The sequence below is a fragment of the Streptomyces cinereoruber genome, assembly GCF_009299385.1.
GTDB classification, from domain to species: domain Bacteria; phylum Actinomycetota; class Actinomycetes; order Streptomycetales; family Streptomycetaceae; genus Streptomyces; species Streptomyces bikiniensis.
Map to the genome: position 1 here is coordinate 739,839 of NZ_CP023693.1, position 115,343 is coordinate 855,181.

At 74.8% G+C, this 115,343-nt stretch carries 98 protein-coding genes and 2 pseudogenes (2 of these 100 cut by a window edge); 59 read left to right on the forward strand and 41 right to left on the reverse strand.

What is annotated here, in order from left to right:
• Both CP977_RS03355 and CP977_RS03360 read left to right on the forward strand, forming a co-directional pair.
• Positions 1–308 carry the end of a DUF6777 domain-containing protein gene (locus CP977_RS03355; RefSeq protein ID WP_372460732.1) on the forward strand. Its footprint begins 1,108 nt before the window's first position, so the window shows 308 of its 1,416 coding nt (coding positions 1,109–1,416); the start codon falls outside the window, past its left edge; its stop codon occupies positions 306–308.
• Between the two features lie 96 nt (positions 309–404).
• On the forward strand, positions 405–908 hold the full coding sequence (locus tag CP977_RS03360) for an FBP domain-containing protein (protein ID WP_062757321.1): 504 nt from the start codon (positions 405–407) through the stop codon (positions 906–908).
• Between the two features lie 31 nt (positions 909–939).
• Here the strand turns inward: CP977_RS03360 and CP977_RS03365 are convergent, their stop codons facing one another.
• Entirely contained in the window at positions 940–2,121 is a 1,182-nt protein-coding gene (locus tag CP977_RS03365) for an acyl-CoA dehydrogenase family protein (protein WP_062757323.1), read from the reverse strand.
• Between the two features lie 220 nt (positions 2,122–2,341).
• On the opposite strand from CP977_RS03365, the gene CP977_RS03370 reads away from it, so the two are divergent.
• The 6 genes from CP977_RS03370 (at position 2,342) to CP977_RS03395 (ending at position 8,602) form a co-directional block, all read left to right on the forward strand.
• Complete coding sequence (locus tag CP977_RS03370; RefSeq protein ID WP_167308997.1) at positions 2,342–3,547, forward strand: CaiB/BaiF CoA transferase family protein; 1,206 nt, start codon at positions 2,342–2,344, stop codon at positions 3,545–3,547.
• Between the two features lie 102 nt (positions 3,548–3,649).
• Positions 3,650–4,321 (forward strand): GntR family transcriptional regulator, encoded by a 672-nt coding sequence (locus CP977_RS03375; protein ID WP_062757325.1) that lies wholly within the window; start codon positions 3,650–3,652, stop codon positions 4,319–4,321.
• A gap of 52 nt (positions 4,322–4,373) precedes the next feature.
• Complete coding sequence (locus tag CP977_RS03380; RefSeq protein WP_152369579.1) at positions 4,374–4,973, forward strand: 3'-5' exonuclease; 600 nt, start codon at positions 4,374–4,376, stop codon at positions 4,971–4,973.
• A gap of 96 nt (positions 4,974–5,069) precedes the next feature.
• Positions 5,070–5,663 (forward strand): TetR/AcrR family transcriptional regulator, encoded by a 594-nt coding sequence (locus CP977_RS03385; protein WP_062757327.1) that lies wholly within the window; start codon positions 5,070–5,072, stop codon positions 5,661–5,663.
• A gap of 121 nt (positions 5,664–5,784) precedes the next feature.
• Positions 5,785–7,848 carry a galactose-binding domain-containing protein gene (locus tag CP977_RS03390; RefSeq protein WP_152369580.1) on the forward strand — a complete coding sequence of 688 codons (2,064 nt, stop codon included), beginning with the start codon at positions 5,785–5,787 and terminating at the stop codon, positions 7,846–7,848.
• 151 nt (positions 7,849–7,999) lie between these two features.
• The gene (locus CP977_RS03395) at positions 8,000–8,602 is read left to right on the forward strand and encodes a CBS domain-containing protein (RefSeq protein ID WP_152369581.1); all 603 of its coding nucleotides are present in this window, start codon (positions 8,000–8,002) and stop codon (positions 8,600–8,602) included.
• A gap of 21 nt (positions 8,603–8,623) precedes the next feature.
• Here CP977_RS03395 and CP977_RS03400 read toward each other — a convergent pair whose 3' ends face one another.
• Positions 8,624–8,923 (reverse strand): DUF1876 domain-containing protein, encoded by a 300-nt coding sequence (locus tag CP977_RS03400; protein WP_062757335.1) that lies wholly within the window; start codon positions 8,921–8,923, stop codon positions 8,624–8,626.
• Between the two features lie 172 nt (positions 8,924–9,095).
• On the opposite strand from CP977_RS03400, the gene CP977_RS03405 reads away from it, so the two are divergent.
• The 3 genes from CP977_RS03405 (at position 9,096) to CP977_RS03415 (ending at position 12,492) form a co-directional block, all read left to right on the forward strand.
• Positions 9,096–9,458: a DUF952 domain-containing protein gene (locus CP977_RS03405; protein WP_062757338.1), complete on the forward strand. Its 363-nt coding sequence runs from the start codon at positions 9,096–9,098 to the stop codon at positions 9,456–9,458.
• A gap of 283 nt (positions 9,459–9,741) precedes the next feature.
• Complete coding sequence (katG, locus tag CP977_RS03410; RefSeq protein ID WP_062757340.1) at positions 9,742–11,931, forward strand: catalase/peroxidase HPI; 2,190 nt, start codon at positions 9,742–9,744, stop codon at positions 11,929–11,931.
• Positions 11,932–12,078: 147 nt separating this feature from the next.
• Complete coding sequence (locus CP977_RS03415) at positions 12,079–12,492, forward strand: ATP-binding protein (RefSeq protein WP_062757343.1); 414 nt, start codon at positions 12,079–12,081, stop codon at positions 12,490–12,492.
• Between the two features lie 81 nt (positions 12,493–12,573).
• Here the strand turns inward: CP977_RS03415 and CP977_RS03420 are convergent, their stop codons facing one another.
• The 5 genes from CP977_RS03420 to CP977_RS03440 all read right to left on the reverse strand — a co-directional run bounded on the left by CP977_RS03420 (position 12,574) and on the right by CP977_RS03440 (position 16,315).
• Positions 12,574–12,780, reverse strand: coding sequence for a hypothetical protein (locus CP977_RS03420; protein ID WP_062757345.1), 207 nt, complete (start codon positions 12,778–12,780; stop codon positions 12,574–12,576).
• An 83-nt stretch (positions 12,781–12,863) separates the two neighbouring features.
• On the reverse strand, positions 12,864–14,039 hold the full coding sequence (locus tag CP977_RS03425; RefSeq protein ID WP_079131374.1) for a spore photoproduct lyase family protein: 1,176 nt from the start codon (positions 14,037–14,039) through the stop codon (positions 12,864–12,866).
• A 121-nt stretch (positions 14,040–14,160) separates the two neighbouring features.
• Positions 14,161–14,640, reverse strand: a complete 480-nt coding sequence (locus CP977_RS03430) for an MSMEG_6728 family protein (RefSeq protein ID WP_062757347.1) — start codon at positions 14,638–14,640, stop codon at positions 14,161–14,163.
• 247 nt (positions 14,641–14,887) lie between these two features.
• Positions 14,888–15,334: a hypothetical protein gene (locus CP977_RS03435; RefSeq protein WP_062757349.1), complete on the reverse strand. Its 447-nt coding sequence runs from the start codon at positions 15,332–15,334 to the stop codon at positions 14,888–14,890.
• 93 nt (positions 15,335–15,427) lie between these two features.
• Positions 15,428–16,315, reverse strand: a complete 888-nt coding sequence (locus CP977_RS03440) for an SDR family oxidoreductase (protein WP_062757351.1) — start codon at positions 16,313–16,315, stop codon at positions 15,428–15,430.
• A 269-nt stretch (positions 16,316–16,584) separates the two neighbouring features.
• Between CP977_RS03440 and CP977_RS03445 the strand changes: the two genes are divergently transcribed.
• From CP977_RS03445 to CP977_RS03485, 9 genes are all read left to right on the forward strand, one after another.
• Positions 16,585–17,430 (forward strand): STAS domain-containing protein, encoded by an 846-nt coding sequence (locus CP977_RS03445; protein ID WP_062757354.1) that lies wholly within the window; start codon positions 16,585–16,587, stop codon positions 17,428–17,430.
• Complete coding sequence (locus tag CP977_RS03450) at positions 17,427–17,804, forward strand: STAS domain-containing protein (RefSeq protein ID WP_062757357.1); 378 nt, start codon at positions 17,427–17,429, stop codon at positions 17,802–17,804. Before CP977_RS03445 ends, CP977_RS03450 begins: the two co-directional genes overlap by 4 nt.
• Positions 17,801–18,223: an anti-sigma regulatory factor gene (locus CP977_RS03455; protein WP_062757359.1), complete on the forward strand. Its 423-nt coding sequence runs from the start codon at positions 17,801–17,803 to the stop codon at positions 18,221–18,223. The genes CP977_RS03450 and CP977_RS03455 overlap by 4 nt, the downstream gene beginning before the upstream one ends.
• Positions 18,220–19,275 carry an ATP-binding SpoIIE family protein phosphatase gene (locus tag CP977_RS03460; protein WP_152371490.1) on the forward strand — a complete coding sequence of 352 codons (1,056 nt, stop codon included), beginning with the start codon at positions 18,220–18,222 and terminating at the stop codon, positions 19,273–19,275. The genes CP977_RS03455 and CP977_RS03460 overlap by 4 nt, the downstream gene beginning before the upstream one ends.
• On the forward strand, positions 19,272–21,101 hold the full coding sequence (locus tag CP977_RS03465) for an ATP-binding response regulator (protein WP_269145158.1): 1,830 nt from the start codon (positions 19,272–19,274) through the stop codon (positions 21,099–21,101). Before CP977_RS03460 ends, CP977_RS03465 begins: the two co-directional genes overlap by 4 nt.
• Positions 21,098–22,738, forward strand: coding sequence for a fused response regulator/phosphatase (locus tag CP977_RS03470; protein WP_104860605.1), 1,641 nt, complete (start codon positions 21,098–21,100; stop codon positions 22,736–22,738). Before CP977_RS03465 ends, CP977_RS03470 begins: the two co-directional genes overlap by 4 nt.
• Positions 22,739–22,859: 121 nt before the next feature.
• Complete coding sequence (locus CP977_RS03475) at positions 22,860–24,524, forward strand: PP2C family protein-serine/threonine phosphatase (RefSeq protein WP_152369582.1); 1,665 nt, start codon at positions 22,860–22,862, stop codon at positions 24,522–24,524.
• Entirely contained in the window at positions 24,521–25,600 is a 1,080-nt protein-coding gene (locus CP977_RS03480; RefSeq protein ID WP_152369583.1) for a cobalamin B12-binding domain-containing protein, read from the forward strand. Before CP977_RS03475 ends, CP977_RS03480 begins: the two co-directional genes overlap by 4 nt.
• The gene (locus CP977_RS03485; protein ID WP_063915220.1) at positions 25,597–25,965 is read left to right on the forward strand and encodes an STAS domain-containing protein; all 369 of its coding nucleotides are present in this window, start codon (positions 25,597–25,599) and stop codon (positions 25,963–25,965) included. Before CP977_RS03480 ends, CP977_RS03485 begins: the two co-directional genes overlap by 4 nt.
• Here the strand turns inward: CP977_RS03485 and CP977_RS03490 are convergent.
• The 4 genes from CP977_RS03490 to CP977_RS03510 form a co-directional block, all read right to left on the reverse strand.
• The gene (locus CP977_RS03490) at positions 25,941–26,345 is read right to left on the reverse strand and encodes an ATP-binding protein (RefSeq protein ID WP_062757367.1); all 405 of its coding nucleotides are present in this window, start codon (positions 26,343–26,345) and stop codon (positions 25,941–25,943) included. The two genes, CP977_RS03485 and CP977_RS03490, sit on opposite strands and share 25 nt — an antisense overlap.
• A 113-nt stretch (positions 26,346–26,458) precedes the next feature.
• Complete coding sequence (locus CP977_RS03495; protein WP_062757369.1) at positions 26,459–26,782, reverse strand: STAS domain-containing protein; 324 nt, start codon at positions 26,780–26,782, stop codon at positions 26,459–26,461.
• Positions 26,783–26,865: 83 nt separating this feature from the next.
• Positions 26,866–27,912 carry a YhgE/Pip domain-containing protein gene (locus CP977_RS03500; protein WP_152369584.1) on the reverse strand — a complete coding sequence of 349 codons (1,047 nt, stop codon included), beginning with the start codon at positions 27,910–27,912 and terminating at the stop codon, positions 26,866–26,868.
• A gap of 158 nt (positions 27,913–28,070) precedes the next feature.
• Complete coding sequence (locus CP977_RS03510; protein WP_152369585.1) at positions 28,071–29,678, reverse strand: S8 family peptidase; 1,608 nt, start codon at positions 29,676–29,678, stop codon at positions 28,071–28,073.
• 719 nt (positions 29,679–30,397) lie between these two features.
• Here CP977_RS03510 and CP977_RS03515 point away from each other — a divergent pair.
• Both CP977_RS03515 and CP977_RS03520 read left to right on the forward strand, forming a co-directional pair.
• Positions 30,398–33,514 carry an ATP-binding protein gene (locus tag CP977_RS03515; protein ID WP_372460735.1) on the forward strand — a complete coding sequence of 1,039 codons (3,117 nt, stop codon included), beginning with the start codon at positions 30,398–30,400 and terminating at the stop codon, positions 33,512–33,514.
• 227 nt (positions 33,515–33,741) lie between these two features.
• Positions 33,742–35,754: pseudogene (locus tag CP977_RS03520) on the forward strand (hypothetical protein); the annotation flags it as partial.
• 16 nt (positions 35,755–35,770) lie between these two features.
• Here CP977_RS03520 and CP977_RS03525 read toward each other — a convergent pair.
• From CP977_RS03525 to CP977_RS03555, 7 genes are all read right to left on the reverse strand, one after another.
• A complete protein-coding gene (locus CP977_RS03525) occupies positions 35,771–36,982 on the reverse strand; it encodes a cation:proton antiporter (protein ID WP_152369587.1) in 1,212 nt (403 codons plus the stop codon).
• A gap of 137 nt (positions 36,983–37,119) precedes the next feature.
• Positions 37,120–37,332, reverse strand: a complete 213-nt coding sequence (locus tag CP977_RS35470; protein ID WP_062757381.1) for a hypothetical protein — start codon at positions 37,330–37,332, stop codon at positions 37,120–37,122.
• Between the two features lie 396 nt (positions 37,333–37,728).
• Positions 37,729–38,562, reverse strand: coding sequence for a class II glutamine amidotransferase (locus tag CP977_RS03535; RefSeq protein ID WP_062757384.1), 834 nt, complete (start codon positions 38,560–38,562; stop codon positions 37,729–37,731).
• Positions 38,563–38,641: 79 nt separating this feature from the next.
• Entirely contained in the window at positions 38,642–39,934 is a 1,293-nt protein-coding gene (locus CP977_RS03540) for a DUF2254 family protein (RefSeq protein WP_152369588.1), read from the reverse strand.
• Positions 39,935–39,958: 24 nt separating this feature from the next.
• Positions 39,959–40,246 (reverse strand): SHOCT domain-containing protein, encoded by a 288-nt coding sequence (locus tag CP977_RS03545; protein WP_062757388.1) that lies wholly within the window; start codon positions 40,244–40,246, stop codon positions 39,959–39,961.
• 36 nt (positions 40,247–40,282) lie between these two features.
• Positions 40,283–40,741 (reverse strand): DUF6325 family protein, encoded by a 459-nt coding sequence (locus tag CP977_RS03550; protein WP_229991551.1) that lies wholly within the window; start codon positions 40,739–40,741, stop codon positions 40,283–40,285.
• Between the two features lie 244 nt (positions 40,742–40,985).
• Complete coding sequence (locus CP977_RS03555) at positions 40,986–42,473, reverse strand: long-chain-fatty-acid--CoA ligase (RefSeq protein ID WP_062757390.1); 1,488 nt, start codon at positions 42,471–42,473, stop codon at positions 40,986–40,988.
• A gap of 145 nt (positions 42,474–42,618) precedes the next feature.
• Here CP977_RS03555 and CP977_RS03560 point away from each other — a divergent pair, with 145 nt between their 5' ends.
• On the forward strand, positions 42,619–43,812 hold the full coding sequence (locus CP977_RS03560) for a PucR family transcriptional regulator (RefSeq protein WP_208421383.1): 1,194 nt from the start codon (positions 42,619–42,621) through the stop codon (positions 43,810–43,812).
• Between the two features lie 125 nt (positions 43,813–43,937).
• On the opposite strand, the gene CP977_RS03565 is transcribed toward CP977_RS03560, so the two are convergent.
• Together CP977_RS03565 and CP977_RS33980 are read right to left on the reverse strand one after the other, a co-directional pair.
• Positions 43,938–45,152 carry a PucR family transcriptional regulator gene (locus CP977_RS03565; RefSeq protein WP_152369589.1) on the reverse strand — a complete coding sequence of 405 codons (1,215 nt, stop codon included), beginning with the start codon at positions 45,150–45,152 and terminating at the stop codon, positions 43,938–43,940.
• Positions 45,149–45,301, reverse strand: a complete 153-nt coding sequence (locus tag CP977_RS33980; protein WP_167308995.1) for a hypothetical protein — start codon at positions 45,299–45,301, stop codon at positions 45,149–45,151. Before CP977_RS33980 ends, CP977_RS03565 begins: the two co-directional genes overlap by 4 nt.
• A gap of 181 nt (positions 45,302–45,482) precedes the next feature.
• Here CP977_RS33980 and pgfA point away from each other — a divergent pair, with 181 nt between their 5' ends.
• From pgfA to CP977_RS03610, 9 genes are all read left to right on the forward strand, one after another.
• Positions 45,483–46,436 (forward strand): cell envelope lipid trafficking protein PgfA, encoded by a 954-nt coding sequence (gene pgfA, locus CP977_RS03570; RefSeq protein ID WP_109186406.1) that lies wholly within the window; start codon positions 45,483–45,485, stop codon positions 46,434–46,436.
• 229 nt (positions 46,437–46,665) lie between these two features.
• Positions 46,666–47,868, forward strand: a complete 1,203-nt coding sequence (locus CP977_RS03575) for a glycosyltransferase family 4 protein (protein ID WP_152369590.1) — start codon at positions 46,666–46,668, stop codon at positions 47,866–47,868.
• Complete coding sequence (locus CP977_RS03580) at positions 47,865–48,584, forward strand: class I SAM-dependent methyltransferase (RefSeq protein WP_062757404.1); 720 nt, start codon at positions 47,865–47,867, stop codon at positions 48,582–48,584. The genes CP977_RS03575 and CP977_RS03580 overlap by 4 nt, the downstream gene beginning before the upstream one ends.
• Complete coding sequence (locus tag CP977_RS03585; protein ID WP_183953339.1) at positions 48,581–52,837, forward strand: DUF3367 domain-containing protein; 4,257 nt, start codon at positions 48,581–48,583, stop codon at positions 52,835–52,837. Before CP977_RS03580 ends, CP977_RS03585 begins: the two co-directional genes overlap by 4 nt.
• Entirely contained in the window at positions 52,837–54,144 is a 1,308-nt protein-coding gene (locus CP977_RS03590; RefSeq protein ID WP_152369592.1) for a condensation protein, read from the forward strand. The genes CP977_RS03585 and CP977_RS03590 overlap by 1 nt, the downstream gene beginning before the upstream one ends.
• 11 nt (positions 54,145–54,155) lie before the next feature.
• Entirely contained in the window at positions 54,156–55,055 is a 900-nt protein-coding gene (locus tag CP977_RS03595; protein WP_308017215.1) for a class I SAM-dependent methyltransferase, read from the forward strand.
• Positions 55,056–55,059: 4 nt separating this feature from the next.
• A complete protein-coding gene (locus tag CP977_RS03600) occupies positions 55,060–56,106 on the forward strand; it encodes a hypothetical protein (RefSeq protein ID WP_229991550.1) in 1,047 nt (348 codons plus the stop codon).
• Positions 56,027–56,236 carry a Trm112 family protein gene (locus CP977_RS03605; RefSeq protein ID WP_109186411.1) on the forward strand — a complete coding sequence of 70 codons (210 nt, stop codon included), beginning with the start codon at positions 56,027–56,029 and terminating at the stop codon, positions 56,234–56,236. Before CP977_RS03600 ends, CP977_RS03605 begins: the two co-directional genes overlap by 80 nt.
• Before the next feature lie 149 nt (positions 56,237–56,385).
• The gene (locus CP977_RS03610) at positions 56,386–57,120 is read left to right on the forward strand and encodes a hypothetical protein (RefSeq protein WP_152369593.1); all 735 of its coding nucleotides are present in this window, start codon (positions 56,386–56,388) and stop codon (positions 57,118–57,120) included.
• 97 nt (positions 57,121–57,217) lie between these two features.
• Here the strand turns inward: CP977_RS03610 and CP977_RS03615 are convergent, their stop codons facing one another.
• Positions 57,218–57,553, reverse strand: a complete 336-nt coding sequence (locus CP977_RS03615; RefSeq protein ID WP_062757412.1) for a YnfA family protein — start codon at positions 57,551–57,553, stop codon at positions 57,218–57,220.
• 41 nt (positions 57,554–57,594) lie between these two features.
• Positions 57,595–58,350 (reverse strand): MerR family transcriptional regulator, encoded by a 756-nt coding sequence (locus CP977_RS03620; RefSeq protein WP_109186414.1) that lies wholly within the window; start codon positions 58,348–58,350, stop codon positions 57,595–57,597.
• A 324-nt stretch (positions 58,351–58,674) separates the two neighbouring features.
• Here CP977_RS03620 and dhaK point away from each other — a divergent pair, with 324 nt between their 5' ends.
• From dhaK to CP977_RS03650, 6 genes are all read left to right on the forward strand, one after another.
• A complete protein-coding gene (dhaK, locus tag CP977_RS03625; protein ID WP_062757416.1) occupies positions 58,675–59,667 on the forward strand; it encodes a dihydroxyacetone kinase subunit DhaK in 993 nt (330 codons plus the stop codon).
• Between the two features lie 46 nt (positions 59,668–59,713).
• Positions 59,714–60,337: a dihydroxyacetone kinase subunit DhaL gene (dhaL, locus tag CP977_RS03630; RefSeq protein WP_152369594.1), complete on the forward strand. Its 624-nt coding sequence runs from the start codon at positions 59,714–59,716 to the stop codon at positions 60,335–60,337.
• Between the two features lie 5 nt (positions 60,338–60,342).
• Positions 60,343–60,762, forward strand: coding sequence for a PTS-dependent dihydroxyacetone kinase phosphotransferase subunit DhaM (locus CP977_RS03635; RefSeq protein WP_062757421.1), 420 nt, complete (start codon positions 60,343–60,345; stop codon positions 60,760–60,762).
• A gap of 206 nt (positions 60,763–60,968) precedes the next feature.
• Complete coding sequence (locus CP977_RS03640; protein ID WP_062757423.1) at positions 60,969–62,984, forward strand: NADPH-dependent 2,4-dienoyl-CoA reductase; 2,016 nt, start codon at positions 60,969–60,971, stop codon at positions 62,982–62,984.
• Between the two features lie 86 nt (positions 62,985–63,070).
• Positions 63,071–63,610: a PadR family transcriptional regulator gene (locus CP977_RS03645; RefSeq protein ID WP_152369595.1), complete on the forward strand. Its 540-nt coding sequence runs from the start codon at positions 63,071–63,073 to the stop codon at positions 63,608–63,610.
• 68 nt (positions 63,611–63,678) lie between these two features.
• On the forward strand, positions 63,679–65,070 hold the full coding sequence (locus CP977_RS03650; protein WP_152369596.1) for an FAD-dependent monooxygenase: 1,392 nt from the start codon (positions 63,679–63,681) through the stop codon (positions 65,068–65,070).
• A gap of 65 nt (positions 65,071–65,135) precedes the next feature.
• Here CP977_RS03650 and CP977_RS03655 read toward each other — a convergent pair whose 3' ends face one another.
• Complete coding sequence (locus tag CP977_RS03655) at positions 65,136–66,476, reverse strand: DUF2252 domain-containing protein (protein WP_062757429.1); 1,341 nt, start codon at positions 66,474–66,476, stop codon at positions 65,136–65,138.
• A 183-nt stretch (positions 66,477–66,659) separates the two neighbouring features.
• Here CP977_RS03655 and CP977_RS03660 point away from each other — a divergent pair, with 183 nt between their 5' ends.
• The gene (locus tag CP977_RS03660) at positions 66,660–67,412 is read left to right on the forward strand and encodes a GntR family transcriptional regulator (protein ID WP_062757431.1); all 753 of its coding nucleotides are present in this window, start codon (positions 66,660–66,662) and stop codon (positions 67,410–67,412) included.
• A 79-nt stretch (positions 67,413–67,491) separates the two neighbouring features.
• Here the strand turns inward: CP977_RS03660 and CP977_RS03665 are convergent, their stop codons facing one another.
• Positions 67,492–69,024: an amino acid permease gene (locus CP977_RS03665; protein WP_062757436.1), complete on the reverse strand. Its 1,533-nt coding sequence runs from the start codon at positions 69,022–69,024 to the stop codon at positions 67,492–67,494.
• A gap of 59 nt (positions 69,025–69,083) precedes the next feature.
• Entirely contained in the window at positions 69,084–70,058 is a 975-nt protein-coding gene (locus tag CP977_RS03670; protein ID WP_062757439.1) for a hypothetical protein, read from the reverse strand.
• Between the two features lie 304 nt (positions 70,059–70,362).
• Here CP977_RS03670 and CP977_RS03675 point away from each other — a divergent pair, with 304 nt between their 5' ends.
• The 4 genes from CP977_RS03675 to CP977_RS03690 all read left to right on the forward strand — a co-directional run bounded on the left by CP977_RS03675 (position 70,363) and on the right by CP977_RS03690 (position 74,867).
• Entirely contained in the window at positions 70,363–71,829 is a 1,467-nt protein-coding gene (locus CP977_RS03675) for an FGGY family carbohydrate kinase (RefSeq protein WP_152369597.1), read from the forward strand.
• Positions 71,826–73,277, forward strand: a complete 1,452-nt coding sequence (locus CP977_RS03680) for an FAD-dependent oxidoreductase (RefSeq protein ID WP_152369598.1) — start codon at positions 71,826–71,828, stop codon at positions 73,275–73,277. Before CP977_RS03675 ends, CP977_RS03680 begins: the two co-directional genes overlap by 4 nt.
• Positions 73,274–74,518 (forward strand): FAD-dependent oxidoreductase, encoded by a 1,245-nt coding sequence (locus CP977_RS03685; RefSeq protein WP_062757447.1) that lies wholly within the window; start codon positions 73,274–73,276, stop codon positions 74,516–74,518. Before CP977_RS03680 ends, CP977_RS03685 begins: the two co-directional genes overlap by 4 nt.
• Positions 74,519–74,621: 103 nt before the next feature.
• Positions 74,622–74,867 carry a hypothetical protein gene (locus CP977_RS03690; RefSeq protein ID WP_062757450.1) on the forward strand — a complete coding sequence of 82 codons (246 nt, stop codon included), beginning with the start codon at positions 74,622–74,624 and terminating at the stop codon, positions 74,865–74,867.
• A 115-nt stretch (positions 74,868–74,982) separates the two neighbouring features.
• On the opposite strand, the gene CP977_RS03695 is transcribed toward CP977_RS03690, so the two are convergent.
• Positions 74,983–76,188 carry a cytochrome P450 family protein gene (locus tag CP977_RS03695; RefSeq protein ID WP_062759172.1) on the reverse strand — a complete coding sequence of 402 codons (1,206 nt, stop codon included), beginning with the start codon at positions 76,186–76,188 and terminating at the stop codon, positions 74,983–74,985.
• 466 nt (positions 76,189–76,654) lie between these two features.
• Here CP977_RS03695 and CP977_RS03700 point away from each other — a divergent pair.
• Positions 76,655–77,794, forward strand: a pseudogene (locus tag CP977_RS03700) (D-alanyl-D-alanine carboxypeptidase family protein); the annotation flags it as partial.
• A gap of 476 nt (positions 77,795–78,270) precedes the next feature.
• Here CP977_RS03700 and CP977_RS03705 read toward each other — a convergent pair.
• From CP977_RS03705 to CP977_RS03715, 3 genes are all read right to left on the reverse strand, one after another.
• Entirely contained in the window at positions 78,271–80,658 is a 2,388-nt protein-coding gene (locus CP977_RS03705) for an ATP-binding cassette domain-containing protein (protein ID WP_152369600.1), read from the reverse strand.
• A 205-nt stretch (positions 80,659–80,863) separates the two neighbouring features.
• Complete coding sequence (locus tag CP977_RS03710; protein WP_030213455.1) at positions 80,864–81,106, reverse strand: DUF5133 domain-containing protein; 243 nt, start codon at positions 81,104–81,106, stop codon at positions 80,864–80,866.
• A 145-nt stretch (positions 81,107–81,251) separates the two neighbouring features.
• Entirely contained in the window at positions 81,252–82,112 is an 861-nt protein-coding gene (locus tag CP977_RS03715; RefSeq protein ID WP_109186423.1) for a glutathione S-transferase C-terminal domain-containing protein, read from the reverse strand.
• A gap of 452 nt (positions 82,113–82,564) precedes the next feature.
• Here CP977_RS03715 and CP977_RS03720 point away from each other — a divergent pair, with 452 nt between their 5' ends.
• From CP977_RS03720 to CP977_RS03735, 4 genes are all read left to right on the forward strand, one after another.
• The gene (locus CP977_RS03720) at positions 82,565–83,020 is read left to right on the forward strand and encodes an RrF2 family transcriptional regulator (RefSeq protein WP_062757457.1); all 456 of its coding nucleotides are present in this window, start codon (positions 82,565–82,567) and stop codon (positions 83,018–83,020) included.
• Between the two features lie 223 nt (positions 83,021–83,243).
• Positions 83,244–84,623, forward strand: a complete 1,380-nt coding sequence (locus CP977_RS03725; protein ID WP_062757459.1) for an acyl-CoA dehydrogenase family protein — start codon at positions 83,244–83,246, stop codon at positions 84,621–84,623.
• A 157-nt stretch (positions 84,624–84,780) separates the two neighbouring features.
• Complete coding sequence (locus tag CP977_RS03730) at positions 84,781–85,653, forward strand: universal stress protein (protein ID WP_062757461.1); 873 nt, start codon at positions 84,781–84,783, stop codon at positions 85,651–85,653.
• Between the two features lie 138 nt (positions 85,654–85,791).
• Positions 85,792–86,502 (forward strand): CAP domain-containing protein, encoded by a 711-nt coding sequence (locus CP977_RS03735; RefSeq protein ID WP_152369601.1) that lies wholly within the window; start codon positions 85,792–85,794, stop codon positions 86,500–86,502.
• Positions 86,503–86,510: 8 nt separating this feature from the next.
• On the opposite strand, the gene CP977_RS35325 is transcribed toward CP977_RS03735, so the two are convergent.
• From CP977_RS35325 to CP977_RS03755, 5 genes are all read right to left on the reverse strand, one after another.
• Positions 86,511–86,882: a CAP domain-containing protein gene (locus CP977_RS35325; protein ID WP_341874314.1), complete on the reverse strand. Its 372-nt coding sequence runs from the start codon at positions 86,880–86,882 to the stop codon at positions 86,511–86,513.
• Positions 86,879–88,117, reverse strand: a complete 1,239-nt coding sequence (locus CP977_RS03740; protein ID WP_341874315.1) for an RNA polymerase sigma factor — start codon at positions 88,115–88,117, stop codon at positions 86,879–86,881. The genes CP977_RS35325 and CP977_RS03740 overlap by 4 nt, the downstream gene beginning before the upstream one ends.
• A gap of 180 nt (positions 88,118–88,297) precedes the next feature.
• The gene (locus CP977_RS03745; RefSeq protein WP_062757467.1) at positions 88,298–88,588 is read right to left on the reverse strand and encodes a hypothetical protein; all 291 of its coding nucleotides are present in this window, start codon (positions 88,586–88,588) and stop codon (positions 88,298–88,300) included.
• Positions 88,589–88,685: 97 nt separating this feature from the next.
• Positions 88,686–90,908, reverse strand: a complete 2,223-nt coding sequence (locus CP977_RS03750) for an NADP-dependent isocitrate dehydrogenase (protein WP_062759174.1) — start codon at positions 90,906–90,908, stop codon at positions 88,686–88,688.
• Positions 90,909–90,952: 44 nt separating this feature from the next.
• Positions 90,953–92,023 (reverse strand): phosphatase PAP2 family protein, encoded by a 1,071-nt coding sequence (locus CP977_RS03755; protein ID WP_062757469.1) that lies wholly within the window; start codon positions 92,021–92,023, stop codon positions 90,953–90,955.
• A gap of 147 nt (positions 92,024–92,170) precedes the next feature.
• Here CP977_RS03755 and CP977_RS03760 point away from each other — a divergent pair, with 147 nt between their 5' ends.
• Complete coding sequence (locus CP977_RS03760; protein WP_062757471.1) at positions 92,171–92,416, forward strand: hypothetical protein; 246 nt, start codon at positions 92,171–92,173, stop codon at positions 92,414–92,416.
• Positions 92,417–92,426: 10 nt separating this feature from the next.
• Here CP977_RS03760 and CP977_RS03765 read toward each other — a convergent pair whose 3' ends face one another.
• On the reverse strand, positions 92,427–93,464 hold the full coding sequence (locus tag CP977_RS03765; RefSeq protein WP_152369602.1) for a LacI family DNA-binding transcriptional regulator: 1,038 nt from the start codon (positions 93,462–93,464) through the stop codon (positions 92,427–92,429).
• 442 nt (positions 93,465–93,906) lie between these two features.
• Between CP977_RS03765 and CP977_RS03770 the strand changes: the two genes are divergently transcribed.
• The 6 genes from CP977_RS03770 to CP977_RS03795 all read left to right on the forward strand — a co-directional run bounded on the left by CP977_RS03770 (position 93,907) and on the right by CP977_RS03795 (position 101,500).
• Positions 93,907–95,712 (forward strand): VanW family protein, encoded by a 1,806-nt coding sequence (locus tag CP977_RS03770; protein WP_109186426.1) that lies wholly within the window; start codon positions 93,907–93,909, stop codon positions 95,710–95,712.
• A 164-nt stretch (positions 95,713–95,876) separates the two neighbouring features.
• Positions 95,877–96,908 (forward strand): serine hydrolase domain-containing protein, encoded by a 1,032-nt coding sequence (locus CP977_RS03775; protein WP_062757475.1) that lies wholly within the window; start codon positions 95,877–95,879, stop codon positions 96,906–96,908.
• 152 nt (positions 96,909–97,060) lie between these two features.
• Complete coding sequence (locus CP977_RS03780; protein WP_062757478.1) at positions 97,061–98,506, forward strand: glyceraldehyde-3-phosphate dehydrogenase; 1,446 nt, start codon at positions 97,061–97,063, stop codon at positions 98,504–98,506.
• A 106-nt stretch (positions 98,507–98,612) separates the two neighbouring features.
• The gene (locus tag CP977_RS03785) at positions 98,613–99,440 is read left to right on the forward strand and encodes a DUF817 domain-containing protein (RefSeq protein WP_152369603.1); all 828 of its coding nucleotides are present in this window, start codon (positions 98,613–98,615) and stop codon (positions 99,438–99,440) included.
• A 217-nt stretch (positions 99,441–99,657) separates the two neighbouring features.
• Complete coding sequence (locus CP977_RS03790) at positions 99,658–99,861, forward strand: cold-shock protein (protein ID WP_015031667.1); 204 nt, start codon at positions 99,658–99,660, stop codon at positions 99,859–99,861.
• A gap of 235 nt (positions 99,862–100,096) precedes the next feature.
• The gene (locus CP977_RS03795) at positions 100,097–101,500 is read left to right on the forward strand and encodes a DEAD/DEAH box helicase (protein WP_152369604.1); all 1,404 of its coding nucleotides are present in this window, start codon (positions 100,097–100,099) and stop codon (positions 101,498–101,500) included.
• 102 nt (positions 101,501–101,602) lie between these two features.
• Here the strand turns inward: CP977_RS03795 and CP977_RS03800 are convergent, their stop codons facing one another.
• Positions 101,603–102,007 (reverse strand): winged helix-turn-helix transcriptional regulator, encoded by a 405-nt coding sequence (locus CP977_RS03800; RefSeq protein WP_062757485.1) that lies wholly within the window; start codon positions 102,005–102,007, stop codon positions 101,603–101,605.
• A gap of 68 nt (positions 102,008–102,075) precedes the next feature.
• Between CP977_RS03800 and CP977_RS03805 the strand changes: the two genes are divergently transcribed.
• Positions 102,076–102,456 (forward strand): YybH family protein, encoded by a 381-nt coding sequence (locus CP977_RS03805; protein ID WP_152369605.1) that lies wholly within the window; start codon positions 102,076–102,078, stop codon positions 102,454–102,456.
• A 334-nt stretch (positions 102,457–102,790) separates the two neighbouring features.
• On the forward strand, positions 102,791–105,988 hold the full coding sequence (locus CP977_RS03810; protein WP_229991549.1) for an AfsR/SARP family transcriptional regulator: 3,198 nt from the start codon (positions 102,791–102,793) through the stop codon (positions 105,986–105,988).
• Positions 105,989–106,015: 27 nt separating this feature from the next.
• On the opposite strand, the gene CP977_RS03815 is transcribed toward CP977_RS03810, so the two are convergent.
• A complete protein-coding gene (locus CP977_RS03815; protein ID WP_167308994.1) occupies positions 106,016–108,019 on the reverse strand; it encodes an ABC transporter permease in 2,004 nt (667 codons plus the stop codon).
• A 119-nt stretch (positions 108,020–108,138) separates the two neighbouring features.
• Positions 108,139–108,948 (reverse strand): molybdate ABC transporter substrate-binding protein, encoded by an 810-nt coding sequence (gene modA / locus CP977_RS03820; protein WP_152369606.1) that lies wholly within the window; start codon positions 108,946–108,948, stop codon positions 108,139–108,141.
• Between the two features lie 395 nt (positions 108,949–109,343).
• On the opposite strand from modA, the gene CP977_RS03825 reads away from it, so the two are divergent.
• On the forward strand, positions 109,344–109,736 hold the full coding sequence (locus CP977_RS03825) for a PucR family transcriptional regulator (RefSeq protein WP_229991548.1): 393 nt from the start codon (positions 109,344–109,346) through the stop codon (positions 109,734–109,736).
• A gap of 25 nt (positions 109,737–109,761) precedes the next feature.
• On the opposite strand, the gene CP977_RS03830 is transcribed toward CP977_RS03825, so the two are convergent.
• Positions 109,762–110,160, reverse strand: coding sequence for a TOBE domain-containing protein (locus CP977_RS03830; protein WP_152369608.1), 399 nt, complete (start codon positions 110,158–110,160; stop codon positions 109,762–109,764).
• A gap of 211 nt (positions 110,161–110,371) precedes the next feature.
• On the opposite strand from CP977_RS03830, the gene CP977_RS03835 reads away from it, so the two are divergent.
• Entirely contained in the window at positions 110,372–114,526 is a 4,155-nt protein-coding gene (locus tag CP977_RS03835; protein ID WP_152369609.1) for a bifunctional nitrate reductase/sulfite reductase flavoprotein subunit alpha, read from the forward strand.
• A gap of 73 nt (positions 114,527–114,599) precedes the next feature.
• Here the strand turns inward: CP977_RS03835 and CP977_RS03840 are convergent, their stop codons facing one another.
• The gene (locus tag CP977_RS03840; RefSeq protein ID WP_152369610.1) at positions 114,600–114,914 is read right to left on the reverse strand and encodes a DUF3040 domain-containing protein; all 315 of its coding nucleotides are present in this window, start codon (positions 114,912–114,914) and stop codon (positions 114,600–114,602) included.
• Between the two features lie 47 nt (positions 114,915–114,961).
• Positions 114,962–115,343, reverse strand: the final stretch of a protein-coding gene (locus tag CP977_RS03845) for an ArsB/NhaD family transporter (RefSeq protein ID WP_152369611.1). It continues 917 nt past the right edge of the window; 382 of the gene's 1,299 nt are visible here — the last part of the coding sequence; the start codon falls outside the window, past its right edge; it ends in the stop codon at positions 114,962–114,964.

The following is a 115,343-nucleotide window of genomic DNA, read 5'->3' on the forward strand; positions in this document are numbered from 1 at the left end:
GCCCGTCGACGTCCTCGCCGGGCCCCTCGCCCGACTCGTCGCCACCGGCGCCGCGGCCGGACTCGTCACCGCCGCCGCCCGAACCGCAGCCCGACTCGTCGCCACCGCCGCCCGAACCGCAGCCCGACTCGTCGCCACCGCCGCCCGAACCGCAGCCCGACTCGTCACCGCCGCCGCCCGAGCCCCAGCCGGACTCCCCGCCGCCGCCCGAACCGCAGCCGGACACCTCCACCCCGAACTCGGGGCCGGCCCCGGAGACCTCGGGGAACGCGCCGGCGGACCCGGACACGGGTGGACCGGCGGCCTGAGCCGGATGGGCCGCCGGTCCGAGCACGGCGCCGCTCCCCTCGGATCGGCGCCATATTCGGATGCCCGTCCGGGGCGACGCGTGTACGGTCCACCGAGTGGAACCGCTGACCGACAAACAGATCCGCTCGTCCTTCGTGAACTGCACCAAGGGCGAGGCGGCGCGACTGAAACTGCCGCTCGACTTCGCCGAGCTCCCCTGGGACGACCTGGACTTCCTCGGCTGGGTCGATCCCGGCGCGCCGCTGCGCGCCCACCTGGTGGTCCCGCGCGAGGACGGCCCGCTCGGGGTGTCCCTGCGGGTCCCGGCCGCCGGCCGGACCAGCGCCGTGAAGTCGAGCATGTGCCAGATCTGTCTGACCGGGCACGCCTCCTCGGGCGTGACGCTCCTCGTGGCGCCGCTCGCCGGGACCCGCGGCCGCGAGGGGAACACGGTCGGGATCTACCTCTGCGCCGACCTCGCCTGCTCCCTCTACGTCCGGGGCAGGCGGCAGCCGAAGCTGCGCGGCCGGCGCCAGGAGGAGTCCCTCACCCTCGACGAGCAGATCGCCCGTACGACGGCCAACCTCGACGCCTTCGTCCGGCGGGTCACGGCGGGCTGACCGCCCGCCGCGCCCCCGCGTCCGGGACGGCTCAGCGGAACGCCTGCTCGCCGGTGAGCGCCTTGCCGATGACCAGGGAGTGCACCTCGCTCGTGCCCTCGTAGGTGAGCACCGACTCCAGGTTGTTGGCGTGGCGCAGGACCGGGTACTCCAGGGTGATGCCGTTGGCACCCAGGATCGTGCGGCACTCGCGGGCGATCGCGATCGCCTCGCGCACGTTGTTCAGCTTGCCGACGCTGACCTGCTCGGGGGTGAGCGCGCCCGCGTCCTTCAGACGGCCCAGGTGGAGGGCGAGGAGCATGCCCTTGCCCAGTTCGACGGACATGTCCGCGAGCTTCTGCTGCGTCAGCTGGTACGAGGCGAGGGACCGGGCGAAGACGGTGCGGTCCCGGGCGTAGGAGATCGCCGTCTCCAGGCAGTCGCGGGCGGCGCCGAGCGCGCCGAAGACGATGCCGAAGCGGGCCTCGTTGAGGCAGCCGAGCGGGCCGGAGAGGCCGCGGGCCTCCGGCAGCATCGCGTCGGCGGGCAGCCGCACGTCCTCCAGGACCAGTTCGCTGGTGACGCTCGCGCGCAGCGACAGCTTCATCCGGATCTCGGGGGCGCTGAAGCCGGGGGTGCCGGCCGGGACGAGGAAGCCGCGGACGCCGTCCTCGGTGCGGGCCCAGACGACGGCCACGTCGGCGACGGAGCCGTTGGTGATCCACATCTTGGTGCCGTTGAGCACCCAGTCGGAACCGTCCCGCTTGGCGTTGGTCCGCATGGCGCCGGGGTCCGAGCCGGCGTCCGGCTCGGTGAGGCCGAAGCAGCCGATGTACTCGCCCGCCGCCATCTTCGGCAGCCACCGCCGCTTCTGCTCCTCGGAGCCGTACTTCCAGATCGCGTACATGGCGAGGGAGCCCTGCACGGAGACCAGGGAGCGCAGCCCGGAGTCGACGGCCTCCAGTTCCAGACAGGCCAGGCCGTACGCGACGGAGTTGGTGCCCGCGCAGCCGTACCCCTCCAGGTGCATGCCGAGCACGCCGGTGCCGCCGAGGGTGCGGGCGAGCTCGCGGGCGGGGATCTCGCCCTTCTCGAACCAGCCGGCGACGTGCGGTCGCAGCTCGCGGTCGGCGACGGCGCGGACGGTGCGCCGGATCTCGCGCTCCTCGTCGGTCAGGAGTCCGTCGACGGCGAGCAGGTCGAAGGGGTGGACGGGGGTGGACGACGACTTCACGGACGGCCTCCTGGCGGTGGGCGACTGGTGCCTGTGGCGGTGGGTGCCTGTGACGGCTCGGCGTGCCGAAGCGTAGCCGTACATCGGATATTGGATCCAGTATTGAAAATCCACCGGTCCGGCCCTACGGTCCGGTGGACTGGATCCAATATCCGAATCCGATGTGTCGGATCCGACGCGTCGGATCCGACACCCGCCCGCCGATCCCGAGGAGAGCGGAATGCGCGCAGACCAGCCGGACCCGTCCGACACCTCACCCGGCACGGGGCCCGCCCCCGCGCCCGGCGCCCTGTCCGGGATCGTCGTCGCGGACTTCGGCCGGGTCCTCGCCGGGCCGTACATGACGATGCTCCTGGCCGACCTGGGCGCTGACGTGATCAAGATCGAGCGGCCGGGGTCGGGGGACGACACGCGCGCGTGGGGGCCGCCGTTCGCGGGCGGGGAGGCCACGTACTTCCTCGGGGTGAACCGGAACAAGCGGTCCGTGTCGCTCGATCTGACGGATCCCGGGGACCTGGCGGCGGCGCGCGCGATCGTGGACCGGGCGGACGTCCTGGTGGAGAACTTCCGCCCCGGCACGATGGAGAGGCTGGGGCTCGGTTACGAGGCGGTGCGGGCGACGAACCCGGGGCTCGTCTACTGCTCGGTGACCGGCTTCGGCACGGCGGAGGGCGCCCGGCTCCCGGGGTACGACCTGCTCGTCCAGGCCATGGGCGGCCTGATGAGCGTGACGGGCGAGCCGGGCGGCCCGGGGACGAAGACGGGGGTGGCCCTGGTCGACGTCGTCACCGGCCTGCACGCGGGCATGGGCGTGCTCGCCGCGCTCCGGCACCGGGAGCGCACCGGCGAGGGCCAGCGCGTCGAGGTCTCGCTGCTCGGTTCCCTGCTCTCCGCGCTCACCAACCAGGCCGCCGCGCACCTCGGGGCGGGGGTCGTGCCGCGCGCGATGGGCAACCGGCACCCGAGCATCACCCCGTACGAGGTCTTCGAGGCGGAGGACCGGCCGCTGGTCCTGGCGGTGGGCAACGACCGGCAGTTCCGGGCGCTGTGCGAGCGGATCGGCCTGCCGGAGCTGGCCGGGGACGCCCGCTTCGCGACCAACGCGGCCCGGGTCGCCCACCGGGAGGAGCTGGCGGCGGCGCTCGCCGGGCCGCTCGGCACGCGCACCGCCGACGACTGGTTCGAGGAGCTGACGGCGGCCGGCGTGCCCTGCGGGCCCATCAATGACCTGGCGGACGCCTTCGGCCTGGCCGACCGGCTGGGGCTCGCCCCGCGCGTCCCCGAGTCCGCCGCCGGCCCCGGTCAGGTCGCCAACCCGATCCGGCTCGGCGCCACCCCGCCCTCCTACCGGTCCGCTCCCCCGCGCCTCGGCGAGCACACGGACGCCGTGCTCGGCGCGGAGGGCCGGACCGCGGGCGCGTCCTGACCCGGGGGAAGGCCCGGAGGATCCGTAGGAAGATGGTCACGCCGGAGGAGCGGCCCACCGGAGGAACGGTCCGGCGGCACGAGGAACGGAAGGTCACAGGCGATGAGCAGCGCGGTGCAGAAGCGGCGGCCGCAGACCGCCCAGCAGTTCGTCCTGGAGGAGCTGCGGCGCGCCATCACCACCGGGGAGCTCAGGCCGGGCGACCAGATCCGCCAGGACGCCCTGGCGGCCCGGTTCGAGGTGAGCCGGGTGCCGCTGCGCGAGGCCCTCAAGGCCCTGGAGGCCGAGGGTCTGGTGGTCCATCACATACACCGGGGCTACTTCGTCGCGGAGCTCTCGCTCGACGACCTGGAGGAGATCTACCGGATCCGGGAGCTGCTGGAGACGGAGGCGGTCCGGCTGGCCGTGGGGCGGATGCCGGAGGGCACGGTCGGCGCGCTCGAACGGATCCAGCGCGAGGTGGAGCGGGCCGCCGACGCCGGGGACGTGCCCGCGATGGCGGCGGCGAACCGGCTCTTCCACTTCACCCTGATCGAGGCGTCCGGGATGCCGCGCCTCGTGCGCCTCATCGCGACCCTGTGGGACTCCACGGACGCGTACCGCTCGCTGTACTACACGGACGCCCCGCACCGGAAACTGGCCGTGCGGGAGCACCGGGCCGTGCTCTCCGCGCTCCGCCACGGCGACGAGGCGGCCACCGTCCGCCGGCTCGACGAGCACCGGGCGCACGCGGTGGCGGCCCTGCGCGCGGTCCTGGGGCGGGACGCGGACTGATCCCCCGGAAAACCGGGTGCCGCCGGTGGCGGCGCGCCCTACGCTCGTCCGCATGGAGCACGGGGGGCACGAGGGACACGGAAGACTGGTCAACGTCGTCGACGTCGAGGCGACCTGCTGGGAGGGCGAGCGCCCGCCCGGCCAGGTGAGCGAGATCATCGAGATCGGGCTGACCGTGGTCGACCTGGACGCGCGGGAGCGGATCTCCCGCCACGGGATCCTGGTCCGCCCGGCGCGCTCGCGGGTCAGCGCGTTCTGCACCGAACTGACCGGCCTCACCCAGGCGGAGGTCGACACCGGCCTGGACTTCGCCGCCGCCTGCCGGCTGCTCGCCGCCACGTACGAGGCCGGGAGACGGCCCTGGGCCAGCTGGGGCGACTACGACCGCAAGCAGTTCACCCACCAGTGCCGGGCCGCCGGCGTCCCGTATCCCTTCGGGCGGTGGCACACCAACGCGAAGGCGGTCTTCACCGAGGCGTACGGGCTCTCCCGGCGCCCCGGCATGGCGCAGGCCCTGGAGGTCGCCGGACTGCCCCTGGAGGGACGCCACCACCGGGGCGAGGACGACGCGTGGAACATCGCCGCCCTGGTGCTGCGGATCGCCGGACGGGGCGCCTGGCCGGAGGACCCGGGCCCCGGTCGCGCGGCCTGAGGAACGGGATCCCCGGGTACGGGCCGGAGGAGCGGGCCGGGGCGATCACGGCGCCGGGGGCTGCGGTTACCCTGGCGCCGGACGCGAGGAGGAACCATGGCGCGGATGTCTTCGGCCGAACGACGCAGGCAGCTGGTCGAGGCGGCGATCAGGGCGATGACCAGGGACGGGGTCGCCCGGACCACCACCCGGTCGATCTGCGCCGAGGCGGGGGTGTCGCTGAGCGTCTTCCACTACTGCTTCGAGTCCAAGCAGGCGCTCCTCGAAGCGGCGATCGAGACGATCACCGACAACTACGTGGCGCGGGTGATGTCGGCGGTGGAGCCGGGCGCGACCCTGCGCGAGACCGTACGGGGCGCGCTCCGGACGTACTGGGACCACGTCACCGCCCATCCCGGCGAGCACATGCTGACCTACGACCTGACCCAGTACGCGCTGCGCGAGCCCGGGTTCGAGCACCTGGCGCGGGCCCAGTACGAGCAGTACGTGGCGTCGGCGGCCGACCTGGTCGAGCGGGTGGGGGCGGTGCGGGGGATCGCGCCGAAGGTGCCGGTGGAGGTGGTCGCGCGGTACCTGGCGGCGGCGATCGACGGCCTCACACTCCAGTTCCTCGTCCTCGGCGACAAGGACGCGGCGGACGGCCACCTCGACCTGATGGCCGATCAACTCGTGTCCCTGATGGAGGGTTGAGGAGTGCACGGCCGCCCTCACCCGTGAGTAGGTCATCCGTCCCGGACCCTTGACTCGGTCCTTCGGCACCGCGATCCTCGGCACGCCCGGTACTCCCCCACCGACCGGAGGCTCGCTGCCCATGACTCGTCCCCTCTCGCGCGGGAGGGGCGGCGGATCCGCCCTCCTGGCGCTCGTCCTCGCCCTGGCCGCCGTCCTCTTCGGCTCCGCCCCGGTCCCCGCCGCCGCGGGCGGCCCGTGGTGGGAGCCCGTGTCCCGTCCCGCCGCCGACTCGCAGATCAACGTCACGGGCGCGCCGTTCACCGGCACCGACGCCCGGGGGAAGGTGCGCGGGTTCGTCGACGCGCACAACCACCTGATGTCCGACGAGGGCTTCGGCGGGCGGCTGATCTGCGGCCGCACGTTCTCCGAGGCCGGCGCGGCCGACGCGCTCAAGGACTGCCCCGAGCACTACCCCGACGGCTCCGGCGCCCTGTTCGAGAACATCACGGGCGGCGCCGACGGCCACCACGACCCGGTCGGCTGGCCCACGTTCAAGGACTGGCCGGCCCACAACTCCCTCACCCACCAGCAGAACTACTACGCCTGGGTCGAGCGCGCCTGGCGCGGCGGACAGCGCGTCCTCGTCAACGACCTGGTGACCAACGGCCTGATCTGCTCGATCCTGCCCCGCGACCGGAGCTGCGACGAGATGGACTCGATCCGCCTCCAGGCCCGCAAGACGTACGAACTCCAGGACTACGTCGACCGGATGTACGGCGGCCCGGGCAAGGGCTGGTTCCGGATCGTCACCGACGCCGCCCAGGCCCGCTCGGTGGTCGAGCAGGGCAAGCTCGCCGTCGTCCTCGGCGTGGAGACCTCGGAGCCGTTCGGCTGCAAGCAGATCCTCGACGTCGCCCAGTGCGACAAGGCCGACATCGACCGGGGCCTGGACGAGCTGTACGGCCTCGGGGTGCGCAGCATGTTCCTGTGCCACAAGTTCGACAACGCGCTGTGCGGCGTCCGCTTCGACGAGGGCGCCGTCGGCACGGCGGTCAACATCGGCCAGTTCCTGTCGACCGGCACCTTCTGGACCACGGAGAAGTGCGCGGGACCGCAGCACGACAACCCGATCGGCCTCGCGGCGGCCCCGGTGATGGCGTCGAAGCTGCCGCCGGGCGTGAGCGTCCCCTCGTACGCCTCCGACGCCAAGTGCAACACCCGCGGGCTGACCCGGCTCGGCGAGTACGCCCTGCGGGGCATGATCGACCGCGGGATGATGCTGGAGCTGGACCACATGAGCGTCAAGGCCGCGGGCCGGGCGCTGGACATCCTGGAGTCCGAGGAGTACCCGGGCGTCCTGTCCAGCCACAGCTGGATGGACCTCGACTGGACCGAGCGGCTCTACCGCCTGGGCGGTTTCGTCGCCCAGTACATGCACGGCGCGGAGGGCTTCGTCGGCGAGGCGGGGCAGAAGGCCGCGCTGCGGGCGGAGTACGGGGTCGGCCTCGGCTACGGCACCGACATGAACGGCGTCGGCGGCTGGCCGGGCCCGGTCGGCACCGGCGCGCCGAACGCCGTGACGTACCCCTTCCGCAGCTTCGACGGCGGCTCGGTGCTCGACCGCCAGGTCACCGGGCAGCGCGTCTGGGACCTCAACACCGACGGCGCCGCGCACCACGGCATGGTCCCCGACTGGATCGAGCAGATCCGGCTCACCGCCGGCGGTCCGGGCGTCGTGGACGAGCTGGCCTCGGGCGCGGAGTCGTACCTGACCACGTGGAAGGCGACCGAGGACCACGAGCCGGGCGCGAACCTGGCGGCGGGCGCGCCCGCGTCGGCCAGTTCCTCGGAGTGGAACCCGTTCACCGGCTACGCGCCGGGCCGGGCCTTCGACGGCGACACGGGCACCCGCTGGGCCAGCGGCTGGTCGGACGACCAGTGGCTGCGGGTGGACCTCGGGTCGGTCCGCCCGGTCGGGAGGGTCGTCCTGGACTGGGAGCGCGCGTACGCGAGCCGGTACCGGATCGAGCTGTCGGAGAACGGTACGGACTGGCGGACGGTGTGGTCCACGACCACAGGGGACGGCGGGTACGACACGGCCGAGTTCCCGTCGCGGTCGGCCCGCTACGTACGGATCCACGGCGAGCAGCGGGCGACGAAGTGGGGGTACTCGCTCCACGAGGTGGCCGTCCACCGGGCCTGAGGGCGACGGGGACCCCGTACGGGTGAGGCCGGCCGGACCGGGAGACGGTCCGGCCGGCCTCTGCCGCGTCCCCGCTTCCCACCCCCTCGCTCCGTCGTGGCCCCCGGTGCGGGATCATGGAATCCGGAACGCAGAAGGGACGGAACGGACGATGAGGCACCGCAGTGTCGCGGACCTGATGACGCCCACCGCGGTCGCGGTGCAGCGCGGGACGCCGTTCAAGGAGATCGCGCGGCTCCTCGACGAGTACGGCATCACCGCGGTCCCGGTGGTGGACGACGAGAACAGGCCGGTGGGCGTCGTCTCCGAGGCGGACCTGCTGCGGCGGCACACGGCGAAGGACGGGCCGAGCACGGCGGAGGCCATGATGACGAGCCCGGTCGTCACGGCCCGGCCGTCGTGGACGGCGGTCGAGGCCGCCCGGCGGATGGAGCGGCACCGGGTGAAGCGGCTGCCGGTCGTGGACGCGGACGGGCGGCTGATCGGGGTGCTGAGCCGGAGCGACCTGCTCCAGCTGTTCCTGCGCAGGGACCGCTCCATCCAGGAGGAGATCCGCGAGGACGTGGTCGTCCGGATCCTGCGCCTCTCCCCCGCCGCCGTGCACATCGACGTGGACGAGGGCCGGGTGACGCTGAGCGGCGCGCTGGAGCGGCCGGGGATCGGCCCGATCCTGGTCCGGCTGTGCGAGACGGTGGACGGGGTCGTGGAGGTCGTGGACAGGCTGACGTACGAGGCGGAGGGCGGCGGGGCCTGAGGGGCCCGGCCCCGTCGTCCGTCAGGAGACGGCCTCCGGCCAGCCGTAGCCGGGGCCGGTGTGCTGCGGCACGGTCCCGGCGCCCGCGGCCTCCATCTCGCGGTCGGCCTCCCGCATCAGCTTGCCCGCCAGGTCCTTCATCGCCCGGCTCGCGGCCAGCTCGTCGCCGATCGCCGGCACGTCCGTGTCCGTCGGGTTGCAGCGGGCGGAGCCGTGGCCCGTGAGCGTCGAGGTCCCGGTGCTCAGCCGGGCCTCGGCCCGGGTCGTACCGCCGTCCTCGACCAGCTCCACACCGACCGTCCACTCCAGAGTGCGGGTCATGGTCTGCCTCCTCGCACCGTCGGGCGGCGGGCCGTGTGCACCGGCGCGCGGCCCCTTCCGATGGTTCCAGGATCCCACCGGCGGGGGCCGTGGCGCACGGGGACGGTCCCGTCCGACCGCCGTGGCCGACGACCTCGCGGCCCGGCCGGGCGGAGGCCGGTATAACCGGAGCATGATCTACCACGTCGTCCCCCTCGCAGAATGGTCCGCCCGGCCCGAGCGGCCGTACGCGCCCGCGTCCCTGGCCGAGGAGGGTTTCGTCCACTGCGCGCCCGACGAGGCGACCGCCCTCGCCGTCGTCAACGCCTTCTACCGCGCCTCCCCCAGGCCCCTCCTGGCGCTCGTCCTCGACGAGGGCCGGCTGTCCGCCCGGACGGAACGGGAGGCGGCCGTTCCCGCCCCGCCGCCGGGGGTCCCCGACGGGACCCTCTTCCCGCACGTGTTCGGGCCGCTCGACCGCGAGGCCGTCGAACGGGTCCTGGAGATCACCTGGGACGAGGACGGCCGGGCCACGGGAACGACGCCGTGGGAGTAACGCCAGGGGAATGACGCCACGGGAATGACGGAGGCCCCTTTCCCGTGAGGGCCCTTTCCGCTCTCCCCGACGCCGGGTCCGGTGTGATGACGTGTAAAGCGCGGACGCCCTGCGTGTTCTCTCAGCCCTGCGGCCCGTGGTGCGCGAGCATACGGACGCCGACACAAGCTCCCCCGCCTCGTGGGCCCGGTCGGGCGATTCCGGCCGGCGGGCGCCACGGCGCGTGACGGGCGCGGGTCGCAGTGCTCGACGCAAGAACACCGACACAGGAAGAAGGACGGACGTGTCCGGCAGCGAAAGCGAGAACCCGGCAATCCCCGCCCCCACCCCGGCGCCGACCCGGCCCCGGACCAACCGGGACTGGTGGCCCAACCAACTGGACCTCCAGGTCCTCCACCAGCACTCGCCCCTGTCCGATCCGATGGGAGAGGACTTCGACTACGCGGCGGAGTTCGCGACCCTGGACCTCGACGCGCTGAAGCGGGACGTCTTCGAGGTGATGACGGCCTCGCAGGACTGGTGGCCCGCCGACTACGGCCACTACGGGCCGCTCTTCATCCGGATGAGCTGGCACGCCGCCGGCACGTACCGCATCGCCGACGGCCGGGGCGGCGGCGGCTCCGGCGCCCAGCGCTTCGCGCCCCTCAACAGCTGGCCGGACAACGCGAGCCTCGACAAGGCGCGCCGGCTGCTCTGGCCGGTCAAGCAGAAGTACGGCCGGAAGATCTCCTGGGCCGACCTCCTCGTCTTCGCCGGCAACTGCGCCATGGAGTCCATGGGGTTCGAGACGTTCGGATTCGCCTTCGGGCGGGAGGACATCTGGGAGCCGGAGGAGATCTTCTGGGGCCCCGAGGACACCTGGCTCGGGGACGAGCGCTACAGCGGCGACAGGGAACTCACCGGCCCGTTCGGCGCCGTGCAGATGGGCCTGATCTACGTCAATCCCGAAGGCCCCAACGGGAACCCCGACCCGCTGGCCGCAGCCCGGGACATCCGGGAGACGTTCGGCCGGATGGCGATGAACGACGAGGAGACGGCGGCGCTCATCGTCGGCGGCCACACGTTCGGCAAGTGCCACGGCGCGGTCGACCCCTCGTACATCGGCCCGGAGCCCGAGGCCGCCCCCTTCGAGCAGCAGGCCCTCGGCTGGCGGAACACGCACGGCACCGGCGTGGGCGCCGACGCGCTCACCAGCGGCCTGGAGGGCGCCTGGACCTCCCGGCCGACGAAGTGGGACAACGGCTTCCTGGACAACCTGTACGGGTACGAGTGGGAGCTGACGACGAGCCCGGCCGGCGCGAAGCAGTGGACGCCCACGGACCCGTCGGCGAAGGACACCGTGCCCGACGCCCACGACCCGTCGAAGAAGCACGCCCCGATCATGCTGACGACGGACCTCGCGCTGAGGCTGGACCCGGTCTACGGGCCGATCACGAAGCGCTTCCACGAGAACCCGGACCAGCTCGCGGAGGCGTTCGCCAAGGCCTGGTACAAGCTGCTGCACCGTGACATGGGCCCCCTCTCCCGCTACCTGGGCCCCTGGATCCCCGAGCCGCAGCTGTGGCAGGACCCCGTCCCCGCGGTCGACCACGAACTGGTCTCGGACGAGGACGTCGCCTCCCTCAAGCGCCGGATCCTCGACTCGGGCCTGTCCCTGCCCCAGCTGGTCACCACCGCGTGGGCGGCGGCGGCGAGCTTCCGCGGCACCGACAAGCGCGGCGGGGCCAACGGGGCGCGAATCCGGCTCGCGCCGCAGAAGGACTGGGAGGTCAACGCCCTGCCCGAGGTGACCGGGACCGTGGAGGCCCTGGAGCGGATCCGGGAGGAGTTCAACGGCGGGCAGAGCGGCGGGAAGCGGATCTCGCTCGCCGACCTGATCGTCCTGGGCGGCTGCGCGGCCGTCGAGCAGGCCGCGCGGAACGCCGGGCACGACGTCACGGTCCCCTTCGCCCCGGGGCGTACGGACGCCTCGCAGGAGCAGACGGACGTGGAGACGTTCGCCGTGCTCGAACCCAAGGCGGACGGCTTCCGCAACTACCTGCGGGCCGGCGAGAAGCTGTCGCCGGAGACCCACCTCCTCGACCGCGCCAACCTGCTGACGCTGACCGCGCCCGAGATGACGGCGCTCGTCGGCGGCATGCGGGTCCTGGACACCGGCTTCGCGGGGTCCCCGCACGGCCGCTTCACCCGCCGGCCCGAGGCGCTGACCACCGACTTCTTCGTCAACCTGCTCGACATCGGCACGGAGTGGAAGACGTCGGCCACGGAGGAGAACGTCTTCGAGGGCCGCGACCGCGCGACGGGCGAGCTCAAGTGGACCGCCACGCCCGTCGACCTCGTCTTCGGCGCGCACTCCCAGCTCCGCGCCCTCGCGGAGGTGTACGCCTCCCAGGACGCGGGCGAGAAGTTCGTGCGCGACTTCGTGGCGGCCTGGGACAAGGTGATGAACCTCGACCGGTTCGACCTCGCCTGAGCCGTCCCCGCCCCCTTCCCGTCCCGCCACGGCCGTCGAGAGGCCGGCCGGGGCGGGGCCGCGGGGGGTGCCGTGTCTGCCGGGGCGATTGCCGGGTATCCGGGTCCCGTACGGACGACGCGGGCGGCCAGCGAAGGAGTGAAGAGCGTGACGGTCAAGGCGATGGGGTGGGCGCACTCGTTTCCCGTGTCCGGGGGCGTGCAGGCCGGCCGGCAGTGGACGCGGCGGCACCTGGCCTCCCTCCCGTGGACCGCGCGGGAGCCGGAGACGGTGGACTCCGTCGTCCTGGCCGTCTCCGAGCTGCTCACCAACGCGCACGTCCACGCGCACAGCGACGCGCAGCTCGTGCTCACGTGGGACGGCGACTGCCTCCACATCAGCGTCCACGACGAGGACCCGACGCTGCCCCGCCCCCGTGTCGCGGAGGAGGGGGCGGTCTCGGGGCGGGGCGTGAACATCGTGCGGGCCCTCGCGGACGAGTGGAGCATGCGCTGCCAGCGGCACGGCAAGACGGTCACGGCGTGCTTCCGCCCGGCCCTCCCCCCGGCCGACGACGAGTAACCGGCCGGCAGCCGGTAGGTAGTAGGCGGTAGGGGACGTTCGGGGGCCGCGCCTCGCGCGCGGCCCCCGTCCGCCCTCCGCTCAGGGCTTGTTGGCGAGGGCCCCGAGGTACTGGTTCATCTGCTTCATCCGCGCGTCCACCCGGCCCGTGCGCTCGGACACGGCCCTCAGCTCGTCGCGGACCGCCAGCAGGGCCAGGACCACGGCCCTCGCGGTGGGGTCCGACACGTCCTCCAGGGCCGCGCGGACCTCGTCCGCCGCCGGAACGGGTCGGGATGCCTGTGCCATGGCTGCGCCTCCTGTCCGGCCGACCGTCGGCCGTTCTCGTCCGTGTGCCCCCGAATGCCCCGTTCGCTCCTCTCCGGTCACGCTCAGAAGGCGTACCGCACCCGCAGCCACGGGGCGCGCGCCTCGATCAGGCGGCGCAGCGACTCGACGGCGGACGCCTTGGTGCCCGTGCGGTAGCGCACGTTTCGCGCGCCGTTCTCGGAACGCTTCGGCTGCTGGAGGTCCGGGCGCCACAGGACCTCCTCGGCACGGGGGTGCCATCCGAGGTTGACCTCGTGGAGGTCCTCGTTGTGCGTCAGCGTGATGACCTCCGCCGCGGCCTGGTCCTTCACCCTGCGGGGGAGCACGTCGTCCATGGCGCGGAGCAATTCGTCCCATGCCCGTTCCCAGCCCGGACGGATCACCACCGGGGAGAGGTTGAAGTGGACCTCGTACCCGGCGTCCAGGAAGTCGGCGGCCGCGGCCAGGCGGTCCGGGACCGGGCTCGTCCGGACGTCGAGGAGTCTGGAGTCGTCCGGCGGCATCACGGAGAAGCGGATCCGCGTGCGGCCCCGCGGGTCGAGCCGCAGCAGGTCCGGGTTGACGAACTTGGTGGCGAAGGACGCCTTGGCGGTGGGCCACCGGCGGAAGGCCCGGACCAGGTCGGCGGTGTTGTCGCTGATCAGGTCGTCGACCGAGCAGTCGCCGTTCTCCCCGATGTCGTAGACCCAGGCCCGGTCGTCGCACTGGTTGGGTTCCCGCTTCGGTCCGGCGGCGGCGACGTGTCGGCCCAGGGCGGCCAGGACGCGGTCCACGTTGGTGAAGACGGTGACGGGATTGGCGAAGCCCTTGCGGCGCGGGACGTAACAGTACGCGCAGGCCATGGCGCAGCCGTTGGAGAGGCCGGGGGCGATCCAGTCGGCGGAGCGGCCGTTGGGCCGGACGACGAAGGACTTCCGCTCCCCGAGGACCAGGGTGTCGCGCTTGATCCTCACCCAGCGCTCCACGTTCCCGGCGTTGCCGTGCAGGTGCGGGACGCGCCAGTGGGACTCCGTCTCCACGATCCGGGCTTCGGGGAAGCGCGCGATGATCTGCCGCCCCCGCAGGGAGTCCGCGGCGGCGGGCTCGGCGTGGATCTCCGCCACGTCGAGCATGCGGCGCGCCCGCTCCCCGTCGCGGAACGGCCGGTCGTGCGTCTCTCCGGCGGGGGCGGCCGCGAGCTCGCCCACGTCGAACAGACCCTCGGCCCCCTCCCCCGGTCCTTCGGAACGCCTTCGCATGTCCACTCCGCTGCGCTGGGCCGACACGCGCCGCCGGGGCGGGCGCTGTCGGCGGCCGGATCTCTGCCGCGGCGTCCTCCAGTGTAGGGAACCGGTCCGCCGGAGGGCCGCACGCGGCGGCTCAGGAGGGGGCGGACCCGCCGCGGTCCGACGCGGGCCAGACGTAGGGGAGGTCGTCGGGCACTCCCGGGAAGAGGTCGCGGTAGACCTCCGGGGCCTTGCGCACCAGCGCGGACCGGTGACTGCGGTGGAACGCGGGGTCGCCGAGCCAGGGTGGCAGCTCGCCGGCCGCCGCGAGCTCGTCCTGCTCCCTCACCCCTCCTCCGGGGGCCAGGGCGAGGTAGTCGCGCGTGAGGGTGGCGGCGCAGGTGTCGGAACGGCCCCCGGCCGTCCAGACGCCGCAGACGTCGAGGCCGTAGCGCACCAGGGCCTCCTCGTAACCGGCCCACATCCGCACCGCGGGGTGCCGGCGCCAGCCGTACCCGGGGACGGTGAGTCCCCGGAGGACCTGGAGGGCCTCGACGCGCTGCTTGCCCAGCCGCTTCGGGTCGAGCACGGCGGCCGAGTCCGCGAATCCGGCATAGGGGAGAAATGTCTGCACGGAACAGCCTTACCCGTTCTCCGGCTCGCCGCCTCCGGATCGCGGGGGCGTGATCGGAGCGGAGCCTCCCCGAGCCCGATCCGGCCCCCGTCCCCGGCCCCCGTACGTCACCCTGCGCACGTCGTTCGCCCGGGTCTCGCGGTCGGCGGGGCCGGCCCCCGCGGTCCTCACGGGGACGCCTGCGAAGAGGTCGACGCCCATGACGCCGGGACGGGACCGGTGGCGCGGGGAAGGCGCCGGAGACGCCCTAGGGCGTCTCCTCGGGGGTCGCGGTGTGGTCGCGGTGGCCGTGCGTGCGCCGCCGCTCCTTCATCTCCGCCTCGTAGAGGTGGGGGCGGCCCCCGGCGAGGGCCTCGACGGCGTCGCGTTCGACCTTCTTGAACGGCTCGTAGTACGTCCGGTCGTAGGACTCGACCACCTGGAACGTCCAGTGTCCCGGGATGACGTTGCGGCCGAGGACCTCCCGTTCGACGAGCGCGGCCCACTCCTCGTGGCCGGCCCGTCCGAGCAGCGCCACCGCCCTGTCCAGCTCCAGGTCGGCGGTGCCGGTGAGCTGGTGGAAGGAGTACAGGTGGCCGCGGGCCCGCTCGGTGGTCTCCAGGGCCTTGGAGAGCGAGCCCAGCGCCTCCACCGTGAGGTCGTCGACGTTCTCGGGCCGCACGCGGCGGCCCCGGTGATCATCATCGTTGGTCATGTACCCCCCTCTGCCCCCGGTCCGGGAGGGGCACACCCGACCGGGTCCCATGTGGTCCGGCCGGGTCAACCCGCCGGGCGGCGGGGGCGCGGGTCAACGGCCGCCACGGTCCGGCCCCTCCCCGGCCGCGAGGCCGCCGGGTCCGAGCAGCCCCGTGGGGCGCAGGGCGCCCTCCTCCTCCAGACGGGGCAGGGTCCTCGCCGAGGACCACGCCACGAGCGCGGGCAGGAGGGGGCGGACGGGCTGCACGAGGCGCAGCCAGGGGGGCGCGTAGACGGTGGCGGAGCGGCGGCGGACCGCCTCGGCCAGCCAGGACGCCACCTTCTCCACGGGGTACACCCTGCGCGCGGGGCGCGGCATGTGGGCGCGGAGCTCGCGCAGGACGTCGTGGGCGTCCACGTCCCGCACCATGTCGGTGTCCGTCCAGTGCAGGTACGCGATGCCGACCGCGACGCCCCGGTGGGCGCACTCCGCGCGCAGCGACCGGGCGAACGACTCGGCCCCCGCCTTCGAGGCGCAGTAGGCGCTCATCATGGGGGCCGACCCGAAGGCGGCGGTCGAGGCCACCTGGAGGAAGTACCCCCGCGAGGCGAGCAGGCCGGGCAGGAACACCCTGGCCGTGGTCGCGCTGCCCATGAGGTTGACCTCGACGACGCGGTTCCACGTCCTCGGATCGGAGGCGACGAACGGGCCGCCCTCGGCGACGCCCGCGTTGGCGATCACGACGGAGGGCTCCCCCAGGTCGCGCGCCAGCCGGTGGGCCGTCCGCTCCATGAGGTCGTCGTCCGTCACGTCGACCTCGTAGCACCGGCTCCCCGGGGGCAGCTCCCGGGCCACCCGTTCCAGGGTCTCTCGCTCCCGGCCGAGCAGGGCGATGCGCATGCCCCGGCCCGCCAGTTCCCTGGCGAGACCGGCTCCCAGGCCGCGTGCCGCGCCCGTCACGACCGCCGTCCGCCCCCGCAGGGGGTTGTCGCGCGACATGTTCCTCCAAGCGGTGGCCGGATTCTTCCCGGTTCTCCTCCCCGCCGGTCGCGGGCACGCCCCCATGGCACCACCGGGCCCTGCGGACCGCTCTCCGACTGCGCCGAATGCCGCACCGTCCCGATTTCCTCCGCGCAGGTGTGAAGACGCGGATCGGGGGCACGCGTCGCCAGGGGCGTGAGCGCCGGGAGGCGCGTGACCGACACCCCCGACCGGTGACGTATCGTCGGAACCGGTTTCGAACGTCAGTACAGGTGAGGGGAAGGGTCATGGACAACGAGGACTCGAAGCGTTTGCTGGAACTGCTGACCACGCGGCAGTCCGAACTGGTGGCGCAGTGGGAGCAGACCGTCGGAGCCTCGTTGCGCGGGCGCGTCAGCAGCGCGGAACTCGGCCGGGAACTGGGCGAGCTCTACGACGCGATCCTGGACGCCGTGTCGAAGGGCGGCCTCGCCGGGCGCGGCGAGCACTTCGCCGTCGTGCGCAGCCTCCTCGTCGAGCTGTCGCGCACCCGGGCCCGGCAGGGCTTCACCCCGACCGAGACCGCCGTGAGCGTCTTCGCGCTCAAGGAGGTCCTGGAGTCCTTCCTCGGCGGGTCCGTCGAGGACGTGCGCGCCTACCTCCAGTTCTCCCGGCTGCTCGACGACCTGGGCCTGTTCACGGTGGAGGAGTACGCCCGGACCCGCGAGGAGATCATCTCCGCGCAGTCCCAGCAGCTGCTCGAACTGTCCACGCCCGTGGTGAAGCTGTGGGACGGGGTGGTGGGCGTGCCGCTGGTCGGCACGCTCGACTCCGCGCGCACCCAGGTGGTCATGGAGAAGCTGCTCCAGGCCCTGGTGGACTCCAACTCCGCGCACGCCATCATCGACATCACCGGTGTGCCGGCCGTCGACACGCAGGTCGCGCAGCACCTCCTCAAGACCGTCGTCGCGGCGCGGATGATGGGCGCGGAGTGCACCATCTCCGGCATCCGGCCCCAGATCGCGCAGACCATCGTCGCCCTGGGCATCGAGTTCGGCGACATCCCCACGAAGGCGACCCTGGCCGACGCCCTGCGCCACGCCCTGGTGGAGATCGACAAGGCCGCCGCGGCCCGTCCGGCGGGCCTGCTGTGAGCGACCGCGTACCGGTCCTGAAGATCGGTGACATCCTCCTGGTCTCGATCCAGGTGGACCTGGAGGACCAGATGGTCCTCGACCTCCAGGACGACCTGTCCCAGCAGATCGTCGCGACCGGCGCCCGCGGCGTGGTCATCGACATCTCGGCGCTGGAGATCGTCGACTCGTTCGTCGGACGGATGCTGGCGACCACGGCCGCCATCTCCCGCGTCCTCGGCGCGGAGACGGTCGTCGTCGGCATGCGCCCGGCCGTCGCCATGACGCTGGTGGAGCTCGGCCTGTCGCTGGGCGGCGTCCGCACGGCGCTCAACCTCGAACTCGGACTGGGCTATCTGCGCCGGGCGCAGGACACCCCTCCGGCGCGCCCGTGAAGGAGTATCCGGCCGACGAGGCCTCCCGCGAGGAAGTGGCGATCCGGTCCAGCGGCGACGTCGTCAAGGCCCGCCAGACCGTGCGCGTCCTCGCCCAGCAGGCCGGTCTGTCCCTGGTCAACCAGACCAAGCTGGTCACGGCGGCCAGCGAGCTGGGCCGCAACACCCTCATCTACGGAGGGGGCGGCACGGCGGACGCGGTCATCGTCCGCGACATGGCGCGCGTCGGCGTCCGGGTGAGCTTCTCGGACACCGGCCCCGGCATCCCGGACATCGAGCAGGCCCTGACCGACGGCTGGACGTCGGGCAGCGGCATGGGTCTGGGGCTCAGCGGCGCACGGCGACTGGTCGACGAGTTCGAGCTGGACTCGGCGCCCGGCGCCGGAACCACGGTGACGGTGCTGAAGTGGGCGCGGTGAACCCGGTGTCCGGCTACGAGGTCGAGGCCGAGGACGTCGTGTGGCTGCGCCTCGACGTGGCCGTCGCCGCGGCCGCCCGGCGGGAGGCGGCGCGGCTGGCCCGGCGCGTCGGCATGCCCACGGACCGGGTGGCGGAGATCGAGCTCGCCGTGACCGAGGCGGCCACCAATCTGGAGAAGCACGCCCGGGACGGCGCCCTGGCCCTGCGGGTCGTCACCCTCCGGGGCCGGGCCGCCCTCGAACTCCTCTCCGTGGACAGCGGTCCGGGCATGGCCGACGTGGGCAGCGCGCTCACGGACGGCGTGTCCGGCAGCGGCACCCTGGGCGTGGGCATGGGGGCGATCGCGCGGTTCGCCGGCGTCTTCGACGTCCACTCCCTGCCCGGCCGCGGTACGGCCCTGCTCGCGCGGTTCTGGGCGGGGGACGGCACCGACCCGTTCGCCGGGACCGACGAACCCGAGGTCGCCGGTCTGACCCGTCCGATCAGCGGCGAGGAGGTCTGCGGGGACACCTGGGCCGCGCGCACCGAGCACGGTCCCGACGGCGCGCGGGCGGTCACGGTGATGATGTGCGACGGGCTGGGGCACGGTCCGCTGGCGGCGCTCGCCGGCGAGCGGGCCCGGGCCGCCTTCCGGGCGGGCCCCCACGGGAGCCCCCAGGACGTCGTGCGGGCCCTCCACGCGGAGCTGCGGGGCAGCCGGGGCGCGGCGATCACGGTCGCCCGGGCCGATTTCTCCCGGGGGACCGTCGAGCACTGCGGGGTCGGCAACATCAGCGCCTTCGTCGTCGGCGGCGACCGGCGGAGCACCCTCCTCTCCCTTCCCGGGATCGTGGGTCACCAGCTGCCCGCGCTCCGCCTCTTCCGGACCCCCCTGGACCGTGACGCGGTCCTCGTCCTGCACTCCGACGGCCTGAGCGACCGCTGGTCGCCGGCCGACTTCCCCGGTCTGTTCACCCGGCGGCCGGCCGTCGTCGCGGCCCAGCTCCTCGGGCAGGCCGGGGTGCGCCGCGACGACGCCGGTGTCGTCGTCGTCCGGGCGGCCCGCGGGTGAGCCGGACGCACGTCGACGGCCTCTGCGTCCTTCCGCTGGCCGTCGAACGGGACGGGTTCGAGCTGCGCAGGCGGGGGCAGTTGGTGTGTCGGGCCCTGGGGTTGGAGGGCCACGAACTGGTGCGAGTGGTGACGGTACTGAGCGAGGTGGGACGTGATCTCCTGGGCGCCCCGGGGCTCCAAGTGGACCTGCACGTGGCGAGTCCCCTCCGGGAACCCGAGCTGTTCCGGGCCCGCTTCACCTGGAGCGGGCCCCGCGTCCCCGGCCGGGAGGCGCTCGCCGCGGCCGAGCGGCTCCTGGACCACTGCGCGTACGAGGCGTCGTCCGAGGGGCACGCGTTGACGGCCGGTCAGCGGCTGCCCGCCTCCCAGGAGGGTCCGGGGCAGCGGGCGGAACGCGCCCGCGCGGCGCTCCGCGACTCGGGCGACCTCAGCATGGCCGAGGAGCTGCGGACCCAGAACCGCCAGCTCCTCCGGGCGCTGGAGGAGTCCAGGGCCCAGCAGGAGGAGCTGCAGCGGCTGAACGCCGAACTGGAGGAGACCAACCAGGGGGTGGTCGCCCTCTACAGCGAGCTGTCCGCGGAGCTGGAGGAGACGAACACGGGCGTGGTGGCCCTCTACGCCGAGCTGGAGGACAAGACCCGGCAGCTGCGGCTGGCGAGCGAGGCCAAGACCCGGTTCTGGGCCAACGTGAGCCACGAGCTGCGGGCCCCGGTCAACTCGGTCATCGCGCTCGCCCGTCTGCTGCTCGCGCCCGGCGCCGACCCGCTGACCGAGGAGCAGCGCCAGCAGATGTCCCTCATCGCCGGCTCCGGCAGTACGCTCCTGGCCCTGGTCGAAGAGCTCCTGGACGTGGCCAAGGCCGAGTCGGGGCGCCTCGAACCCCATCTGGTCCCCACCGATCCGCGGACCCTGCTGCACCAGCTGCGCGGGACGCTGCGGGGCATGGCCCGCGACGGGGTGCGGCTCGACATCCCCGACGTCGAGGACGTGCCGGAGCTGGTCACCGACGAGGTCATGCTCACCCGGATCCTGCGCAACGTGCTGTCCAACGGCCTGAAGTTCACCACGGCCGGCGAGGTCCGCCTCACGGTCACGGCCGAGGAGCGGGCCGGGCGTCCCTGGTTCGTCTTCACCACCACCGACACGGGCATCGGGATCCCCTCCGACCAGCAGGACCGCGTCTTCGAGGAGTTCTACCAGGTCCTGGGCACCCATCAGCGGGGACAGCCGGGCACCGGCCTGGGCCTGCCCTACGCCCGCAGGCTGACCAGTCTGCTGGGCGGCGTCCTCACCCTGACCAGCGAGCCGGGCGCCGGGACCTCGGTACGGGTCGAGATCCCGGCCTGCCACGACCTCTCCTCCCCGGGCGCGCAGCCGGGGGGCGCCGGCGGCGCGCGGGTGGGGTCGCTGGTCGTCGTGGACGACGACCCGACGTTCGTCGAGCTGCTCCGGCCGGTCCTGGGCCGGGTCGCGCGGAAGGTGACGGAGGTGTCGGTCAGCTCGCGGGCCGTCGACGTCATCCGCGCGGAGCGGCCCGACGCGGTCCTGATCGACCTGGCGATGCCGGCCCCCGACGGGTACGTGCTCCTCCAGGTCCTGGCCCGCGACCCGGAGACCGCGCACATCCCGGTCGTGGTCCTGACCTCGACCGACCCCGGCGACGTGGACCGCTCCCGGCTCACCCACGCGCGGGCCGTCCTGGGCAAGACGCACCTGACGCCCGAGCGCATCGCCCTGGCCCTGGCCCTCGACCCGGCCGGGCCCGATCCCACCCCGCCGGCGGAGACCGGCGGACGGCACACGTCCGGAGGAGCCACGCCGTGATCGCAGGCCGGCACCCGTCCGACCACTCGCCCGCGCGCGTCCTGGTCGTGGACGACAACCCGACCAACCGCTACGTCCTGCGGACCACTCTGTCCCGCGCGGGCCACACCGTCGTGGAGGCGGAGGACGGCACCGGGGCACTCGCGCTGCTCAAGGACGCCGACGCCCTGCCGGAGGTGGCCGTCGTCGACGTGCGGCTGCCCGACATGACCGGCTTCGAGGTCTGCGAGCGCATCAAGGCCGACCCGGCGACGGCGGCCCTCCCCGTCCTGCACGTCTCGGCGTCCGCCATCACCGTCGACGACCGCACCCAGGGGCTCAACCGGGGCGCGGACGCCTACCTCACGGAGCCCATCGCCCCGGACGAGCTCCTCGCCACCGTCACGGCCACCCTGCGCTACGCGCGGGCGCGCCGCCGGGCCGAGCGCCTCGCGGACCGCCTGCTGCACCTGAACGAGGCGACGCTGCTCCTCTACAGCGCGGACAGTGCCGCCGGGGTCGCCCGGGCGGCCGCCCGGGGCGCGTCCATCGTCCTGGGGGCGCCCGCCGTGGCGGCGATCATCTCCCCGCACGGGGAGCCGGCCTCGGCGGCCTGCGCCGGCACGGGCGGGCAGGCCTCCCCGGACGCCGTCGCCGACGTGCGGCTCGACGCCCGCGACCTGCCCCCGCACCACGGGCTGGGGGACCGCACCGGGACGCGGCTCGCCACGGTCCACGCCCGCGACTGGCCCGGCTTCCCGCACGGCCCCGTGTCCCGCGGCAGGCTGACGGTGGCCGTGGCGCGCGCCAAGCCCGGCCGGCAGCCGGTGTGCCTCGCGGTCCCCGCGGAGGCGGTCGCGACGCCCGACGACGAGCAGCTCCTGGCCCAGCTGGCCCAGGCGTGCGCGCTCGCCCTGGAGGCCCTGCGGAGCTACACCGAGGAGCACGACCTGGCGCTGACCCTCCAGCGGAGCTTCCTGCCCGAGACGCTGCCCGACTCGCGTCTCGCCGACCTCGCGGTGCGCTATCTGCCCGCCAGCGACCACGCGGAGATCGGCGGCGACTTCTACGAGGCCCTTCCGACGCGGGGCGGGCTGCTGCTCGCCGTCGGCGACGTCGCGGGCCACTCCCTCGACGCGGCCATGCTCATGGGGCAGGTGCGCCACGCGCTGCGTGCCTACGCCATCGAGGGGCATCCGCCGCACGGCATCCTCGGGCGGCTCGACCACCTGCTGGCGGCCGTCGGGGCGCGGCTGACCCTCACCCTGTGCATCGTCTTCGTCGACGAGACCACCGGTCTGCTGCACATCGCCAATGCCGGCCACCTGCCGCCGCTGCTGCGCACTCCCGACGGGTCGGTGCGCTCCCTGGACGAGCACGGCCCGCTCCTGGGCATAGGCCTCCCCCACCCGGTGAGCACCGAGGTGGCGGCGCCGCCCGGCTCGATCCTCGTCATGACCACCGACGGTCTGGTCGAACGCCGCCGTGAGAACCTGGAGGTCTCCCTGGAACGCCTCGAATCCGCCCTCGGCGGCCTCCCGGCGGACGTGGAGAGGATCTGCGACGGTCTCCTGGAGGCGTTCCCGCCCAACGGGGAGGACGACATCGCCCTGATGGCGGTGCGTTTGACAGGCGATGGGCGGTCCCTCACATTGTGAGGCTTGTATGTGCATGTGCCCGACGGGTTGCGATCCCGACGTCGAATGCGAGACGGTTGCCCCAGGACAACTGTCGTCCATAGCAGGAAGGTGGTGAGGTGCGCGCCGCGCGCCTCCGTTTGTGACTGCTTCCCGCGGTTCCCCCGCCCGTCCGTCCGGCAGCGGCCTCCAGGCCGATGCGGCGTGGATCGAGGCTCCCTATCCCGTACTGGTCGTGGACCGGCACGGCGGTCTCGTGCGGATCAACGAGGCCGCCCGGCTCCTCCTGCCCGACGCCGCGAGCGGCGACTGGCTGCACGAACGGGTGCCGTCCTGGCTTTCGGACGCCCACCGGCGCATCTGCGACGGCCTGTCGGACGCGAGATCCGGGCCGCTGACCGGGCGCATCCGCGACCGCCTCCTGGAAGCGCACCCCACGACGGGCGACGACGGCGACGTGGTGTGGTGGCTGGTCGACGAGACCGACCGCCTCTTCGCCGAGACGACCCTGGTCGACGTACGGGCGCGGTCCGAGATCCTCGCCGAGGTCTCCGGTGCGCTGCTGTCCACGCTGAACGTGGGGCGCTGCATGGAACTGGCCTCCTCGATGGCCGCGGAACACCTCGCCGAGGCCGCCGTCCTCGTGGCGCCGCCCCAGGGCCGGCGCCATCCGTTGACCTTCGCCCGTCGGGGCGGACCCGTCACGCAGTCCCTCCGGCAGGTCGACGTCTCCGCCGTGCCGGGTCTCGCCGAGGCCCTGCAGGGCTTCCCGCCCGTGCCGGCCCGTTGGATCGACCCCGCCGACCTCCCCGACTGGGTGGTGCCCGAAGGCTTCACCTCGCCGGTCGGTTCCGTCATCGTCACACCGCTTCCCGGTCACGGGGTGCCCGCCGGGGCGCTCATCCTGCTGCGCTCCGGCACCGAGCGGGCCTTCAGCGAGAGCGAGGAGGTGTTCGCACGCCTGTTCGCCGCGCGTGCCGGGGCCGCCCTGTCCGCGGCCCGCCTCTACACCGAGCAGGCGGCCATCACCACCACGTTGATGCGCGAACTGCTGCCGCCGGTGCTGCACCACGTCCGCGGGGTCGAGTACGCCGGCGGCTACCGTGCCTCGAAGGACCACGAACGGGTCGGCGGGGACTTCTACGACGTCCACCCCAGTGCCGACTCCTCCGGGGAGACCCTCGTCGTCCTGGGCGACGTCGCGGGCAAGGGCCTGGACGCGGCGGTCCTGACCGGCAAGATCCGCAACACCCTGCACGCCCTGCTCCCCCTGGCCGAGGACCACCAGCGGGTCCTGAACCTGCTCAACGGCGCGCTGCTCTCCTCGCACCACACCCGCTTCGCCACCCTCGTCCTCGCCTCCGTGCACAACCAGGACGGCCGGACGCGGCTGCGGCTGACCAGCGCGGGGCACCTGCCGCCGCTCCTCGCCCGCGCCGACGGCACGGTGGAGGAGGTCGCCACCCGCGGCACCCTGGTCGGCGCGCTGCCGGCGGTCGAGGCCCGGACCGTGGAGACCGTGCTCGCCCCCGGGGAGACGTGCCTGCTCTACACCGACGGCATCGTCGAAGCGCGGGGCGGTCCCCTCGGGGACGACTTCCTGGGTACGGAACGCCTGAAGAGGGCCCTGGCCGAGTGCGCGGGCATGCAGGCGGAGGCGGTCGTGGAGCGGATACAGATGCTGGCCGCCCAGTGGCTCCGCGAGGGCCGCCACGACGACATGGCCGTCGTGGCGATCACCGCCCCCAGGGCCTCGTCGCTCACCACGGACGAAGAACGCGGCCGGAACGGCGGGAGGAACACGTGAGGCAGGCCACCACGACGGACACGGTGGCGGAACGGCTGTGGAGGGCAGCGGTGGAAGGCGACGAACCCGCCGCCGCCTCGGTCGTCCACGAAGCGCTCGACGGGGGCGTGCCGGAGGAGACCCTGCTCCTCGACGTGCTCGCGCGGGTCCAGGCGCGGGTCGGCGTCGAGTGGGCCGCCGACCGCATCACCGTGGCCCAGGAACACGCCGTCACCGCCATCAACGAGCGGATCGTCGCCTCCCTGGCGCACCGCCGCATCGGCGGTGGCGCCGCGCCTTCCCGGGGCCGCGTCACGGTCAGCTGCGTCGACGGCGAGTGGCACGCGTTCCCCGCCCGCCTCGTCGCGGAGGTCCTCTCCCTGCACGGCTGGCGGGTCGACTACTTCGGGGCGCAGACCCCGACCCCGCACCTGGTCGCCCATCTGCACCAGAGCAACCCCGACGCCGTCCTGCTGTCCGGATCGATCCCGACCCACCTGCCGGCCGCCCACGCCGCCATCACCGCCTGCCAGGCCGTGGGCGTCCCGGTTCTGGCGGGCGGCCGCGCCTTCGGCTCCGACGGCCGGTACGCGCGCACGCTGTGCGCCGACCGGTGGGCGCCCGACGCCCGCGGCGCGCTCGCGGTCCTGGACGAGGGCGTGGCACGGCCGAGCGCCACGGCCGGCCGGCAGATCGTGGACGACCTGCCGCACCTGGCCGACCAGGAGTACACGATGGTCGTCCGATCCCGGCACCGGCTGGTCAAGCAGACCCTGGCCGACCTGGAGGACCGGTTCCCCCCGATGCGCGCGTACGGCGACCTCCAGCGCGAGCGCACGGCGGAGGACATCGCGCACATCGTCGACTTCCTGGCCACCTCGCTCTACGTGGACGACGCCGAGCTGTTCACCACGTTCCTCACCTGGACCGCCGACGTCCTCGGGGCCCGCCGCGTCCCCGCCCGCTCCCTCGTGGCGGCCCTGGACGTCCTGGCGGAGCAGCTGCGTGACTTCCCCCGTGCGACGCGCTCGATCGAACGGGGCGCGGCCGCCCTGGGCGCGCACGCCCTCCGTACCGGCCCCGGCACCCGCTCATGAACGGATTCCCCCCCACCGAGTTCGTCCTCGGCCTCGCCCGCGAGCCCGGCTCGCTGTACGTGCGCGTGATCGGGGACCTCGACTACGACACCTGCGACGAACTGGTCGACGCGGTCACCGAGCACCTGACGGGTGACGGGACGCCGCCGCGGGGCATACGGCTCGACTTCGACGGTCTGACGCACATCGACTCCTCGGGCCTGTCCGCCCTGCTGCTCGTCCACCGCCGGGCCAGCGCCCTCGGCGCCACCCTCCATCTGGACAACCGCCCGGACTTCCTGGAGCGCATGCTCCACATCACCAACGTCCTGGACCACCTCACCGGCCCGCCGCCGGGCCCTCAGTCCGGTCGGTCGGCGGGCTGACGCAGGCGGAGCCGGGCGACGACCTCCTTGCCCGTCCCCAGGTCGTTGTGGTGCAGCCGCTCGCACAGGAGGACGACCAGGCGGAGGCCGTGTCCTCCGGAGCGGCGGGCGTCCCGTTCCCGGACGACCGGTGGCCGGGAGGAGCCGTCGCGGACGGTGACGTCCAGCAGGGAGCCCCCGGGCGACAGTTCGAGGAGGAGCGCGCCGGGGCCGGGGGCGTGCCGGTAGGCGTTGGTGACCAGTTCGGTCACGACGAGCTGGGCGTCCTGGCTCGCCCGGTGGCCGGGAGGATGTCCCGCCAGGGCTAGCAGGGTGCGCGCGGCGTGCCGGAAGTCCGCGACCGGCGCGTCCGCCGTCTCCCAGACCATGCTGAACCGCATGGGCGCCGCCTCTCCCTGCCCGTGCGGGGCCGGTGCGTGGTCGAATCGTCTGACGGAGTCCCCCCGGCCGCTTCCCGGTGCCGCCTCCCGTTCCTCGCCGCGGGTCACGGGCCTCAGCTGGCCGGGGAGGGGCCCGTGCTGACGATCCGGAAGTGGTCGAGGGTCCCGCTGACGTCCAGGAGGCGCAGCACCGCGGAGTGCAGGGGGCCGATCAGCACCAGTTCGCGTCCGTCCGCCTCGTGGCGGCGCCGGGCTTCGAGCAGCGCGTTGAGGAGCATGCTGTCGGCGAACGTCACCCGGGAGAGGTCCACCGCCGTCATCGGGGAGGCCGCCTCGTCGGCCGCCGTCCAGGCGGCCTCGACCTCCTCCACGTCGTCATGATCCATCTCGCCGCGCATCGTGATCAGGAAGACCTGCTCGTGTCGCGTGAGGTGCACTTTTCCCTCGGGGACCGCATACATGCCGTCATCCTCACATCGGCGGACGCCGCCACGCCAGCCGCCCCCGGACGGGCGGGCCGCTACGGGGCCCGGACAGCCGGGCCCGGAGCGCCGTCCGCTTCCGCGGTCCGGCGTCGCCGGAGTACCGCCGCGAGCATGGTGATCAGGACGCCGGCGACCGCCCAGGCCGAGAGCACCAGCAGGGCGGAGGTCATGTCGTTGCCGTGGAAGTACGAGATCGAGCGGGCCGCCCAGGTGCCCGCGCCCGGTGGCAGGGCCGGGCCGATGGCCTCCCAGAACGGTGGCAGCATCGGCGCGGGGAAGGCGCCGCCCGCACTCGGGTTGCCCGCGATCACGACCAGCAGGATCGCCAGGCCGATGCCGATGACGCCGAAGAGGCCCTGGAGGGCCAGGGTGGCGGCGCCGACCGCGAAGATGAGCAGGGCGCCGAGCCCCCACAGGGCCCACACGCTGCCCGGCAGGGCTCCCAGGACCGGTCCGACGATGACCGCGCCGCCGAGGCCTCCGGCGAGGGCGACCAGGGTCATGGTGCCCAGGCGGGTGGCCGCGCGGGTCGGGTTGGCCGGGCGGGCGCCGGCGCTGATCGCCAGGATCGACGCGCACAGGTAGGCCCCGACGCACCAGCCGATGACCAGGTAGAACGAGGACAGGCTGTTGAAGTCGTGGGGCGAGGACGGGGCCACGTCGACCGTGCGGACGGTACGTCCCTGGTTCTTGTCCACGGCGGCGAGGAGCGACTCCAGCGCGAGGGACAGGGCCCTGCCGCCGCCGGAGGCGACCAGGAGCGTGTCGGTGGTGCCGGCCGGGCGCACCACGAGCGCGCCGTCGATCTCCCGGTTCACGAGCTGCTGCCGCGCGGTCCGCTCGTCGGGCAGCGCGCGCGGGTCGAGCGGCGAGCCGGGCAGTCCCTCCAGCCGGGCCACCGTCTGTCCGGCCACGGCCTGCGGTGCCACCACGCCGAAGGGCACGTCCTTGAGCCTGGGCTCGTGCAGTGCGCCCACGTAGGAGGCGACGAACAGCAACTGGAGGGCGATCACTCCGATGACCAGCAGGGTGGCCCGCGGGGTGACGGCGTCCTTCACCTCGGACAGGGTGCTCTGTTTCATGTCCCCCACGGTCCTGGGGGTCCGGTGTCCGCGCAGCCGGAGGGCACCCGAACGGCTGTAGTACGCGCGCGTGGGACGGCCCGCGCCCCCGGAGCGGCTCTGCTCCGGGGGCGCGGGGCGCGGGGTGCGGGAGGTGCGGGTGGCGCGGGTGGCGCCGGTCAGAACTGGAGCGACCAGGCGTTGACGTAGCCGGTGTCGTTGACCCAGTTGTCGGTGACGCGGAGCTTCCAGGTGCCGTTGGCGGCCTTGGCGGAGGCGTCGACCGTGAACGTGCCCTGGACGTGGTCGGCGCTGTCGGAGGAGTTGTAGTTCTTCAGGACGAACGCGCCGCCGTCGGGGGCGACCAGTTCGACCTTCAGGTCGCCGCGGAAGGTGTGGCGGATGTCGACGGTGACGGCCAGGTTCGCGGGGGCGTTGCCGGTGACGCCGGTGACGGTGATCGGCGACTCCACGGTGGCGTTGTCGCGGATCTGGACGTCGTCGGTGTTCTCGAACCTGTCGCCGGTGGGCGGCGGGGTGGTGCTGCCGGTGCCGGTGTGGAGGAGCTTGTTCGGGGAGCCGGTGCGGGGGTCGGTGACCTTGCCGGAGGTGGCGTCGGCGACCAGCTTGTCGCGGACCTGGGCCGGGGTCCAGGTCGGGTTGGCGGCGAGCAGCAGGGCGGCCGCGCCGGCGACGTGCGGGGCGGCCATGGAGGTGCCGCTCATCGACTGGGAGGCGGTGTCGCCGGAGTTGGACGTGGAGACGATGCTGTCGCCGGGGGCGAAGATGTCCAGGCAGGAGCCGTAGTTGGAGCCCTGCCCGTTGGACCAGCCGGTGGCGCGGGCGTCCCGGCTGTTGGTGGCGCCGACGGTGATGGCGGCCGGGGTGGAGGACGGGGAGTAGGAACACGAGTCGGCGTTGTTGTTGCCGGCCGCCACGACCCAGGTGACGCCGGAGGCGATGGAGGCCGCCACCGCGTCGTTGACGGACTGGGTCTTGCCGCCGCCGATGCTCATGTTGGCGACGGCGGGCTTCTGGGCGTTCTTGGTGACCCAGTCGATGCCCGCGAGGACCGGGGCCCAGGTGCTGCCAGAGCTTCCCTGGCAGTTCAGCACCCGGACGCTGACGAGCTTGACGCCCTTGGCGACGCCGTACGCGCCGCCGCCGACGGTGCCGGCGACGTGGGTGCCGTGGCCCTGGCAGTCGGAGGCGTTGGAGTCGTTGTCGATGAAGTCGTAGCCGCTGACCGCGCGGCCGCCGAAGTCGCGGTGGCTCATGCGGATGCCGGTGTCCAGGATGTACGCGTTCACGGTGGAGGCGGTGGTGGCGTACGTGTAGCTCTTGTCGATCGGCAGGTCGCGCTGGTCGACGCGGTCCAGGCCCCAGGAGGGCGGGTTGGGCTGGGTGTCGACGGCGTACGCCACGGCGTCGGCCTCCACCCGGGCCACCGACGGGTCGGCGGCCAGCTCCTTCGCCTCGCTCTCCGTCATCTTCACCGCGAAGCCGCGCAGGGCGGCGGTGTAGGTGTGGCTCACCTTGCCGGCGTGCCGCTTGGCCAGGGCCTTCGCGGAGGCGGGTATGTCGGCGCGGGCGACCGAGTCCTTGAAGGTGACGATGTAGGAGCCGTCGACCGCGCCGGGGCGGTCCGCGCCGACGATGCGGCCCTCGCCGCCGCCCGGCGGTACGGGGGCGGCCGTGGCCCCGGCGGCGGAGGCGGCCCCGGCGAGCAGGGCGGCACTGGCGCCGACGGCGAGCAGGCGCCGGAGGGCGCGAGCGTCGAACTCCATGGTTTCTCCCTTGAGATCCCTTGAGAGGTGTCCGGGCCCGGCTCGGGCCCGGAGGGGGGACACCCGCCGCCCCGGTGGCTCCGGACGCGCTCCGTCGGTGGTGGAGAGGGCGCGTCCGGAGGCCGGCCGCCGGATCGCCGGGACGCGATCCTGTCGGGATCATGACAATGAGCCGGACGTGGCGGTCGTGCGGGCGCCTTCGGGTGTCGGCGCCCACGGCGGTGGGGCGGTGTGGCGCGTCGTACGGAGTCGGCTCCGCACGGCGCGGGTCCGGCCGTCCCCGCACCCCGCCGGCTGGGGACCGGAGTGTGCGGGACGGCGTCGCCGGACCGCCCAGAGCTTCGTCCGGCCGGGAGGAACACAGCAATCCGTAGCGCTACCCAAAGAGCAGGAACGGCGGCCGGGACGACCGCCCGCATTCCGTAGGTGGTGGACCCCTATTGCGACCTCGGCCGTCCGGAGGGTAGACCACCTGCCCAACGGGCGGCCCCGGCCCCGGTCGTACGGGAGGCCTTCCGGACGCGTGGTCGGTGAGAGGCGGAGCCGTGGAGAGACGTTCCTTCGATACGGGTTCCTCCGGTGCGGGGCCTTGCGGTACGGGATCCTCCGGCACGGACTCCTTCCGTGCGGGCTCTTTCCGTGCGGGGCGCGGCGAGGGGGCGGCCGGCGGGGGCGGGTGCGCGGAACGGGCCTCCACCGGGCGGGCCCTCACCCGTCGGATCTTCGTCGGGCGGGCGGAGGAGACGCGGCGGCTGCGGGAGGCACTGCGGGCGGGGCCGGGCCTCACCGTCGTACGGGGAGAGGCGGGGACGGGGACGTCCCGGCTGGTGGACGAGGTGCTCGACCGGGCGGAGTTCGCGGAGTGGACGCAGCTGCGCGGGACGTGCCCCGACGCGGCGGACGCGGTGCCGCTCGGGCCCGTCGCCGACGCGCTGGCCGGGCTGCCGTACCGGCCCGGCCTCCCCGACCGGGCGCTGCCCGCGGTGGCCGGGGCCGTCGGCCTCCTCGTACCGGAACTGGCCGACCGGCTGCCGGACCCGCCCGCCGGGGCGTCCGATCCGGAGGTGCGGCGCGGGCTGCTGCCGCGCGCGATCGGGGCGCTCCTCGCGGCCGTCGGGGACGCCGTCCTGGTCGTGGAGGACGTCCACCGCGCGGACCCCGCGACCCTCGCCCTGCTCCGGCGCCTGACGGGCGCGATGCCGGCCGGGCTGCGGCTCGTGGTCACCGAGGACGCGGCGGCCGGGCCGCCGGCCCTCGGCGTCCGCGTCCCGGACGGGGTACGGGTCGAGGAGATCGAGGTCCGGCCCTGGGCGCCCGGGGAGACGGACGAGTTCGTCGGGCGGTGGCTCGACGCGCACCGGCCGGACCGGACGGACGAACAGGAGGAACTCGCCGCCCTCGTGCACGAACTGACCGACGGCCTGCCCGGAGCCGCCGGAGAACTGCTGCGGAGCGCCGGGGAACTCCTGCGGGAGGACGGCCCCTGCCGGAAGGATGACGACGGCCCGACGGGCCTCTGGCCGGGTCGGGACGACCGCGTGACGGGCCGCCGGGCGGACGAGACCGAACGGATTGCCGGCCCTTGGGCGGGCCCGGACGACCGCACGGCGGGTCCTCGGGAGGGCAGGGCCGACAGGTCGGCCGGCCCTCGGGCGAGTCGGGGCCGTCGCGAGAGGGGGCCTCGGACGGGCGCGGGCGGTCGGGGCGCGGAGACGTGGGTGGGGGCGGGTGGGCCGGTGTGCGCCGCCGTGGGTGAGGTCGGGGTGCCCGTGCGGGTGCGGCGGGAGCTGGCCCGGCGGTGCGCGCCGCTCGGCGAGGACGCGCGGCGGGTCGTGGAGGCGGCGGCCGTCCTCGGCCTCGCGGTGCCCGTCGACGTGCTCGCCGAGGTCGCGGACCTCGCGCCCGAGCGGGCCGAGGAGGCCGTCGAGGCGTGCGTACGCCGGTCCGTGCTGCGGGCCGACGGGCCGTGTCCCGTCTTCCGGCACCCGCTGGACCGCCGGGCCGCGCTGGCGTTCCTCTCCGGGCCGCGGCTCGCCCGGCTGAGCCTGCGCGCCGCCCGCGCGCTGCGCCGGAACGGCGGCGGGCCGCCGCCGCTGGCCGACCTCGCCCGGCTGTACGCGGCGGCCGGACGGGTCCGCGAGGCCCTGCGCTGCCTCGTCGCCGCCGCCGACCGGGCGGCCGCCGCCGGCGACTACGCGACCGCCACCGGCCTCTACACCCGGGCCGTCGCCGAGGACCCGCGCGCGGAGGGCCGGATCCGTACCGCCGCGAAGCTGGCCCGCACCGCGCAACTGGCCCGCGCGGGCGAGCCGGTGGTGGCCGCCGTGCGGCGGGTCCTGGACGAGGACGGCCCGCCGCCCCGGCTGCGCGGCGAGATCCGGCTGCACCTGAGCGTCGTCCTGCGCAACCAGAGCGGAGGGGCGCTCGACAGCCTCAACGAGGTCGCCCGCGCCATCCCCGACCTGGAGGCCTCCGACCCGCAGACCGCCGCCCGCGCCATGGCGGTCGCCGCCATCCCCTCCATCAAGGGCTGGCCCGTCGAGCGCCACCGGGAGTGGCTGGAGCGCGGCGAGGCGCTCGACGGCCGGGTCGCCGACCCGGTCGCCCGGGCCGCCGTCGCCGCCAACCGCGCCACCGCCCTGATGCTGCTCGGCGATCCGCGGGCCTGGACCGCCGCCGAGGCGCTGCGCGGCCCGGCCGGGTCCGCGATGGAGGCCGCGCACCACGCCCGGGGCTGGACCAACCTGGCGCACGCCGCCAGCGCCCTCGGGTACGGCGCGCGGGCCCGGGAGTTCCTCGACCGGGCCGCCGACGGGCTCGCCGACACCAGCAGCCCCTACCTGGAGGGGCTGACCCAGACCGCCCGGCTCGTGCTCGCCTGGCACGAGGGGCGCTGGCAGGGCCTGCACGGGGCCGCCGACCGCACCGCCCGGCTCTACCGGGAGATACCCGACCTGACGTCGGAGGCCACGCTGGTGCGCGGGCTGACCGCGCTGCACGTGCTCGGCGACGTCCCCCGGGCCCGCCACGACCTGGCGGAGGCAGCCCGTACCACCCGTTACGACACCGGTCTCATCCTCACCGCGTCCGCCGCCGCCACGGCCCGCGTCCATCTGGAGGCCGGGCGGCCCGGGCAGGCGTGCGAGGCAGTGGAGGAGGTGCTGCACCGGCTCGACCTGACGGGCGGTTGGGTGTGGGCCGGGGAGGTGCTGCCCGTCGCCGTGGAGGCCCTGCACGGCAGCGGGCAGACCGCGCGGGCGCGCCGGCTCGTCGCCGACTTCGCGGCCGGGATCGACGGCGGCGACGCGCCCGCCGCGCGGGCCGCCCTGACCGTGTGCCGGGCGCTGCTCGCCGAGGCCGGGGAGCGGCCGGAGGAGGCCGTCGGACTGCTGGCGGAGGCGGAGGAGCGGTGGCGGCTGCTCGGCCGTCCCTTCGACGCGGCCCGGGCGGCGGAGGCCCGGGGCCGCTGCCTGCTCGGTCTGCGCGGGGAGGCGGCGGCCGACGAGGTCCGGGAGGTGGTGGAGGCCTACCGGCGGCTCGACGCCCGCTGGGACGTGGCCCGCTGCCGGCGGCTGCTGCGCCGGCACGACATCGTCACCACCCACCGCCGCGGCCGGCTCGGCTACGGCGACCGGCTGTCCCCGCGCGAGCAGGAGGTGGCCCGGCTGGTCGTGCAGGGGCGCGCCAACCGGGACATCGCCGAGAGCCTGGTGCTCTCCACCCGGACCGTGGAGCACCACGTGGCGCGCATCATGCGGAAGCTGAACGCCGCGTCCAGGGCCGACATCGCCCTGGCGGGGTGGGGGGACGGCGGGACGGAGGCGCGTCGGCGGTAGCCGGGCGGGGAGGTCGCCGGCGGTCCGCCCGGAAGGGGTGTCGGACCCCTGTGGCAGGGTGGGTCGCGGGCGGGGGAACCGTCCTCGACGGCCCCGGAGAGCGCAGGGAGCAGCACGTGGACGACCCCGGTACCAGCACGGACGGCACCGGTACGGAAGGCACCGGCGCGGACGGGACCGTCATGCACGGCACCGGCGCGGACGGGACCGGCGCGGACGGGATCCGCATGCACGGGACCGGCGCCGAAGGTCGCCGCGCGGCGCGGGGCCGTTCGGACCTCGCCGTGGTCACGGCCTGGTGGCGGGGGCTCGGCGGCGACGGGTTCCTCGTGCTCCCGCCGCCGACCCGGGGGCGCTACACCCAGTCCGACGGCCACGAGGACGCCGCCGAACTCGCCGCGGTGCGGGGCCTCTCGGCCCCGGTCTCCTTCGCGTACTGGCACTGGCAGTCCCACCGGCGGTCCTTCGACCGCTCCGGCGCCCTGACGGGCGAGCTGCTGCTGCACTGGGGCGGCGACCACGCCGCCGTCGCCGCCGGGCTCGGCGAGGGGCCCGCCGGCTTCCGGATCACCGACAACGGACCGGGAGGCGCCTTCGGCCTGGACCGGGTCACCGGCCGGGACGGGGCGGGCCTGCCCGACCCGGCGGACCCCGACGGCGTACGCCAGTTCCTCGACGCGCTGGACGAGCCGGCGGACCGCTCCGCCGTCTCCTTCCGGTACCGGCCGCTGTCCCCCGCCCAGGCCGCGTGGCTCCACGAGCGGCTGCGCGGCCCCCTGGACCTCTCCGCCGCGACCCGGTTCGCGGTCTCGCTGGAGCGGCGGGACGGGCTCGCGCCCGACGAGACGGAGCGGCTGCTGCGCGCCTGGCGGGCGGAGTACGAGGGGCGGCCGGCGGAGTGGGGCGCCTGGAAGGAGCTGCTCCACGCCCTGCTGCGCCACGGCTTCGAGGAGGCCTGGGAGGTCGTCGCCGAGCTCGGCGCCCGGGCCGCCCCCGTCCTGCGCCGGGTGCCGTCCGAGCGGGGCCTGGCCGTCGTGCGGGAGACCGCGCTCGCCGGCGACCGGAGCGCGGTCCACGCCTGGCTGACACTGCACCGCGCGCTCCGCGAGCCCGACGCGGTACGGGCCGCGGCCGCCCTCGCGGCGGAACTGGAGGCGCACGGCGCGCCGGAGGAGTCGCTGCGCGGCCTCCACGAGGCGCTGGTCGGGGCCGTCACGGCCGACTGGCGCCGGGAGACGGGGGCCGACCACCGGGCCGGTCTGTCCTGGTCCGCCCTGACGGTGGTCCGCCTCAGCACCGACGAGCGGCTGCCGCGCGCCCTGCGCGTCCTCGCCGCGGACGCGGCCCGCGACCGGGTGGAGCTCGTACGGGAGGAGGCGCTCCGGCCCGGCGGCGGCGCGTTCGCCGGCACTGGGGCCGACACCGACGACGTACTGGCCGCCGTGGACCGCTACGAGGCCGCCCGGGACGGGCTCCTGTCCGGCACCGGGCCGGACCTCACCGCCTACGAGGGCGCGCTGGGCGACGTGTGGCACCGGTACCGGACGCTCACCGACGCCGACGCGCGCTGGCTGCGGGAGCGGGTGGCCGACCCGGGGACCGGACTGCAGGGGCTCGGGTTCTGCCTGGAACTCCTCCTGGCCCACGGCCTGGCCGGGGCGTCGGAGGTCGAGGCGCTGCTGCCGCGCCGGATGAAGGACCTCACCAAGAAGTACCGGACCACGTACACCGAATGGCGCCACCCGCTGGTCACCCTGACCTGCCTCGCCCTCGACCTGGACCATCCGGCGGCGGGGAGGCTGGTCTCCTGGTGGAACGGGGCCCGGCCGGTCTGGAAGGACGAGCTGCGGCTCCTCACCCACCTCGGCGCCCCCGACGAGGCCAAGGCCGCCGAGCTGTGGGACTTCGTCACCTCGCCCGCCCACGACGTGGGCCAGCTGATGACCTGGGTCCTGGTCCGGGCCCGCCTCGACGGGGAGCATCCGCTGCTCGTGGCCGACCGGCTGATCGGCGTCCCCGGGATCCCCCCGCACAAGCTCCAGCAGGTGCTGGTCGGCGTGGCCGACCCCGCGCAGCCGCTGTGGCACTACTCCGTCGACGACCGCAGCCGGGGCTGGTGGCAGCGCGCCCTGGAGGTCGCCGAGCACCCGGGCCTCTCCCCCGAGGCCCGTGCGATCGGCCTGCGGACCGCCCGCGCCCACTCCCTGGTCCGCCGCCCGGACCAGGTGAAGCCCGCGCCGCTCGTGGGCCGACCGGTCACCACGCCTCGGTGTCCGTCGAGGTGCGCTCCGCCGGTTTCGCGCCGCCGCGCGTCCTCAGCCGTGTCGCCACGAGGGGCAGGAGGAGTACGGAGAGCATGGCCGCGCCGACCAGCGCGGCCGCCTCCTCCGCGTCGAGGAGTTCCTGGTCCACCCCGATGGTGGTGATCGCGACGACGAGCGGCAGGCACGTGGCGGCGTAGAGGGCCAGGGCCGACCGGTCGGCACGGACGAGGTCGCGGGGCGCCAGGAAGTACACGGGCAGACCCCTCACGACGAGGAACAGCAGCAGGAACAGCGGGACCAGCGCGAGCGTCCCGGGGTTTCCCAGGAGTTCGTCCAGCTGGAACTCGATGCCGGTGACCACGAAGAACAGGGGCACGAGGAAGCCGAACCCGATGGCCTCCACCTTGCCGAGGATCTCGGCGCTGCTCTCCGGTGCGGCGCCGTCGAGCACGAGCCGGGTGAGCACGCCCGCCGCGAAGGCGCCGAGCAGCACGTCGAGGCCGAACGCCTGCGACAGGCCCAGCATCGCCGCGAGCAGCAGCACGACGAAGCGGACGGCGAACTGGCCGCTGCTGTGCAGCGTCCTGGCCATCAGGCGCGGGAGCCACGCGGGCGGCGGGCGCATCGCCAGGACCACCGCCCCTGCGGTGATCGCCCCGAACGCCACGAGGAGGGCCGCGGACTCCGCCGGCCTGCGGCCGCTCAGGAGCAGCGCCATGGCGATGACGGGTCCGAACTCCCCCACCGCCCCGAACGCCATCGTCACGTCCCCGAAGCGCCCCTTCAGTTCCCCGCCGTCCTTCAGCACGGGGAGGACGGTGCCCAGCGCGGTGCTGGTCAGCGCGGTGCCGACGACGAAACCGGTGAAGACGTCCCCGCCGCTCAGCAGCAACCCGAGGCCCAGCCCGGCGGCCAGGGAGATCAGCCAGGCGCCCAGCGAGCTGCGCAGGAGGCCGCCGCGGACGTTGGCGAACTCGATCTCGTAGCCGGCGAGGAAGATGAGCATCGACAGGCCGAGTTGGGACAGGACGTCGATCACCTCGTCCGAGCGCGCCCACCCGAGGACGTCCGGGCCGATGAGGACGCCCAGGACGATCTCGAAGATGACCAGGGGGACGCGGACCCGGCGGGCGAGGCCGTCGGCGAGCAGGGGTGCGAGGACCGCGGCGGACATGATCAGGAGGAGGGTGGTGGCGGAGGACACCTCCGGTGTCTAACACGCGGTGCGGGGATCGGCGGTGAGGCCGCTCCGGGCGCACCCGTTCGGCCGGAAGGACCGGAGCGGGCGGGCAGGGCGGTACGTGGGCGGCCCGGGCTCGGACCCCGGCGGCCGTCGGCGGCTCACGTCGGAGGGGCGGCCGGTTCCGGTGGCGGGGCGTCGGCGGGGGCCTCCGCGGCCAGGAACTCCACCAGGGCCAGGGCGAGGAGCAGCGCGAGGGCGAGGCCGAGGACCACCCAGCCGGTGGGGTGCGGCCAGAAGACGTAGCCGGCGAGCGCCGCCGCGACCAGGGCGCCGGTGATCCAGGCGCGGTACCGGTGGACGAAGGGGCCCACGGGCCCCGTGCGCAGACCGGAGCGGTCGGCCGTGGCGCGGGCCGCGCCGATGCCGGAGGTCCACGGGCCCCTGGCCAGGGCGGCGCGGCGGCCCGGTCCGGTGAGCCAGGCACGACGGGGGCGAGGTCGAGGGTGACCGCGTCGTCCTCCACCCGGACCGCGCCGCCGCCGCTGCCCGTGAGGGCCTTGTCCACGGAGGCGTGGACCGCACGGTCGGCCTCCGTCCGGACGGTCGCGAAGGCGTCCGAGCCGGTGACCTCCCGTGCCTTCTCGTGCACGAACCCGCGGACCGCGTCCTCCAGGGAGTCGCCGAGGCCGCCCGACGCCTTCTCCAGGCGAGGCCGTTCCCCGGGGGCGGCGCCGGCGTCTCCTCCCCGGGTCCGTTCCGCGGGCCGGTCACACGGCCGCCGGGGCGAAGGGGCGCATCTCGTCGCCCTCCGGCTGGACGACGCCGTAACTGCCCTCCGGTACCTCGTTCCAGGCGCCGGGCAGGTCGCCGAGGGGTTCGGACACGATGAGGCGGGTCCCCTCGGAGGCTCCCTGCAGGAACGTGACGTCGGGGTGGAGCCGGCGCAGCGTCTCCACCCGGCTGCTGTAGAACAGGGACCGGGAGGCGCGCTCGCTGGAGTAGCGGAAGGCCCAGAGGCGTTCGCCGTCGCTGATGGCCAGCGTCATCTGGAGGGGGAACTCCACGCCGTGCTCGCGGCCGACGCGCTCCACCGTCCCCGCCATCCGGGCGACCGCGGCGGGCGGGTCGTGGTCGAGGCCGAAGGTGAGGGCCAGGTAGAACATCACCTCGGAGTCCGTCGTCCCTTCGAGGTCCGCGTACAGCGCCGGGTCGATCAGCAGGGTGAGGGCGCGGCGCACGCGGTGGAACTCCGCGACGGCCCCGTTGTGCATGAACATCCAGCGGCCGTGCCGGAACGGGTGGCAGTTCGACTGCTGCACCGCCGTCCCGGTCGACGCCCGGATGTGGGCGAAGAACAGCGGCGAGCGGACGTGGTCGGCCAGTTCCCGCAGGTTGCGGTTGCTCCAGGCGGGGCCGATCTCCCGGAAGAGCGCCGGGGAGTCGGTGCCCTCCGAGTACCAGCCGACGCCGAATCCGTCGCCGTTGGTGGTCTCCACGCCGAGCCTGGAGTGCAGGCTCTGGTCGATCAGGGAGTGTTCCGGCTTGTACAGAATGGTGTCGAGCAGGACGGGCGTGCCCGAGTACGCGAGCCATCGGCACATGCGTCATCACCTGGGTTCCTGCCGCGGTCGGGGAACGGCGCCGGGAAGATCCCGTACGGCCCTCCCATTCTCGGTCCCCTCATCGGGGAGTGCCACGCGTGCGCGTCCCGGAGGGTCCGTCCGGCTCCGTTCCGGTCCCGTTCGTCCAGACGAGCGGGTACGTCTCGCCTCCGGTCCGCTCGGCCCACCGGAGCCGGTCGAGCACGACGGCGCGCCGTTCGGCGGGAGCCCGCTCCGCCAGCGCGCGCAGGAGGTCGCGCGTTCTGCGCAGGGTCATCGGGGAGCCTGCGGCGGCGAAGAGCACGTCGTCGACGGCGGTCCGGACGTAGCGGTCCCAGGCCGGGACCGGGACGCTCACCCGGGCCCGTCCGGTGGAGTCGTGGAACCGGCCGACGTCCAGGTCGCGACCGGCGAGGCGGATCAGCAGGGCCTCCAGGTGGTCCAGGGCCTCCACCGCCGTGGCCGGGTCGTTCACCGCCGGGGACAGGGCGCGCAGGGCGATGTCGGCGAGGAGCCGGAAGGGCAGTTCGGGGTCCTGGTCGAAGATGCGCTCGACGCCCGTCGTCAGGGCTCCGAGGAGTACGGAGGCGGGCACGCCGTCCCCGGCCACCCGGGCGACGACCGTGCCTTCCGCCAGGGTCGTACCGGGGGCGACACGGAAGGCGACCGCGGAGTCACCCGCCCGGGCGGCGCCCAGGAGGGCGGGTACGTCGACGCTCTGGAGGACGGCCGGCGGCCCCGTCCAGCGCACTTCCGCACCTGCGTCGGCCACCGGGGGCGACGGAACCGCCCCGGTCGGGGTGTACGGGTTGACGTACAGGGTGTCGTACAGGCGGTGGGCGCGGGTGGTGATCGCGCTGAGCGAGTGTCCGAGCTGGATCGAGTCGAACGCCTTCATCTGGAGCGTGCGCATCAGGGCGAGCGCGACCAGGGTGAGGACCACGGCCACGGAGGGGACGGCGGTGGAGACGCTCTCCCGGGAGCCGATGGCCAGGCCCGCGGTGATGCAGAAGACGAACAGGCCGACGGTGAAGGCGAACGTCCGCCAGACGACCGGTTCGTCGCGGAACAGGCCGAGGCGCGGGGTGAAGGTGCTCGCGGAGAACTGCACGACCAGGAAGAGCACCGAGTAGATGATGCTCACCAGGCTGATCACGCCGAAGCCCAGGGTGAACAGCACACCGGCCACCCGGCCCGCGTCCACCTGCGGCCCTCCGGTGACCAGCGGCGCCAGCAGCCCCAGCCCCAGGCCGGCGACCGCGCACAGCAACTGCGACAGGCCCCTGCGCACGGCGCGCGCGGGCCGCCGGAGCGGCGTGGTCCCGCGCCGGCGCGTCCCGGGGCGTGCGGGGCCGCCGATGGGGTCGGGCATCCGGCCTCCTCCGGGACGTGCGGTTCAGGACGCGAGGATGCGGCGCTTCTGCGCCTCGAACTCCTCCTCGGTGAGTACGCCCTGGTCCCTGAGCCGGCCGAGTTCGTGCAGCTGGGAGATCTTGGCGTCCATCGGTACGGCGGCCGGGGGCGGTGCCGCCTCGTAGGCCTGCTCGTGGACCGGCCGGGGGGCGCGTGCCTCGTCCTGTTGCGCCCAGCGGCCGGCCTGGCGGCGCGAGACGCGGTTGGACACGGCGGTGGCCGTACCGGAGATGACCGCGGTGCGGGCGACGCCGCGCAGAAGTCCGGGCATGGCGGAGGTCCTTGTCGTCGGGTGGCGGTGGGGCCGTCAGGAGGCGGCGGCTTCGGCGGCCTCCAGGGAGGCGAGGAGGTCCTCCGGAGGGATCCTCCCGCCGGCGACCACGCGGGCGCCGTTGCGCCGCAGCGCCGCCGCCAGGGGCGCGGCCCAGAGGTTCTCGTAGACGACGACGCCCGCCGAGCTGTCCGGCCGGAGGGCGGCGGCGGCCTCCCGCAGGTCGTCCTCGTCCAGGAGTCCGGAGGAGGCGCCGTCGAAGACGGCGAGGTCCAGTTCCCCGTCGCCGTCCAGGTCCGCGATCTGCAGGGCGGTGACCGTGCCGTCCGCGTCCTTGCGGACGAAGGACAGGTCGAGGACGCGGATGATGTGGCGGTCGACCAGGTCGAGCAGGCGGGACAGCCCCTCCCCGGTCATGCGGTTGCCGGGGAACTCCAGGACCAGGTAGTCGACGGGCCCCATCTCGGAAACGTCGTCGACGTCGTCGGTGCTCATGGCGGCTCCTCGTCCGGCGGTTCCCCGCCTCCGGTGACCGGCGGTCTCCTCGTACCGGCCGGTGGCGCGTCGTCCTCCATTGCAACACCGGGGACCCGCGCACGCACCCGCGTGCCGCCCGTCCGGGGGCGTCGGAGTGGGAGCCGCCGGCCCGGGGGACGCGGCGGCGGCGCGCGGAGAGCGCGTGCGACGGGGTGGGTCGGGGAGGGCCGCCGGCCCGGGGGGCGCCCCCGGGAGGCGGCTCTCACTCCGCCGGCAGGACGATCTCCCGCTTGAGGATCTTGCCGCTCGGCCCCAGCGGCAGCGCGTCCGCGAGCCACACCCGGCGCGGATACTTGTAGGCCGCCACCCGCTCCTTGACGTACTCCCTCAGTTCCTCGGGGAGGGCCTGCGCGCCGGGGCGGAGCACGACCGCGGCCGCGACCTCCTCGCCCAGTTCGGCGTGCGGGACGCCCACCACGGCGGCGAGGGCGACGGCGGGGTGCTCGTGCAGGACCTCCTCGACCTCGCGCGGGTAGACGTTGTAACCGCCGCGGATGATCATGTCCTTCTTGCGGTCGACGACGTACAGGTAACCGTCCTCGTCGGCGCGGGCCAGGTCGCCGGTGCGCAGCCAGCCGTCGGGCACGGCGGCCGCCGTCTCCTCGGGGCGGTTCCAGTACCCCTTCATCACGTTGGGTCCCCGGACGGCCAGTTCGCCGATCGCGCCGGGGGCCACGTCCTGCCCCTTGTCGTCGAGGAGCCGCACCTCGACGTCCCGGATGGGGGTGCCGATGGAGCCGGCCTTGCGCGGGCGGTCGGGGTGGTTGAACGTGACCACGGGGCTGGTCTCGGACATGCCGAAGCCCTCCAGGACCGGGCAGCCGAACCGCCGCTCGAAGCCGTGCAGGATCTCCACCGGCAGCGAGGCGCCGCCGGAGATGCACATCCGCAGGGTCGAGACGTCGGCCTCGGACGGGTGCTGGAGGAGCGCCGCGTACATGGTCGGGACGCCCTCGAAGACGGTGGCCCGCTCGCGGGCGACGGCGTCGAGGACGGCCCCCGGGTCGAAGCGGGGTATCAGGACGAGGGAGGCGCCGCTGCGGACGGCCGCGCTCATGGTGCAGATCTGTCCGAAGATGTGGAACAGCGGCAGGCAGCCGACCACCACGTCCTCGGGCGTCATCCGCTGGATCTCGACGCCGTTGACCTCGGTGTTGTGCCGCAGGCTCGCGTGGGTGAGGACGGCGCCCTTGGGGCGGCCGGTGGTGCCGGAGGTGTACAGCAGGACGGCCATGTCCTCGCCGTCCGTGTCGGCGACCTCGGGCAGCGGCTCGTGCCCGGCCAGGGCCGCGGCGAACGCGGCGGGCTCGACGGCGGTGTGCCGCACGCCCGCGGCGGCGGCCCCCTTCGCGCCCTCGCCCGGGGCCCGGTGCCATTCGAAGAGGCGTACCGCCCCGGAGTCGGCGAGGTGGAACTCGGTCTCCCGGGTCTTCAGGAGCGGGTTCATCGGGACGACGACCGCTCCGGCGCGCAGGATCCCGTAGTACAGGACGACGAACTCGGGGACGTTGGGCAGCATCAGGGCGACCCGGTCGCCCGGCCGTACGCCCTCGGCCCTGAGCAGGGCGGCGGCGCGTGCGCTGCGGTCGTCCAGCTCCGCGTAGTCGATGACCCGCTCCCCCAGGCGCAGCGCGGGGCGCTCGGGCTGCCGTCGCGCCGTCTCCACGAGGAACCCTGCCAGATTGGCCATGACCCGCCTCCGTCACACGAAGCCATCAGATGTTTACATCGCCGACATCTTGTCGCCGTCTGCGCGCATGTCCTATGGCCTGGCCGACAGCGCTCGGACCCTCGGATTGTTCCCGGCGACAAAACGGCGGGGTTAGGCTGCGGGCATGGACCTTTCGGGCGTGGCCGCGGCGCTTCACGCGAGGCTTCCCGAGCTGGCCGGGCGCATGGCGCTCCGCATCCGCTCGGAGGTCGACGCCTACAAGGACGAGTCGCTGGTCTCCCCGGACGCGGTGCGGCGCTCCTGCGCCGCCAACGCGGACTTCGTCCTGACGCACCTGCGCCGGAAGGACGCCCCGGACGCGGAGGCGGCCCGCGAGACCGGGCGCGCCAGGGCGGAGCAGGGCGTCCCGCTGGCCGACACCCTGCGCGCGTACCGCATCGGCTCGGAGCTGCTGTGGACGGAGATCCTCGCGGAGGCGCGCACGCGTCCGGAGGTGTCGGACGACCTGCTCGTGTCGGAGTCCGCGGACTTCTGGGCGCTGTTCGGCCTGTACGCGGAGGCGGTGGCGGTCGCCTACCGGGAGACGGCCGCCGAGCTGACCTCGCGGGGCCAGGCGAGGCGCTCCGCGCTGGCCGAGGCGCTGTTCACCGGCGTCATCACCGACCACACCCTGTGGGAGGCCGCGCGGGAACTGGGGCTGCCCGAGCAGGGGCCGTACGCCGTCGCCGTCGCGGAGGCGGGCGCCCCGGGCGAGGAGCCCCTCGCGGGGGTGGAGGCGGCGCTGCTCCGGGCGGACCTGCCCTCGGCCTGGAGGCTGCTGCCGGACCGGCAGCTCGGCCTGATCGCGCTGCCCACCGCCGCGGCGGAGGACACGTGCCTCCGCGTCCTGCGGCGGAGCCGCGCCCGCGTGGGGTTCAGCCCCTGCTTCCCGTCGCTGCGGAGCGTCCCGCAGAACCTGCGCTTCGCCCGTCTGGCCCTGTCCGGACTGCCGGGCACCGGTCCCGGCGTGGCCCGGTTCGACGACGACCCGCTGGCGATGGTGGTCGCCGCCGCGCCCGCCGAGGCGGCCCGCCTGGTGGAGGTGACCCTTCGGCCGGTCCTCGACCTGCCGGCCGCGGAGCGGTCCCGTCTGCTGCGCACCCTGGAGCAGTGGTTCGCCTCGGGCGGCTCGGCCGACGCCGCGGCCCGGGGCCTCTTCGTCCACCCCAACACCGTCCGCTACCGCCTCCGGCGGATCGAGGAGCTGACGGGCCGGTCCCTCTCCGACCCGCGCACGACGGCGGACGTCGGCGCGGCGCTCCTGGCGGTCCGCGACCGGGGAGAGGGGCCGGCGGGCCGGCGGGCGGACACCGGCTGAAAAGGACGGGCACGGACCGACGGCCGACACGAGCAGGCACGGGCCGACAGCAGGCGCGGGCCCCGTCGGGCTTCCCGTGCCCGGTGGTCGTCCCTGCGTCCGCCGCCGGCGCCGAGCGGTTCCGTCTACTCCTGTTCGCCGGTGTCGGAGGGTTCGCCCCGCAGGCGGCGGGAGCGCAGGACCAGGAGCAGTTCGAAGCGGTGGTCGGGGTCGTCGAGCACGTCGCCCCAGAGTTCGCGGATCTGCCGCAGGCGGTAGCGGGCCGTCTGGGGGTGCACGCCGAGGCGGTGGGCGACCTCCGGGGCCCCGCCGGAGGTCTCGATCCAGGCGAGCAGCGTGTCGGCGAGGCGCCGCGCCTGGGCGGGCGCGACGCCGTTCAGGGGGGTCAGGCAGCGCGCGGCCGCCGCGTCGACGAGCTCCCGGGAGGGCAGCAGGAGCAGTTCCTCGACGCGGTCCGTGCAGTGGTGCAGCCCCCCGTGGGGCAGCAGGCCGTCCTCGATCAGCCGGACGGCGGTCTCCGCCCAGCGCAGGGACTCCACCGCGGCGGCGAGCGGCACCGTCGGCCCGATCGCGCCGGACCATCCGGCCGTGGCCCGGCGGACGTGGTCGGCGCGGCCGGCGACGTCCGGATCCGGGACGACCACGCGGGGCTGCTCGCTCTCCATGTCGAGGAGTACGCCCCGGCCGAGCGCGGGGGCGACGGCCTCGCGCGCCGGCCGGATCAGGACGCCCACCGCGACGGTGGCCGGCAGTTCCCAGCCGATGCGCGCGGCGCGCTCCCCGAGGGCCTGGGCGGGGTCGGCGTGCCGGCCCGACAGCATCCGGTCGATCAGCCTCCGCTGCAGGCGCAGGCGCTCCCCCTCCTGCCGGGCCGCCGCCTCGGCGTAGCCGCGCACCGACTCCTCGACCAGGCCGTCCAGGTACTTGAAGCCGGCCTCGGCGAGTTCGTACATGGCGGGTGCGGCGATGTCCACCTGCTGGCCGACCTCGGCGAACCGCCGCCAGGCGAGCCGGACGCCGAGGCGGTAGACGGCCTGGAGCGAATCGTGGCTGCGTCCTTTCAGCCCCTCCGCCCGGCCGAACTCCCGGAAGATCTCGTCGGGCACGCGCGGGTCGGCCTCCCCGGACAGGAGCTGCTGGACGAAGCCCTCGATGGCGCGCCGGATCCCGACGAGGGACTTCGGTTCGCCGGTCTCCTCCTTCGCGGGGCGCTGTCCGGGGAATTCGGAGCGGATCGCGCGGAGGATCTCCCCCGCCAGGTCCGCCGACTCGGACAGCACGATGGCCGCGAACCGGTCCACCTTGGACGGGGGCACGTCGCCCCAGACGAGTCGGGTCATCGGCTCGCCGGGGCCGTGTCATAGGTGACCAGCGGCACGTTCGGCTGCTCGGGCACGGCGTCGAGGACGGCCACGATCCCGAAGGCGGCGCCCACGGCGAGCACGGCGGCGATCACGACGGTTCCTGTTGCGGCGATCAGTCTGTTCATTGTGTCGGGTCAGCTCCTCGATCGGAGACGTCCCCACCCCGGCCGGCCCCCACGGCCGACCGACAGTTTTGACAGCACATTGACATTCCGTCAAGTGCTGCCTAGCGTCTCCGGCCACAAGGGCTTGACCGGGTCCTGAGGTCCGTGCGTCTCCGTGCGAGTTGTCCCACAGGAGTCCCGGATGCGCCGTACCGCTTCACCACTGTCCCTGATCCTGCTCGGAGCGGGGGTGTTCCTGCTGGTCCTGGCCCCGTTGCTGGTGGCCCAGGTCCTGCCGCAGGCCAAGCGCACCCCGCTCGACGTCGACACGACGACCGTCTTCGAGGGCAGCGGCAGCTATTTCGACACCGCGCGGCTCGAAACGGTCCACGACCGGCGGATCACCATCACGCGGCAGGTCCGCGGCGACGTCGCCGAGGGCGTGCGGAGCGGGAAGGCCGTCTGGGACGTGTCCACGTCGGTGGACACCGACGCCACGCTGCCCGCCGCCGACACGCGGGACTCCCTCCAGTGGACCCTGGAGCGGTGGGTGACGGACCGGCGCACGAACGAGCCGGCGCACTGCTGCGGCGAGTCGCCCGTCTTCGACGGCGAGGCCTATCTGAAGTTCCCCTTCGACGTCGAGGAGCGCGACTACCGCTGGTGGGACGGCACGCTCGGCGCCGTCGTCCTGCTCCGCCACACGGGCCCCGGCACGGTGCAGGGGCACCGGGGCCTGCGCTTCACCGGCAGCGTCCCCGCCACCCGTACCGGCGTGCGCCAGGTGCCGGGCAGGCTGGTGGGCCTCCCGGACCGGCCGCAGGTGCTCGCCGAGGAGTGGTACGCCAACAGCGCGATCGAGCTGGTCGTGGACCGGCCCACCGGGCGGATCCTGTACGCGGCGACAGGCCCCCGGAAGACCCTGCGCGCCCCGGGGTCCGACAAGGACGCCGTGGTGCTGCTGTCCAGCGGGAAGATCGCGTTCACCGAGGCCACGCAGCGGCAGCAGGTGAAGCTCGCGTCGGCGGACGGCGGCCGGCTGAAGCTGCTCGGCGGCACCCTTCCGCCGGGGGCGGGGATCCTCGGCGGAATACTCGCGCTGGTCGGCGGTCTCCTGGTGGCGCGGGGGCGAATTGCCCCGACTGCGCGCCCGTGATGCTCACTTGGCGATGCATCGGCCCGTCTGAGCGGCCCCCAACTTGTCATACCGGTGAGTAGCCTCGCGTCGATCACCTGCCGAAGACTGACGTCCCCAACCAAGCACGGCCCCACCCCGGTCTCCCCTGCCCACCCCACCCCGCCCTTCGCCGCCCCACAGCACCCTCCGTCTTCACCGCTCCACCCCACCCTCCGTCTTCTCCCCACCCGAACGAGTTGGAGCGCGCATGCCCCAGCACGTCCCCGCCCCACAGCTCACGCCCGTTCCGCCACCGCTCCCCCAGCCCCTGGTCGGGCCCGTCCAGACGCGCCCCCGGCGGAGCGAACCGCCCCGGCGCATCGTCTTCCTCGCCCACCGGGGCCTGGGCAACCCCGCCGCGGGCGGCTCGGAAGTCCTCATCGACCGGATCGCCTCCGGGCTGACCGAGTTCGGCCACGACGTGACCCTGCTGTGCGGAGGCACCGCGGCACCGCGCCCCTACCGGGTCGTGTCCGCCGGGGGCCCGTTCGGGCACTTCGCCGGCGCCCGGTCCGCCTTCGCCCGGCACGTCGGGTCGTGCGACCTGCTCGTCGAGGTGTGCAACGGCATGCCCTACCTGGCGCCGCTGTGGCACGACGGCCCGACCGTGTGCCTGGTCAACCACGTGCACACCGACCTGTGGGGGATGCGCTTCCCCCGGCCCGTGGCCCGCGCGGGCCGGCTGCTCGAACACTGGGCGCTCGCCCGAGCCCACCGGGGCAACCTCCTGGCCGCCGTGTCCCCCTCCACCGAGGAGGCGCTGCGCACGATCGGGGTGCCGCCCGAGCGCATCCGCGTCGTGCACAACGGCGTCCACGAGCCCGCGCCGCGGGCCCCGAAGTCGGCGACGCCGCTGTTCGTCGCCCTCGGCCGGCTCGTCGACTACAAGCGCATCGACCTCCTGCTGCGCCTGTGGGAGCGGGTCCGCCCGGTGACCGGCGGCCGGCTCGTCGTCATCGGCGACGGGCCGGAACGCGACCGCCTCGAACGGCTGGCCGGCGCCGGCGTCGAGTTCACCGGACAGGTCTCCGAGGAGGAGAAGCACCGGCTGCTGTGCGAGGCCTGGCTGCTCCTGCACCCCGCCGCCGTCGAGGGCTGGGGACTCGTCGTGACCGAGGCGGGCGCGCGCGGCACGCCGACCCTCGGGTTCGACGTGCCCGGGCTGCGCGACTCCGTCCGGGACGGCGTCACCGGCGTCCTGGCGCGCGGGGAGTCCTCCTTCGCCGCCGCCTGGTGCACGCTGGCGCTCGACACCGCGCGCCGGGAGGACATGGGCGAGGCCGCGGCCCGGCACGCCGCCGCGTTCCGGTGGAGCGGTACCGTGCGCCAGTTCCGCGCCATCGCGTCGGAGGCGGTCGAACGCTCCCGGCCACGGGGCCGGGGCGGGCCGGCGGAAGGCGCGCGCAGGTGAGGGACCCGTCGTTCCACCGCTCGCTGACGCTCTTCCGGACCTTCCTGCGCGAGCAGGACGATCCGCACACCGCGTACGAACTCCTGGCGAGGGACGCCGCCGACCAGATCGAGCGCCACGTCCGGCTGGACGGCAGGATCGTCCTGGACGTCGGCGGCGGGCGCGGCTACTTCACGCGGGAGTTCCGCCGGCGGGGCGCCCACGGCTACCTGTTCGAGCCCGACCCCGCCGAGCTGGCGCCCGACCGGAGGGCGGGGACCGTCGTCGCCGACGGGTACCTGCTGCCGCTGGCCGACGGCGCGGCCGACGTCTGCTTCTCGTCCAACGTCCTGGAGCACGTGCGCGACCCCGCCACGTTCCTCAGCGAGTTGATCCGGGTCACCCGCCCCGGCGGTCTGATCTACGTCTCGTTCACCAACTGGCTCTCGCCGTGGGGCGGCCACGAGTGGGCGCCCTGGCACTACCTGGGCGCCGAGCGGGCGCGGGCCCGCTACGAGCGGCGCACCGGCCGGGCGGCCAAGCACCGGCTGGGCGAGAACCTGTTCGCGATCGGTGTCGGCCCGACCCTGCGCCACGTCAGGGAACGGGGCGACGTCGAGATCGTCTCCGCGCGCTCGCGCTACTGGCCGGTGTTCCCCGGGGCCGTCACCCGGGTGCCGGTGCTCCGCGAGTTCGCGACGTGGAACCTCCTCCTCCTACTTCGGCGGTGCCCATGACCACCACGCTCCACGCCCGTCCGCCGGCCCCGCCCGGCCCCGAGACCGGCACGGCGCCGTCGCCGCCGCCGAAGGCGTCCCGGCGCTGGCTGTTCGGCTTCTGGGCGGCGGTCCTCCTCGCCTTCCTGGCCGTCTCGCCGGGCCGGATGACGTTCGACACCAAGCTGGGCGTCGTCACCGACCCGTGGAAGTTCCTGGACGACCTGGGCCAGCTGTGGCACGACCGGGCCGGTTTCGGCGGCATCGCCGACCAGTACATCGGCTACGTGATCCCGATGCTGCCGTTCCACGCCGCCGCCGACCTGGCGCGGCTGCCGGTCTGGCTGGCCGAACGGCTCTGGCTCTCGATCGTGGTCACCACCGCGTTCTGGGGCGCCCTGCGGCTGGCCGAGCGGCTCGGCGTCGGCGCGCCCGCGCCCCGGCTCCTCGGCGCGGCCGTCTACGCGCTGTGGCCGACGTTCACCATCGTCGTCGGCTCCACGTCCGCCGCCGCCCTGCCCGGCGCGATGCTGCCGTGGGTGCTGCTGCCGCTCACCCGCCCGGAGACGAGCCCGCGACTGGCCGCGGCGCGCTCCGCGCTGCTGATCCCGCTGATGGGCGGGGTGAACGCCGCGTCCACGCTGGCGTCGCTGCTGCCCGTCGGCCTGTACCTGCTGTCCCGGCCCCCGGGGCGCCGCAAGTGGGCGCTGATCGCGTGGTGGACGCCGTGCGTGGTCCTCGCGACGGCCTGGTGGATCGTCCCGCTGCTGCTCCTGGGGGTGTACGGCGAGAACTTCATGCCGTACGTGGAGACGTCCCAGACGACCACGGCGACGATGTCGGCGACCGAGGTGCTGCGCGGCGCGGGGAACTGGGTGGGTTATCTGAACTTCGGCGAGCCGTGGCTGCCCGCCGGCTGGACCGTCGCCGCGTCCGCCCTCGTGGTGGCCTGCTCGGCGCTCGCCACGGCGCTCGGTCTCGCGGGCCTCGCCCGCCGTGACCTGCCGGAGCGGCGCTGGCTGGTGCTGACCGTCACCGTCACCGCCCTGATCACGCTCGCCGGGTACGGGGGCGCGTTCGGCGGCCCCTTCCACGCGACGGTGCAGGAGTGGCTGAACGGACCGCTGGTGCCGTTCCGGAACATCTACAAGTTCCAGACGGGGCTCGCCCTCGCGCTGGCCCTCGGCCTCGCGCACCTGGCCGCCTCGGGCCTCCCCCGCCCGCTGCCGGCCCGGGCCCGCCGGCTCGGCCCTGCCGTGGTCGCCGTCCTCGTCCTGCCCGGCCTCGTCTGGCCGTACCTCAACGGCACGATCCTGCAGCCGGGGGCGTTCCGAAAACTGCCCTCGCACTGGGAGGCGACCGCCGACTGGCTGGCCGAGCACGCGCCCGAGGACCGCGCCCTCGTCGTCCCGGCGACCGCGCACGGCATCTACACCTGGGGCTCGCCGATCGACCAGCCCCTGGACGTCCTCGCCAAGTCCCCCTGGGCGCAGCGCGACTACGTGCCGTTCGGCACCCCCGGCAACCGGCGCGCCCTGGACGCCGTCGAGCAGGCCCTGACGTCCGGCGGCGAGGTCCCCGGGCTCTCCGCCTACCTGTCCCGGGCGGGCCTGTACCACGTCGTCGTCCGCAACGACCTCGACCCGGACCAGCTCGGGCACGTGCCCACGGCGACGGTGAAGCGGACCCTGGAGGCCTCCGGGTACCGCCGGGTCACCGGCTTCGGCCCGCTCCTGACCGACGGCCGGATCCCCGAGGGCACGCCCCTGCAGGTCGAGGGCCTCTATCCGCGCCAGCGCGCGGTCGAGATCTACGCGCCCCCGGCGGGCACGCCGCGCCCCGGTCCGGCCCGGACGACGCCCGTGTCCGACCTGGCGGTGGTCAGCGGCGGACCCGAGTCCCTGCTGCCCCTGTCGGCGTCGGGCGCCGTGACCGGCCGGCCGGTGGTCCTGGCCGGCGACGCCCATCCCGGCACGGACGCCCCCGCGCTCTACGCGGCCGGCGACGGACTGCGCCGCGCCGACACCCGGTTCGGCCTGGTGAACTCCGGCACGTCCCACACGTACACCGTCGAGGAGCGCAACGCCGAGTCGGCGGTCCAGGACCCGGGCGCGGAGCCGCGCCAGATCCTGCCCGTCTCCGGCGACCGCCACCAGACCACCGCCGTCCTGCGGGGCGCGGAGTCGGTGACGGCCTCCTCCGTGGGCAACTGGCTCTTCCACCTCCCCCAGTACGACCCCGTCAACGCCTTCGACGGCAACCCGGACACCGCCTGGGCCGAGGGATCCCCCGGCTCGCCCCGCGGCGAGTGGCTGCGGATCGCCTTCACCGGCCCGACCGCGATCCCCGGGTCCCTCGACCTCACCCCGCTGCCCAGCGGCGAGGTGCGCGCCGCGCCCACCGTGGTGCGGGTCGAGACCGACCGGGGCAGCCGGGTCAGCCCGCTCCGCCCCGACGGCGGCACCCAGCGGGTCGCCGCGCCGGAGGGCGGGGCGACCTGGCTGAAGGTGACGATCCTCGCCTCCCAGCAGGGCCGTCCGGGGCTGACCGGGGCCGGGTTCTCCGAGGTCTCCGTCCCCGGCGTGCAGGTCACCCGGATGCTGCGGCTGCCGACCGACGCGCCGAGCGGGACCACCGGACCGGCGGCGTACTCGCTCAACCGCGGCAGCGATCCCGGCGGCCTGTCCGTCGCGCCCGCCGAGGTGGGCCTGCACCGGGAGTTCACGGCGGTCGGCTCCGGCGACCACACCGTCCGGGCCACCGCCCTGCCCGTACCGGGCAAGGAACTCGACGACCTGCTGTTCGAACTCACCGGCAAGCGGGACAAGATCGTGGTGGGCGCGGACTCGACCGCGCGGCTCGGCACGAACCTGAGCCCGCGCAACCTGACGGACGGCGACCTGACCACGGCGTGGGTCGCCGGTGACCGGCCCGTGCTCCGGCTGTCCTGGCCGGGGAAGACCTCCGTCGGCGAGATCGTCCTCGTCGCGTCCGGCGGACTCGCGAGCCGGCCGGAGCAGATCCGGATCAGCTCCCCCGACGGCGCCGCGATCGCGTCGGTCGACGAGAACGGGGTCGCGCGGTTCGCCCCCATGGTGACCGACCGGATGGACATCACGATCTCCCGCGTCGCGCCGCTGACCCTGCACAATCCGGTGGCGGACGCGCAGTTGCAGCTTCCGGTGGGCCTGAGCGAGCTGCACGTCCCGGCGCTGGAGAAGTTCCGGGCGCCGCAGCCGGACCCGGCGAAGAGGTTCACGCTGCCGTGCGGGAAGGGGCCGGTCCTGTCGATCGACGGCCGGTTCCTGGAGACCCGGGCCGAGGGCCGGGTGCGGGACCTGACGGAACGCCGCCCGATCGCCGTCTCGCTGTGCACCGAGGGCGGCCGGGTCCCCCTGGAGCGCGGCACCCACACCATCGAGGCCGGCGACGCCGGTCCCCTCGCGGTGACCCGCGTCGACCTGACGGCCGGCGAGCCGCGGGCCGCCGCCACCGCCCCGCGGACCGTGGAGGCCGTGTCGGGCGGCGGCGACCGTCGCGTCCTGCGGGTGGGCGCCGGCGAGGCCGCGTACCTCCAGCTCCACGAGAACCACAACGCGGGCTGGAAGGCCGAGCTCGACGGGCGGGAGCTGCGGCCGCTGCGCATGGACGGCTGGCAGCAGGCCTGGCTCGTCCCCGCCGGCGCGGGCGGCTCGGTGACGCTGGTGTACGAGCCCTCCCGCCTGTACGACACGGGGCTGGCCGTCGCCGGGGCGCTGCTCGTGCTGCTCGCCGGGCTCGCGTTCGTCGGGCGCCGGGGCCGCTCCGTACCGGCGGAGAGCGGGGCGGAGGCGGAACCGCCCGGGCCCGGCCTGCTGCTCGGCACGGTCGTACTGACCCTGGTGGGCGTGGTGATCGCCGGACCGCTCGCGCTGGTCGTGCCCGTGCTCGCCGTGGTCGCCCGGCTGCGTCCGGCCCTGCTCGGTCCCCTCGCCCTCGCGGCGATGGCCGGGGCCGGGATCGCCGCCCTGACGGGCAGCGGCGAACCGACCGCCCTGGGCCGGGGGGCCTACGGCGCCACCGCCCAGGTCCTCGCCCTGGTCGCCCTGTTCGCGGCGCTCGTGACCGTACGCGGCGAACGCACCGCCCGGACCGGCGCCCACCGGGTGGGAACGGCGCCCCGACCGCCGTCCGGCGAGCGGGAGGAGCGGGAGGCCCCTGGACCGGCGGACCGGGACGCCGGCGGCCCGTGGCCGCCCGACCGGCCGGGGCGTCCCGGGGAAGGGGGACGCTGATGGCCACCGGACAGCGGGCGGAGGTCCTCGGACCGGCCCCGGACCGCGAGCCGCCGCGCGTGCCGTTCTCGGTCGCGGACGAGATCGCCCGGCACTGCGCCGACGCGCGCGAGCCGAACACCGTGCACATCGAGATCCACCTGCCGGGCCGGGTCCGGCCGGACCGCCTGCGCGAGGCGTTCGGCCGGGCGCTGTCCAGGCATCCGCGGGTGCTGATGCGGGAGCGCGGGCGGGGGCCGTTCTCCCGCCGCTACGAGTGGGAGCTGACGGACGGCCCCGGTGCCGACGTGGTGCTCTTCCCGCCGAGCGCGCCCGGGGCCCTCGCCCGCGCCCGGGAGCGGGCCCTGGCCGTGGCCCCGTCGCTGAGGTCCGCGCCGCCGCTGCGCCTCGAAGTGGTCGAGGAGCCGGGCACCGACGGCTGCGTCCTGCTCCTCGCCGTGCACCACACGGCGCTCGACGGGCCCGCCTGTCTGCGGATCGTGGCGACCGCCGCGGAGATCTACAGCGGTTCCGCCGCGCCGCCGGTCGCCGCACCGGCCCGCCCGCCGGCCGGGGGCCCCGCCCCCCGGCCGGCGGGGTCGCGGGCGGCGGTGGCGCGGGTCGCGCCGGGGAACCCCGGGGACACCCCCGGGAACGCGCTGCTGGTCACCGAACTGCCCGTGCCCCGGCGCGCCCCGGGCGCCCCGCACACCGTCAACGACCAGCTGATGGTGGCCACGGCACTGACGGTCGCGGACTGGAACCGCCGGCAGGGGGCGCCCGAACGGCCGCTGCGGATCACCATGCCCGTCGACGACCGGACCCGGGGGCCCGCGATGCCGATCGGCAACGGCACCCGGCTGGTGGACGTCGGCTTCGCGCCCGCCGAGCTGGGCCCCGGGACGGACGTCGGCGCCCTGCTGCGGACCACGGCCGAGCGCACCCGCGCCCTCAAGGCGGTCGCACGGCCGCCCCTGGGGCGCGGGGCGGCGCTGCTCGCCTCGCCGGTCCTCCCGGTCGCCGCCCGGGCGGCCCTGACCCGGGGCGTACGGCGCCTCGCGGCCCCGTGGATCTCGACCACGCTGCTCAGCAACCTCGGCCGGATCCCCTATCCGCTGGACTTCGGCGAGGCGGGCCGGGCCGGGGCGGTCTGGGTGTCGGCCCCGGCGGCGATGCCGCGCGGCCTGACGTTCACCACGGCGTCCACCGGCGGCCGGCTCCACCTGGTGCTGCGCTGGTCCCGGACCCTCCTGGGCGACGAGGACGGCCACCTGCTGGGCCGGATGTTCGCCGACCGACTCGCGACGACCGACACGGAGGCACTGTGAGGGGGCCGGACGTGGACACCGGTAGCGGTACGGATATGGGTGCGGGCGCAGGTACGAGTACGGGCGGGGGTACGAGTACGGGCGCGAGTACAGGTACGGGCGGGGGCGCGGGTACGAGCACCGGCACCAGCGCGGGTACGGACACTGGCGCGACCCCGGGCGCGGGCACGGCCTCAGGCGCCGGCACCGGCACCGGCGCGGGCGGCCCGGCCGGGCTGCGGGACTTCTACGAGAACCCCGCCGTCCCCGTGGCCTCCGGCGACGCACGGAGCCGGCGGCAGGCCCGTCTGCTGGCCGCCGCGCTCGACCGGCCCGGCGCGCTCGTCCTCGACGTCGGCTGCGGCGACGGCACCGCGGCCGCCGTCGCGGGGCCGATCCTCGCCGGGCACCGGATCGTGGGGGTCGACTGGTCGCACGACGCGCTGCGCCGCGCCCGCCCGCGGATGTCCCACGTCGTGCGCGGCGAAGTGGACGGCGGCGGGCTGCCGTTCGCCGACGGGTGCGCGGACGCCGTGCTGTTCAGCGAGGTCATCGAGCACCTGGTCGATCCCGACCGGGCCATGGACGAGCTGCGGCGCGTCCTGCGCCCGGGCGGCCACCTGATGCTCTCCACCCCCAACCTCGCGGCCTGGTACAACCGCGCGCTGCTGCTCGCCGGCCGGCAGCCGGTGTTCTCGGAGGTGAGCCTCCGGGGCATCCACGGGCGTCCCGGCACGGAAGTGGTGGGCCATCTGCGCCTGTTCACGGCGCGGGCGCTGCGCTCGTTCCTGCGGTCGGCCGGTTTCGAGGACGTGCGCGTCTCCGCCGCGCCGTTCCACGGCGTGCCGCGCGGGCTGCGCCTGATCGACCGGGCCGCGTGCGCGGTGCCCTCGGCGGCGTCCATCCTGCTCGCGCACGCCCGGCGGGGGTAGGCCCGTGTGGTGGGGCGTGGGCGCGGCGCTGGTCGCCAACCTCCTCTACAGCGTCGGCTTCGTCCTGGAGAAGCGGGCGCTCGGGGCACTGCCCGCGCTCTCCGCCGGGCGGCCGGTGCGGGTGGTCGTCACGCTGGTGACCAGCCCGTCGTGGCTGGTCGGCGCGGTGGCGCTGGCCGCCGGCTTCGGCGCCCAGCTGGTCGTCTACCGGACGCTGCCGATCGCCGCGGCGCAGGGCATCTTCGTCTCCGGTCTCGTCCTGCTCCTGCTGCTTTCGTCCGCCGTCCTCGGCGAGCGGCCCACGGGCCGGGAGCGCCGCGCGCTCGGCACGGTGCTCGTGGCGCTGCTCATGGTCGTGGCGTCGGTGCGCGAGGAGGACGAGGTCGTGGGCGGGGCGGCGCCCTGGGGTCTGGTCCTGCTGGTGTCCGTCCCCACGCTCGCGACGGGGGTGGCGCTCTACGCGCAGGTGGAACGGCGCGCGCGCCGGCGCCACCGGGTGCCGACCAACGGCATCGGGTACGGCGTGGCCGTGGGGCTGCTGTACGGCGTCAGCTCGCTCGCGGTCAAAGGGGCGGCGGGCAGGCTCACGGGCGGCGGGGCGGCCGAGGTGGCGCGGGCGCTGCTCGGCTCGCCCTATCCGTACCTGCTGCTGTTCACCGCCGGTGCCGGGCTCGTCATGTCGCAGACCGCGCTCCAGCGGTGCCGTGCGTCCCTGCTCGTGCCGGTCTGCACGACGGTGACGGCCCTGTTCACGGCGGTGGCGGGGACGCCGGTCTTCGGGGAGCGGCTTCCGGAGGACCCGTTGCCGCTGTTCCTGCGCGTGGCGGGGACAGCGCTGGCCCTGTCGGTACTGCTCGCCATGCCCCGCCACGACGCCCCGGCCCCGGCCGGCGGCGCGGCCGTACCGACACGCGCGGCGCACCGCCGCACCCCACCCTGTCCCCCACCGAACGACGAGGAAACCGATGGAAATGGAAGCCGACGAGACCCTGCTGCGCATCCTGGCCTGTCCCCTCGACAAGGGCCCGCTCGTCCTGTCCGCCGGCCGTGACGTGCTCTACAACCCCCGGCTGCGCCTCCGGTATCCGATCGTGGACGGCGTTCCGCAGTTGCTCCCGTCCTCCGGCCTGCGCGTCTCCACCGAGGAGCACGAGCGGTACACGGGTACGGCGGAGGCCTGACCGGCGGCGGGGGCGCGCGGGATTGCCTGCGCCCGGCACGGAAACACGGCGCCGGCCTGCCGGTTTCCCCCATGACCCGGCGGGTCCCCGAAGGGTGAGGGTGGGGCGACAGGCCGGGGTGCCCGGCCTTCGAGTACTGGGGGGGCAGGATGACGACCGAGCCGAGGGAATCGACGGCTTCCCGGACCGTGGTCCCGCGCCTCCTGGGTCTGCTGTTGGTCCTGGTGTCCGTGGTACCCGCGGCGGGCTGCGTCCTCGCCTTCGCCGACTGGCTGCCCACCGGTGTCGCGCGGTACGAGGAGTACCGTACGGCCGAGCGCTGCGCGGCCGCCCCGGCACCGGGCGTGTGGCGGGAGGACTGCCTGCGGGAGGTCGAGCTCGACGTCGTGGGCACGGTGGTCGAGAGGCGGGCGAGGAACAGCGACTACCAGGCGACCGTGAGCGGTGAACGGTTCCGGGGCGAGCTGGACTTCGGCGACCCCGGGCCGCTCCTGAACACGCTTCGGGCGGGTGACCGGGTCGTCGCCGCCGTCTGGCGCGGTGACGTCGTCGCGCTCGCCAAGGACGGGCTGCGGCAGAAGACCTCCGAGGAGCCGCGCGACGAGCCCCAGATGACCGCCGCCGGGGGCACGGGCCTCGGCCTCCTCGCGCTGACGGGCCTCGCGTTCGGTGCGGTACGCCTCGTCGCACCGCGCCGCCTCGGCCCCTTCACCTGGCGCCGCTCCGGCAGAACGCTGTTCTTCACCAACCTGGGGGCCGCCTTCGGCGTGGGGCTGGTCACGGTGTGGACCGGCCTCCCCTGGCAGGTCACGACGCCGGCGATCCTGGCCGTCGTCCTGGGCGTGGGCCACTTCTCCCTGCGGGCCCCGGCCGGAAGCCGCTGAGGACCGTCGGGACCGGCGCGGCGAGACCGTTTCCTCGAACAGATGCGGCACGCCCGCACTCCCTGTGCGCGTCCCGGGCCGGGGAGGCGGGCAGGGTTCAGTGGCCGCGTGGGGCGTACATGATGACGGCCATGCCGGCGAGGCAGACCAGGGCGCCGATGACGTCGAAGCGGTCGGGGCGGTAGCCGTCGGCGGCCATGCCCCAGGCGATCGAGCCGGCGACGAAGATCCCGCCGTACGCGGCGAGGACGCGTCCGAAGTCGTCGTCGTTCTGGAGGGTGGCGACCACGCCGTACAGGCCGAGCGCGACGGCGCCGGCCCCGATCCAGATCCAGCCCTTGTGTTCGCGGATGCCCTGCCAGACCAGCCAGGCGCCTCCGATCTCGAACAGGGCGGCGACGGCGAACAGGGCGAGGGAGCGGGCGACGAGCACGTGGTGGGCCTTCTGATGCGGGAACGGTTCGAGTGCGGCGGTCAGTGGGCGGCGGGGCCGAAGAGGTCGGCGAGCAGCGTACGGCCCTCGGCGGGGGCGCGGACCTCCAGGTGGAGGACGGGGCCGTCGAGGTGGAGACGGAAGTCGAAGAACGGGCAGCACCGCTGCTCCGCTGCGGCCAGCTCGGCGATGCGTACGACCCGGTCGGCGGGCAGGGTCAGCCGCAGGCCCTCGGGCGCCTCGGCGCGTGAGGCGCCGCCGACCGCCTCACGCCATCGGGCGGTGCGCTCGCGCAGATCCTCACCGGTCAGCGAGCAGGCCACCGGTGCCGTGCGCCACCGCTCCGCCTCCTGTTCGCCCGCTCGGCGGCCGGGGGCCTCACGGGGCGGGGCCGGGGCGAGGAAGCCGCACTCGGGGTCGCACCGCCCGGCACGGTCGGGCAGCGCGTCCAGGTGCGCGAGCGCGCCGTGGAGCGAGGCGGTGAACGCGGCCAGCTCGACGGCACGGGCCTCGGCCCCGGCGAGCCGAGCGGCGATCCGCGGCCGCAGATCGGCCTTCACGTCCCGACAGGCACCGGCCTCCCACACCCGCAACAGCTCGCCGATCTCCTCCAGCGACAGCCCCAGATGCTTGGCCGCGCCGATGAACGCCAGCCGTTCGAGGGCGTCCTCGCCGTACACCCGGTACCCGGCGGGCGTCCGGCCGGCGGGCAGCAGCCCTTCCCCCTCGTAGAAGCGCAGGGTCGTGGCCGGCACTCCGCTGCGCTCGGCGAGCCGGGAGATCCGCATGGAGGTCATGCCACGACCGTAAACCTTCCAGCCGACTCGAAGGTCAAGAGGAAACTCCCGACCCGGCCGCGTCGCTGAACGCCGACACGGCCTCGGCCGCGTCCGCACCCGTGCGCGTACGCGTTCGGGCGCCGATGATTTCGCCGTGCCGCGCCCACGCGGAGCCGATTCGCCGGACACTGGACTGATGCTGCGCCAGGAGAGTCGCACCAGTGCCGCGCGGGGGCGGCCCTCGTCGTCGCGGGGCGTCGGGGGCGGTCCTTCGCTTCATCCGTTCCGAGCTGTGGAAACCCTGATCAGTGGCTTGTTCTCCCGTCTCACCCGGAGGTGCCCATGAGGATGTTGATCAACGTTCCGGAGACCGTCGTCGCCGATGCGCTGCGCGGGATGGCCGCCGCGCACCCCGAGCTGACCGTGGACGTGGAGCGGCGGGTCGTGGTCCGGCGGGACGCGCCCGTGGCGGGGAAGGTGGCGCTGGTGTCCGGCGGCGGGTCCGGGCACGAGCCGTTGCACGCGGGGTTCGTGGGGCCGGGGATGCTCGCCGCCGCGTGCCCGGGTGAGATTTTCACGTCCCCGGTCCCGGATCAGATGGTGCGGGCCGCCGCCGCGGTCGACAGCGGGGCCGGGGTGCTGTTCGTCGTCAAGAACTACACCGGGGACGTGCTGAATTTCGAGATGGCGGCCGAGCTGGCCGAGGACGAGGGGATCCAGGTCGCCAAGGTCCTCGTGAACGACGACGTGGCGGTGACCGACAGCCTCTACACGGCGGGACGGCGCGGCACCGGGGCCACGCTGTTCGTGGAGAAGATCGCCGGGGCCGCCGCCGAGGAGGGGGCTCCGCTGGAGCGGGTGGAGTCGGTCGCCCGCCGGGTGAACGAGCGGTCCCGGTCCTTCGGGGTGGCCCTGAGCGCCTGCTCCACCCCCGCCAAGGGCGGCCCCACCTTCGACCTTCCGGACGGGGAACTGGAGCTGGGCGTCGGCATCCACGGCGAGCCGGGCCGCGAGCGGCGGGCCATGATGACCTCGCGGGAGATCGCGGACTTCGCCGTCGACGCCGTCCTGGAGGACCTGCGCCCGTCCGGGCCGGTCCTCGCCCTGGTGAACGGGGCGGGCGCGACCCCGCTCCTGGAGCTGTACGGCTTCAACGCGGAGGTGCAGCGGGTGCTCACCGAGCGCGGGGTTCCGGTGGCCCGGACGCTGGTGGGGAACTACGTGACCTCGCTCGACATGGCGGGCTGTTCGGTGACCCTGTGCGAGGCGGACGAGGAGCTGCTGCGCCTGTGGGACGCGCCCGTGCGGACCCCCGCCCTGCGCTGGGGCATGTGAGACGGAGGGTGGAGCGACGGATGACGGTACGGGAGCGGGAGGCGGCATGACGGAGACCTTCGGCGCTGAGTTCCTGGCGCGCTGGCTGGCGGCGGTGGCCGGGAGCGTCGACCGCGAGGCGGACCGGCTCACCGAGCTGGACGCGGCGATCGGCGACGCCGACCACGGCGCCAATCTGAAGCGGGGGTTCGCCGCCGTGGCCGAGACCCTGGCGAAGGAGCCGCCGGGAACGCCCGGCGCGGTGCTCACCACCGCCGGACGGCAGCTGATCTCCACGGTGGGCGGTGCGTCCGGACCGCTGTACGGGACGCTGCTGCGGAGCGCGGGGAAGGCACTGGGCGACGAGGAGCGGGTCGGGCGGGAGCGGCTGGCGGAGGCGTTCGGCGCCGGCGTGGAGGCCGTGGCGCGGCTGGGCGGGGCCCAGGTGGGCGACAAGACGATGCTGGACGCGCTCGTACCGGCCGCGGAGGCGCTGCGGGAGTCGTTCGCGGCGGCCCGCGCCGCCGCCGAGGAGGGCGCCCTCGCGACCGTACCCCTGCGGGCGCGCAAGGGCAGGGCGAGCTATCTGGGCGAGCGGTCCGTCGGGCACCAGGATCCGGGGGCGACCTCGTCGGCCCTGCTGTTCGCGGCGCTCGCCGACACGGCGGCCGGGGAAGGGGAGGAAGGGTGAGCCCGGTGGGAGCGGAAGGGGCGGGGCCCGTCGGCGTCGTGCTCGTCTCGCACAGCGCGGCGGTCGCGGCGGCGGTGGCCGAGCTGGCCCTGGGACTCGCCGGAGGCGGTGAAGGGCCGCCTCCGGTGCTGCCCGCGGGCGGGACTCCGGACGGCGGCCTGGGGACGAGTTCCGAGCTGATCGGCGCGGCGGCGAGGGCCGTCGACCGGGGCGCCGGGGTGGCGCTCCTGGTCGACCTGGGCAGCGCCGTGCTCACCGTGAAGGCGATGCTGGTCGAGGGCGACGAGCTGCCCGGGAACTCCCGCCTGGTTGACGCGCCCTTCGTGGAGGGCGCGGTCGCGGCGGTGGTGACGGCGAGCGCGGGCGGGGACCTCGACGCGGTGGTGGCGGCGGCCTCGGAGGCGTATTCCTACCGGAAGGCGTGAGGGCGGCGGACCCGACCCCTCTCCGGCCTTCTGTCACCGCCAGTGCCTCCGGCCCTTCTGACACCACCGGCGTCTCCGGCCTTCTGGCGCCACCAGTGGTTACCGAGTAGTAGACATCACGCCCCGATTCTTCTGCAACTAGTTGCAGAACCGGCGCCGGGTCCCCTACAACAGGAGGTGACGACCCTGCGCGAGGAGGCGCCCGCATGACCCCCTACCCGCATCTGCTGAGCCCGCTCGACCTCGGGTTCACCACCCTGCCCAACCGGGTGATCATGGGCTCGATGCACGTCGGCCTGGAGGAGGCCGAGCACGGGTTCGAGCGCATGGCCGCCTTCTACGCCGAGCGCGCCCGCGGCGGCGTCGGCCTGATCGTCACCGGCGGCATCGCACCCAACGAGGCCGGCCGCCCCTGGGACGGCGGGGCCAAGCTCACCACCGCCGAGGAGGTCGCCGAGCACCGGGGCATCACCGACGCCGTGCACCGCGAGGGCGGCCGGATCGCGATGCAGATCCTGCACTTCGGCCGGTACGCGTACCACCCCGCCCTGGTCGCGCCCAGCCCCCTCAAGGCCCCCATCAGCCCCTTCGTGCCGAACGAGCTGACCGACGCCGAGGTCGAGCAGACCGTCGAGGACTACGTCCGCTGCGCCGAGCTGGCCAAGGAGGCCGGGTACGACGGCGTCGAGGTGATGGGCTCCGAGGGCTACCTCATCAACGAGTTCATCGCCGCCGAGACCAACCGGCGGACCGACCGCTGGGGCGGCTCGTACGAGAACCGCGTCCGCTTCCCGCTGGAGATCGTCCGCCGGATCCGCGAGCGGGTCGGCGAGGACTTCATCCTGATCTACCGCCTCTCGATGCTGGACCTGGTCCCCGGCGGCTCCACCCTGGAGGAGGTCGTCCGGCTCGCCAAGGAGATCGAGGCGGCGGGCGCGACGATCATCAACACCGGCATCGGCTGGCACGAGGCGCGCATCCCCACCATCGCCACCTCCGTGCCGCGCGGCGCCTACACCTGGGTCACGAAGAGGCTGATGGGCGAGGTCTCCGTCCCGCTCGTCACCAGCAACCGCATCAACACCCCCGAGGTCGCCGAGGAGATCCTCGCCGACGGGCGCGCCGACCTGGTCTCCCTGGCCCGGCCGTTCCTGGCCGACCCGGACTTCGTCGCCAAGGCCACGGCCGGCCGCGCCGACACCATCAACACCTGCATCGGCTGCAACCAGGCCTGCCTGGACCACACCTTCAGCCTGAAGATCACCTCCTGCCTGGTGAACCCGCGCGCCTGCCACGAGACCGAGCTGGTCCTCTCCCCCACCCGCCGCGCCAAGCGGATCGCGGTCGTCGGCGCGGGCCCGGCCGGGCTCGCCTGCGCGGTGTCGGCGGCCGAGCGCGGCCACGCGGTCACCCTCTTCGACGCCGCCGCCGAGATCGGCGGCCAGCTCAACGTCGCCAAGCGGGTGCCGGGCAAGGACGAGTTCGACGAGACCCTGCGCTACTTCCGCGTCCAGCTCGCCGAGCGCGGCGTCGAGGTGCGCCTGAACACCCCGGTCGCGGCGGCCGACCTGGACGACTACGACGAGGTCGTGGTCGCCACCGGCGTCTCCCCGCGCACCCCCGCCATCGAGGGCGTGGACCACCCGAGCGTCGTCAGCTACCTGGACGTGCTGCGGGACGGCGCGCCGGTCGGCGAGCGGGTCGCGGTCATCGGCGCCGGCGGCATCGGCTTCGACGTCGCGGAGTTCCTCACGGACGGCGGGGAGGGCGCGAGCCAGGACCCCGAGACGTACTTCCGCCAGTGGGGCGTGGACACCTCGTACGAGAACCGGGGCGGGCTGCGGACGCCCGAGCGGACCGCTCCCCCGCGCCGGGTGCACCTGCTCCAGCGCAAGGAGACCAAGGTCGGCGCGGGCCTCGGCAAGACCACCGGGTGGATCCACCGCACCGAGCTCAAGCACCGCGGCGTGGCCATGGTGGCGGGCGTGACGTACGACCGGATCGACGACGAGGGCCTGCACGTCACGATCGGCGGCGAGTCGCAGGTGCTCCCGGTCGACACGGTCGTGCTCTGCGCGGGCCAGGAGCCGCGGCGGGACCTGTACGAGGAGCTGGTGGCGGCCGGTCGCACGGCGCACCTCATCGGCGGCGCGGACGTCGCCGCCGAGCTGGACGCCAAGCGGGCCATCGACCAGGGCACCCGCCTCGCCGCCGCCCTGTGAGCACCGCCCGGTGATCCACACGCGGTGACCACTACGACCGTCGCGGTCGCGGTGGTCGCCGCGGCCCCCGAACCTAGGATGCGAGCATGTCCCTCCCGCACGCGATCCTCACCGCCCTGCTCGAGAAGCCGTCCTCCGGACTCGAACTGACGCGCCGCTTCGACAAGTCGATCGGCTACTTCTGGTCGGCCACGCACCAGCAGATCTACCGCGAGCTGGGCAGGCTGGAGCAGGCGGGCCACATCCGCGCCCTGCCCTCCCCGGTGCCCGTCCGGGGGCGGCGGAAGGAGTACGAGGTGCTGCCCGCGGGCCGCGCCGAGCTGGGCGACTGGGTCGCCAGGTCCGAGGACCCCAAGCCGATGCGGTCCGCCCTGCTGCTGCGGATGCGGGCGGCCGCGATGGTCGGCGCGCCGGGCCTCCGGGCCGAGCTGGAGCGCCACCTCGCCCTGCACCGAGGGCAGTTGGAGGAGTACCGCGCGATCGAGGACCGGGACTTCCCGCCCGAGCGGCGGAGGACCGAACCGGACCGGCTGCGCCATCTCGTCCTGCGGGGCGGGATCGACCTGGAGCGCTTCTGGGTGGAATGGCTGACCGGTGCCCTTGCGGAACTGGATCGGGAGGAGTAGCCCCGGCGGGTGGGGGCCGGTGCCGGGCGATACTGGGGGCTGCCGGTTCCACGAACGAAAGGGCGGGTATGGCCGACGACTTGGGGCGCCGCACGACACGTCACGCGGTGGTCATCGGGGGAAGTCTCGCTGGACTGCTTGCCGCACGGGTCCTCGCCGAGCACGCGGAGCGGGTGACGGTCGTCGAGCGCGACCGGCTCCCCGAAGGGCCGGGGGCGAGGCCGGGCGTCCCGCAGGGCCGGCACCTCCACGTCCTCATCGAGGGCGGGCAGCGGGCGCTCGACGAACTGCTCCCCGGCTTCATGGACGAGCTGCGGGAACTCGGCGCGCCGAAGGTGGGCATGCCCGAGGACATGGTCCAGTGGCAGAACGGCGCGTGGTACCGCCGTACGGCCGCGGCCGTGCACTTCTACTCCGGTCCGCGCCCCCAGCTGGAGTGGCTGGTGCGGCGGCGGGTGCTCGCCGATCCGCGGATCGAACTGGTCGAGGGCACCGAGACCGTGGCCCTGACCGGCGACTCCTCGCGCGTGCGGGGCGTGCGGCTGCGGGAGCGCGGCGCGGGAGCCGGCGGGGAGACCCGCACCCTGGCGGCCGATCTCGTGGTGGACGCCTCCGGGCGGTCCACGAAGGCGTCGGACTGGCTGGCGGGCATCGGCGCGGAGGCGCCGCACGAGGAGACCCTCGACACGGGCCTCGCGTACGCGACCCGGGTCTACCGCGACCCGTCCGGCGGCACGGACACCGACGCGATCGGCTACTACATCGTGCCGAACCCCGCACAGGTGTACGGCGGTGTGGTGCTGCCGCTCGGCGACGGGCGGCACCTGGTCACCCTCTCGGGGCTGCGCGGCGACGAACCGCCCGTCGAGGAGGGCGCGTTCGAGGAGTACGCCAAGCGGCTGCCGCACCCGATGATCAGCGACTGGCTGGCCCGGGCGGAGCCGGAGTCGCCGGTGTACGGCTTCCGGAAGACCGCCAACGTCCGGCGCCGGTACGACCGCCCCGGGCGCCGCCCGGCCGGTTTCCTCGCCACCGGTGACGCGCTGTGCGCCTTCAACCCGATCTACGGGCAGGGCATGGCGGTCGCCGCGCTCGGCGCGGTCGCGCTGCGCCGGGCGCTCGCCGACCCGAGGCGGACGCCGACGACCCGGGTCGTGCAGCGGGCACTCCTGGACGCCTCGCGGCAGGCCTGGGACATCTCGGCGGGGGCCGACCGGAAGATGCCCGGCGCGACCGGTGACGCGGCGCGTTCCGGGACGCTGGACCGGGCGGCCGACTGGTACCTGGGCCGGGTGCTCCAGCGGGTGGCGGGCGACCCGGTGGTGGGGAGGCCGTTCCGCTCGGCGATCGCCCTGACCGGTCCGCTGACGGCCCTGTTCGCCCCGCCGGTGGCCCGGGCGGTGCTCTTCGGGCCGCCCGTCGAGACTCCGTCCGGGCCGCCGCTGTGGCGCGAGGCGTAGGCCGTACGGGTGAGGGCCGGGGCCGGCGGTGGTCGCCGACCGCCGCCCCGGGCCCCCGGGCCGTTTCAGGCGTCCGGGGCCGCCGTGATCATGCCGGCGGCGATGGCCGCGCCGAGGGCCGCGTAGTCGTCGGCGTTCTGGTGGGCGTAGGCGAGCGCGAAATCGGCGACGGCGCGGTCGAAGACGTCCGAGCCGCCGAGGTAGGCGGCGATGGCGACGCGGTCGCCGGAGCGGGCGTGGGCGCGGGCCAGGGCCCGGCCGCAGAGCCGCGCGTACTCCCGCAGCAGGGCCGGGGACATGGTCTCCACCTCGGCCGAGCCCTTCATGTCGCGCAGCTGGCGCCAGTAGAAGTGGCGCTGTTCGGGGCCGGTCATCCAGCCGAGGAAGATGTCGCCGGCGGCCTGGACGAGGCGCTGGCCGCAGACGACCCGCTGTCCCTGGTGGGGGTAGGCGGTCGGTGCCAGGTACTCCTCCAGGACGGAGGGGCCGGCCTCCTTGATCTGGAGGATGAGCGGGTCGCCCTCGTCCCGGCCTTCGAGGAGGAGGACGAAGCAGCGGGTGCCGACGCTGCCGACCCCGACGACCTTGCGGGCGGCGTCGAGGAAGCGGTAGCGGTCGAGGAGCAGCCGCCGCTCCTCGGCGAGGGAGCTGCGGTAGTCGCTGAAGACCTTGCCGAGGGTGATCCGGTCGATGTCCGTGGTGCGTTCGAGGAGCGGGGGGTCCTCGACGAAGTGCCGGTGTCCGGTCGCGTCCGCCTCGGTGAGCTTGGCGAAGGCCTGGAGGCTGGTGCGGCGGCGGGCGCGGGCGAGCCGGTTCTCCAGGCGGGCGCGGTCGCCCCGGTGGACCAGGGCCGGGAGGTCGTCGGCGGCGATCCGCTCGTACCAGACGGTGAGCTCCCCGAGGCCGGCGAGGCGGCGCATGGAGGTGCGGTAGGACTCGACGGCGACGAGGGCGGCGCGGCGGGCCTTGGGCCTGGTGGCGCCGTTCTGGAGGGCGGCGACGGTGACGCTCGCGGCGAGCCGTTTCACGTCCCATTCGAAGGGGCCGGGGAGGGTCTCGTCGAAGTCGTTCACGTCGAAGAGGAGCGTCCGTTCGGGTGAGGCGTAGACGCCGAAGTTGAGGAGGTGGGCGTCGCCGCAGAGCTGGACGGTGAGGCCGGTGTCGGGCTGGGCGCCGAGGTCGGCGGCCATGACGGCGGCGGCGCCGCGCAGGAACGCGAAGGGGGAGGCCGCCATCCTGCCGTACCGGAGGGGGACGAGGTCGGGCAGCCGGTCCCGGGCCTGGCGCTCCAGGACCTCCAGGGGGTCGGGGCGCTGGGAGCTGGGTATCCAGCGGCCGTGGGAGGACCGGGAGACGCGTTTGCGGGCCGCCCTGCCCCGTGCGGCGCGTTCCGACGGCGTCGTCATCCGGCCTCACCCGCCTCTTCCGCCGGGGCGGACTCGGCCCCGTCACCTGGAACCTCATTACAAGGCGCAACGCGCGTTTCGGCCACTCTTTCCGACAGGACTGGCAGAATGGTTTAGACCAATGATAGAAATTGATCACCCATACGACCCATGCGGTCACGCTGAGCAAAGAGAGGGTTGATCATGGCCGAGCCCGATTCCGGGGCGGCGGCGGAAGCGCCGCTCTACCTCCGGGTCGCCGCCGCCCTGCGTGAGGATCTCGCCCAGCGGCGCATCTCCCCCGGCAGCCGGCTCCCTTCGGAGCGTTCGCTGTCCCAGCGCTACCACGTCAACCGGCAGACCGTGCGCAGCGCGCTCCAGCTCCTCCGCGAGGAGGGGCTCGTCGTCACCGACCGGCGCGGCACCTTCGCCGCCGGGCCCGGGACCGAGGCCCGCGCCGAGGACCCCGCTCCCAGGGTCCACCGGCCGGCCTTCCCCGGCGGGCCCCGCGCGGCGGGGACGCTGGTGCGGGCCTCGCTCGCCTGGGAGCCGCCGCCCGTCCCGCTCGCGCCGCGCCTCCTGCTCGCCCCCGGCGAGCCGACGCTCGTCCACCGGCACGTGGTGCTCGACCCGCGGGGCTCGGCGCTCCAGCGGGCGGTGTCGTGGTTCTCCCGGCCGGCGCTCGCCGAGATCCCCCAACTGGCCCGCTACCGGCGGGGCCGGGACTGCCGGCAGCAGCCCGACCTGCGGCTCCTCTACCACTGGATGCACCAGGCGGGGCTGCGGATCGTCCACCGGGAGTCGGTGGGCGTGCCGGCCGGCTCCGGAACGACGGGCGGCGCGGCCCGGCTGCTCGTCCACCGGGTGGTCAGCGACCAGCACGGGCACGCCCTGGAGATCACGGACATCGATGTCGCGGCCCGCTCGGCGGCCTGGACCTACGAGTTCAGCGCCTGAGGACGCGGACACGGGGGCACCCGGGCGGCGGCGGTCCGGCCCGGGCGTTCCCGTGCGAAGCGTTCCTTCGCGCAAAGCCCTAGACGATCCCCTCCGCGATGTCCGCCTCCTCGCGGGCCGTGCCGTACGCGGTCGGCGTGCCGTACGAGCGGCGGGCGACGTACCACCAGACGCTGGCCAGGACGAGGACGACGGCGAGGGCGATGACGGCGTAGTTCATGGTGTCCACCGTCACCGGCGACTTCTGCGGCAGGCAGAAGAGGACGGTCACGAACGCCACCCAGACGACGGCGGTCCAGCCGATCGGCCTGCTCCAGCGGCCCAGGTTCCACGGGCCGGGGGTGAACCGCTTCCCGGCGCGCAGCCGCAGGTAGATCGGGATGGCGTAGGCGGGCGTGATGCCGATGACGTTGATGGCGGTCACGGCGCCGTAGGCGGTGGCCGAGTACAGCGAGGGCACGGCGATGAGCGCGGCCACGCCGACCGAGAGCCAGACGGCCGGTACGGGGGTCTGGGTGCGGGCGCTGACCTTCCGCCAGAGCGCCGAGCCCGGGAGGGCGTTGTCCCGGCTGAAGGCGAAGACCATCCGGCTCGCCGCCGCCACCTCGGCGTTGCCGCAGAAGAGCTGGGCGACGATCACGACGAGCAGCAGGGCAGTGGCCCCGCCGGTGCCGAGCGCGTCCAGGAGGATCTGGGCGGGCGGGACGCCGGTGGCGCTGTTCTGGGTGGCGGCGTAGTCCTGGATGGCGAAGGTCAGTCCGGCGAGCAGGGCGAAGCCGGCGATCCAGGAGACCCAGATGGCCCGCACGATGCCCTTGGCGGCGGCGACGGAGGCGTTCGAGGTCTCCTCGGAGAGGTGGGCGGAGGCGTCGTAGCCGCTGAAGGTGTACTGGGCCAGGAGCAGGCCGATCGCGGCGACGTAGAAGGGGTTGGCCCAGCCGGTGTCGTTGACGAACTCGGTGAAGACGAACTCGGCGGACTGGTGGCGCTCCGGGATGATCGCGAGGGCGCCGACGATGACCGCGACGCCGGCCAGGTGCCACCACACGCTGATGGAGTTGAGCACGCTGACCAGGCGGACGCCGAAGAGGTTCAGGACGGCGTGGAGCAGCAGGATCGCCAGGAAGATGAGGAAGGTGGAGCCGGCGGTGGGTTCGAAGCCCCACTGGAGGTTGAGGAAGGCCCCGGTGAAGAGGGCGGCGCCGTAGTCGATGCCGGCGATGGCGCCGAGCAGGCCGAGGAGGTTGAGCCAGCCGGTGTACCAGCCCCAGCGGCGTCCGCCGAGCCGGTCGGCCATGTAGTAGAGGGCGCCGGAGGTCGGGTAGGCGCTGGTGACCTCGGCGAGGGCGAGGCCCACGCAGAGGACGAAGAGGCCGACGCCGGCCCAGCCCCACAGCATGACGGCGGGGCCGCCGGTCCCCAGGCCGAAGCCGTAGAGGGTCATGCAGCCGGAGAGGATCGAGATGACCGAGAAGCTGATCGCGAAGTTGCCGAAGCCGTTCATGCGGCGGGCGAGGACGGGCTGGTAGCCGAGTTCTCTCAGCCGCTCCTCCTCGTCCTGGACGGGCGGTGGCTTGCGTATCGCGTCGGTCGGGGCGTCGGTGCGGGACATGGTTCCTCCGGGGACGGGAGTGAGCGGAAGGTACGAGGAGAGGGACGGGGGCCGGGGCCTCAGTCGCCGAGACAGCGGGCGCGGGCCCGCAGGAAGACCTCTTCGGCGAGGGCGCGGTCGTCCGGGCGGGCGGTCCGGTAGGCCCACGGCAGCGTCGTGTAGTACGGGCCGAGCGCCTCGAAGACCCGGGCCGCGTCGGCGAAGCGGAGGGCGCCGAAGAGGGCGTGGGCCAGGTGGTTGAGGTCGAGCAGGGAGGCCTCGTCGACCGCGCAGAAGAAGAACCAGGTGTCCAGGGCCCGCCGGACCTCGCGCACGGCGTCCTCGGCGACCCAGTGGAGGTCGAGGGCGCGCTCGTGGCCGCGCTCGCGCCGGTAGCGCTCGACGCGCACGTAGAGCGGGAGGGCGTGCAGGGCGGAGCCGACGGGGGCCGTGGAGGCGGCCCAGTGGGAGTAGTTGACGGCCTCGGAGAGCGGTCCGGAGCGCCGGGCGTAGACGAACTGGAGCATGCGGTGGTGCGCCTCGCGGTTGTGCGGGTGGCGCTTCTCCGACTCGGCGAGCAGGCCCCAGGGGCCGGGCGGCAGCATGGGGGCCGGCGGGGCGGCCCGGTGCTCGGCCGGGTGCCGGGGCCCGTCGAGGGCGGCGAGGGCGAGCAGTCCCACCCAGGGCACCGGGTCGGCGGGCGAGCGGTCGCCGGCCTCGTGGCAGGCGGCCCTGGCCTCCTGGCAGAGCTGCCCGGCGCGGGCGTGGCCGGAGCGGTGGGCGCGTACGGCCCGCTCGACGGCGACGCGGCTGTGCATCACGGCCGCGGCGGGGCTCTCGGGTTGTTCGGCGCGCCAGATGCGGACGACGTCGGTGCCGGCGGCGACGGTGGCGAGGACCTGGGTGCGCCGGGTCCAGGCGCTCCAGTCGGAGGTCTCGTCGAGCAGCCGTGCCATGGCGGCCCAGCGGCCGGTGCGTAAGTCCTGGAGGGCGTGGCGCAGGGCGTGGTCGTGGCCCGCCGGATGGTAGACGGGCCGGAAGCCTCGGCCGGCCATCAGGGGGCGGGGCGTGATGTGGGTGGCATGGTTCCTCGGTGGGTGGTAAGGGGTGGTCAGGCCCTCGGGGGGTGTCCCGCCCGTTGATCGGCGATCACTATAGAGCGCTCTGGACTCGACCGGTCCACTTTCTTTTTCTACGGCAACTATTAAGCCAACGACTGAATTTGACTTACTGTCAGGTACGGCGGCGGACCTGACGGGGTCGCCCGGCGAGGCTTGACGCGACCCTCCGGCGGCGGCACCCTGACCCTTTTCGGTGACCGGACGGTCACCGAACGGGACCACGGACGGGAGCGGCAGGATGACGGGCGGCCCGGTACTCGCCGTCGATCAGGGCACGTCGGGCACGAAGGCCCTCGTCCTCTGTCCGGAGCGCGGCGTCCTCGGCAGCGGTACGGCGCCGGTCCGGCCCCGGTACCTGCCGGGCGGCCTGGTCGAGGTCGACCCGCGCGAGCTGTACGACTCCGTGGTCGCCGCGGGACGGGCGGCGCTCGCCGACGCGGGCGTCCCGGTCGTGGCCGTGGGCCTCGCCAACCAGGGCGAGACCGTGCTCGCCTGGGACCCCGCCACCGGTGAACCGCTCACCGACGCGCTCGTCTGGCAGGACCGCAGGGCCGCCGGAATCTGCGCGGAACTCGCCCCACACGCGGAGGAGTTGCGCCGACTGACCGGCCTCCCGGTGGACCCGTACTTCGCCGCGCCGAAGATGGCCTGGATCCGCCGCCACGCCACCGGCGCGGGCGCCGTCACCACCAGCGACGCCTGGCTCGCGCACCGGCTCACCGGCGCCTTCGTCACCGACGCGGCGACCGCCGGGCGCACCGGACTCCTCGACCTCGACACGGTCGCCTGGTCGCGGACCGCCCGCGACCGGTACGGACTCGGCGACGAGCCGCTGCCCCGGGTGGTGGACTGCGACGAGCCGGTGGGCACCACGAGCGCCTTCGGTCCGCCGCTCCCCCTCACCGGCCTCCTGGTGGACCAGCAGGCGGCGCTGCTCGCGCAGAGCGCCGACGACCCGGCCGCCGCCAAGTGCACGTACGGCACGGGGGCGTTCCTGCTCGCGCGGACCGGCTCCGAGCCGCTGCGGGCCGCCTCGGGCCTGGTGAGCTGTGTCGCCTGGCGGCTCGGCGGGCGCGTCACCCACTGCCTGGACGGCCAGGTGTACACGGTGGCCTCGGCCGTCCGCTGGCTCACCGACCTCGGGGTGATCTCCGGGGCCGGGGAGCTGGACGCGGTCGGCGGCGCCGTCCCGGACAGCGGGGGCGTCGCGTTCGTCCCCGCGTTCGCGGGGCTCGCCGCGCCCTGGTGGCGGGGGGACGTGCGCGGCTCGCTCACCGGCCTCGGCCTGGACACCGGCCCCGGGCACCTGGTCCGGGCCCTGTGCGAGGGCATCGCCGCCCAGGTCGTGGAGCTGGCCTCGGCCGCGGCGGCGGACCGGGGCGCGCCGCTGACCTCGCTGCGCGCCGACGGCGGCCTGACCCGGAGCGCGCTGCTCATGCAGACCCAGGCCGACCTGCTGCAACGGCCCGTCGAGGTCTCCGCCCTGCCCGACGCCACGGCCCTCGGGGTCGGCGCGGTCGCCCGCCTGGGCCGCTTCCCGGGGCTCGCGCTCCGGGAGGCCGTACCGGAGTGGAAGCCGTCGGCGGTGTACGAGCCCCGGATCTCCGCCGACGAGGCGAGGACGCGCCTCGCGCGGTTCCGCGCGGAGGTCGCGGCGCTGCTGGAGCGGCCGGGTGCGACGGCGGCCGACGGCGGGGCGGTGTGAGGACCTCCGGGGAGGTCACCCGGTCGGGGCCGCTCCCGGACGGCGAGGGCGCCGCGTACGACGTCGTGGTCGTCGGCGCCGGGGTCGTCGGGACCGCGATCGCCCGCGCGCTAGCCCGCCACCCGCTGCGGGTCGCCCTCGTGGAGGCCGCGAACGACGTGGGCGACGGCACCTCGAAGGCCAACACCGCGATTCTGCACACCGGTTTCGACGCCGTGCCCGGCACCCTGGAGGCGCGGCTCGTCCGCGAGGGCCACCGGCTGCTCACCGCGTACGCGCGGGAGACCGGCATCCCCGTGGAACCGCTCGGCGCCCTGCTCGTCGCCCGGGACGAGGGACAGCTCGCCGCGCTCCCCCGCCTCGCCGAGAAGGCCGGACGCAACGGCCACCACGGCACCCGGATCATCGACGCCGACGAACTGGCCGCACGTGAGACCCACTTGGGGCCCGGGGCGCTCGCCGCGCTCGACGTGCCGGGCGAGTCGATCGTCTGCCCGTGGACGACCGTCCTCGCGTACGCCACGCAGGCCGTCCGCTCCGGGGTGGACCTGCACCTGAACTGCCGGGTGGAGGGGGTTCGGCCGGGCACCCCGCACCACCGGCTCGCCACCCGGCGCGGCACGCTCCGGACCCGCCTCCTCGTCAACGCCTGCGGGCTGTACGCCGACGCCTTCGACGCCCTGGTCGGGCGCGAGGACTTCACCGTCACCCCGCGCCGGGGCCAGCTGCTCGTCTTCGACAAGTTCGCCCGCGACCTGGTCCGGCACATCCTGCTCCCCGTGCCCGGACCGCTCGGCAAGGGCGTGCTCGTCTCCCCCACCGTGTACGGGAACGTCATGCTCGGGCCCACCGCCGAGGACCTGGACGACAAGACGGCGACCGGCACCACGGCCGAGGGGATCGCCGGCCTCCTCGAACAGGGCGGCCGGGTCCTGCCCGCGCTGCTCGACGAGGAGGTCACCGCCGTCTACGCGGGGCTGCGGGCCGCCACCGGACAGGAGGACTACCGCATCGCCGCGCACCCCGCCCTGCGGTACGTGACGGTGGGCGGGATCCGCTCCACCGGACTCAGCGCCTCCCTGGCGATCGCCGAGCACGTGCTCGGCCTCCTGGCCGACTGCGGGCTCGACCCGGGACCGGAACGGCCGCTCGCCCCGGTCCGCATGCCGAACCTCGGGGAGGTCTTCCCCCGGCCGTACCGGGACGCCGGACTCATCGCCCGCGACCCCGACTTCGGGGCGATCGTCTGCCACTGCGAGCGGGTCACCCGGGGCGAGATCCGGGCCGCGCTCGCCTCCACGATCCCGCCGGGCGGCCTCGACGGGCTGCGGCGCAGGACCCGCGCCCGGGGCGGCCGCTGCCAGGGGAACTTCTGCGGCGCGGAGGTCCGGGCGCTGTTCGAGGAGGCACGGCCCCCGACGGAGCAGAACGGAGGAGGAGGCCGGTGAACCGTACGGTCGACGTGCTCGTCGTGGGCGCGGGGCCCGCGGGTCTCGCCGCCGCCACCCGGCTCGCGGCGGCGGGCGCGGGCCGCGTCGAGGTCCTGGAGCGGGAGCCGGCCGCGGGCGGGGTCCCGCGCCACTGCGCGCGCCCGGGGTTCGGCGCGGACGCGCGGGGACGGCCCCTGGACGGGCCGGGCCACGCGCGGCGCGCGGTGCGGGAGGCGCTGCGGGCCGGGGCCGTCGTCCGCACCGGCGCCTCGGCCACGGGCTGGGCCGGGCCGCTCGCCCTGGACGTCACCTCCCCGGCTGGGCTCGAACGGATCGGGGCGCGGGCGGTGGTCCTCGCCACCGGTGCGCGCGAACGGCCCCGCAGCGCCCGGCTCCTCCCGGGGACACGGCCCGCCGGAGTGCTGACCACGGGCGAACTCCAGCGGACGGTCGCGCTGTTCGGGGGGCGGAAGAGGAACGCGGGACGGGAGTACGTGGGACGGCGGGCGGTGGTCGTCGGCGGCGATCCGGTGGCCCGGAGCGCGGTGCGGACGCTGCGCTCGGCCGGGGTGGAGGTGGCGGCGGTCGTCACCGAACTCCCTTACGCGGCCGTCTCCTTCGGGTCCGTGCCGCTGCTCACCGGCACCGTCGTGACGAAGCTGCTCGGGCGCGGGCGACCGACCGGGGTCGCGGTCCGGGGGCGGGACGGCCGGGCGTCCGTCCTGCGGTGCGACACGGTGGTCCTCACCGGCGACTGGATCCCGGACCACGAGCTCGCCCGTGCCCGCGGGCTGCCGCTCGCGCCGGGCACGCGGGGCCCGGTGACGGACGGCGCCTTCCGCACCGCCGCTCCCGGGGTCTTCGCGGCCGGCAACCTGCTGCACGGCGGGGAACCGGCCGCGGTGGCCGCCGCCGAGGGGCGGGCGGCGGCCGACGCGGTACTCGACCACCTCCGCGACGGCCATTCCGGCGGCACGTCCCGGTCCGTCGGCACGGTGCCGGTCACGGCGGTGGGGCCGCTGCGGTGGGTGGCGCCCGGCCTTCTCGGCCCGGAGGCCGGGCCCCTGCTCGTACGGGCGGAAAGCCGTCTCGTACGGCCGGTCCTGACCGTCTCGCAGGACGGCGCGCGGCTGCGGCGGGAACGACTGCCCGCCACGCTCGTGCCGTGGCGTTCCGTACGGCTCGGGCCCGGCTGGACGCGGGGAGTGGACCCGGCCGGCGGGCCCGTGACGGTCGGGGCGGAGGGGTGGGAGGAGTAGGAGGGGCTACGGAGGCGTGAGGCGTCGGCGGGCGGGGCTGAACCGGATTGTCAGAGGCGTGCGAGAGGGTGGTGGGAGCCGAACTGTCGAGAGGGAGCCCGACATGACCACGATCACCGCCGACGAGCGCGCGGCGGCCCAGGCGTACCTGCGGCTGCTCGAATCCACCCGGGCCGTGCTGGCCGATCCGCGGCTCGTGCCGTACGCGGGAGCGATGCTCACCCGTCCGATGGCGGAGGCCGACGAGGCGCTCCGCGCGGCCGGCCTCGCCGGGAACGAGGACCGGCTGCTGCGCGTCGTCTCCACCCTGCGGACCCCTTCCCCGACGGCCTGGGGGTGGACGGGCTGAGGACTTCGCCGGGCGGCCCGGCGCCGCGAGGGGAGGTCAGCGGGCCGACGCCGCACCGGAAGGCCGGCGGGCCGGTGCCGTGCCGGGGGGCCGGCGGTCCGGTCGGACCGGAAGGTCAGCGGGCCGGTCGGACCGGGAGCTCGCGGACGCTGTTGCCGACGAAGCCGGCGTGGCGGACCAGGTCCTCCTCCGGGACGGCCAGGTCCAGGTCGGGGAAGCGGGTGAAGAGCGCTTCCAGGGCGGTCGTGGCCTCCAGGCGGGCGAGCGGGGCGCCCAGGCAGTAGTGGGGGCCGTGGCCGAGGGAGAGGTGCTTCGCCGTCGCGGTGCGGGTGATGTCGAAGCGGTCGGCGTCCGGGCCGTGGGCCTCCGTGTCGCGGCCCGCCGCCGAGTACCCGGCCAGGACGGGGGTGCCCCGGGGGATGAGGGTGCCGTCGACGGTGAGGTCGCGGGTCGGGTAGCGGAACGGGAAGTAGCTGACCGGGCTGTCCCAGCGCAGGGTCTCCTCCACCACGTCCGCCCAGGTCGCGCGGCCCTCGACCACCAGGGCGAGCTGGTCGCGGTGGGCGCAGAGGGCCCGGACGGCGTTGGTGATCAGGTTCAGGGTGGTCTCGTGGCCCGCGACGATCATCAGGAGCAGCGTGCCGATCAGCTCGGGCCCGGTGAGCCGGTCGCCGTCCTCGCCGTGGGCGGCGATGAGGGCGCTGGTGAGGTCGTCGCCGGGGGCGGCGGCCCTGGCGGTGACGATGGAGGCCAGGAGTTCGACGAGTTCCCGGTTGGCGGCGACGGCCCGCGCGGGCTCGGTGTCGGTGGCGACGACCAGGCCGGAGAGGTGGTGCAGCCGGTCCTGGTGGGCCGGGTCCACGCCGAGCAGTTCGCAGATGACGCCGAGCGGCAGCGGCAGCGCGTAGTGCCGGCGCAGGTCGGCGACGCCGTCGCCGGCCGCGGCGGCCCCGGCGAGTCCGTCGAGGAGTCCGGCGGTGACCGCTTCGACGCGCGGCCGGAGCTCCTCGACCCGGCGGGCGGTGAAGGCGCTGCTGACCAGGGTGCGCAGCCGTCGGTGGTCGGCGCCGTCCGCGGTGGTCATGCCGGGGACGGTGGCGAAGGTCCGCAGCGGCCAGCCGTCGGGTATGCGGCCCTCGGCGAGGGCGGTGAAGTGCCGGGCGCCCTTGGCGACGTCGGGGTGGGAGAGGAACTCGCGCAGCGCGCCGTGGCCCAGGACCGCCATGCCCTCGACCTCGCCGGGCAGGACCACCGGGGTCACGGCGCCCCCGGCGAGCAGCCGCGCGTTGTCCGCGTGCGGGCAGCCGCCCGCCGGGTCCATGCGGTGGGGCGCCCGGCCGGCGGGGGCGGTGGAGTGCGGCGCGTTCGCGGTGGACGCGGTAGGGGAGGCGTTCGCGGTGTCGGCGGGGTTCTCGGTACGGGCGGCGTTCTCGGGACGGGCGGTGTTCACGGAGGGAACTCCTGTCTGCGGAGACGGGCCGGTGCGGCACGCGAGTGGTCGGATCCTACGGTCAACGCCGTTGCCCACGTACGGGATTGACCGGCACGGCGTCCCGTCCGGCCGGGCGGTCGGCCGGGGCGACGGCACGACGGGGGACGGGGGCTCCCGTACGGAACGGGGTTGCTCCGGTACGGGTGTGAGGGCGCGTCACCCGTGCCCCCCGGGCGTCCGGTGGCGGGCCGGAACCACCCGGTCGGCTCACGACGCGCCGCCGTACGCCACACCCGCTCCCCCGGTCGGCGCACTTCGATCTGCGGGTTCTTCACCTCATCCCTACGGTGGCCGAATGATCGTCACGTCAGCTGTCCGTCACGCTGCCGCCGGTTCCGCGGCCCTGCTGTTCGTGCTGCCCGTTCCGGCGGCCGTCGCCTCCCCCGCCCCCACGGCCCCGTCCGTCTCCTCCGTCTCGTTCGGTTCCCCGGCCTCCGCCCTCGGGGAACCCACCCCGCCCGCGCGCGGGCACGTCGACCCGGCCCGGCTCGACCGGCGGGGCGTGCAGGTGCAGCCGCTGGCGGGCGCGCCCCGGCTGCCCTCGGCCTCCGCGCTGTCGTGGGTGGTCGCGGACGCCTCCACGGGCGAGGTGCTGGCCGCCCGGGACGCGCACCGGAAGCTGCCGCCGGCCAGCACGCTCAAGGCGCTGTTCGCCCTCACCGCGCTCCCCCACCACGATCCTTCCGAGCAGCACACCGTGGCCGATTCCGAGCTGACCGGCATCGGGGCGGGCAGCAGCCTGGTGGGGATCAAGGAGGGGTACACGTACAAGGTCTCGGACCTGTGGAACGGCGTCTTCCTCAGCTCCGGGAACGACGCGGTGCACGTGCTCGCCGCGATGAACGGCGGCTGGGACGCGATGGCCCGGAAGATGCAGGAGAAGGCCCGCTCCCTGGGCGCGAACGACACCCACGTGGTCTCCCCGGACGGCTACGACGCGCCGGGGCAGGTGTCCTCCGCGTACGACCTGGCGGTCTTCGGGCGGGCCGGGCTCCAGGACCCCGCGTTCACCCGGTACTGCTCGACGCGGTACGCGGACTTCCCGGCGGGCTCGTGGTCGTACGGCATCGCCAACACCAACCGGCTCCTGACCGGCGAGAACGGGGTGGAGCGCTACCCGGGGCTCATCGGCATCAAGAACGGCTACACGAGCAACGCGGGCAACACGCTGGTCTCCGCGGCCAAGCGGGACGGCCGGACCCTCGTCGTGTCGGTGATGAACCCCCAGGAGGGCGGCGGGTACGCCGTGTACGAGGAGGCGCGGTCGCTGCTCGACTGGGGCTTCGAGGCGGCGGAGCACGTCCGGCCGGTGGGTTCGCTGCTGCCGGAGCGCGCGAAGGCCGAGGCGGACACCCGTGCCGTGGCGGCGGCCCGTGACGGACGGGACGGGGCCGCGGCGGCGCCCCGGGCGGAGGCGGCGGGGGCCGAGCCCGCCAAGGAGGCCCGGCCCGGGGACGCCCCCGCGAAGGACGCCCCGGCGAAGGGCACTTCCGCCGAGGGCGCTTCCGAGAATTCCGGGAAGCCCGAGAAGGGCGAGAAGGACGCCCCGGTCCGGAGCGCTCCGGCGTCGGGCTCTCCCGAGAAGGACGCCGCCGCACCGGGTGCGTCGGGACCGGACGGTCCCGCGCGGGACGCCGTGGCCGAGGGTGCCCCCGGAACGGCCTCCCTCGGGAAGGACGCCTCTCCCGCGGCGGCGCCCTCGGGCGCGTCGGCCGGGCTCCCGCTGGGCCTGATCGGCGCGGCCTGCGCGGCGGCGCTCGGACTGTGGGGGTGGCGGCGCCGGGCGGGCGCCGACACCGGCGACTCCGTACAGGAGTAGACGTCCGTACCGGAGCGGGCATCCGCACCGGGGCAAGCAGGAGCGCGGGGCGCGGGGCCGTACGCCCCACCCCCGGCCCCCGATCCCTTCGGTCAGGCGCCGACGTACTCCGCGAGGTGCTCCCCCGTGAGGGTGGAGCGGGCGGCGACCAGGTCGGCGGGGGTGCCCTCGAAGACGATCCGGCCGCCGTCGTGACCGGCGCCGGGGCCGAGGTCGATGATCCAGTCGGCGTGCGCCATGACCGCCTGGTGGTGCTCCACGACGATGACGGACTTGCCGGAGTCCACGAGCCGGTCGAGCAGGCCGAGGAGCTGCTCGACGTCGGCGAGGTGGAGCCCGGTGGTCGGCTCGTCCAGGACGTAGATCCCGCCCTTCTCGCCCATGTGGGTGGCGAGCTTGAGCCGCTGCCGCTCGCCGCCGGAGAGCGTGGTGAGCGGCTGGCCGAGGGTCAGGTAGCCGAGGCCGACGTCGGTGAGCCGGGCGAGGATCCGCCGCGCGGCCGGGGTGGCGGCCTCGCCGGAGGCGAAGAACTCCTCGGCCTCGGTCACGGACATCGCGAGGACCTCGCTGATGTCCCGGCCGCCGAGGAGGTATTCGAGCACCGCGGCCTGGAACCGCTTGCCCTCGCAGTCCTCGCAGGTGGAGGAGGTGCCGGCCATCATGCCGAGGTCGGTGTAGATGACGCCGGCGCCGTTGCAGGTGGGGCAGGCGCCCTCGGAGTTGGCGCTGAAGAGGGCCGGCTTGACGCCGTTGGCCTTGGCGAAGGCCTTGCGGATCGGGTCGAGCAGGCCGGTGTACGTGGCGGGGTTGCTGCGCCGGGAGCCGCGGATCGGGCTCTGGTCGACGGAGACCACCTCCTCGCCGGCGGGGAGCGAGCCGTGGACGAGGGAGCTCTTGCCGGAGCCGGCGACGCCGGTGACGACGGTGAGGACCCCGAGGGGGATGTCCACGTCGACGTCGCGCAGGTTGTGCGCGGACGCGCCGCGGATCTCCAGGGCCCCGGTGGGCTCGCGCACCGCGTCCTTGAGGGCGGCGCGGTCGTCCAGGTGGCGGCCGGTGACGGTGCCGGAGGCCCGCAGGCCCTCGACGGTGCCCTCGAAGCAGACGGTGCCGCCGGCCGTGCCGGCGCCGGGGCCGAGGTCCACGACGTGATCGGCGATGGCGATCGCCTCGGGCTTGTGCTCGACGACGAGGACCGTGTTCCCCTTGTCGCGCAGCTGGAGCAGGAGGTCGTTCATCCGCCGGATGTCGTGGGGGTGCAGGCCGACGGTGGGCTCGTCGAACACGTAGGTGACGTCGGTGAGCGAGGAGCCGAGGTGACGGATCATCTTGACGCGCTGCGCCTCACCGCCCGAGAGGGTGCCCGCCGGGCGGTCGAGGGAGAGGTAGCCGAGGCCGATCTCCACGAACGAGTCGAGGGTCAGCTGGAGCGCGGTGAGCAGCGGGGCCACCGAGGGCTCGTCCAGGTCTCGGACCCAGGCGGCCAGGTCGCTGATCTGCATCGCGCAGGCGTCGGCGATGCTGACCTTCCCGATCTTCGAGGCGCGGGCGCCCTCGGCGAGCCGGGTGCCGTCGCACTCGGGGCAGGTGGTGAAGGTGACGGCCCGCTCCACGAACGCCCGGATGTGGGGCTGCATGCCCTCCTTGTCCTTGGCCAGGAAGGACTTCTGGATGCGGGGGATCAGACCTTCGTAGGTCATGTTGATGCCCGCGATCTTCATCCGGGTCGGCTCGTGGTGGAGGAAGGCGTCCAGTTCCTTCTTCGTGTACGAGCGGATCGGCTTGGCCGGGTCGACGAGGCCGGAGTCGGTGTAGAGGCGGTAGTTCCAGCCGCCGGTGGTGTAGCCGGGGATGGTGAGCGCGCCCTCGTCCAGGGACTTGGAGTCGTCGTAGAGCTGGGTGAGGTCGATGTCGGAGACCGTGCCCCGGCCCTCGCAGCGCGTACACATGCCGCCGGTGCGCTCGAAGGTGGCCTTCACGGCCTTCTTGGCGCCCTTCTCGACGGTGATCGCGCCGCTCGCCCGTACGGAGGGGACGTTGAAGGAGTACGCGCTCGGCGGCCCGATGTGGGGCTTGCCGAGCCGGCTGAAGAGGATGCGGAGCATCGCGTTGGCGTCGGTGGCGGTGCCGACCGTGGAGCGCGGGTCGGCGCCGAGGCGCTGCTGGTCCACGATGATCGCGGTGGTGAGGCCTTCGAGGACGTCCACCTCGGGCCGGGACAGGGTCGGCATGAAGCCCTGGACGAAGGAGCTGTAGGTCTCGTTGATCAGCCGCTGCGACTCGGCGGCGACCGTGTCGAAGACGAGGGAGCTCTTGCCCGAGCCCGAGACGCCGGTGAAGACCGTGAGGCGGCGCTTCGGGATCTCGATGCTGACGTCCTTGAGGTTGTTCTCGCGCGCGCCGTGCACACGGATCAGGTCGTGCCGGTCGGCAGCGTGCGGGGCGGACGTCTGCTCGTCCGACCTGGGGGCCTTGCTCATCGTGTCTCCAGCTGTCGCGCGGGGCCGAAAGGGTGGTCCATCGCGTCCGGTCCCCGGATCCGGTCCTCGAATCCGATCCTCGAGGCGGGCCGCGATGCCCATGGCTGTCACGCTAATGGGGGACACGGTGTCGGCGCTTCTCGATTCCTGATCTCCTCCGGCGGTACGCGCCGCGTCAGTGCGCAGCGGTCCGGGGCCGGGAGGATCATGCCCCGGGCAGGCCCTCCAGGGCCGGCCGGGCCGGGGCGCGGTTCCCGGTCACGTACCGTTCGGCGGCGCGGACCGCCGCGCGGGCGCTGCGCTCCCCCATCAGGACGCAGAGGGTGTACGCCGTGTCCTCGAAGCGCCGGCGGGCCGACAGGTCGCACGGCCGGGCGAGCACGGTCCGCTCCTGGGCGCGGTAGTGCCGGAGCAACCGGTCGACCGTGTTCCTGTCGGGCAGCAGCATGGCGTCCTCCTGTTCCTGCGTCGCTCCATACTGGCGGCCGTCGGCCACACCCGCGACCCGCGCGGACACGGTGGGTGACCGCGGGGGAGGACGCGGAGGTGCCGGGGTCCGGGGAGTGTGCCCCCCGGACCCCGTTCCCGGGCCGTCAGCGCGGGGCGGCCGACCAGTCGACGATGCGGATGCCCGCGCCCGCCGCCTCACGGCCCCGGCAGTGGGAGCGGTGGCGGCGCAGGACGGCGTCGATGTCGAGGTGGCGGGCGAACTCGGGCCGCACGGCCAGGCGTTGGGCGTACGCCCAGAGGGCCGGGTGGTCGGCGACCCGGTCCATGGCGGCGGCGTCCAGGTGCCAGCGGTGGACGGTGTCGAGCTGGACGAGGGTGACCCAGACGTGCACGTCGGCGAGGGTCGGCCCGTCGCCGAGGACGTACGGCCGGTGGGCGAGGCGGCGCTCCAGGGAGTCGAGCGCGGCGAAGAGGACGCCGAGGGGTTCGTGGTGGGCGGCCCCGTCGTCCAGTCCGAGTTCGCCGGCCCGCTGGGCGGCCCGGTTGACGTTCCGCTCGCACAGGTCGGCCACGGCGTCGGTCTCGGCGCGGTGTTCCTCCGGCAGCAGGTCGGGGCCGTCGCCGCGGAAGCGCAGGGCGAGGTCCCGGAGGATGTCGGGGACGTGGGTGGTGACGATGCGGCCGGTCCAGCCGTCGCTGAGGACGGGCGCGGAGGCGGGACCGTCGTACAGGTGGGCGCTGGCCTCGTACAGCGGGCGGAGGGCCGCGTATCCGCCGTCGGGCGCGTCGGGGGTGTCGGGCAGGACCGCGAGCGGGAGGGTGTCGTCGAGTCCGAGCAGGCCGTGGACGAGGGCGATGCCCAGACAGCCGGGACTCGACGGGGCGACGTGGAGGCGGTAGCGGTGCGGTACGGCGTAGTGGCCGCTGCGCACGTCGCGGCCGATGCGGCCGCGGAAGGCCGGCGCGGCGGAGGCGGGCAGCAGCGAGGACGGGACGACGGACATGCTTCTCCCTCGGGGATGCTCGGTGCCGGGCCGGGCGGCGCGCGGCGGCGCCGGTCGCGGCGGCGCGGCGACGGGGCCGGCCGGACGGGGCCGGATCGGCGGAGATGCGTACAGGAGGAGGCGGGCGGACCGCGGCGAAAGGGGCCCGGCGGGCGGAGGCGCGTACCGGCCGCCCGGGAGACGGCGGCGACTACGCGGCGCTGCAGACCCGCAGCAGGTCGATGTGGCGGCGGGACGTCAGGGGCAGGGAGCGCGGGAGGAGCGCGGCGGATGCGGTGTCCCTCCGGCCGGTGCGTCCCATGGTTTCCTACCCGTTCGCTCGGTTTTCCCGTCCCTGAGTGTCCGACCGGTCACGGGCGGCGTCAAGGGTGCGGTACGGCTCGTCTCACGGCGCGGTACGGCGCGCCCCACGGGCGCGCGGATCCGTCACGACCGTACGGAATAATGCGCGCATGCGCATTTCAGCCAGGGCCGACTACGCGGTGCGTGCCGCCCTCCAGCTCGCCGCCGCCCGGGACGCGGGCCCGCTGAAGGCCGAGGCCATCGCGGAGGACCAGGGCATCTCGCACAAGTTCCTGGAGAGCATCCTCGGGGACATGCGCAAGGGCGGCCTGGTGCAGAGCCAGCGCGGCGGCAACGGCGGGTACTGGCTGGCCAGGCCCGCCGAGACGATCTCGGTCGCGGAGGTCATCCGCTGCGTGGACGGCCCGCTGGTCTCGGTGCGCGGGGAGCGGCCGCCGGAGCTGTCGTACACGGGCCCGGCCGAGTCGCTCCTGACGTTGTGGATCGCGCTCCGGGCGGGAGTCCGCGAGGTCCTTGGGGTCTCGCTCGCGGAGGTGGCGGCGGCGGAGCTGCCGGCCGGGATCGTCGCGCTCGCCGACGACCCGGAGGCCTGGACCAATCCCTGATCCGCCCCCGAACCACCCCCGCCCCCTCCCTGATCCACCTCTGCCCCGCCCCTGCCCCGCCCCGACCGGCCGGGTCAACCCCTCACGACCTGCGGCGACTTGGCCCCGTCTCGAGAATCAAGACGACGCTGTCCAATCTGCGGACGCCCCTTGGGGAGGAGCGATCACCTCTGCCACTATCCCTACTATTCCAGTGGGAATACTAGGGATCATGTGAGGTGACGTGAGTACGCCGAGGAAATCGCCGAAGAGACCAGCTGTACGCACCGCCTCCGCCCCGGCCGGACGGGCCGTCGACCGGCCCGCCGACGACGAGATCTGGCCCCGCGTCACCCGGGAGCTCGCCGACGACCTCGCCGTGGACGCCCTGACGAGGGACCGGGCCGGCAAGGCCCCCTTCGACGAGGTCGCCCGGCTCCAGGAGGCGGGACTGCCCGCCCTCCTCACGGCGCCGGGGCCGTCCCGGCGGGGCGCCGACTGGCGGGCCGCGTGCGCGGTCGTACGGGAGATCTCCGCCGCCGACAGCTCCGTGGGCGAACTCCTCGCCCACCACTACGCGCTGTCCTGGAGCAGCCGCTTCTTCGGCCCCGCGCACGAGGCGCCCGCCCCCCGCGCCTCGTCCGCCCCGGAGGCCCCGGGCGCCGCCCGCCGCCCGCTCGCCCTCGACGTGTGTACGGCCGAGGAGCGCTGGCTGCTCGCCGGGGGCGTCGAACCGCCGCGCCCCGCGACCGGCCCCGGCCTCGTGCTCACCCCCGCCGAGGGCAGCGGCGGCGGCTGGATCCTCGACGGGCGCCGCGCCTTCGCGTCCGGCGTCACGGTGGCCGACCGGCTCGTCGTCGGCGCGCGCCCCGGCGGCACCGGCGACCTGCTGGTCGTCCTGGTGGACCCGGCCCACCCGGGGGTGTTCACCGACGCGGGCACGGACCGGGTCGGGCAGCGCCTGGCCGGCGCGGGCACCGTCACCTTCGATCACGTCCCCGTACCGTCCGAGCACGTCCTCGGCGTCCTCCCGCACGACGAGCACGCCGTCGCCCCGTTCACCACCCTCGCCCCGCTCGCCCTGCGGCTGCTCCTCACCCAGGTCGGCCTCGGCATCGCCGAGGGGGCGCTGGCCGAGGCCCGGGACATCAGCCGCGCCGACCAGGCCGGGCCGGCGCCGGCCGGCGGCGCGGACGGCCCGGCGACCGCGGACGGCACCGCCCCGGCCGGGGCCGGGGACGACCCGTACCTCCTCCTCGCCTACGGGGAGCTGGCGACCGCCGCGCACGCCGCCGCCGCGGTGGTGGAGCGGGCGACGGACGCCCTCGCCCGCGGTCTGCACGCCGAGTGGTCGCTGACCCCGGAGGAGCGCGCCGACATCTCCGTCCTCGTGGCGGCGGCCGAGACCGTCACCGGCCGGGCGGCCGTCCACATCACCACCCGCATCCTCGAACTGGTCGACGGCACCGCCGGTGCCGACTCCCGGGCCGGCGGGCCGGGGTTCGACCGCTTCTGGCGCAACGCCCGCGCGCTCACCGCCCCGACGCGGGCGGACCACCGGCTCCGGGACATCGGCGACCACTATCTCAACGGCACCCACGCCCGGCTCACCCTGCTGGCCTGAGCCGGACCGCCGTCACGCTCCCGTCACGCGCCCGTCACAGCGGAAAACAGCATGTCGGGACGTATGACCCTGCCACCGGGCGGCCGTTGGGCCCAAGCTGGAGGGGAGAGGGTCCGCCGGCCGGCGGGCCCGACACCGCACCGACGGAGGCATTCTGATGAGTCGTGAGATCGTCGCAGGGGTGGACGGTTCCCCGGAGAGTCTCGCCGCGGCGGACTGGGCCGCCCGCGAGGCCCTGCACCGGGGCCTCCCGCTACGGCTCGCGCACGCCTGGCGCTGGGAGCCCCTCGACCTCCCGCTGGTCCAGGACCCCGAGGCCCAGGGGCGGGCCGCGCACGCGGTCCTGCGCGAGGCCGAGGAGGAGATCGCCCGCCGGCACCCGGACCTGGAGCTCTCGGCCGAGGTCCTGCCCGACACCCCGGTCGCCGCGCTGCTCGGCACCGAGGAGCGGGCCGAGATGCTCGTCATCGGCTCGCGCGGCCACGGCCCCGTGGCCGGGTTCCTGCTCGGCTCGTACGGGCAGCAGATCATCGCCGGCGCCACCCGCCCCGTGGTGGCCGTCCGGTCCCGCGACGGCGAAGGGGCCGAACCGCCCGCCGGATACGTGCTCGTGGGCCAGCTCGGCACCCCGGAGGACAGCGCCGCCGCCCTCGGCTTCGCCTTCGCGACCGCCGCCGCGCGCGGGGCGTCCGTGCGGGCCGTGCGGGCGTGGAGCCTGCCGGCCCTCTACGCGTACAGCCCGGCCTCGATGCGGCTCGCCGACGAGGCCGGCGGGCTCGTCCCGTACGAGGAGAAGGCGCTGCGCGAAGCCCTCGACCCCTGGCGGGAGAAGTACCCGGACGTCCGGGTCGAGGAGCACGTCGAACTGGGCAGCGCGGGCCAGGTCCTGCTCTCCCAGTCGGGGGCCGCGCAGCTCCTGGTGGTCGGGCGGCGGGCCAAGCGCGGGGCCGTCGGACCGCGGATCGGCTCCGTGGCGCACGCGGCCCTCCATCTGGCTCCCTGCCCGGTGGCGGTCGTCCCGCAGGGCTGAAACGCTTCGACGTGAGCCGACGCGCCGGGTTGACGCGGGGTGTCGGGGCGGCCGGGGTCGGAAAGGGTTGTCACCGTCGCCCCGGCGTCCCTCCCCGGCGCCGGCCGTCCGGCGACCCCGGCGAGAGAGCGGAGCCCCATGCGGTACCACGTCCGTCCCCGACCCTCCGACCGGCCCGCCCGGCCCCCACGGGCGGCCGGGCGGCACCGCCCGGCCTTCCGCACGGCCGTCGCCGTCACGGGAACGGCGGCCGTAGCGCTCGCGGTGGCGGCGGGGACGTACCTCGCCTCGACGGCCGGCGGCCCGGCGTCCGCCGTCTCCCCCGCGCCCGTGACCGTGCCCGTCCCCGTCCCCGTCCCCGTACGGGTGGACCCGGAGGTCCGGCCGGAGCAGGCGCGGGCGCAGTTGTCGGAGCGGCGGCCCGTCCTGGTCCCCGGGGGCGGGACGGCCGCCGCCCGGAAGAGCGAGCGGTTCGTCAAGGAGGTCGTCGCCCTGACCAACACCGAGCGCACGCGGGCCGGTTGCCGGCCGCTCAGGGCCGACAAGCACCTGCGGGCGGCGGCCCAGGGACACGCCGCCGACATGGCCGCCCGCGGCTACTACGAGCACATGAGCCCCGAGGGCCGGGACGGGGGCGACCGGATGAAGGGCGCCGGTTACGCGTGGTCGACCTGGGCGGAGAACATCCACCGCGGGCCGAAGACCCCGGCGCGGGCCGTGGCGGACTGGATGGGGAGCTCGGGCCACCGGGCGAACATCCTCAACTGCTCGCTCAAGGACATCGGCGTCGGAGTGGCCGTGACCTCCAACGGCCCCTGGTGGGTGCAGAACTTCGGCGCCAAGCGCTGATCCGGCCGTCATCCCCGCCCGGGCGCGGCCAGCTTCTGCACCCAGACCGTGCCCCGGGGGCCGGGCACCGACGCCACGCCGGTGTCCCGGTAGCGGCAGTCGAGCATGTTCTCCTCGTGCATCGAGCCGTCCCGCCAGTCCTCGACGACGGTCTCCGGGCCGGTCGCGCCCCTGGCCAGGTTCTCGGCCCAGGCGCTCCAGGAGTAGCCCGCGGCGGTGATCCGCGCGTCCGCGAAGTCGCCCTCCGGGCTGCTGTGCCCGTAGTAGCCCCGCGCGACCATGTCGCGGGCGTACGCGCGGGCCGCGGCGACGAGCCGGGGGTCGGTGCGCAGCGGGGCGCAGCCGGCCTCCGTCCGGAGCCGGTTGACGAGGGCGGTCACCCGCTCCCCGGGGGTGGGCGGCGGCGGGGCGGGGTGGTGGGGCGGGGCGTCGGGGTGGTGGTCGTCGGCGCGGGGGCGGCGGTGGTGGGCGGCGGTGCCGGGGACGTGGTGGCCGGGGCGGGGGTGGTCGGGGGCGCGGCGACGGGCTTCTCGGGCCGCACGCGCGCCTCCGGTTCGGAGGGTACGAGGAGGGCGGCGGCCCCGAGCACGGCGACGGCGGCGACCCCGGCGAGGACCGTCCCGCGCCCGGGAGCCCACCGCCCGGCGGCCTCTCCCCCGCCGCCGGGACCGGCGGCGGGTCCGTCCCCGTGCACGCCGGGTCCTCCGGCAGGAGCGCTCCCGGTCGCCCCCTCCGGTCCGTTCCCGGGCCCGGCGGGCCCCGTGTCCGGGCCGCTGCCGGAAGCGGCGGGCTCCCCGTACGCCGCGGGTTCCGGGTCCGGGCCGTCCGCCGTCACGGCGGCGAGGCCGAGCGGGGGGACGAGGCCGATGCCGACCAGCAGGCCCTCGACGGGGGCGAGGCCGCCGCGGCCCGTCGCCCGGGACGTACAGGCGTCGCAGGCGCGCAGGTGACGGGCGATCCGCTTGCGCCAGAGCGGGGACGGCCGGCCGTCCCAGGGGGCGAGGATCTCCGTCAGCTCAGGGCACGGCGGCAGGGCGTCCAGGGCGCGGACCACCGCCCGGCCGGTCTCCAGGCGCTCCTTCATGCGCTGGACCCGCACGGCGGCGTGCTGCGGGGGGACGCCGAGGCCCTCGGCGAGTTCGGCGCGGGTCAGCTCGCCCGCGGCCTCCAGCCACCACAGGGCGAGGAGTTCGCGGTCGTCCCCGTCGAGCCAGCGGGTGGCACGGGCGACGTCGCGGCGCTGCCCGGAGAGGCCGAGGCGGAGGATGGTCAGCTCGGTGAAGTCGCCGGCCGGGTCGGCGAGGTCGGCGGCCCGGTCGAGGCCGGGCACGGGAGCCTGCCGGCGCTCGTGCCAGCGGCGCCGTATCCCGTTCATCGCGATGGCGACGAGCCAGGACCGGAACCTGGCGGGGTCCCGGAGGCCGCTCAGACCGTCCAGGGCGCGGACCATCGTCTCCTGGACGATGTCGTCCGTGTCGGCGTGGCCGTCGAGGGCGCGGCCCACGACGTTGTGGACGAGCGGCAGGTAGGCGCGGACCAGCTCGTCCCTGGCGTGGACGTCACCGGCCCTGGCCGCCTCCACAAGGGCGGTGGTGCGGCGCTCGTCGCTGTGCATGGATCTGCTCCCTCGTCCCGGGTCCGTGTCCCCCGTCTTCCGGAGACCCGTGGGCGCGGGAGGGATAACACTTCTCGCGGTACCGGATACGTGTCGTGCTCGGGTTTTCGTGGTGCTCGGGTGTTCGCGGTGTCCGGGCGCTCGTGGTGTCCGGGTGCTCGCGGCACCGGGGCGCCGGCCCTACACCAGGGGTCCGGGGAGCGTCGGGACCGTGGCCCCGTTCCCCTCCCGGACCGCCTCCACGACGGCGTCGTGGAGATCGCGGCTCTCCTCCTCGGTTGCGCAGGGGACGGGACTGCCCGACATGGTGAACCAGTCGGACGCGCCGCTGTACTGCACGGCCACACGTGCTTCGCGCTCGGTCCAGGTGGTGTGCACGGTCAGATCGCCCGTGACGGTCCCGGCCTCGTCGGTCAGCACCCCACCTCGCCCGGTGTAGACACCGGTGGTCGTCCAAGATGCCCAACTCATCCATCCAGGTTCACACCCGGATGCCGTATGCGCCACCGACGGGACCGCCCCGGCCGGAGGAGTTTCCGGCCGGGGCGGTACGGGGCCGCGCGCCGGATCAGGCGAGGGACGCGAGGGCCTCGTTGAGGGTGGCGGACGGGCGCATCACGGCCGCGGCCTTGGCCGGGTCGGGCTGGTAGTAGCCGCCGATCTCGGCCGGGGAGCCCTGGACGGCGATCAGCTCGTCGACGATCTTCCGCTCGTTGGCCGCGAGGTTCTCGGCGAACGGGGCGAAGGCCTTGGCGAGGTCGGCGTCCTCGGTCTGGGCGGCCAGCTCCTGGGCCCAGTACAGGGCCAGGTAGAAGTGGCTGCCGCGGTTGTCGATACCACCGAGGCGGCGGGTCGGCGACTTGTCCTCGTTGAGGAAGGTGCCGGTGGCGCGGTCGAGGGTGTCGGCGAGGACCTGGGCGCGGGTGTTGCCCGTGGTGGTCGCGAGGTGCTCGAAGGAGGCGGCCAGGGCGAAGAACTCGCCGAGGCTGTCCCAGCGGAGGTAGTTCTCCTTGACGAGCTGCTGGACGTGCTTCGGGGCGGAGCCGCCGGCTCCGGTCTCGAAGAGGCCGCCGCCCGCCATCAGCGGGACGACCGACAGCATCTTGGCGCTGGTGCCCAGCTCCAGGATGGGGAAGAGGTCGGTCAGGTAGTCGCGCAGGACGTTGCCGGTGACCGAGATGGTGTTCTCGCCGCGGCGGATGCGCTCCAGGGAGAACTTCGTGGCCTCGACCGGGGACAGGACGCGGATGTCCAGGCCCTCGGTGTCGTGCTGCGGCAGGTACTGCTCGACCTTGGCGATCAGCTGCGCGTCGTGGGCGCGCTCGGCGTCCAGCCAGAAGACGGCCGGGTCGCCGGTGGCGCGGGCGCGGGTGACGGCGAGCTTGACCCAGTCCTGGATGGGCAGGTCCTTGGTCTGGCAGGCGCGGAAGATGTCGCCCTCGGCGACCTCCTGCTCCAGGACGGTCTCGCCCGCGGAGTTCACCAGGCGGACGGTGCCGGCCCGGGCGATCTCGAAGGTCTTGTCGTGGGAGCCGTACTCCTCGGCCTTCTGCGCCATGAGGCCGACGTTGGGTACGGAGCCCATGGTCGACGGGTCGAAGGCGCCGTGGGCGCGGCAGTCCTCGATGACGGCCTGGTAGACGCCGGAGTAGCTGTGGTCCGGCAGGACGGCGAGGGTGTCGGCCTCCTGGCCGTCCGGGCCCCACATGTGGCCGGAGGTGCGGATCATGGCCGGCATCGAGGCGTCGACGATGACGTCGGACGGCACGTGCAGGTTGGTGATGCCCTTGTCGGAGTCGACCATCGCGAGGGCGGGGCCCTCGGCGAGCTCGGCCTCGAAGGAGGCCTTGATCTCGGCGCCCAGCTCCGGGAGGCCGTCGAGGCCGTTGAGGATCGAGCCGAGGCCGTCGTTCGGGGAGAGGCCGGCGGTGGCGAGGGCCTCGCCGTACTTGGCGAAGGTGGCCGGGAAGAAGGCGCGGACGACGTGGCCGAAGACGATGGGGTCGGAGACCTTCATCATGGTGGCCTTGAGGTGCACGGAGAAGAGCACGCCCTCGGCCTTGGCGCGGGCGACCTGCTCGCTCAGGAAGGTGCGCAGGGCGGCGGCGCGCATGACGGCGGCGTCGACGACCTCGCCGGCGACGACCTTCAGCGGCTCGCGGAGCTCGCTGACGGTGCCGTCGGCGGCGGTGAACTCGAAGCGGAGGGTGTCGTCCTCGGCGATGACGACGGACTTCTCCGTGGAGGCGAAGTCGTTCTCGCCCATGGTGGCGACGTTGGTCTTGGACTCGGGGGTCCAGGCGCCCATGCGGTGCGGGTGGGCCTTGGCGTAGTTCTTCACCGAGGCCGGCGCGCGGCGGTCGGAGTTGCCCTCGCGCAGGACCGGGTTGACGGCCGAGCCCTTGATCTTGTCGTAGCGGGCGCGGATCTCGCGCTCCTCGTCGGTCTTCGGGTCGTCCGGGTAGGCCGGGAGGGCGTAGCCCTGGGCCTGGAGCTCGGCAATGGCCGCCTTGAGCTGCGGGATGGACGCCGAGACGTTCGGCAGCTTGATGATGTTGGCCTGGGGGGTCTTGGCCAGCTCGCCGAGCTCGGAGAGGGCGTCGGCGATGCGCTGGCCCTCCTCCAGGTACTCGGGGAAGACGGCGATGATGCGGCCCGCGAGGGAGATGTCCCGCGTCTCGACCGTGACTCCGGCCTGCGAGGCGTACGCCTGGATCACGGGCAGGAACGAGTAGGTCGCCAGGGCAGGCGCCTCGTCGGTGTGGGTGTAGATGATGGTCGAGTCAGTCACCAGGGTGCTCCGCTCCACGTCTGCGTATGCGAGATTGCTCGACATCAAGATATCTCGTGATCGAGGTCCTCGGTAAAGGGCCCCACGAGCTCCTCGTCCTCCGGGGCCCCGGCGGCCTCGGCGAAGGGACCGCCGAGCCGGTACGGGGGCGGGGGGCCGTCCACGTCGACGTGGCGGAGCAGGAGCAGCAGGACGATTCCGGCGGTGGCGGTCACGCCGGCGGCGAGGGCCTGGCCGCAGCGGTGGGCGAGCCTGAGCTCGGCCGGGTCGTAGGGGGCCGTGGCGGGCAGGGCGAGGGTGTCGCCGAGGAGCCAGATCCCGGCGGCGAGGCCGCCGGCCGCGACGAGGACCAGCGGGAGGAGCACCAGGAGGGCCGCCGGGGCGGGCAGGCGCCGGGGGGCGGGGCGCACCTCGCCCTTGCGGGCGCGGAGGGCGAGGATGCCGCAGAAGACGGCGAGGACGAGGAGGGCGGCGGCGATGACGTCGCCGGGCCGGTGCCGGCCGTCGGCGACGGTGTACGCGCCGACGGCGGCGGCCCAGAGGGTGGCGGCGCCGACGGCGGGGGCGCGCAGCCGGTGGGGGACGACGAGGGCCAGGCCGAGGGCGACGCCCAGGGCGAGGGCGGTCTGGGCGCTGGGGAAGCCGCTGGGCAGGAGGGCGCCGGTGCCGGTGAGGCGGGGGCGCGGGGCGTACAGCCGGAGCAGTCCGGTGAGGGCGAGGGCGGTGACGACTCCGCCGGCGGCGAGGCCGGTGAGGACGTACCGCCTGCCTATGAGGCCGACGGCGAGGAGGAGGACGCAGCCGAGGACCAGGGAGAGGGTGGTGAGCCCGGCGAGGGAGGGGTGGTCGCGGAGCAGGGCGGCGGCCGCGGTGTCGGCGCGGCGGCCGGTCGTGGCGGCGTCGCCCCAGCGGCGGCCGGTCGCGGTGAGGACGAGTCCCGCGTAGACGACCGTGAGCAGGAGGACGGCCCCGAGGCAGCCGCGCCGGGCGCGGGTGCGGACGCGGGTGGTGAACGAGCCGGCGGCCTCGCCCGCCACGGCGGCGTACCACCAGGTGTCACCGGCCCTGAGCGGCCTCGGGGAGCCGCCGGTGCGGGGCCTGTCGTTGGAAGCCATGCCCCGATTCGACCCCAGGCCCGGCCGCCCCGCCCGCTGGGCTCGTCCGAACGACACGCCGGGATCCGGATCTCGCGGGGAACCGGGCGGGCGGTCCGCGCGTCTGCCCCGGAGACCGTACGCACGCTCCGGGGGGAGACGTCTCACATGTCGATGCCGCGCAAGATCGGAATCGGTCTGCTGGTCCTGATCGCGTTCGGGTTCCTGGCCCCGAACGGCTGGTACGTCCTGGGAGCGATCGTGGTCGCCCTGGTGATCGCGGGGTTCGTGGCCTTCGAGGCGATGAGCGACTCGCACCGCTCCCACCGCCCCGACGGCCGCCGGTTCCGCCCGGGCCGGGGCGGGGACGGCCGCTGGGTCATCCACGACGAGGACAGGGGTCCCCGCGCCTGACGGGAGCCGGTCAGGAGGAGGCGCGGATCACCAGTTCGGTGGGGAGCATGCGGCGGGGCTGGTCGTCGGGGGCGCTGGGGGAGGCGATCTCCTGGAGGAGCAGGCGCGCCATGGCGCGGCCCATCTCCTCGATGGGCTGGCGGACGCTGGTGAGCGGCGGGTCCATGTGCCGGGCGACGGCCGAGTCGTCGACGCCGACGAGGGCGACGTCCTCGGGGACCCGGCGGCCCGCCTCGCGCAGGACGGCCCGCGCGCCCGCCGCCATCACGTCGGAGGCGGCGAAGACGGCGTCCAGGGCGGGCCGCCGGTCCAGGAGTTCCCGCATGGCCCGGCGGCCGCCCTCCTCGGTGAAGTCGCCGTTCGCGACGAGTGCTTCGTCGGCCGGGAGCCCCGCCTCGGCGAGGCCCTCGCGGTAGCCGTCGAGGCGGCAGCGGGCGACGTGCATGTCGAGCGGTCCGGTGATGGTGGCGACGGCGCGCCGGCCGCGGGCGGCGAGGTGGGCGACGGCGGTCCGGCCGGCGCCGGTGTTGTCGGAGTCGACGAAGGCGACGCTCTCCTCCCGCGAGCGGCGGCCGTTGAGGACGGCGGGCAGGCCGAGGGCGCGGACCTGGTCGGGCAGCGGGTCGTCGCCGTGCACGGAGACGAGCAGGACGCCGTCCACGCGCTGGGCGGCGAGGTACTGCTCGAAGCGCTGCCGCTCCTGTTCGCTGCGGATCAGGGTGAGGAGCAACTGTTTGTCGGCGTCGGCGAGTTCACCGCTGACGCCGCGGATGATGTCGAGGAAGTACGGCTCGGAGAAGAGCCTCGCCTCGGTCTCGGGAATGACCAGGGCGACGGCGTCGGTGCGGCTGCCGGCGAGGGCGCGGGCGGCCCGGTTGGGGACGTAGCCGAGCTCGGCGACGGCTTGTTCGACGGCGGCCTTGGCCTGTTCGCTCACCTTCGGGGAGCCGTTGATGACCCGGGAGACCGTGCCGCGGCCGACTCCGGCCCGCGCGGCGACCTCCTCCAGGGTGGGCCTGCCGGTCTGCCGCCCGCTCGCCGCCGCCATGTGCCGCTCCTCCCCCTCGGGCCGCCGCCCCGCCCGCGTCACCCCGCCTGCGTCGCCCGCGAACCTACCAGGCGGGCCGCCGGGCGGGGCGGGGCGCTCCCGGGGCGCGCCGGAAGGCCCGGAGCCCGGCCCGAACCCCCGCCCCCGCCCCCGCCCCGCCTCCTCCGAACCCCGGTCCGGGCCTCCGTTCCGCCCCCTCCCGGCCCTTTCCGAGCCCCGGCCCGGGCCCTGCTCGAATCGCGGCCGGCACCGGCCCGGAACCCGCTCCGGGCCCCGCCCCGGAGCGCGCCGCCGGGGCCGCCGGGAGGTCCGGGGGCCACTTTCCGTACCCCTTTCGCCGCCCTCCGCATTGCCGCAGGTCAAACCGGCCTTATGTGCATAAGACACTCTTTCGGCGTACCGTCATGGGGTTCCCTTCCCCATCGACGCCCCGGGAGAGCGTGTGCCCCGCTCCACGACCGACCACGACCCGACGCCCCGCGAGGGGCGCCGTCCGCGTCTCCGGACGGCCGCGATCGCGACAGGCGTGGTCGCGGTGGCCGCCGGCGGCCTGTACGGTGCGGGCCTGCTCGCCACCGGGGACGACATATCCGCCGGCACCCGGGTCGCCGGCATAGACATCGGCGGCATGAGCCGCTCCCAGGCAGAGGCGAGACTCGCCGCCGAGGCCCCGGCCGAGTGGAAGGCGCCGATCCCCGTGCGGATCGGCGACCTCGCCTCGACCGTGGACCCGGCCGCCGCCGGGCTGAGCGTGGACGTGGCGAAGACCGCCGCGCTGGCGGCCGACCCCTCCCGCGACCCGGTCACCGTCGTCCGGCGCCTCTTCTCCTCCGGCGAGCGCGAGATCCGGCCGGTCTTCGCGTACGACGAGGCCAGGGCGAAGGCCACCGTCGCCGACCTGGCGAAGCGGAACGACCGCGCGGTCCGCGAGGGCTCCGTCGCCTTCCGCGACGGCAAGGCCGTCGCCACCCAGCCGGTCACGGGCCGGAAACTGGACACCGGCCGGGCCGTGGAGTCCCTGCGCGCGGCCTACCCGGCCGCCACGGGCGCCGCGCCGGTCGCCCTCCCCGTCGCCCTGACCCAGCCGAAGCTGCCCGCCGCCGAGGTGAACCGCTTCCTCGACGCGTACGCGAAGCCCGCCCTCTCCGGCCCCGTGACGCTCACGGCGGGGGACCAGCGCCTGCGGATCTCCCCGGCCACGCTGGGCGACCACCTCATCGTGAAGAACGACGGCGGGCGCCTCAGCGGGAACCTCGACGCGGACGCGCTGCTGCGCGACCCGGACGTGGCGCGGCAGGTCGCCTCCCTGACGAACGCGCCGACGCAGTCGACCCTCGGCGTGCGCGACGGCAAGGTCGTCGTGGAGTCGGAGGGCCGGCCCGGCCACGAGGTGACCGCGAAGGCCCTCGGCGACGCCGTCCGCCCGCTGCTCACGAAGACCGGCGACGCGGCCCGTACGGCCCCGGTGGCCACCAAGGTCACGCGGCCCGACCTGACCTCCGACTCGCTGGCCCGCCTCGGCATCACCGAGCAGATGTCGTCGTTCACCGTGAACTTCCCCTCGGCCCCGTACCGGACGACGAACATCGGCCGGGCCGCCGAGCTGATCGACGGCTCGCTCGTGCAGCCCGGCGCGGTGTGGAGCTTCAACAAGACGGTCGGCGAGCGCACCCCGGACAACGGCTTCGTCGACGGCACGATGATCCTCGACGGCCAGTACCGGTCCGCGCCCGGCGGCGGCGTGTCCGCCATGGCCACCACCGTCTTCAACGCCATGTTCTTCGCCGGGGTGAAGCCCGTCGAGTACGGCGCCCACTCCTTCTACATCGAGCGCTACCCGGCCGGCCGCGAGGCGACCGTCGCCTGGGGCAGCCTGGACCTGAAGTTCCTCAACGACACGGGCAAGCCGATCTACATCAAGGCGAGCGCGACGGACTCCTCGGTCACCGTGAGCTTCCTCGGGACGAAGAAGTACGACTCGGTGGAGGCGGTCTCCGGCCCGCGCACCGACCTCACGCAGCCGACGAAGCGCGAGGGCACCGGCAAGGCCTGCGTGCCGCAGCCCCCGCTGGAGGGCTTCGACGTCTCGGTGGACCGGGTGTTCAAGAACGGCGGCGCCGAGGTCAAGCGGGAGACCTTCAAGACCCACTACACCCCGCGCGACGAGGTGACCTGCACGGCGGACGGCGGGGAGAGCGCGGAGAAGGTCCCGGCGAAGACCCCGCAGCAGATCGCCGACGGGCACTGACGCGCACGGCCGGAAGGGTGTCTTCCCCTCCGGTCCGGGCATGACTTCGGAGCGCGGCCCGCAGGGGCCCGCCGGGAACGCCCCCGGACACCGCGAGCCGGGCGCGGCCTTCCGGACGGGCCCCGGATCCCCCGGCGGGCCGGCCGATCCGTCGGAGGCCCGCCTTGGCACAGCGCACCGACCCCTGCGAGCGGCTGCTCGGCGACGCCGTGCGCACGGGCGTCGTCCCCGGCGCCGCGTGGGCCGCGGGCGACGCCCGCACCACCCTGTCGGCCGGGGCCGTGGGCCTCCTCGACCCGGCGGACCCCACCGGACCGACGCGCCCCGACACCCTCTTCGACGTCGCGAGCCTCACCAAGGTCCTCGCCGTCTGGGCCGTGACCGGCACCCTCGTCGACGCCGGGAAGCTCGACCCGGCCGCCCCGCTCGGCTCGTACTGGCCGGAGGCCGCCGGCCGGCCGCTCGCCGGGGTGACGGCCCACCACCTCCTCACCCACACGGCGGGCCTGCCGCTCCGCGCCAACCTGCGGCACCTGTACGGCTCCGACCCGCAGGACGTACGGGACGGGGTCCTGTCCGAGCCGCTGCGGCACCGGCCGGGCGAGGCCGTCGCGTACACCGACCGGGCGGCCCTGGTCCTCGGCTACCTCCTCGAACACCTCACCCGGCAGCCCCTCCCCCGGCTCGCCGGGGACCGGGTCTGGACGCCCCTCGGCATGACGGACACCCGCTACGGGCCGCTGCCCGCCGCCCTGAGAGGGCGGTGCGCGCCGACGGAGTACGACGAGGAGAGCGGCGTCCGGCTCAGGGGCACCGTCCACGACTTCTCGGCGCGACTCCTCGGCGGCGCCTGCGGCATCTCGGGCGTCTTCACCACCACCGCCGACACCGGCCGCTTCCTGCGCCACCTCCTCGATCCGGTGCCGGGCACCTTCTCCGCCGGGTGGACCGCCGCCTCGCTGCGCGTGCGCACCGGCCGCCTCGAACCGCCGCGCGGGCTCTTCTGGCACCCGGCGCCGGGCACGGGCCCGGCGGACGACGTCTGGGCGCACTTCGGCTTCACCGGCACGGGCCTGTGGGTCTCGCCCGCGCGGGGCCGGTGGGCCGTCCTGCTGACCAACCGGCTCTACCTCACCCGCGATCCCGGGCCGCTGGCCCGGGTCAGGGACGCCTTCCGGGCCCTGGTCTTCCCCTGACGGGCCGTCCCTCCCCCGCCCGGCCGCGCGGTACGGGAACCCCCGGGGCGCAAGGGCGCCACGAGGGGCCCTCGTCACACCCCGGACCCCTTGATCGATCGAATGGGCCCGGGGTTACCATATGAGCGCCGCCTAGCTCGAAAGATAAACTTGTGACTGTCAATGACGACTCGTTCACCAGCTGGAAGAACCGCGAGGAGATCGCGGAGTCGATGATCCCGATCATCGGGAAGCTGCACCGGGAGCAGGACGTCACCGTCCTCCTCCACAGCCGCTCCCTGGTGAACAAGTCGGTGGTCAGCATCCTCAAGACCCACCGCTTCGCCCGGCAGATAGCCGGCGAGGAGCTGTCGGTCACGGAGACGCTCCCCTTCCTCCAGACGCTCACCACCCTCGACCTCGGCCCGTCCCAGATCGACATCGGCATGCTGGCCGCCGACTACAAGTCCGACAACCGCGGTCTCTCGGTGGCGGAGTTCACCGCCGAGGCCGTCGCCGGCGCCCTCGGCGAGAACAAGATCGAGCGCCGCGACGGACGCGACGTCGTCCTCTACGGCTTCGGCCGCATCGGGCGCCTCGTCGCCCGCCTCCTGATCGAGAAGGCCGGTTCCGGCAACGGCCTGCGGCTGCGCGCGATCGTGGTGCGCGGCGGCGGTGAGCAGGATCTCGTGAAGCGCGCCTCGCTGCTGCGCCGGGACTCCATCCACGGCCAGTTCCAGGGCACGATCACGGTCGACGAGGACAACAGCTCCATCGTCGCCAACGGCAACACCATCAAGGTGATCTACGCCAACGACCCCTCCGAGGTCGACTACACGGCGTACGGCATCGAGAACGCCATCCTGATCGACAACACCGGCAAGTGGCGCGACCGCGCGGGCCTCTCCAAGCACCTGCGCCCCGGCATCGACAAGGTCGTCCTGACCGCGCCCGGCAAGGGCGACGTGCCGAACATCGTGCACGGCGTCAACCACGAGACGGTCAAGCCGGACGAGCGGATCCTGTCCTGCGCCTCCTGCACCACCAACGCGATCGTCCCGCCGCTGAAGGCGATGGACGACGAGTACGGCGTGCTGCGCGGTCACGTGGAGACCGTCCACTCGTTCACCAACGACCAGAACCTCCTGGACAACTACCACAAGGCCGACCGCCGCGGCCGTTCCGCGCCGCTCAACATGGTGATCACCGAGACCGGTGCCGCCTCGGCCGTCGCCAAGGCGCTGCCGGAGCTGAAGGCCCCGATCACCGGCAGCTCGATCCGCGTCCCCGTCCCGGACGTCTCGATCGCGATCCTGAGCCTGCGCCTGGGCCGCGAGACCACCCGCGACGAGGTCCTGGAGTACCTGCGCGACGTCTCGCTGCACTCGCCGCTGAAGCGCCAGATCGACTTCACCACGGCCCCCGACGCCGTCTCGATGGACTTCGTGGGCTCGCGCCACGCGTCGATCGTGGACGCCGGCGCGACCAAGGTCGACGGCGACAACGCGATCCTGTACCTGTGGTACGACAACGAGTTCGGCTACTCGTGCCAGGTCATCCGGGTCGTCCAGCACGTCTCCGGCGTGGAGTACCCGACCTTCCCGTCGCCGGCGGTCTGACCCCCGCGACGCCCGGCGAGCGCGCCGCACCCCCCGCCGGGGTGCGGCGCGCTTCCGTTCCCGGGGGCGGCGAACCGGACGCGCGGTCGCCGGCGTCCCTCCCGCCATGAAGACGCTCGTCCACGGGACACGCCACCTGCTGCGCTTCGCGGTGCTCGAGGCGCGCTGCTGCGCCTTCGCCGTCGCGCTCGTCGGCGGCATCGCCGCCTCGACGCTGCTGCCGGAGCTGCCGGTCGCCCGCTACGACCTGCTCCTCCTGTACGGCATCGGGCTCACGTTCCTCGCGTGGCGGATCGGCTGGGACACCGGCCGGGACGTCGCCGTGATCGTCGGCTGCCACGCCATCGGCCTGCTCTTCGAGCTGGTCAAGGTACGGATGGGCTCGTGGAGCTACCCGGAGGAGGCGCTGACGAAGGTCGGCGGCGTCCCCCTGTACGGCGGGTTCCTGTACGCGGCCGTGGGCAGCTATGTGTGCCGGGCCTGGCACCTGTTCGACCTGCGGCTCACGGGCTACCGGCCCCGGGCGACGGCGGTCCTCGCCGGCGCCGTGTACGTGAACTTCTTCAGCCACCACTGGCTGCCCGACGCCCGCTGGGCGCTGGCCGCCCTGCTGCTCCTCGCCACGGCGGGCACGTGGGTGCGGTTCCGGGTCGGGGAGCGGGACCACCGGATGCCGCTGGCCCTGTCGTTCGTCCTGATCGGCTTCTTCCTGTGGGTGGCGGAGAACGCGGCCACGTACGTCGGGGCCTGGAGCTACCCGCACCAGCTGGGCGGCTGGCAGCCCGTGCCCCTCTCCAAGTTCGGCGCGTGGGCGCTGCTCATCAGCGTCACCTTCGTCCTGGTGGCCGGCGGCGGCCGGGAGGGGGACCGGCGCGGCGGCCGAGACGGTGGCCGGCGCGGTGGCCGGAAATTTGTTCTCGGCGGCTCCGGGTGAGAAATTTGCGGATTTCGCGCACGGACGCCGTCGACGTGCTACAGTCGATGACAGTTGCAGTTGTGGTTCCCAAATACTTACAAGTGCCTTCGACGATTCGACATCGTCAGGCACTTGATGTGTTTTCGGTGCAGTTTCCGGACGGGGCAATCATCACGGCGACTCCGGGCTCCGCACAGTGCGGTCCCCAGGGCTACGCCCCGAAGGAGATATGACAATGGCCAATGGCACCGTGAAGTGGTTCAACTCGGAAAAGGGCTTCGGCTTCATCGAGCAGGAGGGTGGCGGCCCGGACGTGTTCGCCCACTACTCCAACATCGCCACCTCCGGCTTCCGTGAGCTCCAGGAAGGCCAGAAGGTGACCTTCGACGTCACGCAGGGCCAGAAGGGCCCGCAGGCGGAGAACATCCTCCCCGCCTGACGTTGACACGTCCGACGCGGCCGGTGTCCTCACCCGTGTGGTGAGGACACCGGCCCGTCGCGTTTTCCGGATTTCCCCCGGACCGGACGCCTTTCCCGCCGCTGCGGCGCGTCCGGATCCGCAGTACGCCTCAGGCGGTACGCATCACCCACACGGCATTCGGTACGTCGCGGAAATTCACGGGCACACCGCCCGTCGTGAATTCCTCGGAGCGCACCGTTCCGAGGAAGGTCACATGAACAGCACACCCCGTACGGACGACGCCCGGAAGGACGAATTCGCCGCGTCCCCGACACCGGCCACCGGCTTCGCCGCGCTCGGCCTGCCGGCCGAGGTGCTCCGGGTGCTCGGCCGTCTGGGTGTCGAGGAGCCGTTCCCCATCCAGGCCGCCACCCTGCCCGACGCGCTCGCGGGCCGCGACGTCCTCGGGCGCGGGCGGACCGGGTCAGGCAAGACGCTCGCCTTCGGCCTTCCGCTGCTCGTGCGGACCGCCGGACGCCGCGCCGAGGCGCGCAGGCCGCTCGGCCTGGTCCTGGTGCCCACGCGGGAGTTGGCCCAGCAGGTCACCGACGCGCTCGCCCCGTTCGCCGAGGCGCTGGGGCTGCGCCTGGCGACCGTGGTCGGCGGCATGTCGATCGGCCGGCAGGCGGGCGCGCTGCGCGACGGGGCCGAGGTCCTGATCGCGACGCCGGGCCGCCTCATGGACCTCGTGGAGCGCAAGGACTGCCGTCTCGACCGGGTCGCGGTCACCGTCCTCGACGAGGCGGACCGGATGGCCGACCTGGGCTTCATGCCGCAGGTCACCGAACTCCTCGACCAGGTGCGCCCCGAGGGGCAGCGGTTGCTGTTCTCGGCCACCCTCGACCGGAACGTGGACCTGCTCGTCGAGCGCCACCTCACCGACCCGGTCGTCCACGCGGTCGACCCGTCGGCCGCCGCCGTCTCCACGATGGAGCACCACGTCCTCCACGTGCACGGCGCCGACAAGTTCGCCACCGCCACGGAGATCGCCGCCCGCGACGGGCGCGTGATCATGTTCCTGCACACCAAGCACGCCGTGGACCGCTTCGCCAAGCACCTCCTCGGCAGCGGCGTACGGGCCGCGGCGCTGCACGGCGGGAAGTCCCAGCCGCTGCGGACCCGCACCCTGGACCGCTTCAGGAGCGGCGAGGTGCCGGTCCTGGTCGCCACCGACGTGGCGGCGCGCGGCATCCACGTCGACGCGCTCGACCTGGTCGTCAACGTCGATCCGCCGGCCGACGGCACGGACTACCTGCACCGGGGCGGGCGCACCGCGCGGGCCGGCGAGTCCGGCGTCGTCGTCACCCTCGTCACCCCCGAGGAACGCCGGGACGTGGCCCGCGTCATGGCGGACGCGGGCATCCGGCCCACGGTCACCCGGGTCCGCTCCGGCGAGGCCGAACTGACCCGCATCACCGGCGCCCGGAAGCCCTCGGGCGTCCCCGTCGACGGCAGCGCCCCGACCCAGGAGGGCACCCGGCGCGGCGGCGCGGCCTTCCGCGGCATCGGCACGGTCCCGGGCCGCCCGGGCCGCGCCAAGAACGAGTCCCGCCGCGCCGCCGAGGCCCGCAAGACGGCCGAGGCCCGCCGGGCGGCGAAGATCCGCAGGGGCGGCTGACCGAGCCGGGCGACCGCGCCCGGGCAGCCGTCCCCAGGCAGCCGTCCCCGGACGGCCGACTCCGGGCGGCTGTCTCCGGGCAGCCGTCCCCGGGCGATCCCCCTACGGCTCCCGGTCCTCCGGCCGGCCGGGGGCCGCCGCGCCCCAGTCCCACAGCGCCTGCAGCACCGGGCCCAGTTCCCGGCCGTGCGGGGTGAGCCGGTAGCCGACGGTGGGCGGCCACCCCGCCGTGCGGTCCTTCGCGACGACGCCCGCCGCGACGAGCCGGGCGAGCCGGTCGCTGAGCACCTTGTCGGAGAGGGCGGGGAGACGGGCGGCCAGATCGCTGTAGGACAGGGTCTCCCGGCGCAGCAGTTCGCGTACCACGAGGGTGGTCCAGCGTCCCCGGAGCGCGGCGAGGGCGATCTCCACGGGACAGTCCGGACGGGGCGCGGCGACCCGCGCGTGCCGGTCGTCGGGCAGGCCGGGGAGCGCGACCGGGGCGTCTCCTACCGTTCGGTGAGTCACGAGGGCGTCTCCTACCGTCGTCGTGTGCCGGGCGTCCGCCCGGCGGACATCGAACAGGAGACGCCACCATGACACATCCCGGAGCCGAGTCCGCCCGTACGCTTCCGACCCGGGCACGGGACGTTCCCGCCGCGTTCGCGGAGCGTTTCAACAGCGGTGACGCCCGCGCGGTACGGGAGCTGTACGAGGAGGGGGCCGTCTTCGTGCCGGAGTCCGGGGCGGCCGTGCGCGGTGCGGACGCCGTCGCCCGCGAGAACGCCGGGTTCCTCGGCCTCGGGCTGCCGATCGCCGTACGCCCCCGGCAGGTCCACGTCGCGGGCGACGTCGCGCTGCTGACCGTGGACTGGGAGATCGAGGGAAAGGCGTCGGGGACGGCCACGGACGTGGTCCGGCGCGGGGAGGACGGTTACTGGCGCTATGTGATCGACAGCCCCTTCGGCGGGGTCTGAGACGGCACCGCCGACGGCGGGGCCGGGGCGGGACGTACCCCTCGGGGGCGTACGAGCGGGCCGTGCGAACCGTTCTGGCCAGATCGAACGGGGCGCGCGGGACGGGGGCACGGACCGGCCCGGTCCTCCGACGGCTGCGGGGCGGCAGCCGACACTGCCGCCCCGCCCTGTGCGTCGTCACCCGGCACCTCCGCCCCCCGTCGATGCGTGGGTGCCCGACACAACTCGGCCAACCCTGGCGCACCGCGTTGCAAGGGCGATGAAATCCTGTTGAAGCAAGGTTCTTGAAGAATCGCGCGGGCACGGGGCGCACGGGAAACACGGGGACGGCGAAGTGGACGAGCGGGCAACGGGGCCGGGCGGGGCGGCGGCCGGTGCGGGGGAACGCCTGCGGATCGACCTGCTCGGGTCCGTCCGGGCCCGGCGCGGCGGTACGCGGATCCCCCTCGGCCCGGTGCGCAGGCAGGCGGTCCTCGCCGCCCTGGTCCTGCGGGCGCCGGCCTTCGTGACGTACGAACGGCTCCTCGACGACGTCTGGGGCGCCGAGCCGCCGGGGACCGGCCACCGGGTCCTGCCGAGCTACGTCTACGCGCTGCGCAAGGCGCTCGACCCGCCGGACGCCGGGCCCGGCGGGTCGCTGATCCTCGGCGGGCGCGGCGGCTACCGCTTCGTGCCCGAGGGGGCCGGGACCGATCTCGCCGAACTCGCCGAACGGACCGCCGACGCCCGGCGGGCGAAGGCCGCCGGCGACCTCGGCGCGGCGCTCGACCACGGCGGCCGGGCCCTGGAGCTGCTCCACGGCGAGCCCCTGCCGGGGCTGCCGGGCCCCCTCGCGGTGAGCGAGCGCCGGCGCCTCGCCCGGCAGCGGCGCGCGCTGCTCCAGGACCGGGCCGAGTGCCTGGTCCTGCTCGGGCGCCACGCGGAGGCCCTGGACGGCCTGATGGCGGCGCCGCCGGCCCCGCCGCACGACGAGCCGCTCGCCGCCCTGCGGATGCGCGCGCTGTACGGCAGCGGCCGGCAGGCCGAGGCCCTGGCCGTCTACGGGGAGACGCGCCGTCTGCTCCTCGACGAGCTGGGCGTGGAGCCGGGCGAGGAACTGCGCCGGGTGCACCAGGCCGTCCTGCGGCGGGACGACCGGATCCTGCTCGGCCGGGCGGCGGCCGACGGGGACGGGCACCCGCCGGAGCGGCAGCACCGGGCCGGTACCAGTGGCGGTGTCGTCACCGGTGCCGACGCCGACGCCGGTGGCGGTTCCGCTCACCGGCCCGCCGGTGGGGACGGCGCCGACGACAGCTCCGCCCCCGCCGACCTCCCCCGCCCCCGGCACGAGGGGGACCCCGAGCATCCCGAACGGCCCGGTCCGGCCGACCGGTCCCGCCTCCCCCGCCGGAACCGCAACGAACTCCCGGGCGACACCGCCTGCCTGATCGGGCGTGAGACGGAACTCGCCCTCCTCACCGCCCCGGTGCCCCCGGACGCGGTGTCCGTGATGACCGTCGACGGCACGGCGGGGGTCGGCAAGACGTCCCTGGTGGTGCGCGCCGCCTGGACGCTGGCCGACGCCCACCCCGACGGCTGCCTGTTCGTGGACCTGCACGCGCACGGCGCCGCCCACGAGACGGTCGATCCCCGGCGGGCCCTGCGCCGGCTGCTGCGCGCGGTCCGCGACCGGGGACACGGGGTCCCCGAGGAACCGCACGGCGCCGAGGACGGGGACGGCCTGGACGACCTCACGGAGCTGGTCGCGGCCTGGCGGGCGGCCACCAGCGGGCTGCGGCTGCTGCTCGTCGTGGACGACGCCCGCAGCGCCGAGCAGGTGCGCCCGCTGCTGCCCGCCGGGCCCGGGAGCAGGGTCCTCGTCGCGGGCCGGCAGCGGCTGCCCGGTCTCGACGCCGACGTACGGCTCACCGTGGAGCCCCTGGACACGGGGGTCGCGGTCGGGCTGCTCCGCGAACTCCTCGGCACCGACCGGGCGGACCGCGAGCCCGAGGCGGCCCGCGAACTCGCCCGCCGCTGCGGCGGACTCCCCCTGGCACTGCGCATCGCGAGCGCCCGGCTGCAGAACCGCCCGTCGTGGACCCTGGCCTTCCTGGCCGGGCGGATGTCCGACGACGCGCGCGGCCTGGGCGAGCTGCGGGCCGAGGACCGCAGCGTGGAGGCCGCCTTCCGGATGTCGTACGACCAGCTCGCGCCCCGGCTGCGGCGCGGTTTCCGGGCGGTGGGCCTGGCTCCGACGGCCCGCTTCGACGACCTCGTGCTCGCCGTCGTCCTCGGCCGTTCCCGGGAGTACGCCGAGGGGGTCCTGGAGGACCTGGTCGACGCGAGCCTGGTGCAGCAGCCGCACCCCGGCCGCTACCGGCTGCACGACCTCGTACGGGCGCACGCGCGGCAGCTCGCCGAGGAGGCGCCCGAGGAGGCCGCGGCGGACCGGGACGCGGTGCTGCGGCTCTACACGGCCGCCGGGCGGCTGGCCTCCGACTGGGGTCCGGACGCGTTCCCCACCGGGCCCGGGGGCTCCGGCGGCGCTCCGTTCGCCGACTGGCGGGAGGCGTCCGCGTGGCTGGGCGCGGCGGGCGGGGAGCTGGTCGACGTGGTGGCGTACGCGGTCGCCGCCGGGGAGTACGACCACGCCTGCTGGATCGCCGAGGCCCTGGCCGACCATCTGCTCGGGCAGGGCCACCACCACGAGTGCCGGAGCGCCCTGGAGCTCGCCCTGTCCTGCGCGGACCGGGCCTCCGACCGGCGGATGCCCGCCGCGCTGCGCAACTGCATGGGGTTCCTCGACGTGCACCGGGGGCGGTTCCGGCAGGCGTACTCCTGGTTCGAGGAGGCGCTGCGGCACGGCTCCGGCCACGGCGACCCCCGGGACCGCGTGCGGGCCGTCGCCGGCATGGGGGTCTCGGAGTGGGTGCTGGGCCGAGTCGAGGAGGGCACCGTCCGCCTCGAGGAGGCGGTGGAGCGGGCGGTCGGGCTCGGCGACGACTGGCTGGCCGGGATCGCGACCTGCAACCTCGGCGCGATCCGCCACCGGCAGGGGCGGTACGAGGAGGCCCTGGGGTTCTACGCCACCGCCCTGGCGCTCGCCGAGAAGGGCGGGCGGCCCCGGACGATCGCCGGCAGCCTGTGCTTCGTCGCCGAGGCGCAGCTGGCCCTCGGCCGGACCGCGGAGGCCGTCGAACTGCTGCGGCGGGCGGCCGACCTGGCCCGCGAGGTCGAGGACCCGCCGCTGCGGGCGGCGACCCTCTCCCGGCTCGCCGGAGCCGAGCACGCCCGGGGCCGCCTGGGTCCGGCCGTCGACGCCCACCACGAGGCCCTGTCGGCACTGACCCGGCACACCAGCACGTGGCTGGAGATGCAGGTCCGGGTCCGGCTCGGCGGCACCTACACGGCGGCGGGCCGGCACGCCGAGGCCCGCCGGGAGTACGAGGCCGCCCTCGCCCTGCCCGGGGCGGAGAACCACCCCCACGAGTACGGTCTGGCCCGCGCCGGCCTGTCCGGCGCGGTGCCGCCGGCCCCGGGGGAACGCCTCTGACGGCGCGGCGGCCGGGGGTGCTCGGAGTCAGAGGGTGACGATCGTGGTCTCGGTGGCCTTGATGCCGGTCCAGACGGGCACGCCGTCGGCGAGGCCGAGTTCGGCGGCGGCCTGGGGGGTGATCTCGGCGACGAGGTCGGGTGCCTCGGGGGAAGCGACCAGGACGCGGAGGCGGCTGCCGCTGGCGGTGATCTCGCGTACGGTGCCGGGCCAGACGTTGCGGGGGCTGCCGGCGGGCCTCTCGCGGTGCAGGGATACCGCCTCGGGCGCGACGATCGCGAGCGCCGGGGTGCCGGGCGGCGGGGGTTCGGCGGCGACCAGGGTGCCGCCGCCGTCGAGGGCGAGGCCGTCGGGGGTGGCGGTGCCGGGCCAGGCGTTGCGGCCGAGCATGCGGGCCACCCAGGGGGAACGGGGGTGGCGGGTGACCTCGGCGGGGGTGTCGTCCTGGAGGGCGCGGCCGTCCTGGAGGACGAGGACGCGGTCGGCGAGGGAGACGGCCTCGACGGGGTCGTGGGTGACGATGAGGCAGACGCCGCCGAAGCCAGCGAGGTGGGTGCGCAGGGTGTGCCGGACGTGGGCGCGGGTGGTCTGGTCGAGGGCGGCGAGGGGTTCGTCGAGAACGAGGAGCCGGGGGCGGGCGGCGAGCGCCCGGGCGAGGGCGACCCGCTGGGCCTGGCCGCCGGAGAGCTGCGCCGGCTTCCGGTGTCCCAGGTGGCCGACGCCGAGGCGGTCGAGCCAGGCCTGCGCCTCGCGGCGGGCCTCGGCGCGGGCGACGCCCTGGGCGCGCAGGCCGTAGGCGGTGTTGGCGAGGGCCGACATGTGCGGGAAGAGCGCACCGTCCTGCGGCACCCACGCGACGTGGCGGCGGTGCGGGGGCAGGGCGGTGACGTCCTCGTCGCCGAGCCGGAGGTCCGCGCGGGCACGCGGGGTGAGGCCGAGGAGGGCGCGGAGCAGGGTGGTCTTGCCCGCGCCGTTCGGGCCGACGACGGCGATCGTGGTGCCTGGTTCGGCAGCCAGCGCGAGCCGGGTGAATCCGGTGACGTCGGCGCGCAGCGCCCAGCGGTCGGCGGGTGGGGTGGTGTCCGGTGGACGGTGGCTGTCGGCCGGAGCGGCGGTGTTCGTACGCGGCGCCTTGCGGTCGCCGGGCGGAGTGGCCGGCACGGTGATGGCCGGCTCCTCCGGGGGAGCCTGGCGGTGCTTGCGGTCCGTCGGGGTGCCGGTCCAGCGGCCGCGCAGGGCGATGAGGACGCCCATGGCGATGGCGAGGAGCAGGAGGGAGACGGAGGTGGCGGCCTCGGGTTCCTCCTGGAGGAGGAGGTAGACCTGGAGCGGGAGGGTCTGGGTCGTCCCGGGCAGGTTCCCGGCGAAGGTGATCGTGGCGCCGAACTCGCCGAGGGCCCGCGCCCAGGTGAGCGCCGCTCCCGCGAGGACGCCGGGCGCCACCATCGGGAGCGTGACGGTGAGGAAGACGCGGAGCGGCGAGGCCCCCAGGGAGGCCGCCGTCTCCTCGTACCGGGGCCGCAGCCCGCCGAGCGCGCCCTCCAGGCTGATGACGAGGAACGGCATGGCGACGAACGTCGCCGCGATCACGGCGCCTGAGGTGTGGAACGGCAGGGTGATGCCGAAGGTGGACTCCAGCCACGGTCCGAGCAGTCCGCGCCGGCCGAAGGCCAGGAGCAGCGCGACGCCGCCGACGGTCGGCGGCAGCACCATCGGCAGCAGCACGAGGGAGCGGACGACCGCCTTGCCGGGAAAGGGGACCCGCGCGAGGAGCCAGGCCAGGGGGACGCCGAGGAGCAGCGAGAGGCCGAGCGCCCAGAAGGAGACGAGGAGCGACAGCTTCAGGGCCTCGACGGTCCCCGGCGCGGTCAGGTGTCCGGTGAGCCCGGCCCACTCGGTCCGTACGAGGATGCCGATCAGGGGCAGCGCCAGGAAGGCCACGGCCGCCAGCGCGGGCAGCACGAGGGCGAGGGGCGGCCGGGCGGTTCCCGGGCGCCGGGCGGAGACGCCGCGTATGCCTGCTGGTTTCATCGGTGGTCCCGGAGGAGTGGGGGCGGGGGCGTGGAACGGAGAGGCGGGGACGGGGAGCGGAGGGGCCGTCCGGTCCCCCGATGCGGACGGCCCCTCCCGATCATGGTCGATCCCGTACGTCACGGCTTCTGGAAGCCGGCGTCCTGGAGGATCTTCTGCCCCTCGGGCGAGGACAGCCAGGCGACGAACGCGGTGGCGGCCTCGGCGTTCTTCGACTCCTTCAGCGTGGCCGCCGGGTACTGCGCGACGGCGTTCTGGTCGTCGGGGATCTCGACGGCGTCGACCTTGTCCTTCGCGCTCTCGGCGTCGGTCCTGTAGACGAGGCCGGCGTCGGCCTCGCCCAGCTCGACCTTGCTGAGGACGGCGCGCACGTTGGGCTCCTGGGAGACCGGCTTCACCGCGATCTTCTGCTTGTCGAGGATCTGCTTGCTGTACTTGCCGGCCGGTACCTCGGGCGCCGCGAGGACGACCTTGAGCTTGGTGTCCGCGAGGTCCTTCAGGTCGTCGACCTTGTGCGGGTTGCCCTCGCCGGTGGCGATGACCAGGCGGTTCTTCGCGATGATCGCGGGCGTGCCGGTGTCGGCCCTCACCTTGTCCATGCTCTTGGTGTCGGCGGTCACCAGGACGTCGGCGGGCGAGCCCTGGGAGACCTGGGCGACGAGCTCCTGCGAACCGGCGAACGAGAAGGTCAGCTTCGTGCCCGGGTGGGACTTCTCGTAGGCGGCGCCGGCCTCCTTGAACACGTCGGTCAGGGACGCGGCGGCGAGCACGGTGAGGTTCGCCGCGGGGGCGCCGCTCGCGGAGCCGGAGGCCGGGGAGCCGCCGGTGTCCTTCTTCGTGTCGTCGCTGCCGCAGGCCGCGAGCGGCACCAGCAGGGCGGCGGTGAGCACGGCGGCGGCGGTGCGGCGCCCGACGGGGGCGAGGGTCATGGGGATCGGAACTCCTTGAAGGGGAAGGGAAGGGGTGCGGGCCGGCCGCGCCGGCGGCCGAGGTGCTTCGGTACCGCGTGAGGGCTGGTCGGGTGCGGTCGATGTGCGCACCGGTCGGCTTCACGCGGGCGGTGGCCTGCCTGCCGACTTCCGGTCCCGGTTCCTCCACGGAGAACACCGCGGGCGACTTTCCGTCGACGACGCGCGGCCTGCCCGGTGGCGGAGGACTGCATATGCGTCACCGTAGGCCTTGATCACTCGCATCTGCAACAAATTAGTGGGACTCTCCATCGCGAATGAGAGGGGGGTGTAGGAAGCGACGAGAAGGCGCCACCTGGTCGCACGCCTCGGACGGAAGGGCCCCGGCGAGGCGAGGGAGACCGATCCAGACGCCCGTGACCGCGCCGACCTCGCTGAACACCGCGCTCGCGCAGGCCCGTCACGCCCTGGCGGCGGCCCCCGCCCCGGCCCCGCCGGTCGCCGGGCTCCGCGACCTCGGTGGGCTGGCCCTGCTGCTCGCCGGTGTCCCCGCCGACGTACGGGACGTCTACCGCACGACGGTCCTCGGGCCCCTCCCCGGCGCCGGTCGGGGGTCGGGCGCCATGCTCCTGGAGACCCTGGAGGTCTTCCTGGCCCACGACTGCTCGTGGACGAGGACCGCCGAGGCCCTCCACATCCACGTCAACACGGTCCACTACCGCGTCGAGCGCATCGAGGTCCTCACCGGCCGGGACCTGTCCCGCCCGGACGACCGGGTGGACCTGCGCGCCGCCCTGCTCTGCCGTTGAGCCGTCCCGGACGATCCGGCGCGCGTCAGGCCGGATCGACGCGCACGTCGGTCGACTTCACCCGGGCGGTGGCCGTGGCCCCGACGACGAGTCCCAGCTCCTCGACGGCCTCACGGGTCACGAGGGACACCAGCCGGTGCGGCCCCGACTGCACCTCCACCTGCGCGGCCACGTCGTCGGCCCGCACTCCGGTCACGATCCCCACGAAGGAGTTCCGCACCGAGGTCGGCACGTCGTCCTCCGGGACGGCGTGCGGCCCGGCCCCCCGCTCCCGGGCGAAGGCGGCCAGGGCCATGCCCTCGATCGCCCGCCGGCCGGCCCCGTCGCGCTCCACGGCCGGCCTGCCCCCGTCCGCCCACCGGCGGACGGTCTCCGAACTCACCCCGAGCAGTTGCGCGGCCTGCCCGATGCTGTACGACGGCATTCCCGCACTCTAGGGCCTGTCCGGCGGATCGGGGTCGGGGCCGCGACCGGGGGCGACGTGTCGGTACGGTGCTCACGGCGCTCCGCCTGCCGTCGTGCGTCCGGTGTAACGCCCCGTGCGCGAGGGGCGTGATCGTCCGGAAACCGGGTCTTCCTACGGTCGGTGGACGTGGGAGAACTCCCACCCGGGAGGACGACGAGGAGGGGCGCCGATGGAGCCGGAGGGCGGGACGACGCGGACGGTCTGTTCGTACTGCGGGGTCGGCTGCGGCATCGTCCTCGACGTCGCGCGCGACCCGGCGACCGGGCTGCGGCGGGTCGTGAAGGCGTCCGGCGACAAGGCGCACCCGGCCAACTCCGGACGGCTCTGCACGAAGGGGGCCACGAGCGCCGACATGACGGCCGCTCCCGGGCGGCTCGGGAAGGCGCTGGTGCGGGCGGAGCGCGGGGGCGAGCCGGTCGAGACGGACGTGGACGCCGCCGTCGCCGAGGTCGCGGGGCGGCTGCGCGCGATCCTGGACGAGCACGGGCCCGACGCGCTGGCCCTCTACGTCTCCGGACAGATGTCCCTGGAGGCGCAGTACCTGGCGAACAAGCTGGCCAAGGGCTTCGTCCGGACGAGCCGGATCGAGTCCAACTCCCGGCTGTGCATGGCGTCGGCCGGTTCCGGATACAAGCTGTCGCTGGGCGCGGACGGGCCGCCCGGCTCGTATCAGGATCTCGACCACGCGGACGTGTTCCTGGTGATCGGCTCCAACATGGCGGACTGCCATCCGATCCTCTTCCTGCGGATGATGGACCGGGTGAAGGCGGCCGGGGCGAAGCTGATCGTCGTGGACCCCCGGCGCAACGCCACCGCCGACAAGGCGGACCTCTTCCTCCCGATCCGGCCGGGCACCGACCTCGCCCTGCTCAACGGGCTGCTGCACCTCCTCGTGGAGAACGGGCACGTCGACGAGGAGTTCGTCGCGGAGTTCACGGAGGGCTGGGAGGACATGCCCGCCTTCCTCGCCGACTACCCGCCCGCGAAGGTCGCCGGGATCACCGGTCTCCCCGAGGCCGACATCCGGGAGGCCGCGCGGTGGATCGGCGAGGCCGGCGCCTGGACGAGCTGCTGGACCATGGGGCTCAACCAGTCCACGCACGGCACCTGGAACACCAACGCGCTCGTCAACCTGCACCTCGCGACCGGGACGATCTGCCGGCCGGGCGCCGGGCCGTTCTCGCTGACCGGCCAGCCCAACGCCATGGGCGGCCGGGAGATGGGCTACATGGGGCCGGGCCTGCCCGGCCAGCGGTCGGTCCTCGTGGACGCCGACCGCACCTTCGTGGAGGAGCTGTGGAACGTCCCCGCGGGGACCCTGCGGACCGAGACGGGGCACGGCACCGTCGAGATGTTCGAGCGGATGGCGGCCGGGGAGATCAAGGCCTGCTGGATCATCTGCACCAACCCGGTCGCCTCGGTCGCCCACCGCAGGACCGTCATCGACGCCCTGGAGGCCGCCGAACTCGTCGTCACCCAGGACGTGTTCGCCGAGACCGAGACCAACGCGTACGCGGACGTGGTGCTGCCGGCCACGCTGTGGGCGGAGTCCGACGGCGTCATGGTCAACTCCGAGCGGAACCTCACCCTCGTCCAGGGGGTGGTCGACCCGCCCGGGCAGGCCCTGCCCGACTGGCTGCTGATCGCCCGCGTCGCCCGCGCGATGGGCTTCGCCGAGGGCTTCGCGTACGCCTCCGCCGAGGAGGTCTTCGAGGAGCTGAAGCGGGCGTGGAACCCGGGGACCGGCTGGGACCTGCGCGGGGTGACGTACGAGAGGCTGCGCGCCACCCCCGTCCAGTGGCCGGCCGCGTCCGTCGACGGCCCCGACCGCAACCCGGTCCGGTACGTGAACGACGGCGTCAGCCAGACGCTCCTGGAGCGCGCGGACGGCACCCGGCCCCGGCTGGCCTTCCCGACGGCGAGCGGACGGGCCCGGTTCTTCGCGCGCCCGCACCTCCCGGCTGCCGAACTTCCCGACGACGCCTATCCGTTCGTCCTCAACACCGGGCGCCTGCAGCACCAGTGGCACACGCTGACCAAGACCGGCAGAGTGGCCAAGCTCGCGAAGCTGAACCCCGGCCCCTTCGTGGAGGTCCATCCCGAGGACGCGGCGGCGCTCGGCATCGCCGAGGGGGACGGCGTGGAGATCGCCTCGCGGCGCGGGCGCGCCGTCCTGCCCGCCGTGGTCACCGACCGGGTCCGGCCAGGGAACTGCTTCGCCCCGTTCCACTGGAACGACCTGTTCGGCGAGTACCTGAGCGTCAACGCCGTCACCAACGACGCCGTCGATCCGATCTCCTTCCAGCCCGAGTTCAAGGTGTGCGCGGTGACCCTCGCGAAGACGTCCGCTCCCGTATCGGTGTCCGTACCCGTTTCCGTACCTGGGTCCGTACCCGCCGCTCCCGCCCCGGAGGGAGGCTCCGTGCCCGCGCTCGCCGCCCTGTTCGGCGTCGCGGACCTCGCCCCTCCCCCGTTCACCGAGCCGGAGCGCCAGTACCTCGCGGGCTTCCTCGCCGGACTCTCCGGACCCGCCGGGGCGCCCGCCGACGGCCGCGTACCGGTCCTCCCGGCGTCCGCGCCCTTCGCGCCGGAGCGCGGCCGCTGGGTCGACGGGGTCCTCGCCGGGACGTTCTCGCGGACCGGGGCGCCGGTGCCGGCCGACGGGCCGGCGCGGGAGGGGCGGTCGGTCGTCCCCGCGCGCCGTCTGCTGGTCCTGTGGGCCTCCCAGACCGGTACGGCCGAGGAGTTCGCGGCCACCGCCGCCGGCCGGCTCGCCGAGGCCGGGCACGCCCCGGCCCTCCTCCCGATGGAGAGCGCCGACCTCGCGGGGATCGGTTCCGACGCGGACCTGCTGGTGGTGACCAGTACGTTCGGGGACGGCGACGCCCCGGACAACGGGACGGCCTTCTGGCGGTCGCTGGCCGCCCCCGACGCCCCGCGCCTCGACGGCGTCCGCTTCGCCGTCCTGGCCTTCGGCGACTCCGGGTACGCCGACTTCTGCGGGCACGGGCGCCGCGTCGACGAGCGCCTCGCCGAACTCGGCGCCACCCGCCTCCGTCCCCGTACCGACTGCGAACCCGACCACGAGGAGAGCTCCGGGGCCTGGCTCGCGGCGCTCCTGCCGCTGCTCGCCGCCCCGGCTCCGGCCCCCGCCCCCGCCCCCGCCGGGCGGGTCCCCTCCTCCGGCGCGACGCGGCCCGCGGAGTACACCAGAACCTCTCCGTTCGCCACGCTCCTCGTCGGCAACCGGCTCCTGAGCCTGCCCGGTTCGCAGAAGGAGGTACGGCGGTTCGCCTTCGACACGCGGAGCGGCGAGCTCGCGTACGAGGCGGGCGACGCGCTCGGGGTGTGGCCGGTGAACGGCACCGGCCTGGTCGCCGAATGGCTGGCGCTCACGGGGCTCGACCCCGGCGAGCCGGTCGACGCGGGCGGCGCCGGGCCCCTCCCGCTCGCCGAGGCCCTGCGGACCCGGCTCGACATCACGCGCGTCACCCCGGAGCTGCTGAGGTTCGTGGCCGAGCGCTCCGGGAGCCACGACCTCAAGCGGCTGCTGCGCCCCGGCAACAAGGACGAGCTGGCGAAGTGGGGGTGGGGGCTCCAGATGGCCGACGTGATCGGCGGCTTCCCCGTCCGCGCCTCCGCCGCCGAGTGGACCGGCGTACTGAAGCGCCTCCAGCCGCGCCTGTACTCGATCTCCTCCAGCCCGCTGGCCCACCCGGGCGAGGTCCGGCTCACCGTCTCCGTCGTGCGCTACACCAACGACCGGGGCCGGGACCGCACCGGCGTGTGCTCGGCCTATCTCGCCGACCACGCCGACGACGGCCCCGTCCAGGTCTTCGTGCGGCGCTCCCCGCACTTCCGGCCGCCGGCCGACCCCGCCGCGCCCCTGATCATGGTCGGTCCGGGGACGGGCGTGGCGCCCTTCGTCGGCTTCCTGGAGGACCGCCTGGCCCGGGGCCACACCGGCCGCAACTGGCTGTTCTTCGGCGAGCAGCGCGAGGCCACCGACTTCTACCACCGCGAGGCCCTGGAGGCCCATCTGGCCTCCGGGCACCTCCACCGGCTCGACACCGCCTTCTCCCGCGACCGGCGGAACAAGGTCTACGTCCAGGACCGGATGCGCGAACACGGCTCCGTCCTCTGGTCCTGGCTGCGGGACGGCGCGCACTTCCACGTCTGCGGCGACGCCGCCCGCATGGCGAAGGACGTCGACCGGACCCTGCGCGAACTCGTCGCCCGCCACGGCGGGATGGGCGACGAGGAGGCGGCGGCCTACGTGGAGCGGATGGCCGCGGACCGGCGGTACGTCCGCGACGTGTACTGACGCGGGACAGCGGTGACCGTGCCCCGGAGCCGGTCCGCTCGGAGCGGGTGACGCGGCCGGGGGCGGCCCGGCGTCACCGCGGACCGCCGGGGCCGCGCCCGCGCCGGTGCCGGTGCCGGCGGCGCCGGATCCGCTGCTCCCGGGAGTCGAAGAGGTTCACCGCGAGGGCCGCCATGACGAGGCCCGCCGCCAGGAGCAGTCCGTTCGGGACGAGTCCCCCGACGACGACGGCGGCGAGGGCGAGGGTCATGGCCGGCCAGGCCCGGCCGCGCCGGTACTCGCGGGGGCGCCGGGGCCGGCCCTCGCCCGGGCCGCGGGCGAAGCGGGGGTCGTCGCGCCGCAGGACGGCCTCCAGGTCGGCGATCCTCTCCTCATCGGAGTCGCCCATGTCGTTTCCGCTCCTCTCGGTGGCCCGACGGCCCGGCGGCGGGACGGTCAGGCCAGGACGAAGTAGCGCAGCCACACGTACAGGCCCGCGATGACGGTGGTGACGGCCGTGACGACGAGGCCGTACCTGCTGAACTGCCAGAAGGAGATGGGGTGGCCCGCGCGCTCGGCGATGCCGACGGTGACGACGTTGGCGGAGGAGGCGATGATCGTGGCGTTGCCGGCGAGGTCCGCGCCCAGGGCGAAGGACCACCAGAGCATGCCGGCCCGTTCGGTCCCGCCGGAGGACTCGACGATCTCGGAGACAATCGGGCTGACCGAGGCGACGAACGGGATGTTGTCGATGACGGCGGAGGGGACCACGGAGCCGAAGAGCAGGGCCATCGAGGTGCCGAGCAGCTTCCCCTCGGTGGCCCGGGCCGCCGCCTCC

Bases quoted from the DNA above. Each gene is read 5' to 3' on its own strand.
- CP977_RS03765 (WP_152369602.1), bottom strand. From the start codon at position 93,464: ATGGCGGCGGCGAGCGGGCGGCAGACCGGCAGGCCCACCCTGGAGGAG.
- CP977_RS03760 (WP_062757471.1), top strand. From the start codon at position 92,171: ATGTCGATGCCGCGCAAGATCGGAATCGGTCTGCTGGTCCTGATCGCG.
- CP977_RS03835 (WP_152369609.1), top strand. From the start codon at position 110,372: ATGGAGCCGGAGGGCGGGACGACGCGGACGGTCTGTTCGTACTGCGGG.
- CP977_RS03555 (WP_062757390.1), bottom strand. From the start codon at position 42,473: ATGGCCAATCTGGCAGGGTTCCTCGTGGAGACGGCGCGACGGCAGCCC.
- CP977_RS03550 (WP_229991551.1), bottom strand. From the start codon at position 40,741: ATGAGCACCGACGACGTCGACGACGTTTCCGAGATGGGGCCCGTCGAC.
- CP977_RS03490 (WP_062757367.1), bottom strand. From the start codon at position 26,345: ATGCGGTTCAGCATGGTCTGGGAGACGGCGGACGCGCCGGTCGCGGAC.
- CP977_RS03585 (WP_183953339.1), top strand. From the start codon at position 48,581: ATGACCACCACGCTCCACGCCCGTCCGCCGGCCCCGCCCGGCCCCGAG.
- CP977_RS03620 (WP_109186414.1), bottom strand. From the start codon at position 58,350: ATGACCTCCATGCGGATCTCCCGGCTCGCCGAGCGCAGCGGAGTGCCG.
- CP977_RS03445 (WP_062757354.1), top strand. From the start codon at position 16,585: ATGGACAACGAGGACTCGAAGCGTTTGCTGGAACTGCTGACCACGCGG.
- CP977_RS03705 (WP_152369600.1), bottom strand. From the start codon at position 80,658: ATGAGCAAGGCCCCCAGGTCGGACGAGCAGACGTCCGCCCCGCACGCT.
- pgfA (WP_109186406.1), top strand. From the start codon at position 45,483: ATGCGCCGTACCGCTTCACCACTGTCCCTGATCCTGCTCGGAGCGGGG.
- CP977_RS03755 (WP_062757469.1), bottom strand. From the start codon at position 92,023: ATGGCTTCCAACGACAGGCCCCGCACCGGCGGCTCCCCGAGGCCGCTC.
- CP977_RS03375 (WP_062757325.1), top strand. From the start codon at position 3,650: ATGAGCAGCGCGGTGCAGAAGCGGCGGCCGCAGACCGCCCAGCAGTTC.
- CP977_RS03675 (WP_152369597.1), top strand. From the start codon at position 70,363: ATGACGGGCGGCCCGGTACTCGCCGTCGATCAGGGCACGTCGGGCACG.
- CP977_RS03805 (WP_152369605.1), top strand. From the start codon at position 102,076: ATGACACATCCCGGAGCCGAGTCCGCCCGTACGCTTCCGACCCGGGCA.
- CP977_RS03730 (WP_062757461.1), top strand. From the start codon at position 84,781: ATGAGTCGTGAGATCGTCGCAGGGGTGGACGGTTCCCCGGAGAGTCTC.
- CP977_RS03720 (WP_062757457.1), top strand. From the start codon at position 82,565: ATGCGCATTTCAGCCAGGGCCGACTACGCGGTGCGTGCCGCCCTCCAG.
- CP977_RS03665 (WP_062757436.1), bottom strand. From the start codon at position 69,024: ATGTCCCGCACCGACGCCCCGACCGACGCGATACGCAAGCCACCGCCC.
- CP977_RS03560 (WP_208421383.1), top strand. From the start codon at position 42,619: ATGGACCTTTCGGGCGTGGCCGCGGCGCTTCACGCGAGGCTTCCCGAG.
- CP977_RS03830 (WP_152369608.1), bottom strand. From the start codon at position 110,160: ATGCCGTCGTACAGCATCGGGCAGGCCGCGCAACTGCTCGGGGTGAGT.
- CP977_RS03370 (WP_167308997.1), top strand. From the start codon at position 2,342: ATGCGCGCAGACCAGCCGGACCCGTCCGACACCTCACCCGGCACGGGG.
- CP977_RS03545 (WP_062757388.1), bottom strand. From the start codon at position 40,246: ATGCCCGGACTTCTGCGCGGCGTCGCCCGCACCGCGGTCATCTCCGGT.
- CP977_RS03390 (WP_152369580.1), top strand. From the start codon at position 5,785: ATGACTCGTCCCCTCTCGCGCGGGAGGGGCGGCGGATCCGCCCTCCTG.
- CP977_RS03500 (WP_152369584.1), bottom strand. From the start codon at position 27,912: ATGAAACAGAGCACCCTGTCCGAGGTGAAGGACGCCGTCACCCCGCGG.
- CP977_RS03640 (WP_062757423.1), top strand. From the start codon at position 60,969: ATGACCCCCTACCCGCATCTGCTGAGCCCGCTCGACCTCGGGTTCACC.
- CP977_RS03785 (WP_152369603.1), top strand. From the start codon at position 98,613: ATGAAGACGCTCGTCCACGGGACACGCCACCTGCTGCGCTTCGCGGTG.
- CP977_RS03510 (WP_152369585.1), bottom strand. From the start codon at position 29,678: ATGGAGTTCGACGCTCGCGCCCTCCGGCGCCTGCTCGCCGTCGGCGCC.
- CP977_RS03565 (WP_152369589.1), bottom strand. From the start codon at position 45,152: ATGACCCGACTCGTCTGGGGCGACGTGCCCCCGTCCAAGGTGGACCGG.
- CP977_RS03715 (WP_109186423.1), bottom strand. From the start codon at position 82,112: ATGTCCGTCGTCCCGTCCTCGCTGCTGCCCGCCTCCGCCGCGCCGGCC.
- dhaK (WP_062757416.1), top strand. From the start codon at position 58,675: ATGAGGATGTTGATCAACGTTCCGGAGACCGTCGTCGCCGATGCGCTG.
- CP977_RS03540 (WP_152369588.1), bottom strand. From the start codon at position 39,934: ATGCCCGACCCCATCGGCGGCCCCGCACGCCCCGGGACGCGCCGGCGC.
- CP977_RS03610 (WP_152369593.1), top strand. From the start codon at position 56,386: ATGACGACCGAGCCGAGGGAATCGACGGCTTCCCGGACCGTGGTCCCG.
- CP977_RS03395 (WP_152369581.1), top strand. From the start codon at position 8,000: ATGAGGCACCGCAGTGTCGCGGACCTGATGACGCCCACCGCGGTCGCG.
- CP977_RS03655 (WP_062757429.1), bottom strand. From the start codon at position 66,476: ATGACGACGCCGTCGGAACGCGCCGCACGGGGCAGGGCGGCCCGCAAA.
- dhaL (WP_152369594.1), top strand. From the start codon at position 59,714: ATGACGGAGACCTTCGGCGCTGAGTTCCTGGCGCGCTGGCTGGCGGCG.
- CP977_RS03710 (WP_030213455.1), bottom strand. From the start codon at position 81,106: ATGCTGCTGCCCGACAGGAACACGGTCGACCGGTTGCTCCGGCACTAC.
- CP977_RS03590 (WP_152369592.1), top strand. From the start codon at position 52,837: ATGGCCACCGGACAGCGGGCGGAGGTCCTCGGACCGGCCCCGGACCGC.
- CP977_RS03735 (WP_152369601.1), top strand. From the start codon at position 85,792: ATGCGGTACCACGTCCGTCCCCGACCCTCCGACCGGCCCGCCCGGCCC.
- CP977_RS03380 (WP_152369579.1), top strand. From the start codon at position 4,374: ATGGAGCACGGGGGGCACGAGGGACACGGAAGACTGGTCAACGTCGTC.
- modA (WP_152369606.1), bottom strand. From the start codon at position 108,948: ATGACCCTCGCCCCCGTCGGGCGCCGCACCGCCGCCGCCGTGCTCACC.
- CP977_RS03605 (WP_109186411.1), top strand. From the start codon at position 56,027: ATGGAAGCCGACGAGACCCTGCTGCGCATCCTGGCCTGTCCCCTCGAC.
- CP977_RS03485 (WP_063915220.1), top strand. From the start codon at position 25,597: ATGAACGGATTCCCCCCCACCGAGTTCGTCCTCGGCCTCGCCCGCGAG.
- CP977_RS03385 (WP_062757327.1), top strand. From the start codon at position 5,070: ATGGCGCGGATGTCTTCGGCCGAACGACGCAGGCAGCTGGTCGAGGCG.
- CP977_RS03815 (WP_167308994.1), bottom strand. From the start codon at position 108,019: ATGAAACCAGCAGGCATACGCGGCGTCTCCGCCCGGCGCCCGGGAACC.
- CP977_RS03405 (WP_062757338.1), top strand. From the start codon at position 9,096: ATGATCTACCACGTCGTCCCCCTCGCAGAATGGTCCGCCCGGCCCGAG.
- CP977_RS03690 (WP_062757450.1), top strand. From the start codon at position 74,622: ATGACCACGATCACCGCCGACGAGCGCGCGGCGGCCCAGGCGTACCTG.
- CP977_RS03645 (WP_152369595.1), top strand. From the start codon at position 63,071: ATGTCCCTCCCGCACGCGATCCTCACCGCCCTGCTCGAGAAGCCGTCC.
- CP977_RS03660 (WP_062757431.1), top strand. From the start codon at position 66,660: ATGGCCGAGCCCGATTCCGGGGCGGCGGCGGAAGCGCCGCTCTACCTC.
- CP977_RS03790 (WP_015031667.1), top strand. From the start codon at position 99,658: ATGGCCAATGGCACCGTGAAGTGGTTCAACTCGGAAAAGGGCTTCGGC.
- CP977_RS03420 (WP_062757345.1), bottom strand. From the start codon at position 12,780: ATGGCACAGGCATCCCGACCCGTTCCGGCGGCGGACGAGGTCCGCGCG.
- CP977_RS03740 (WP_341874315.1), bottom strand. From the start codon at position 88,117: ATGCACAGCGACGAGCGCCGCACCACCGCCCTTGTGGAGGCGGCCAGG.
- CP977_RS33980 (WP_167308995.1), bottom strand. From the start codon at position 45,301: ATGAACAGACTGATCGCCGCAACAGGAACCGTCGTGATCGCCGCCGTG.
- CP977_RS03695 (WP_062759172.1), bottom strand. From the start codon at position 76,188: ATGGACCCGGCGGGCGGCTGCCCGCACGCGGACAACGCGCGGCTGCTC.
- CP977_RS03795 (WP_152369604.1), top strand. From the start codon at position 100,097: ATGAACAGCACACCCCGTACGGACGACGCCCGGAAGGACGAATTCGCC.
- CP977_RS03670 (WP_062757439.1), bottom strand. From the start codon at position 70,058: ATGGCCGGCCGAGGCTTCCGGCCCGTCTACCATCCGGCGGGCCACGAC.
- CP977_RS03535 (WP_062757384.1), bottom strand. From the start codon at position 38,562: ATGTGCCGATGGCTCGCGTACTCGGGCACGCCCGTCCTGCTCGACACC.
- CP977_RS03575 (WP_152369590.1), top strand. From the start codon at position 46,666: ATGCCCCAGCACGTCCCCGCCCCACAGCTCACGCCCGTTCCGCCACCG.
- CP977_RS03650 (WP_152369596.1), top strand. From the start codon at position 63,679: ATGGCCGACGACTTGGGGCGCCGCACGACACGTCACGCGGTGGTCATC.
- CP977_RS03400 (WP_062757335.1), bottom strand. From the start codon at position 8,923: ATGACCCGCACTCTGGAGTGGACGGTCGGTGTGGAGCTGGTCGAGGAC.
- CP977_RS03435 (WP_062757349.1), bottom strand. From the start codon at position 15,334: ATGACCAACGATGATGATCACCGGGGCCGCCGCGTGCGGCCCGAGAAC.
- CP977_RS03440 (WP_062757351.1), bottom strand. From the start codon at position 16,315: ATGTCGCGCGACAACCCCCTGCGGGGGCGGACGGCGGTCGTGACGGGC.
- CP977_RS03425 (WP_079131374.1), bottom strand. From the start codon at position 14,039: ATGCGAAGGCGTTCCGAAGGACCGGGGGAGGGGGCCGAGGGTCTGTTC.
- CP977_RS03745 (WP_062757467.1), bottom strand. From the start codon at position 88,588: ATGAGTTGGGCATCTTGGACGACCACCGGTGTCTACACCGGGCGAGGT.
- CP977_RS03840 (WP_152369610.1), bottom strand. From the start codon at position 114,914: ATGGGCGACTCCGATGAGGAGAGGATCGCCGACCTGGAGGCCGTCCTG.